The 109,867-nt window shown below is 65.1% G+C and carries 97 protein-coding genes, 2 tRNA genes, 2 pseudogenes and 1 riboswitch; of the genes and pseudogenes, 43 read left to right on the top strand and 58 right to left on the bottom strand.

Annotation, left to right across the window (positions count from 1 at the left end):
* Positions 1-636: 636 nt before the first annotated feature.
* A riboswitch (cobalamin riboswitch) is annotated at positions 637-850 on the top strand.
* A 147-nt stretch (positions 851-997) separates the two neighbouring features.
* On the top strand, positions 998-3,262 hold the full coding sequence (gene metE / locus AB0J29_RS22360) for a 5-methyltetrahydropteroyltriglutamate--homocysteine S-methyltransferase (protein ID WP_364789289.1): 2,265 nt from the start codon (positions 998-1,000) through the stop codon (positions 3,260-3,262).
* Positions 3,263-3,568: 306 nt separating this feature from the next.
* Here metE and AB0J29_RS22355 read toward each other — a convergent pair whose 3' ends face one another.
* Together AB0J29_RS22355 and AB0J29_RS22350 are read right to left on the bottom strand one after the other, a co-directional pair.
* Positions 3,569-3,955, bottom strand: a complete 387-nt coding sequence (locus tag AB0J29_RS22355; RefSeq protein ID WP_364789286.1) for a limonene-1,2-epoxide hydrolase family protein — start codon at positions 3,953-3,955, stop codon at positions 3,569-3,571.
* A gap of 120 nt (positions 3,956-4,075) precedes the next feature.
* Positions 4,076-4,258, bottom strand: a pseudogene (locus AB0J29_RS22350) (MmgE/PrpD family protein); the annotation flags it as partial.
* A 149-nt stretch (positions 4,259-4,407) separates the two neighbouring features.
* On the opposite strand from AB0J29_RS22350, the gene AB0J29_RS22345 reads away from it, so the two are divergent.
* Complete coding sequence (locus AB0J29_RS22345; RefSeq protein WP_364789283.1) at positions 4,408-5,829, top strand: short-chain fatty acyl-CoA regulator family protein; 1,422 nt, start codon at positions 4,408-4,410, stop codon at positions 5,827-5,829.
* Between the two features lie 62 nt (positions 5,830-5,891).
* Here the strand turns inward: AB0J29_RS22345 and recG are convergent, their stop codons facing one another.
* Complete coding sequence (gene recG / locus AB0J29_RS22340) at positions 5,892-8,174, bottom strand: ATP-dependent DNA helicase RecG (RefSeq protein ID WP_364789280.1); 2,283 nt, start codon at positions 8,172-8,174, stop codon at positions 5,892-5,894.
* Between the two features lie 4 nt (positions 8,175-8,178).
* On the bottom strand, positions 8,179-10,506 hold the full coding sequence (locus tag AB0J29_RS22335; protein WP_364789305.1) for a DAK2 domain-containing protein: 2,328 nt from the start codon (positions 10,504-10,506) through the stop codon (positions 8,179-8,181).
* A 352-nt stretch (positions 10,507-10,858) separates the two neighbouring features.
* On the opposite strand from AB0J29_RS22335, the gene rpmB reads away from it, so the two are divergent.
* From rpmB to AB0J29_RS22320, 3 genes are all read left to right on the top strand, one after another.
* The gene (gene rpmB, locus AB0J29_RS22330; protein WP_011210730.1) at positions 10,859-11,050 is read left to right on the top strand and encodes a 50S ribosomal protein L28; all 192 of its coding nucleotides are present in this window, start codon (positions 10,859-10,861) and stop codon (positions 11,048-11,050) included.
* Positions 11,051-11,133: 83 nt separating this feature from the next.
* Complete coding sequence (locus AB0J29_RS22325; protein ID WP_364789277.1) at positions 11,134-11,625, top strand: GNAT family N-acetyltransferase; 492 nt, start codon at positions 11,134-11,136, stop codon at positions 11,623-11,625.
* Positions 11,626-11,652: 27 nt separating this feature from the next.
* Positions 11,653-12,435, top strand: a complete 783-nt coding sequence (locus AB0J29_RS22320) for an enoyl-CoA hydratase-related protein (protein WP_364789274.1) — start codon at positions 11,653-11,655, stop codon at positions 12,433-12,435.
* Here the strand turns inward: AB0J29_RS22320 and AB0J29_RS22315 are convergent, their stop codons facing one another.
* The 4 genes from AB0J29_RS22315 to thiL are packed head-to-tail and all read right to left on the bottom strand — an operon-like array spanning position 12,436 to position 15,475.
* A complete protein-coding gene (locus AB0J29_RS22315) occupies positions 12,436-13,299 on the bottom strand; it encodes an alpha/beta hydrolase (RefSeq protein WP_364789271.1) in 864 nt (287 codons plus the stop codon).
* A gap of 57 nt (positions 13,300-13,356) precedes the next feature.
* A complete protein-coding gene (locus AB0J29_RS22310; protein WP_364789268.1) occupies positions 13,357-13,620 on the bottom strand; it encodes a hypothetical protein in 264 nt (87 codons plus the stop codon).
* 44 nt (positions 13,621-13,664) lie between these two features.
* Positions 13,665-14,348 carry a uracil-DNA glycosylase gene (locus tag AB0J29_RS22305; protein WP_364789265.1) on the bottom strand — a complete coding sequence of 228 codons (684 nt, stop codon included), beginning with the start codon at positions 14,346-14,348 and terminating at the stop codon, positions 13,665-13,667.
* A gap of 11 nt (positions 14,349-14,359) precedes the next feature.
* The gene (gene thiL / locus AB0J29_RS22300; protein ID WP_364789262.1) at positions 14,360-15,475 is read right to left on the bottom strand and encodes a thiamine-phosphate kinase; all 1,116 of its coding nucleotides are present in this window, start codon (positions 15,473-15,475) and stop codon (positions 14,360-14,362) included.
* 172 nt (positions 15,476-15,647) lie between these two features.
* On the opposite strand from thiL, the gene AB0J29_RS22295 reads away from it, so the two are divergent.
* Positions 15,648-16,466 (top strand): DUF3515 domain-containing protein, encoded by an 819-nt coding sequence (locus tag AB0J29_RS22295; protein ID WP_364789259.1) that lies wholly within the window; start codon positions 15,648-15,650, stop codon positions 16,464-16,466.
* Between the two features lie 43 nt (positions 16,467-16,509).
* On the opposite strand, the gene AB0J29_RS22290 is transcribed toward AB0J29_RS22295, so the two are convergent.
* The gene (locus AB0J29_RS22290) at positions 16,510-17,607 is read right to left on the bottom strand and encodes a D-alanine--D-alanine ligase family protein (RefSeq protein WP_364789256.1); all 1,098 of its coding nucleotides are present in this window, start codon (positions 17,605-17,607) and stop codon (positions 16,510-16,512) included.
* A 65-nt stretch (positions 17,608-17,672) separates the two neighbouring features.
* Positions 17,673-18,668 carry an NAD(P)H-dependent glycerol-3-phosphate dehydrogenase gene (locus tag AB0J29_RS22285; protein WP_364789253.1) on the bottom strand — a complete coding sequence of 332 codons (996 nt, stop codon included), beginning with the start codon at positions 18,666-18,668 and terminating at the stop codon, positions 17,673-17,675.
* A gap of 43 nt (positions 18,669-18,711) precedes the next feature.
* On the opposite strand from AB0J29_RS22285, the gene cofC reads away from it, so the two are divergent.
* The 3 genes from cofC (at position 18,712) to AB0J29_RS22270 (ending at position 22,936) form a co-directional block, all read left to right on the top strand.
* Positions 18,712-19,410, top strand: coding sequence for a 2-phospho-L-lactate guanylyltransferase (gene cofC / locus AB0J29_RS22280; protein ID WP_364789250.1), 699 nt, complete (start codon positions 18,712-18,714; stop codon positions 19,408-19,410).
* 161 nt (positions 19,411-19,571) lie between these two features.
* Positions 19,572-21,731, top strand: coding sequence for an RNA degradosome polyphosphate kinase (locus AB0J29_RS22275; protein WP_364789247.1), 2,160 nt, complete (start codon positions 19,572-19,574; stop codon positions 21,729-21,731).
* A gap of 236 nt (positions 21,732-21,967) precedes the next feature.
* Positions 21,968-22,936: a bifunctional NUDIX hydrolase/histidine phosphatase family protein gene (locus AB0J29_RS22270; protein ID WP_364789244.1), complete on the top strand. Its 969-nt coding sequence runs from the start codon at positions 21,968-21,970 to the stop codon at positions 22,934-22,936.
* A gap of 165 nt (positions 22,937-23,101) precedes the next feature.
* Here AB0J29_RS22270 and AB0J29_RS22265 read toward each other — a convergent pair whose 3' ends face one another.
* The 3 genes from AB0J29_RS22265 to leuC form a co-directional block, all read right to left on the bottom strand.
* Positions 23,102-23,731: an HU family DNA-binding protein gene (locus AB0J29_RS22265; RefSeq protein ID WP_364789241.1), complete on the bottom strand. Its 630-nt coding sequence runs from the start codon at positions 23,729-23,731 to the stop codon at positions 23,102-23,104.
* 156 nt (positions 23,732-23,887) lie between these two features.
* Complete coding sequence (gene leuD / locus AB0J29_RS22260) at positions 23,888-24,496, bottom strand: 3-isopropylmalate dehydratase small subunit (protein ID WP_364789302.1); 609 nt, start codon at positions 24,494-24,496, stop codon at positions 23,888-23,890.
* Positions 24,497-24,686: 190 nt separating this feature from the next.
* Positions 24,687-26,108: a 3-isopropylmalate dehydratase large subunit gene (leuC, locus tag AB0J29_RS22255; RefSeq protein ID WP_364789238.1), complete on the bottom strand. Its 1,422-nt coding sequence runs from the start codon at positions 26,106-26,108 to the stop codon at positions 24,687-24,689.
* 150 nt (positions 26,109-26,258) lie between these two features.
* Here leuC and AB0J29_RS22250 point away from each other — a divergent pair, with 150 nt between their 5' ends.
* The 3 genes from AB0J29_RS22250 (at position 26,259) to AB0J29_RS22240 (ending at position 27,847) form a co-directional block, all read left to right on the top strand.
* On the top strand, positions 26,259-26,960 hold the full coding sequence (locus AB0J29_RS22250; protein ID WP_364789235.1) for an IclR family transcriptional regulator: 702 nt from the start codon (positions 26,259-26,261) through the stop codon (positions 26,958-26,960).
* Positions 26,961-26,995: 35 nt separating this feature from the next.
* On the top strand, positions 26,996-27,532 hold the full coding sequence (locus AB0J29_RS22245) for a PPOX class F420-dependent oxidoreductase (protein ID WP_364789232.1): 537 nt from the start codon (positions 26,996-26,998) through the stop codon (positions 27,530-27,532).
* Positions 27,533-27,658: 126 nt separating this feature from the next.
* Positions 27,659-27,847 (top strand): DUF5302 domain-containing protein, encoded by a 189-nt coding sequence (locus tag AB0J29_RS22240; protein ID WP_364789229.1) that lies wholly within the window; start codon positions 27,659-27,661, stop codon positions 27,845-27,847.
* 912 nt (positions 27,848-28,759) lie between these two features.
* Here AB0J29_RS22240 and AB0J29_RS22235 read toward each other — a convergent pair.
* The 4 genes from AB0J29_RS22235 to AB0J29_RS22220 form a co-directional block, all read right to left on the bottom strand.
* Positions 28,760-28,832: transfer RNA gene (locus AB0J29_RS22235), tRNA-Glu, on the bottom strand.
* 155 nt (positions 28,833-28,987) lie between these two features.
* Positions 28,988-29,059, bottom strand: a tRNA-Gln gene (locus AB0J29_RS22230).
* A gap of 134 nt (positions 29,060-29,193) precedes the next feature.
* Positions 29,194-30,666 carry a glutamate--tRNA ligase gene (gene gltX, locus AB0J29_RS22225; RefSeq protein WP_364789226.1) on the bottom strand — a complete coding sequence of 491 codons (1,473 nt, stop codon included), beginning with the start codon at positions 30,664-30,666 and terminating at the stop codon, positions 29,194-29,196.
* A gap of 13 nt (positions 30,667-30,679) precedes the next feature.
* A complete protein-coding gene (locus AB0J29_RS22220) occupies positions 30,680-31,453 on the bottom strand; it encodes a fumarylacetoacetate hydrolase family protein (protein WP_364789223.1) in 774 nt (257 codons plus the stop codon).
* Positions 31,454-31,662: 209 nt separating this feature from the next.
* Here AB0J29_RS22220 and AB0J29_RS22215 point away from each other — a divergent pair, with 209 nt between their 5' ends.
* The 3 genes from AB0J29_RS22215 (at position 31,663) to AB0J29_RS22205 (ending at position 34,447) form a co-directional block, all read left to right on the top strand.
* On the top strand, positions 31,663-32,844 hold the full coding sequence (locus AB0J29_RS22215) for an MFS transporter (protein ID WP_364789220.1): 1,182 nt from the start codon (positions 31,663-31,665) through the stop codon (positions 32,842-32,844).
* Positions 32,845-33,215: 371 nt separating this feature from the next.
* On the top strand, positions 33,216-33,740 hold the full coding sequence (locus AB0J29_RS22210) for a hypothetical protein (RefSeq protein ID WP_364789217.1): 525 nt from the start codon (positions 33,216-33,218) through the stop codon (positions 33,738-33,740).
* 530 nt (positions 33,741-34,270) lie between these two features.
* Entirely contained in the window at positions 34,271-34,447 is a 177-nt protein-coding gene (locus tag AB0J29_RS22205) for a hypothetical protein (RefSeq protein WP_364789215.1), read from the top strand.
* 83 nt (positions 34,448-34,530) lie between these two features.
* On the opposite strand, the gene AB0J29_RS22200 is transcribed toward AB0J29_RS22205, so the two are convergent.
* From AB0J29_RS22200 to AB0J29_RS22185, 4 genes are all read right to left on the bottom strand, one after another.
* The gene (locus AB0J29_RS22200; RefSeq protein WP_364789212.1) at positions 34,531-35,538 is read right to left on the bottom strand and encodes a 3-isopropylmalate dehydrogenase; all 1,008 of its coding nucleotides are present in this window, start codon (positions 35,536-35,538) and stop codon (positions 34,531-34,533) included.
* Between the two features lie 194 nt (positions 35,539-35,732).
* Positions 35,733-37,352, bottom strand: a complete 1,620-nt coding sequence (gene serA / locus AB0J29_RS22195) for a phosphoglycerate dehydrogenase (protein ID WP_364789209.1) — start codon at positions 37,350-37,352, stop codon at positions 35,733-35,735.
* 703 nt (positions 37,353-38,055) lie between these two features.
* Positions 38,056-38,193, bottom strand: a complete 138-nt coding sequence (locus AB0J29_RS22190; RefSeq protein ID WP_364789206.1) for a hypothetical protein — start codon at positions 38,191-38,193, stop codon at positions 38,056-38,058.
* Between the two features lie 127 nt (positions 38,194-38,320).
* Positions 38,321-38,815: a helix-turn-helix domain-containing protein gene (locus AB0J29_RS22185; RefSeq protein ID WP_364789203.1), complete on the bottom strand. Its 495-nt coding sequence runs from the start codon at positions 38,813-38,815 to the stop codon at positions 38,321-38,323.
* Positions 38,816-39,399: 584 nt separating this feature from the next.
* Between AB0J29_RS22185 and AB0J29_RS22180 the strand changes: the two genes are divergently transcribed.
* On the top strand, positions 39,400-39,606 hold the full coding sequence (locus tag AB0J29_RS22180; protein WP_364789200.1) for a hypothetical protein: 207 nt from the start codon (positions 39,400-39,402) through the stop codon (positions 39,604-39,606).
* A gap of 12 nt (positions 39,607-39,618) precedes the next feature.
* Here the strand turns inward: AB0J29_RS22180 and AB0J29_RS22175 are convergent, their stop codons facing one another.
* The 6 genes from AB0J29_RS22175 to AB0J29_RS22150 all read right to left on the bottom strand — a co-directional run bounded on the left by AB0J29_RS22175 (position 39,619) and on the right by AB0J29_RS22150 (position 45,999).
* Complete coding sequence (locus tag AB0J29_RS22175) at positions 39,619-39,822, bottom strand: cold-shock protein (RefSeq protein ID WP_040693519.1); 204 nt, start codon at positions 39,820-39,822, stop codon at positions 39,619-39,621.
* 540 nt (positions 39,823-40,362) lie between these two features.
* Entirely contained in the window at positions 40,363-42,219 is a 1,857-nt protein-coding gene (iolD, locus tag AB0J29_RS22170; RefSeq protein WP_364789197.1) for a 3D-(3,5/4)-trihydroxycyclohexane-1,2-dione acylhydrolase (decyclizing), read from the bottom strand.
* Positions 42,216-43,001 (bottom strand): ATP-binding cassette domain-containing protein, encoded by a 786-nt coding sequence (locus AB0J29_RS22165; RefSeq protein WP_364789194.1) that lies wholly within the window; start codon positions 42,999-43,001, stop codon positions 42,216-42,218. Before AB0J29_RS22165 ends, iolD begins: the two co-directional genes overlap by 4 nt.
* On the bottom strand, positions 42,998-44,050 hold the full coding sequence (locus tag AB0J29_RS22160; protein WP_364789191.1) for an ABC transporter permease: 1,053 nt from the start codon (positions 44,048-44,050) through the stop codon (positions 42,998-43,000). The genes AB0J29_RS22165 and AB0J29_RS22160 overlap by 4 nt, the downstream gene beginning before the upstream one ends.
* Before the next feature lie 13 nt (positions 44,051-44,063).
* Positions 44,064-45,071 carry a sugar ABC transporter substrate-binding protein gene (locus AB0J29_RS22155; RefSeq protein WP_364789188.1) on the bottom strand — a complete coding sequence of 336 codons (1,008 nt, stop codon included), beginning with the start codon at positions 45,069-45,071 and terminating at the stop codon, positions 44,064-44,066.
* A gap of 10 nt (positions 45,072-45,081) precedes the next feature.
* Positions 45,082-45,999, bottom strand: coding sequence for a TIM barrel protein (locus AB0J29_RS22150; protein WP_364789185.1), 918 nt, complete (start codon positions 45,997-45,999; stop codon positions 45,082-45,084).
* A gap of 260 nt (positions 46,000-46,259) precedes the next feature.
* Here AB0J29_RS22150 and AB0J29_RS22145 point away from each other — a divergent pair, with 260 nt between their 5' ends.
* Complete coding sequence (locus tag AB0J29_RS22145) at positions 46,260-47,264, top strand: LacI family DNA-binding transcriptional regulator (RefSeq protein ID WP_364789182.1); 1,005 nt, start codon at positions 46,260-46,262, stop codon at positions 47,262-47,264.
* 26 nt (positions 47,265-47,290) lie between these two features.
* Positions 47,291-48,304, top strand: a complete 1,014-nt coding sequence (locus tag AB0J29_RS22140; RefSeq protein WP_364789179.1) for a Gfo/Idh/MocA family oxidoreductase — start codon at positions 47,291-47,293, stop codon at positions 48,302-48,304.
* Between the two features lie 194 nt (positions 48,305-48,498).
* Here the strand turns inward: AB0J29_RS22140 and AB0J29_RS22135 are convergent, their stop codons facing one another.
* On the bottom strand, positions 48,499-49,020 hold the full coding sequence (locus AB0J29_RS22135; protein ID WP_364789176.1) for a pyridoxamine 5'-phosphate oxidase family protein: 522 nt from the start codon (positions 49,018-49,020) through the stop codon (positions 48,499-48,501).
* 76 nt (positions 49,021-49,096) lie between these two features.
* On the opposite strand from AB0J29_RS22135, the gene AB0J29_RS22130 reads away from it, so the two are divergent.
* Positions 49,097-49,759, top strand: a complete 663-nt coding sequence (locus AB0J29_RS22130; RefSeq protein ID WP_364789173.1) for a winged helix-turn-helix transcriptional regulator — start codon at positions 49,097-49,099, stop codon at positions 49,757-49,759.
* A gap of 246 nt (positions 49,760-50,005) precedes the next feature.
* On the opposite strand, the gene AB0J29_RS22125 is transcribed toward AB0J29_RS22130, so the two are convergent.
* Positions 50,006-50,485: a nitroreductase family deazaflavin-dependent oxidoreductase gene (locus AB0J29_RS22125; RefSeq protein ID WP_364789170.1), complete on the bottom strand. Its 480-nt coding sequence runs from the start codon at positions 50,483-50,485 to the stop codon at positions 50,006-50,008.
* 177 nt (positions 50,486-50,662) lie between these two features.
* Here AB0J29_RS22125 and AB0J29_RS22120 point away from each other — a divergent pair, with 177 nt between their 5' ends.
* Complete coding sequence (locus AB0J29_RS22120; RefSeq protein ID WP_364789167.1) at positions 50,663-51,421, top strand: class I SAM-dependent methyltransferase; 759 nt, start codon at positions 50,663-50,665, stop codon at positions 51,419-51,421.
* A 263-nt stretch (positions 51,422-51,684) separates the two neighbouring features.
* Here AB0J29_RS22120 and AB0J29_RS22115 read toward each other — a convergent pair whose 3' ends face one another.
* Complete coding sequence (locus AB0J29_RS22115) at positions 51,685-52,146, bottom strand: nitroreductase/quinone reductase family protein (RefSeq protein WP_364789164.1); 462 nt, start codon at positions 52,144-52,146, stop codon at positions 51,685-51,687.
* A gap of 103 nt (positions 52,147-52,249) precedes the next feature.
* On the opposite strand from AB0J29_RS22115, the gene AB0J29_RS22110 reads away from it, so the two are divergent.
* From AB0J29_RS22110 to AB0J29_RS22100, 3 genes are all read left to right on the top strand, one after another.
* Positions 52,250-52,870: a TetR/AcrR family transcriptional regulator gene (locus AB0J29_RS22110; RefSeq protein ID WP_364789161.1), complete on the top strand. Its 621-nt coding sequence runs from the start codon at positions 52,250-52,252 to the stop codon at positions 52,868-52,870.
* Between the two features lie 311 nt (positions 52,871-53,181).
* Entirely contained in the window at positions 53,182-53,487 is a 306-nt protein-coding gene (locus AB0J29_RS22105; RefSeq protein ID WP_364789158.1) for a hypothetical protein, read from the top strand.
* A gap of 530 nt (positions 53,488-54,017) precedes the next feature.
* Positions 54,018-54,398: a hypothetical protein gene (locus AB0J29_RS22100; RefSeq protein ID WP_364789155.1), complete on the top strand. Its 381-nt coding sequence runs from the start codon at positions 54,018-54,020 to the stop codon at positions 54,396-54,398.
* A 164-nt stretch (positions 54,399-54,562) separates the two neighbouring features.
* On the opposite strand, the gene AB0J29_RS22095 is transcribed toward AB0J29_RS22100, so the two are convergent.
* From AB0J29_RS22095 to AB0J29_RS22070, 6 genes are all read right to left on the bottom strand, one after another.
* Positions 54,563-55,579, bottom strand: a complete 1,017-nt coding sequence (locus AB0J29_RS22095; protein WP_364789152.1) for a hotdog domain-containing protein — start codon at positions 55,577-55,579, stop codon at positions 54,563-54,565.
* Positions 55,580-55,714: 135 nt separating this feature from the next.
* The gene (locus tag AB0J29_RS22090; RefSeq protein WP_364789299.1) at positions 55,715-56,872 is read right to left on the bottom strand and encodes an alkane 1-monooxygenase; all 1,158 of its coding nucleotides are present in this window, start codon (positions 56,870-56,872) and stop codon (positions 55,715-55,717) included.
* A 277-nt stretch (positions 56,873-57,149) separates the two neighbouring features.
* Positions 57,150-58,454 carry a lipase family protein gene (locus AB0J29_RS22085; protein WP_364789148.1) on the bottom strand — a complete coding sequence of 435 codons (1,305 nt, stop codon included), beginning with the start codon at positions 58,452-58,454 and terminating at the stop codon, positions 57,150-57,152.
* Between the two features lie 324 nt (positions 58,455-58,778).
* A complete protein-coding gene (gene ilvC, locus AB0J29_RS22080) occupies positions 58,779-59,780 on the bottom strand; it encodes a ketol-acid reductoisomerase (RefSeq protein WP_174555227.1) in 1,002 nt (333 codons plus the stop codon).
* Between the two features lie 245 nt (positions 59,781-60,025).
* Entirely contained in the window at positions 60,026-60,529 is a 504-nt protein-coding gene (gene ilvN / locus AB0J29_RS22075; protein ID WP_040693551.1) for an acetolactate synthase small subunit, read from the bottom strand.
* Positions 60,526-62,454, bottom strand: a complete 1,929-nt coding sequence (locus tag AB0J29_RS22070; RefSeq protein WP_364789145.1) for an acetolactate synthase large subunit — start codon at positions 62,452-62,454, stop codon at positions 60,526-60,528. Before AB0J29_RS22070 ends, ilvN begins: the two co-directional genes overlap by 4 nt.
* Positions 62,455-62,891: 437 nt before the next feature.
* Here AB0J29_RS22070 and AB0J29_RS22065 point away from each other — a divergent pair, with 437 nt between their 5' ends.
* Together AB0J29_RS22065 and ilvD are read left to right on the top strand one after the other, a co-directional pair.
* Positions 62,892-63,455 (top strand): PH domain-containing protein, encoded by a 564-nt coding sequence (locus tag AB0J29_RS22065; RefSeq protein WP_364789142.1) that lies wholly within the window; start codon positions 62,892-62,894, stop codon positions 63,453-63,455.
* Between the two features lie 335 nt (positions 63,456-63,790).
* A complete protein-coding gene (ilvD, locus tag AB0J29_RS22060) occupies positions 63,791-65,632 on the top strand; it encodes a dihydroxy-acid dehydratase (protein WP_364789139.1) in 1,842 nt (613 codons plus the stop codon).
* Between the two features lie 189 nt (positions 65,633-65,821).
* Here the strand turns inward: ilvD and AB0J29_RS22055 are convergent, their stop codons facing one another.
* Positions 65,822-66,712 (bottom strand): DoxX family protein, encoded by an 891-nt coding sequence (locus AB0J29_RS22055; protein ID WP_364789136.1) that lies wholly within the window; start codon positions 66,710-66,712, stop codon positions 65,822-65,824.
* A gap of 111 nt (positions 66,713-66,823) precedes the next feature.
* On the opposite strand from AB0J29_RS22055, the gene AB0J29_RS22050 reads away from it, so the two are divergent.
* Complete coding sequence (locus AB0J29_RS22050) at positions 66,824-67,930, top strand: PQQ-dependent sugar dehydrogenase (RefSeq protein WP_364789133.1); 1,107 nt, start codon at positions 66,824-66,826, stop codon at positions 67,928-67,930.
* A gap of 57 nt (positions 67,931-67,987) precedes the next feature.
* Here AB0J29_RS22050 and gatB read toward each other — a convergent pair whose 3' ends face one another.
* The 6 genes from gatB to AB0J29_RS22020 form a co-directional block, all read right to left on the bottom strand.
* Entirely contained in the window at positions 67,988-69,493 is a 1,506-nt protein-coding gene (gene gatB, locus AB0J29_RS22045; RefSeq protein WP_364789130.1) for an Asp-tRNA(Asn)/Glu-tRNA(Gln) amidotransferase subunit GatB, read from the bottom strand.
* Positions 69,494-69,654: 161 nt separating this feature from the next.
* Positions 69,655-70,332, bottom strand: a complete 678-nt coding sequence (locus AB0J29_RS22040; RefSeq protein ID WP_364789127.1) for an alpha/beta hydrolase — start codon at positions 70,330-70,332, stop codon at positions 69,655-69,657.
* Complete coding sequence (locus tag AB0J29_RS22035; RefSeq protein ID WP_364789124.1) at positions 70,329-70,772, bottom strand: hypothetical protein; 444 nt, start codon at positions 70,770-70,772, stop codon at positions 70,329-70,331. The genes AB0J29_RS22040 and AB0J29_RS22035 overlap by 4 nt, the downstream gene beginning before the upstream one ends.
* 65 nt (positions 70,773-70,837) lie before the next feature.
* On the bottom strand, positions 70,838-71,872 hold the full coding sequence (locus AB0J29_RS22030; protein WP_364789121.1) for an ATP-dependent 6-phosphofructokinase: 1,035 nt from the start codon (positions 71,870-71,872) through the stop codon (positions 70,838-70,840).
* A 71-nt stretch (positions 71,873-71,943) separates the two neighbouring features.
* Complete coding sequence (locus AB0J29_RS22025) at positions 71,944-72,246, bottom strand: hypothetical protein (RefSeq protein WP_364789118.1); 303 nt, start codon at positions 72,244-72,246, stop codon at positions 71,944-71,946.
* Positions 72,247-72,287: 41 nt separating this feature from the next.
* Complete coding sequence (locus AB0J29_RS22020; protein WP_364789115.1) at positions 72,288-73,169, bottom strand: hypothetical protein; 882 nt, start codon at positions 73,167-73,169, stop codon at positions 72,288-72,290.
* Positions 73,170-73,536: 367 nt separating this feature from the next.
* Here AB0J29_RS22020 and AB0J29_RS22015 point away from each other — a divergent pair, with 367 nt between their 5' ends.
* The gene (locus AB0J29_RS22015) at positions 73,537-74,019 is read left to right on the top strand and encodes an adenosine-specific kinase (RefSeq protein ID WP_364789112.1); all 483 of its coding nucleotides are present in this window, start codon (positions 73,537-73,539) and stop codon (positions 74,017-74,019) included.
* A 58-nt stretch (positions 74,020-74,077) separates the two neighbouring features.
* On the top strand, positions 74,078-74,614 hold the full coding sequence (locus tag AB0J29_RS22010; protein ID WP_364789109.1) for a DUF488 domain-containing protein: 537 nt from the start codon (positions 74,078-74,080) through the stop codon (positions 74,612-74,614).
* On the opposite strand, the gene hrpB is transcribed toward AB0J29_RS22010, so the two are convergent.
* On the bottom strand, positions 74,611-77,037 hold the full coding sequence (gene hrpB / locus AB0J29_RS22005) for an ATP-dependent helicase HrpB (protein ID WP_364789106.1): 2,427 nt from the start codon (positions 77,035-77,037) through the stop codon (positions 74,611-74,613). The two genes, AB0J29_RS22010 and hrpB, sit on opposite strands and share 4 nt — an antisense overlap.
* Before the next feature lie 187 nt (positions 77,038-77,224).
* Between hrpB and AB0J29_RS22000 the strand changes: the two genes are divergently transcribed.
* Positions 77,225-78,382, top strand: a complete 1,158-nt coding sequence (locus tag AB0J29_RS22000; RefSeq protein ID WP_364789103.1) for an FIST N-terminal domain-containing protein — start codon at positions 77,225-77,227, stop codon at positions 78,380-78,382.
* Positions 78,379-79,140 (top strand): Mut7-C RNAse domain-containing protein, encoded by a 762-nt coding sequence (locus AB0J29_RS21995; protein WP_364789100.1) that lies wholly within the window; start codon positions 78,379-78,381, stop codon positions 79,138-79,140. Before AB0J29_RS22000 ends, AB0J29_RS21995 begins: the two co-directional genes overlap by 4 nt.
* Positions 79,141-79,151: 11 nt before the next feature.
* Here the strand turns inward: AB0J29_RS21995 and AB0J29_RS21990 are convergent, their stop codons facing one another.
* The 3 genes from AB0J29_RS21990 to AB0J29_RS21980 form a co-directional block, all read right to left on the bottom strand.
* A complete protein-coding gene (locus AB0J29_RS21990) occupies positions 79,152-81,002 on the bottom strand; it encodes an ABC transporter ATP-binding protein/permease (protein WP_364789097.1) in 1,851 nt (616 codons plus the stop codon).
* A 226-nt stretch (positions 81,003-81,228) separates the two neighbouring features.
* The gene (locus tag AB0J29_RS21985) at positions 81,229-81,873 is read right to left on the bottom strand and encodes a helix-turn-helix domain-containing protein (RefSeq protein WP_364789094.1); all 645 of its coding nucleotides are present in this window, start codon (positions 81,871-81,873) and stop codon (positions 81,229-81,231) included.
* A gap of 164 nt (positions 81,874-82,037) precedes the next feature.
* On the bottom strand, positions 82,038-82,847 hold the full coding sequence (locus AB0J29_RS21980; protein WP_364789091.1) for a hypothetical protein: 810 nt from the start codon (positions 82,845-82,847) through the stop codon (positions 82,038-82,040).
* Between the two features lie 173 nt (positions 82,848-83,020).
* Here AB0J29_RS21980 and AB0J29_RS21975 point away from each other — a divergent pair, with 173 nt between their 5' ends.
* Positions 83,021-84,397, top strand: a complete 1,377-nt coding sequence (locus AB0J29_RS21975; protein ID WP_364789088.1) for a HAMP domain-containing sensor histidine kinase — start codon at positions 83,021-83,023, stop codon at positions 84,395-84,397.
* Here AB0J29_RS21975 and AB0J29_RS21970 read toward each other — a convergent pair.
* Positions 84,320-85,033 (bottom strand): response regulator transcription factor, encoded by a 714-nt coding sequence (locus tag AB0J29_RS21970; protein ID WP_364789295.1) that lies wholly within the window; start codon positions 85,031-85,033, stop codon positions 84,320-84,322. The genes AB0J29_RS21975 and AB0J29_RS21970 overlap by 78 nt on opposite strands.
* Before the next feature lie 90 nt (positions 85,034-85,123).
* Here AB0J29_RS21970 and AB0J29_RS21965 point away from each other — a divergent pair, with 90 nt between their 5' ends.
* From AB0J29_RS21965 to AB0J29_RS21950, 4 genes are all read left to right on the top strand, one after another.
* Positions 85,124-85,861, top strand: a complete 738-nt coding sequence (locus AB0J29_RS21965) for a phosphatase PAP2 family protein (RefSeq protein ID WP_364789085.1) — start codon at positions 85,124-85,126, stop codon at positions 85,859-85,861.
* A 46-nt stretch (positions 85,862-85,907) separates the two neighbouring features.
* On the top strand, positions 85,908-86,768 hold the full coding sequence (locus AB0J29_RS21960; protein ID WP_364789082.1) for an NAD(P)H-binding protein: 861 nt from the start codon (positions 85,908-85,910) through the stop codon (positions 86,766-86,768).
* A gap of 193 nt (positions 86,769-86,961) precedes the next feature.
* A complete protein-coding gene (locus AB0J29_RS21955; RefSeq protein ID WP_364789079.1) occupies positions 86,962-87,312 on the top strand; it encodes a hypothetical protein in 351 nt (116 codons plus the stop codon).
* A gap of 145 nt (positions 87,313-87,457) precedes the next feature.
* Entirely contained in the window at positions 87,458-88,537 is a 1,080-nt protein-coding gene (locus AB0J29_RS21950) for an ADP-ribosylglycohydrolase family protein (RefSeq protein WP_364789076.1), read from the top strand.
* Between the two features lie 75 nt (positions 88,538-88,612).
* On the opposite strand, the gene AB0J29_RS21945 is transcribed toward AB0J29_RS21950, so the two are convergent.
* Positions 88,613-90,394, bottom strand: a complete 1,782-nt coding sequence (locus AB0J29_RS21945; RefSeq protein WP_364789073.1) for an ABC transporter ATP-binding protein — start codon at positions 90,392-90,394, stop codon at positions 88,613-88,615.
* A 319-nt stretch (positions 90,395-90,713) separates the two neighbouring features.
* Positions 90,714-91,469 (bottom strand): helix-turn-helix domain-containing protein, encoded by a 756-nt coding sequence (locus AB0J29_RS21940; protein ID WP_364789069.1) that lies wholly within the window; start codon positions 91,467-91,469, stop codon positions 90,714-90,716.
* Between the two features lie 165 nt (positions 91,470-91,634).
* Between AB0J29_RS21940 and AB0J29_RS21935 the strand changes: the two genes are divergently transcribed.
* Positions 91,635-92,627, top strand: coding sequence for an alpha/beta hydrolase (locus tag AB0J29_RS21935; RefSeq protein WP_364789066.1), 993 nt, complete (start codon positions 91,635-91,637; stop codon positions 92,625-92,627).
* 265 nt (positions 92,628-92,892) lie between these two features.
* A complete protein-coding gene (locus AB0J29_RS21930; protein ID WP_364789063.1) occupies positions 92,893-94,131 on the top strand; it encodes an FAD-dependent monooxygenase in 1,239 nt (412 codons plus the stop codon).
* Between the two features lie 60 nt (positions 94,132-94,191).
* On the opposite strand, the gene AB0J29_RS21925 is transcribed toward AB0J29_RS21930, so the two are convergent.
* From AB0J29_RS21925 to AB0J29_RS21915, 3 genes and pseudogenes are all read right to left on the bottom strand, one after another.
* Positions 94,192-94,629: a GtrA family protein gene (locus AB0J29_RS21925; RefSeq protein WP_364789292.1), complete on the bottom strand. Its 438-nt coding sequence runs from the start codon at positions 94,627-94,629 to the stop codon at positions 94,192-94,194.
* Between the two features lie 535 nt (positions 94,630-95,164).
* Positions 95,165-95,503: pseudogene (locus AB0J29_RS21920) on the bottom strand (transglycosylase family protein); the annotation flags it as partial.
* Positions 95,504-95,982: 479 nt separating this feature from the next.
* Positions 95,983-96,327: a hypothetical protein gene (locus tag AB0J29_RS21915; protein ID WP_364789060.1), complete on the bottom strand. Its 345-nt coding sequence runs from the start codon at positions 96,325-96,327 to the stop codon at positions 95,983-95,985.
* 226 nt (positions 96,328-96,553) lie between these two features.
* On the opposite strand from AB0J29_RS21915, the gene AB0J29_RS21910 reads away from it, so the two are divergent.
* From AB0J29_RS21910 to AB0J29_RS21890, 5 genes are all read left to right on the top strand, one after another.
* The gene (locus tag AB0J29_RS21910; protein WP_364789057.1) at positions 96,554-97,489 is read left to right on the top strand and encodes an ADP-ribosylglycohydrolase family protein; all 936 of its coding nucleotides are present in this window, start codon (positions 96,554-96,556) and stop codon (positions 97,487-97,489) included.
* A 691-nt stretch (positions 97,490-98,180) separates the two neighbouring features.
* Positions 98,181-98,513, top strand: a complete 333-nt coding sequence (locus AB0J29_RS21905) for a WXG100 family type VII secretion target (protein WP_364789054.1) — start codon at positions 98,181-98,183, stop codon at positions 98,511-98,513.
* A 34-nt stretch (positions 98,514-98,547) separates the two neighbouring features.
* Positions 98,548-98,838 (top strand): WXG100 family type VII secretion target, encoded by a 291-nt coding sequence (locus tag AB0J29_RS21900; protein WP_364789051.1) that lies wholly within the window; start codon positions 98,548-98,550, stop codon positions 98,836-98,838.
* Positions 98,835-100,304, top strand: coding sequence for a hypothetical protein (locus tag AB0J29_RS21895; protein WP_364789048.1), 1,470 nt, complete (start codon positions 98,835-98,837; stop codon positions 100,302-100,304). The genes AB0J29_RS21900 and AB0J29_RS21895 overlap by 4 nt, the downstream gene beginning before the upstream one ends.
* Before the next feature lie 11 nt (positions 100,305-100,315).
* Positions 100,316-100,618 (top strand): hypothetical protein, encoded by a 303-nt coding sequence (locus tag AB0J29_RS21890; protein WP_364789045.1) that lies wholly within the window; start codon positions 100,316-100,318, stop codon positions 100,616-100,618.
* A gap of 608 nt (positions 100,619-101,226) precedes the next feature.
* Here AB0J29_RS21890 and AB0J29_RS21885 read toward each other — a convergent pair.
* Positions 101,227-101,394: a hypothetical protein gene (locus AB0J29_RS21885; RefSeq protein WP_364789042.1), complete on the bottom strand. Its 168-nt coding sequence runs from the start codon at positions 101,392-101,394 to the stop codon at positions 101,227-101,229.
* Positions 101,395-101,544: 150 nt separating this feature from the next.
* Between AB0J29_RS21885 and AB0J29_RS21880 the strand changes: the two genes are divergently transcribed.
* On the top strand, positions 101,545-102,150 hold the full coding sequence (locus tag AB0J29_RS21880; RefSeq protein WP_364789039.1) for a DUF4291 domain-containing protein: 606 nt from the start codon (positions 101,545-101,547) through the stop codon (positions 102,148-102,150).
* 118 nt (positions 102,151-102,268) lie between these two features.
* Here AB0J29_RS21880 and AB0J29_RS21875 read toward each other — a convergent pair whose 3' ends face one another.
* From AB0J29_RS21875 to AB0J29_RS21860, 4 genes are all read right to left on the bottom strand, one after another.
* Positions 102,269-102,874: a HEAT repeat domain-containing protein gene (locus AB0J29_RS21875; RefSeq protein ID WP_364789034.1), complete on the bottom strand. Its 606-nt coding sequence runs from the start codon at positions 102,872-102,874 to the stop codon at positions 102,269-102,271.
* A gap of 10 nt (positions 102,875-102,884) precedes the next feature.
* The gene (locus AB0J29_RS21870; RefSeq protein WP_364789032.1) at positions 102,885-103,118 is read right to left on the bottom strand and encodes a hypothetical protein; all 234 of its coding nucleotides are present in this window, start codon (positions 103,116-103,118) and stop codon (positions 102,885-102,887) included.
* A 664-nt stretch (positions 103,119-103,782) separates the two neighbouring features.
* The gene (locus AB0J29_RS21865) at positions 103,783-104,205 is read right to left on the bottom strand and encodes a hypothetical protein (protein ID WP_364789029.1); all 423 of its coding nucleotides are present in this window, start codon (positions 104,203-104,205) and stop codon (positions 103,783-103,785) included.
* Positions 104,202-109,724 carry a putative T7SS-secreted protein gene (locus tag AB0J29_RS21860; protein ID WP_364789026.1) on the bottom strand — a complete coding sequence of 1,841 codons (5,523 nt, stop codon included), beginning with the start codon at positions 109,722-109,724 and terminating at the stop codon, positions 104,202-104,204. The genes AB0J29_RS21865 and AB0J29_RS21860 overlap by 4 nt, the downstream gene beginning before the upstream one ends.
* Positions 109,725-109,867: the final 143 nt, after the last annotated feature.

Here is a 109,867-nt window from a genome sequence, read left to right as displayed (position 1 = left end):
GGTTGCTCGGCCGGCACGGCCCGTGGTGGCCGATTCCGGTATCGCTGCTGCTGGCCGCCGGTGGCGTGCTGCTCGACGGCTCGGACGCGAGACTCGCGACTTCGTCGCATGCGCTTCGACGACTCGGACGCGAGACGGGCCGCGAACGGTCGCTCGTAAGACTCGCTCCGTGGTAGTCGGTGATGTGCGGATGGTTCAACACAAAGTGCACGCGCGCCGGATGATCGAGTCCCGCGCGTACGGCGCATGCGCTTCGACGACTCGGATACGAGACGGGCCGCTCGTAAGGCTTGCTCCGTTGGGGACACCTGCGCAGGTCGTTCGCTACCCGCTGCACACCTGCCAGACGGTCGAGACTCGCGACTTCGTCGCATGCGCTTCGACGATTCGGATGTGAAACGGGCCGCGAACCTCGCTCGTGAGACTCGCTCCGTGGTGGTCGACCATGGGGGAACGTTCGGCGTTGGGTATGTGCTCAGACCGGCCGCGAACTCCTCGCGTGTAGGACAGAGATCCGTGGTAGTCGTCAGTGCCGACTGGCATGGCTCGGAAATCGGGCGGCGCGACCGACTATGCTGGGTGACGCAGCTGGTTCGCCGTGCGCAGACGAGATGGAGCCCCGACGTCGCGTTACGGAGTCGAGTTCGCGGATCGGGCGATCCGATACGCGGACAAGAGGGAACCCGGTGAGAATCCGGGACTGTCCCGCAGCGGTATGCAGGAACGACCGCCGTCATCAGCACTGGGTATCCACCCGGGAAGCGACGGCCAGTAGGTGAGCCCCGTCCGGGGTCGGCCAGAAGGCCCGTGCCCGCAAGTCCGAAGACCTGCCAGCCGTGTCGGATACGCCGTATCCGGCGGCCACCGCCTCGTGGATTGGGCGCGCGGACCTCTGTGTGATTGTCGGGCTCCGTTGTTCGGTCGGTGCGCCGGCACATCACTCGGTCTCCGCTAGCTCGTAGGGCGATGGTCTTCGATCTCAGCACTGGAGAAATTCGTGACTGTTACGCATAACCCGTTCACCGCGACGGTTCTCGGTCTCCCGCGGGTGGGGCCGCACCGTGAGCTCAAGCGCGCCACCGAGTCCTACTGGGCCGGACGCATCGACGCGACGCAACTGCACGCGATCGCCGCCGGCCTACGGCGCCATCAGCTGACCGAATTACAAAGCGCCGGACTGGATTCCATCCCTATCGGCACCTTCTCCTACTACGACCAGATGCTCGACACCACCGTGCTGCTCGGCGCACTGCCGCCTCGGGTGGCCGGTATCGCCGATCCGCTGGATCGCTATTTCGCGGCCGCACGCGGCACCGCTACGGTCGAACCGCTGGAGATGACCAAGTGGTTCGATACCAATTACCACTATCTCGTACCGGAAATCGGTCCGGAGACGGCGTTCTCGCTGCATCCGTCGAAGGTGTTGGATGAGCTGCGGGAGGCGCTCGCACTCGGAGTGCCCGCGCGGCCGGTGGTGGTCGGGCCCATCACCTTCCTGAAGCTGGCGAAGGCGCGCGGCGGTGCGGCGCTGGATCGCCTCGACGAGTTGGTGCCGCTCTATCGGGAGCTGTTGCGGCTGCTGGCCGCGGCGGGCGCGGAGTGGGTGCAACTCGACGAGCCGGTTCTGGTCACCGATCTGACCGTTGACGAGGTCGAACTGGTACGGCGCACCTACGCCGAACTATCGGCCGCGAAGGATCGACCCGCGCTACTGGTAGCCACTTACTTCGGCACGCCAGGTGCGGCTTCGAGCGCATTGGCCGAGACCGAAATCGAAGGCATCGCACTGGATTTCACCGTTGCCGCCGATCTGTCCGAAGTGGCAGGTGCGACCACGCTGGCGAACAAGCTGCTGGTGGCTGGTGTGGTCGACGGCCGAAATGTCTGGCGGGCCGACCTGGACCGGGCTTTGGCGACGCTCGGCACGCTGCTGGGGTGCGCGAAATCCGTTGCGGTGTCGAGTTCCTGCTCGCTACTGCATGTGCCCTATACCTTGGCCGACGAAACCGGCCTCGACGAGCGGCTGCGCTCGTGGTTGGCGTTCGGTGCGGAGAAGGTTGCCGAGGTGCGGTTGCTCGCGACCGGTCTGAGTGCGGGGCCCGAGGCGATCGCCGATGAATTGGCCACGGTCCGTGCGGCTCTGGCCACCAGGCGCGCTGATCCTCGGCTGGATAATTCGCAGGTGCGAGCGCGGCTGGCCACGCTCGGTCCCGATGCCACGCGACGGGCTCCCGCGCAGCAGCGACGGATATTGCAGGCCGAGCAGCTGCGGCTGCCCTCGTTGCCGACGACGACGATCGGTTCGTATCCACAGACCTCGACGATCCGGCTGGCACGTGCGGCACTGCGCAAAGGTGAGATCGATCAGACCGAGTATGTGCGGCGGATGCGGTCCGAAATCGCGGATGTCATTGCGCTACAGGAGAAACTGGGCCTGGATGTGCTCGTACACGGCGAGCCGGAGCGCAATGACATGGTGCAGTATTTCGCCGAGCAACTCGACGGATTCGCCACCACCGAAGCAGGCTGGGTGCAGTCGTATGGCACCCGCTGTGTGCGGCCGCCGATTCTGTTCGGCGATGTCGCACGGCCCCAGCCGATGACCGTGGATTGGATCGGCTACGCGCAATCGTTGACCGATAAGCCGGTCAAGGGCATGCTGACCGGCCCGGTGACGATTCTGGCCTGGTCGTTCGTGCGCGATGACCAACCATTGGCGGATTCGGCACGTCAAGTGGCGCTGGCCATCCGGGACGAGACGGTCGATCTGCAGGCCGCGGGCATCCGGATCATCCAGGTCGACGAGCCCGCGCTGCGGGAATTGCTGCCGCTGCGCGCGGCCGATCAGGGCGCGTATCTGGAGTGGTCGGTCGGTGCATTCCGGTTGGCTACCTCCGGGATCTCGGATGCCACCCAGATCCACACTCACCTCTGCTATTCGGAATTCGGTGAGGTCATCGATGCGATTGCCGGCTTGGATGCGGATGTGACCTCGATCGAGGCGGCGCGCTCGCATATGGAGGTGCTCGACGATTTGAATGCCGCAGGCTTCGATCTCGGCGTCGGACCGGGCGTTTACGACATCCACTCACCCCGGGTGCCGAGCGTTGCGGAGATCACGGCTTCACTCCGCGCCGCACTGCAGGCCGTTCCCGCCGACCGGCTTTGGGTCAATCCGGACTGCGGGCTGAAGACGCGTGGACCAGTCGAAGTGGAAGCGTCGTTACGCAATCTCGTCGCGGCCGCAGCCGCAGTGCGTTAACCGGATCCGCCAAGACGCGCATCCCGATAGCGCGGTGTGACCACCGCGCTATCGGGATGCATATCAATGAGATTCGGCCCCCGGAAAGGGCCGGAGCCGACGACGCGGCGTATACCGCTCACAACTCTCGCCATGGCGCACCATCGGCCGCATCCGCGACCGCGCGCCCAGTTGCCGCCGCCAGGCCGTATGACATCCCGAGCAACGTTCCATGCGTAACCCCTCCTCATACGTCGCCATCAGATCACCCCGATGCCCTATTCGACGCATGGGCAACCGATTCGGTTCCGCTGATCCGCGAGCCGATTATTCGGCCACGGGTTCGGCTCCGAAGGCGCGGTTGATGGCGGCCATATCGAAGTAGTCGCGCCAGGCGGTGATGACGCCGTCAGCGACTTCGAAAACACCCATGACCGGCAGTGGCGTATCTTTGCCGAGGCCGCGGAGGGTATCGGTGCGCTCGTTCATGACGATATCGCCCGCGGCGACTTGGCGGTGAATGTCGAAGTGAATGGATTCGAAGCTGCTGAGGAAACCGGCGATGAATTCGCGGATGGCGGCGCGGCCGTGAATGGGTTCCATCGGAATGTTGTGGTAGACGGCGTCTTCGGCGAAGAAGGCGCTGATCTGGTCCGGGTCGGGATCGGCCCAGCTGCGGCACATGGCGGTGACGATTTCGTCGGGGCTCGGCATTCGTTCGCTCGCTTCCTTGCGCCGATGCGATCGGCACATCGGTCGATTCGATCGCACCGATTACAGCAAACAATCGCTTGGTTGAGGTGTGCTTCCCGGGATCAGCCCGCGACCAGCCGAGCGGCGGACCAGCGCGGCCGCCGCGACGGCGGGATTGTCGATGATCCGATTCACGATCATCGCGCTGACCTCGACGGTCACTTGGACCGGATCAGCGGCGACCTCGGCAATTCTGGTCGCCACATGTTCTGTGCGCGGAAAGTCCGCGGCGGCGGCGCGGGCGCGTACGATGTGGGTTCTCATCCATGCCCCGGTTCCCGACGGGCCCGTTGCCCTACTTCGCACGCTACGCAGGATTGATCTTCGGCAAAATCCCTTGCAACAGCAGATTTCTGCGGGCAATAATTCGGCAATCTGCGATGATTGCGAATTTCGAGGGCTACCATCTTGCGGTGCGCAAGATGTACGCGGGCGCCCGACTTAGACGGTTGCGCGAAGAACGGCGGATGACCCAGGCGGCACTGGCTAAGTCCCTGGATCTATCGCCCAGCTACCTCAATCAGCTCGAGCGCGACCAGCGACCGCTCACCATTCCGGTGCTGCTGAAGCTCAACTCCACCTTCGACCTCGACGTGCAATTTTTCGCCGCCGACTCCGATGCCCGGCTGGTCTCGGATCTGCATGAGGTACTCGTCGATGCGGCGGGTGGTGACAGTGCGCCACTGACAGAGGTGGAGGAGCTGGCTACGCGACTGCCGGAGGTGTCCCGAATCGTTGTCGCGATGCATCGGCGACTACGCGCCGCGACCGATCAACTCGATCTGCTCTCCGCCCGGGTGGCCGCGCCGGCCGGCGCCCCGGGTGTGCCCATGCCGTACGAGGATGTGCGGGACTTCTTCTACGACCACCACAATCACGTTGCCCAACTCGATCATGCGGCCGAACAGCTCTTCGAGGAGTGTGGTCTGAGCATCGGATCACTCGATCGGCAACTCGCCAGAGTGGCCGAGGAGCGCGCCGGGGTCACCGTGCTGGTGCGCGGGGACGGCGCGGATCCGTCCATCCCGAAACGGCATTACGATCCGGACAGCCGCACGCTGACGCTGGCCCGACGGCTGGGTCCCGGGCAACGCGCGTTTCAAATCGCAACGACCCTCGGTTTTCTGCTGTACGCCAAGGATTTGGATGCCGTCCTGGCCGAAACACCGTCGCTCACCGGCGAGTCCAGGACGTTGGCGCGCATCGGGTTGGCCAATTACTTCGCGGGCGCACTGGTACTGCCGTACGGCCGCTTTCTGCGGTCGGCCGAGGAACTGCGCTACGACATCGAGCTGCTCAGTCTGCGTTTCGAGGTCGGCTTCGAGACCATCTGCCATAGATTGAGCACTCTGCAGCGGCAGGGGCAGCGCGGGGTTCCGTTCTTCCTCGTCCGAACCGACCGCGCGGGCAATATCTCGAAACGCCAGTCCGCCACGGCATTCCATTTCTCCCGGGTCGGCGGCAGCTGCCCGCTGTGGGTGGTGCACGAGGCCTTCGCCAATCCAGGTCGCATCCTGACCCAGATGGCGGCGATGCCCGACGGCCGCCGCTACCTCTGGATTGCCCGCACCGCACTGGCGGGACCACACGGATTCGGCACGGCGACAAAGAATTTCGCGATCGGGCTGGGTTGCGATATCGAATATGCCGACCGGCTGGTGTATTCGAACGGTCTTCAACTGGACAGTCCGGTCGCGGCGGTGCCGATCGGCGCCGGCTGCAAGGTCTGCGAGCGGCCCTCCTGTCCGCAGCGCGCCTTCCCCCAGATCGGCAGCCCACTCGCGGTCACCGAGCACACCAGCACGGATCTGCCCTACCCCCGAGCCCTGCGCTAGGTACACCCAACCGATAACGGCAAACGTCCTGAAGGCCGCTCCACCAGCGCACTTCTCGACGATCACGACTTCGCCAGGTACTCGAGCCGTTCGGCGTCGACGGCGGCGTGCATCATGGTGGCGAGACCTGGGTGATGGCGCAGGCCTGGATCGGATTCGACTACTCGGCGGGCGAGCTCTTGCGCGGCGGTAATGACTTCGAGATCGTCGAGTAGGGAGAGCAGGCGCAGTGAGCGGGCAGTGCCGGATTGGGCAGCGCCGAGGACGTCGCCTTCGCGGCGTTGGCGCAGGTCGAGGACGGCGAGTTCGAAGCCGTCGGTGGTGGCGGCGACGGCATCGAGGCGGGCCATGGCGGTGCCGGTGGGACCCGCGTCGGTAATAAGCAGGCACAGGCCCGGATGTTTGCCGCGGCCGATGCGACCGCGCAGCTGATGCAACTGGCTGACACCGAAGCGGTCCGCGTCCACGATGACCATGACGGTCGCATTCGGGACATCGACGCCGACCTCGACGACCGTGGTGCAGACGAGCACGTCGATGTCGCCGTCGTTGAATGCGCGCATGACCTGGTCTTTTTCATCGGTCGGGAGCCTGCCGTGCAGCAGCCCGACCCGGAGGCTCGCGAGCGGGCCGGTGCGCAGCATGTCGAAAACCTCGAGGGCGGCAGCCGTGGTCGGGCCTTCCTTCTCCTCCGGTCCTTTCGACTTACCGGACTTCTTACCGTTGCGGCCCTTGCCGTTCTCTTCGTCGTCACCGATGCGCGAACACACCACATAGGCCTGTCGCCCGGCGCCGACCTCCTCCATGATGCGCTCCCAGGCACGGTCGACCCAGTTCGGATGCCGCTTGCGCGGCACCACCTTCGACACGATCGGCGAGCGGCCGCGGGGCAGCTGGGTGAGGGTGGAGGTCTCCAGATCGCCGAGCGTGGTCATGGCGATGGTTCGAGGGATCGGAGTCGCGGTCATGACGAGCAGATGCGGGCTGGCACCGGATTTCGCCTTGGCGCGCAACGCATCCCGCTGTTCGACACCGAACCGATGCTGTTCGTCGACGATCACCATGCCGAGATCGAAGAACTCCACCGCGTCCTGGATGAGCGCGTGCGTGCCGATCACGATGCCCGCCGCACCGGTGACCGCATCCAGTAGCGCGGCCTTCTTCGCCGACGCCGACATCGAGCCGGTTACCAGTACCACCTTGGTCGCGTTGTCGGCGGCACCGAGTTCACCGGCGGCGCCGAGATCGCCCAGCATCGCGCGCAGTGACCGATAATGTTGGGCGGCAAGGACTTCCGTCGGTGCGAGCAATGCGCACTGCTGACCAGCGTCGACCACCTGCAGCATGGCGTGCAGCGCGACGATGGTCTTTCCCGAACCCACCTCACCCTGCAGCAGCCGGTGCATCGGATGGGGGCGCGCGAGATCGTCGGAGATCTCCGCGATCACCTGCTGCTGCCCCTCGGTCAGTTCGAAGGGCAGTCGGGTGTCGAAAGCCGCCGCGATACCGTCGGATCGCGGCGGACACGGCCGGGCCGTCCGCGCCTCCGCATCGTGTCGCCGCTCGGCGAGCACCAGTTGCAGCGCCAGTGCTTCATCGAAACGCAAACGCTCCCTGGCCTGTTCGATATCGGAGTTGCGTTCGGGCAGGTGGATCAGGCGCAGTGCGTCGGAGATCTTCATCAGCCCGCGGTCCTCGCGCAGGTCACCGGGCAGCGGATCGTCGATCGGTTCGAGTTGATCGAGTACCTGACGGACGCAGGCGAGCAGATCCCAGCTCTGCACCTTCGCGGTCGCGGGGTAGACCGGGATGTATCCCCGTTCGAAAAACGAGACATCCACTCCCCCTTTATCTTTCGCGCTCTGCGCCAATCCGCGCAGTGCACCGCCGCCGCGCACCGAGGTGAGGTTCTCGATCGAATCCTCTTCCTTCTCGGGCAGGATCAGATAATCCGGATGCGAAAGGTTCCAGCGATCCGGTCGCCACCAATGTACGGTGCCGGACATCATGGCCCGAACCCCTTCGCGGACAAGGTAACTCACCTTGTCGCCATTGAAGAAGGTGATATCGATCGGGGCGACCGAACCGGTGTCCAGGGCAACCTTGAGCAGTCGGCCCCTGCGGTTCTTCATCGGGCGCAGTTCGGTTTTCGTCACCCGGCCGATGACGGTGATGTGCGCGCCCTCCTCCGGCTGCTCCTGGGTGAGCGGCTGACCCTGGGTGGCATAGCGCAATGGGTAGTGCCGCAACAGGTCCTCGACGGTGCGCATGTCGAAGGCATCAGCAAGCGGCTCGGCCGCCTTGACTCCGAGCAGGTGGTCCAGCCGATCGCTGAGTGTCGCCATATCCCTATTCCACCCCTATCTGCACCAGATCCGCTTGCTGCCCACCGGAATACACACTCACCTCGACACCGGGGAAGCCGTTCGCGATATGCGCGGCCAGTTCATCGGCGAGTTCTGCGGGGGCTGCCACACCCATGAGCAGGGTGACCAGCTCACCACCGAAGCCGAGCATCCGGTCGAGCAGGGTCCGAGCCGCGGTCGGCACATCCCGATCGATCACCACGACATCGTGGCCGACCAGCCCGAGCCCATCACCGGCCTCGCAGGTGCCGACCATGGTGAGCGCCCGCTCCGTCGCGGCACGCAATGAACCCCAGCGGGTTGCCGCCGCCGCCTCCGACATCGCGAACGCGTCGTCCACCGCGATCCGGCCGGCATCGTGCACCGCCAATGCCGCCAACCCCTGCACCATGGACCCGCTCGGCAACAACAACACGTCCCGGCGCGCGTCACGAGCCGCGACACCTACCGCGACCAATTCGTGCGCGGGCAGCGCACCGTTCGGCAACACCAGCACCTCCCGATTCGGCAGTCGTCGAATCGACCCGAGCAGCGCGGCGCTGGTCACGGGCCCGTCACCGCCGAGCACCACCGCTCCTCCGGCCTCGAACAACGCCGCCGCCCCATCCCCCGACGCGACAGCCAGAACCGCACGATCCGCAGGACAATCGTGCTCGGATCCGATGTGCTTGGTTGCACCCGATCCGACAGACGTGCGTCCAGCACCAGCCCGCGCGGCGGCATCAGTGCGATCCACAACGTTCGCCAGGGCGCGATTGCGGTGCCCGCCAGCATCACGGCGACCCGCAACGTCGGTCAGGGCTACGTCTGGATGCTCGCCAACCTCGGCGCCGCGGGCTATTTCACGGTGTGCACTCTGTGCTGTCGCTGCCGCACGTCCACCACCCGCAGGCTGCACAGCGGCATCGGCGCGATCCGCACCGTCGTGGTGACCGACAACCTCCGGATGGCCAGCGATATCGGCATCCGCGGCTATGCCACTGTGCGCGGTCGCGTCGGGATACCCCGGGGTGGGGCGGGCGGTGATGGTGAAGCTTTCGATGCGGATGGCGCTGAGGGTGCCGGTAGCTATGCCCGCTTCTACGGCGGCGCCGGCGTCGGCGCAGTGCACGTGAGCGGACCAGGAGCCCGCGCCGTCGCCGACGACCACGACGGAGTCGCCCAGATCGGCCAGGCGGTCGCGGAGGTGGGCGATTCGTTGGTCATCGGTGTCGAACAGGAGGTACATGACCTCGAAGTGGGGTTCGGCACTGGTCAGGGGCTCGGCACAGCTGCCGTACGGTTCGGCATCGGCTCGCGGTGTGGAATCGGCATGCGCCGCAGCGGCGGCACGGTCAACACCTGCCGAGTCACCGGTGAATGCGAATTCGCCGCGCGTGTATTCCGGCCGAGTGGGCGTCTCACCGAGGGTGACCGTGACCAGACTGTCGAGCAGTACGACCAACCCGCGCGCACCCGCATCCACCACCCCCGCCTCGCGCAGCACACCGAGCTGGGCAGGTGTATCACCGAGCGCCTCGGCGGCACCATCGGCCGCCGCCACCGCCACCGCGGCCACGGCAGATTCCGGACAGGCCGCAGCGGATTCGGCCGCCCGCTCCAGGACGGTCAGAATAGTCCCTTCGACCGGCACACTCAGCGATTCCCGCACTAGCACCGCTGCGGCGGCCAGCGCATCACGCAATGTCTGCGCCGTCAGCGGTCCGCCGCGCGACGCGTCGGCAATCCCACGCAACACCTGCGACAGGATGATGCCGGAGTTCCCGCGCGCACCGAGCGTCGCCCCACGGGCCATCGCCGCAGCCACATCGTGCGTCGAGAGCGATTTGCCCTGTTCGATATCCCCGCCCGCAGCTCCAGCCCACAGCCCGCCGTCGGGAATATTCCGCGAGATCCCGCGCTCGGCAGGATCAGGCAAGGTCTGGCTATCAACACCGTTCGCGGCTCGATCCGCGAACTGCCCCTGGGACGCCCCGGCGTCCGATGACGCGGCACCACCAACCGCCCCGGCATCCGATTTCCCGCTATCGACTTCCGCAGGAAGATCGTCGGCTACGAAACCATCCAACCGCTCGGACCCGCGTGCCGAGAACACCGCGGCCTCGGCGGCCTGCACTGCCGCTCGCATGGTGGCGAGCATGTTCGTACCGGTGTCGGCATCGGCGATGGGGAAGACATTGAGCGCGTTGATCTCCGCGCGCCGTTGTTGCAGACCCTCCAGGCAGATCCGGCCCCAGCGCAGCAGAGCCGTGCCGTTCAGTTCTTTCGGCCCGGCAACGGCAGGCAGTCCCGCGTCCGGGCCATCGCCCATCATGTCCCGCACTCCGGGCACCGCCACCTCTCTCCGCGATCGTCCACGCCACCCGCAGCCGAGCGGCTGCTGGCAGATCGCTCGAAAGGATCTGCCGCCGTTGGCCAGGTTAGCTGGCGATACCGACAGTGGGTCGGCGACACCGATTCACTACAATCGGGTGTGCCCGCGGGTCGTCACTGCATGACCCGGTTTGGCGGATCCGGGCGCCGCCAGCTACCCTTGCAGGGTTGCCTAGCGCGGCCGAGAGGGTTCGCGCTGGCCGACATCAGTCGGCAGGGCATTAAGACATTGTTTCCGGACATGCTGCCGACGTGCGGCGGTCCCCACATGACATGAAGGAGTTCGCGACATGGCTGCCGTCTGCGACGTCTGCGCCAAGGGCCCCGGCTTCGGGAAGTCGGTCTCGCACTCGCACCGGCGTACCAACCGTCGTTGGAACCCGAACATCCAGACCGTGCGTGCACAGGTCGCGCCGGGCAACACCCGCCGCATGAACGTGTGCACCTCCTGCCTGAAGGCAGGCAAGGTCGTTCGCGGCTGATTCCCAGAGACCGACATACGCCCCGACACCACCAGGTGCTCGGGGCGTAGTCATCTGCGGACCCCTCGGCAACGATGGTCTCCATGCCCCAGCCCACCTGGCAGATAGCCCCACTCGCCGCCGAACACGTCCATAGCCTCGCCCAATGCCATATCGCCTGCTGGCGTGAGGCCTATCGCGGCTTGGTCCCCGAACACGTCTTGGCTGCGTTCGATGTCGAGCGCAGCACGGAACAATGGGAACGCGTCCGGATCCGTTATCCGGCCAGCACTTACGTCGCCGTCGTCGATGACGAAGTGATCGGCTTCGCGAGCACGGGTGCATCACGCGACGAATCACCGGTCACCCCAGGCGAACTCAACGCCCTCTATGTCCGCGCCGCCTGGTATGGCACCGGCGTCGCCCACGACCTCATCCGTGCCGCCGTCGCCCCCGACATCCCGTGCTCGCTCTGGGTGTTCGAGAAGAACCAACGCGCCCAGGCCTTCTACCGCAAACACGGCTTCGAGCTCGACGGCGCCAGCCGCATCGAGGCCTTCACTCCGTCCATCGAGGTTCGTATGGTGCGCCACTGACGAAAGGCGCGAGCTAGTGTGCTGGCCATGACATCCATGCACACCGAGTACGTCACCGTCGATGATGGCGTACTACAGATCACCATCTCGACCGCCGCGAACGGCACTTCCCTGGACTTCGCCGGCATCGAGGCGGGCACCAAGGCATTGCAGTCGGCCGGCCGCGAAATAGGGGCCGTGCTGTTGACGGGCGCCGGACCGAACTTCTCTGCGGGCGGCAATGTGCGCGGTTTCGCGGCGGCCGAGGATCGGGCCGGTCATATCCACGGCCTCGCGACGGATCTGCACAATTTCGTGCGGGCGCTCGACGAGGCCATCGTGCCCGTCGTTGCCGGGGTGCAGGGCTGGGCGGCCGGAGCCGGGATGAGCTTGGTGTGCGCGGCGGATATCGCGATCGGCGGTCCGAGCACCAAGCTGCGCCCGGCATATCCGGGCATCGGGTTGAGCCCGGACGGCGGCATGTCGTGGACGCTGCCGCGGATCGTCGGCACCGGACGCGCCCGCGAAATCCTGCTCACCGACACGATTCTCGATGCCGAAACTGCGGTGCGCCTCGGCATCCTGAGTCGGCTCGTCGATGACGAGCAGGTGCGGGCCGAGGCGCTGGCGGTGGCCCGAACCATCGCCGCCGGACCGCGATCCGCCTACGCGAGCATCAAATCGCTACTGGCACGGTCGAATTCGTCGACGTTGAGCGATCAGCTCGACTACGAGCGCGATGCGATCACCGCCGCGGCGAACAGCCCGGCCGGACGCGAGGGCGTCGATGCCTTCGTCGAGAAGCGCAAGCCCGATTATCGGAACCGGTAGCTAACCGCGCACCTGGAGCACGAATTTCGCGACCGCGTCGGTGAACGAATCATTGTCGTCACCGGCCGCGGTATGCGCGGCGCCGCCGATCTCGACCAGCTGCGCATGCGGCACCAATGTCTGGAATTCCGCAGCGCCCTCCGGCGACACCACATCGGATTGCATGCCGCGCACCAGCAGCACGGGCACGGTGAGGGCGCGCGCGGCGGCCTCCATCTCCTGGGCCATTTCGCTCGCATCCTCGACGCGGTGGCCGAGCATATTCGGATCCCAATGCCAGTACCAGCGGCCGTCGCGCTGGCGCAGATTGCGCAGCAGGCCGTCGGTGTTCTTGGGCCGTGGCCGATGCGGCATGTATTCCGCGACCGCGTCGGCGGCCTGTTCGAGGCTGTCGAAGCCGTCGCGATGTTTGCCGAGGAAGTCGATCACCCGCGCGATACCGGCGGGTTCGGGGCGGGTGACGATATCGACGAGCACCAGGGCGGTGATCGCCGCGCCGCCCGGATCCGCGGTGGTGAGCAGGCCGGTGATCCCGCCCATACTCGCGCCGACCACGACCGCGGGGCTAGCCAGCTGTTCGAGGACCGCGACGAGATCCGCGACCATCGTGCTACGTCGGTAGTCCGCGTTCGGCGACCATGCGCTGTCGCCGTGGCCGCGCGCGTCGAGCGTGACGACCCGCATCCCGGCGGCGGCCAGCTTCGCACCGGTCTGCTTCCACGAGTGTCTGGTCTGACCGCCACCGTGCAGAAACAGGACGAGCGGGCCGTCCGCCGGGCCGAACTGGTCGGCGGCCAGCTCGATCCCATCCGAACCGCGCAGCCGCAGCCGGATAGGATCGAGAAGGTTGTTCGCAATACTCACGATCCGAGGATCGCACAGTTACCGCTGGGGCTCGTGCGTGCCCCGGTCAATGCGACCTCAGCAGTTCCATTTGCCTTGCGCGCTGATGGTGTTCTGCAGCAGGCACGCGACCTTGGCATTCACCGAGGACGAGATGGACGAGGAGCCATTGGACGTGAATTCCTCGCCGACCGGAGCGGCGGTGGTCGGCGCATGATCCGCGGCGGGCTCGAGCGGCAACCCGGCCGCATTAGCGGCCGCGCTGCCGCCGGTCAGGGCCGCGCACAGAGCCAGCGAGGCGATGGCGCTGCGCAGTGCGCCGCGAACGGTCTTGTTCTGCATGAAATAATGCTCCTCTACTGTGATTTAACCTCGACGCCCGAGTTCTAGGGCAGGCGCCAGTCAACAGGTTCGGCCCCCAATTCGTCGAGTAGGTCATTCACTCGCGAGAAGGGTCGCGAACCAAAAAAGCCGCGCGAGGCCGACAGTGGTGACGGGTGCACGGATTCGATATAGGGCACTTCGGCCGCGGCGAGTTGCGGTTTCAGTGTCTGCGCGTCACGGCCCCACAGGATCGCGACCAGTGGCTCGTCCCTGGCCACCAGCGCGCGAATCGCCTGGTCGGTCACCGCTTCCCAACCTTTGCCGCGATGCGAGGCGGGCTGTCCCGGCGAAACCGTCAGAACTCGGTTCAGCAGCAGCACGCCCTGATCCGACCATGGGCTCAGATCGCCATTGGATGGTGTCTGGTAGCCGAGGTCCTTGCTGTATTCGGCGAAGATATTGGCGAGGCTGCGTGGCACTGGCGAAACATCCGGGGCGACAGAGAAACTCAGGCCCATCGGATGTCCCGGCGTCGGATACGGATCCTGGCCCACGATGAGCACGCGCACCGCATCGAACGGACGCTGGAAGGCGCGCAGCACATTCTCACCGGCCGGTAGATAGCCGCGGCCCGCCGCATTCTCCACGCGCAGGAATTCGCCCATCGCCGAGATCTGTGCCGCAACCGGTTCGAGAGCCTTCGCCCAACCGGGATCCATGATTTCCGTCAGTGGTTTCGCGCCCATGACCGCACAACCTATCGTGGCTCGGGCTCGGATACCGAGTCCACCCCGCTGAACGATTCCCAGCCCGCACTGCCGGCGTGCCGCACACCGTCGACGGTGACGCCGTGACCTGCCAGCACCTGCCCGATCGGCACCCAACCGGGCGGCAGATCCCGGTGCGCGGGCCAGGTTCCGACGAAGGCGTGATCCTCGCCGCCGGTCAGAATCCATTGCGCCGCATCGGTATCCAGACGCCGCGCGATTGTCGCCAGCGCCGGATCACGCAATGTCTTCGAGTGGATATCGATGGCGACTCCGGACGCCTCGGCGATATGGCCCAGATCCGCGAGCAATCCGTCCGAGACGTCGGTGAGCGCGGTGGGTATGGCGGGCCATTCAGTGGCAGATCCGATAATGCCTTCCGATCCGAACTCCGCCGCGTCGGACTGATCCGAGCCCCCGATATGCTCCGAGCCGAGCACTCCCTCCGCCGCGACAGCACCCGAGTTATCCGCTCCGGCAACGGAATTGGCAATGACGGCCAGTACGGCCGAATAGGGCGGTTGTGGGACCCGGTGGGCCGCAAGCACTTCGGCGAAAATTTCATCCGCCGGATCGGCTCCGGCGGTCAGCACTGCCAACCCGGCGGCGGACCAGCCGAGTCGACCCACCACCGCGACCGTATCCCCAACGCACGCGCCGGCTCTGGTGATCGGCGCGCGACCGTCCAGATCACCGAATGCGGTGACCGAAATGACCAGCTGCGGGCTGCGCACCACATCGCCGCCCGCGATGGAGCCACCCGCGCGGCGCGCCTCGGCCCACATCCCATCGGTGAGCCCGTCGACCAGTTCGAGCGGCGTATCGGCCGGACAGCCGAGCGCCACCACGAACGCCGTCGGTGCCGCACCCATCGCGACCACGTCGGCGGCATTCTGCGCGATCGCCTTGCGCCCGATATCGCGCGGACCGGACCAGTCGAGTCGGAAATGTCGATCCTGGACCAGCATGTCGGTAGTGACCACGAACCGGCCGTCCGGCGCGGCCACCAGGGCGGCGTCGTCACCGGGCCCGAGCAGCACGCCGGGCGCCTGCACCCGCCCCGTGTTCATCCGCTCGATCAGCGCGAACTCCCCCAGCTCGCGCACTGTCTTCGGCCGTGTGCTTTCGCTGATGACCTGGTCCCTTCCCCGGCGTCGTGCTGGCTGAAATCGCACCGAGAGTACCCTTTCCAGGGCAAGCGAGTACTACCAGGCCGGTGCGCGCATCCATCTCGCAAGTGACCCGGCCCACCAGTGCGAACAGGAAGGATCGGTGAGCATGGCGGCGCAGTCGTCGGACCGCGATTCGTCGGCGGCGGAGTCGTCGAAGGCCGAGCTGTCGAAAGGGACGGCCGATGCGGCTGCGGACGGCGCGGCAGCAGCAGCCACGCCCCTTGTCGATCACAGCGGCGCCGTGAGCCCGTCCGCCGCCCCTGATGCCGAGCCCGCAACAGTTTCAACCGACGCCGCCGCCGAGCCCGTGAGCTCGGACCGCGCTGAATCTGCCGCAGCGCCCGCGTCCTCCAACAGCGGCGAACCCACCGACGAGCCCACAACCGAATCCAGCGGTTACCCGCCCGCGCTGATCGCGACCGCGGTCGCACTCCCGGTCGTGCTGGTCGTCGCTGTGCTGGTCGCCGCCGTCCTGGCCCGCCGCGCGCCGACCGAACGCGAACCTCTGGTCCTCGGTCCGGTTCCCGCCCCCGCCGCAGACGGGCCGGCGTGCACCGCGCTGCTGCCCGCATTGCCGGTCGACCTCGGCGACTACTCCAAATCCACGCTAGTGGAACCGGCTCCCCCGGCGACCCGCGCCTGGCAGCGCAAAGACGGCGGGGATGCCATCGTGCTCCGGTGCGGTTTGGAGCGGCCGTTGGAGTTCAACCGTGCCTCGCCATTGCAGATCGTCAACAGCGTGCAGTGGTTCGAGGTCCGTGATCCGGCCGCGAAAGCGAGCACCTGGTTCGCCGTCGACCGCGCGACCTATATCGCGCTGACCGTTCCCGACGGCTCCGGACCGACTCCGCTGCAAGGAGTTTCGGACACGATCACGGCGAACCTGCCCGCCCAGCCGATCGATCCCGGTCCGCTGCCGAATTGATCGACGGCAGGCCGACACGCGCCGAAAGCAGGGTACGGAACAGCTAGCGCAGTCCGGTCCCGCGCCCCAACGCCGTCTCGATCAGTGTGGAAACCAGTGTCCGGTAGTCGATTCCGGTCGCCTCCCACATCCGTGGGTACATGGAAATCGATGTGAAGCCGGGCATCGTATTGATCTCATTGATCACCGGCCCCCGCGCCGTGACGAAAAAGTCCACCCGCGCCAGCCCTTGGCAGTCGAGCGCTTTGAACGCCCGCACCGCGAGTTCCCTGATGCTGTCGGACACCTCGTCGTCCAGCTTCGCCGGAACATCGAATTCACACACATCGTCGAGGTACTTGGTGTCGAAGTCATAGAACTCCGGTGCTGCCGCATCGGCCTCCGGCATCCGGATCTCGGCGACCACGCTGGCCGCCACCCGGCCATCCGGGAATTCCAGTACGCCACATTCGACTTCGCGTCCGACAATGCCCGCCTCCACGATCACCTTCGGATCGTGTTTGCGTGCCGTCGCGATCGCCGCGTCCAACTCACGCCAATCGGTAACCTTGGTGATGCCGATCGAGGAACCACCGCGTGCCGGTTTGACGAACACCGGTAAACCGAGCAGCGCCCGATCGTCCGCGCCCAGGGTGTCGGTCCCGCGCCGCAGCACCACCTGACGTTCGATCGGCAGCCCCTCCGCAGCGAGCAGCTTCTTGGTGAATTCCTTATCCATGCCCGCCGCACTGGCCAGTACGCCCGGCCCGACGTACGGCACCCCGGCCAATTCGAGCATGCCCTGCAACGTGCCGTCCTCACCGAACGGGCCGTGCAGGATCGGGAACACCACATCCACCGACCCCAATGCGGCACTCGGATCATCGAGCGCGACCAACGAACCGGACCGGCTCGGGTCCGCGGCCAGCGTGAGCGCGGTGCCGCTGCTGTCCACGGCGGGCAGTGCATTGTCCTTGAACCCGAGCTCCGCCACCTCGGCACCGCCGAGCACCCAGGCGCCGTCGCGGGTGATGCCGATAGGCACGGCCTCGTACTTTTCCGGATCGAGGTTGCGCAGCACACTGCCGGCCGACACACACGAGACGGCGTGCTCGTTACTGCGCCCGCCGAACACCACAGCAACCCTGATCCGGTTCCTCATGCACGGAACCGTACCCGTTTCCGGTGTCGAACCAACCTAGCGCCCGTGCGGTTATAACGTTCGTCCTATTCCGGTTTGATCCGCCGACCCAGCAGATTGCCGACCGCCTCGCGCACCGAAAGGCCCTCGTGACATACCTGGTGCACCGATGTGGTCAGCGGCATTTCGACATTGTGCGCCGCCGCCAAGGCCCGAACCGATGTGCACGATTTCACCCCCTCGGCGACCTGACCATGGGTGGCCGCCTGGGCCGCCTCCATGGACCCGCCAGCCCCGAGCACATGCCCGAACGACCGGTTGCGCGACAGCGGCGAGGTACAGGTGGCAACCAGATCGCCGACCCCGGCCAGCCCCGCAAGTGTGACCGGCTCCGCGCCGAGTGCGACCCCGAGCCGGATGATCTCGGCCAGCCCGCGGGTGATCAGGCTGGCGATCGAGTTGTCGCCCAAACCCATTCCGGAGGCGATACCGCAGGCGAGCGCGATGACGTTCTTGCACGCGCCACCGATCTCGCAGCCGATCACATCGGTATTGGTGTAAGGCCGAAAGTAGCCGTTGGCGCAGGCCTGCTGCAGTGCGACCGCCCGCGCAGCATCGGTGCACGCGATCACGGTTGCCGCGGGCTGCTCGGCCGCGATTTCCTTGGCCAGATTCGGGCCGGACAGCACCGCGATGCGACTCTCGTCGGCACCGGTGACCGCACCGATGACCTGGCTCATCCGCAGCAGCGTGCCGGTCTCGATGCCCTTGGCCAGACTCAGCAGCGCGGCATCCGGTCCGATCGAGTCCCGCCACGTCTCGAGATTCGCACGCAACGATTGCGATGGAACCGCGAGCACGACGATGTCCGCACCGTCGAGCGCTTCGGCGTGATCGTGGGTGGCCGCCATGCTGGGTAATTGCACATCGGGCAGATAGAACGGATTGCGATGTTCGGTGGCCAGCGCCTTGGCCACCTCGGGCCGCCGTGCCCAGATCGTGACGTCGGTTCCCGCGTCCGCCAACACCTTCGCGAACGCGGTCCCCCATGAACCTGCGCCCAGCACTGCCGCCCTCGTCATCTGCCCAATATGCCACGGAACCACTCATGGAAGGATCAGGGCCATGCGTCCGCATGCGTTGCACACCGTGATCGCGGTGAAGAGCCTCGATCAGGCCAAGAGCCGCCTGTCCGATCGGCTGCCCCCGGAACACCGGGCCCGGCTGGTGCTCGCCATGCTCGCCGACACCGTGTCCGCCGCCGTCGCGGTGCCGCGGATCGCGTCGGTCACCGTGGTGACCCCGGATCCGGTCGTCGCCGAGTTGGCGCGCACGCTCGGCGCGATAGTGCATCCCGAACCCCGCCGCGAGGTGATCGACGCGGCCGATCCGGACAGCCTGAACACCGCGCTCACCGACGCGGCGACCGCACTGCGACACCGGCACGGCGCGGTCGAACTGCTGGCCCTGCAGGCGGACCTGCCCGCCTTACGCGCGGACGAACTCTCCGACATGCTGTCCTCCGCACCGCTCGGCGTTCGTTCGGTCGTCGTCGACCATGCGGGCACCGGCACGGCCGCGCTGTTGGTTCGCGATACCGTCGTCGCGCTGGATCCACGTTTCGGTCCCGGCTCGGCGCGTCGACATATCGCCGCGGGCGCGGTCGACTTGCACGGTGATTGGCCCGGATTGCGGCTCGACGTCGACACCGCCGACGATTTGGACCGCGCTATCGAACTCGGCACCGGGGATTCGACAGGAGCTGTCCTGCACGACATCGGTTGGCCGATTCACGTTCATGAGCGGGTACGCCGGGTGTGCTAGCCGGTCGCCACATACACGGTGATAAGGGTGGCAATGATGACGTCGGACTGTGCACGGCCCGGTTCGTAGGGGATGATCGTTGGCGTGAGTGAGCGAAGCAAGCGATTTCGGAACCAGCGTGCCTCGCGCGTGTCGGGGCCGCGTCCCAGCGAGGCGCGGGCATGAGTGAGATCGAAACCGTCAAACAGCAGGTGTTGCCGACTGCACTGCCCGCCGCGACCCCGCCTGCCGAGGATGCCGGCGCGCAACGGTTGCCACGTGATCGCTACCTTAACCGAGAACTCAGTTGGCTGGACTTCAACACCCGAGTACTCGCGCTTGCCGAGGACGCATCGCTGCCATTGTTGGAGCGCGCGAAATTCCTCGCGATCTTCGCCTCCAATCTGGACGAGTTCTATATGGTCCGCGTCGCCGGTCTCAAACGCCGTGCGGAGACCGGACTTTCGGTGCGTTCGGCCGACGGCCGCTCGCCCACTGAACAATTGGAGTTGATCGCGGCGCGCGCCCAGGAGATCGCCGATCGGCACGCCCGCGTGTTCCTGGACTCGGTACTGCCCTCGCTGACCGCCGAGGGCATCGCTGTCATCGACTGGGCCGATCTGGACGGCGATGAGCGCCAACGCCTCTCGGGCTATTTCCAAGACCAGGTTTTTCCGGTACTCACCCCACTCGCGGTGGATCCGGCACATCCATTCCCCTACATCAGCGGGCTGAGTCTCAACCTCGCGGTGACGGTGAAGGATGCCTCCACCGGTGGTGAGCATTTCGCCAGGGTCAAGGTGCCCGACAACGTCGATCGCTTCATTCGGGTGCGGCGTACCGATTCCGGCTCCCCCGTCGCGGCGTTCCTGCCGATGGAGGAACTGATCGCCGCGCACCTCGATATGCTGTTCCCGGGTATGAAGGTGGTCGAACACCATTCCTTCCGGATCACCCGCAATGCCGATTTCGAGGTCGACGAGGATCGCGACGAGGATCTGCTACAGGCGCTCGAGCGCGAACTCGCCCGGCGCCGCTTCGGGTCGCCGGTCCGATTAGAGGTCTCCGACGATATGACCGAGCACATGCTCGATCTGCTGCTGCGTGAACTCGAGGTCGATCCCGGCGATGTGATCCAGGTGCCCGGTCTGCTGGACCTGTCCTGCCTGTGGCAGGTGTACAGCGTGGACCGGCCCAATCTCAAGGACGCACCGTACGTGCCCGCAACGCCGCCGGCATTCGGCGAGCGCGAGACCCCGCGCAACGTCTTCCAGGCGCTGCGCGAGAGCGATGTGCTGGTGCACCACCCCTACGACTCGTTCTCCACCAGCGTCCAGCGGTTCATCGAACAGGCCGCCGCCGACCCACAGGTGCTCGCGATCAAGCAGACCCTGTACCGCACCTCCGGTGACTCCCCGATCGTGAACGCGCTGATCGACGCGGCCGAGGCGGGGAAACAGGTCGTCGCACTGGTCGAGATCAAGGCCCGCTTCGACGAACAGGCCAATATCAAATGGGCCCGCGCGCTGGAACAGGCGGGCGTACATGTGGTGTACGGCCTCATCGGCCTCAAGACGCACTGCAAGACCTGTCTGGTGGTGCGCCGCGAGGGTTCGACCATCCGCCGCTACTGCCATATCGGCACCGGCAACTACAATCCGAAGACGGCGCGCCTCTACGAAGATGTCGGATTGCTCACCGCCGCACCGGAAATCGGCGCCGACCTGACCGATCTTTTCAATTCGCTGACCGGTTACTCGCGAAAGGCCAACTACCGCAACCTGCTTGTCGCACCGCAAGGTGTGCGCGCTGGCATCATCGAGCGAATCCAGCGCGAGATCGAGCTGGCCAAGGAGGGTGTCCCGGCACGAATCCGGATGAAGGCCAATGCAATTGTCGACGAGCAAGTCATCGACGCGCTCTACCGAGCTTCTCAGGCCGGTATACCGGTGCAGATCGTGGTGCGCGGCATCTGTGGTCTGCGACCCGGTGTCGAGGGGATGAGCGAGAACATCGAAGTGCGCTCGATTCTCGGTCGTTTCCTCGAGCATTCGCGGATCCTGCACTTCCAGGCCCAGAACGAATACTGGATCGGCAGCGCCGACATGATGCACCGGAATCTGGACCGGCGCGTGGAAGTCATGGCGCAGGTGAAGGATCCGAAGCTGTGCGAGCAGTTGGGCTCGGTGTTCGATTCGGCGCTGTATCCGACGACCCGCTGCTGGATACTCCAAGCCGACGGCAGCTGGCATGCCTCGCCCGACGGCGCCGATCGCAACGGCGTCGAGGTGCGTGACCACCAGGAATTCATGATGCGAGTACGGAGACCGGATCAGCCGTGAGTAAGCGGCAGCGAGTGAACCATCAACACAGCGTGCAACCGCGCACGACGGAGTCGAGCGCCAGCGAGGCGCAGTCGTGAGCGAGCGTCAGCGAGTGAACCATCAACACAGCGTGCAACCGCGTGCGACGGAGTCGAGCGCCAGCGAGGCGCAGTCGTGAGCGAGCGTCAGCGAGTGAACCATCAACACAGCGTGCAACCGCGCACGACGGAGCCGAGCGCCAGCGAGGCGCAGTCGTGAGTGGTTCGACGGGATACGAGAAGGACGGGGGGCCGTTCTTGGATCCCCGGGTAACAGCCAACATTCACGCCGCGGGTGCGGTGCTGTGGCGCAAGGCGGCCACTGGATCCGACGCCATCGAGATCGCCGTGGTGCATCGCCCCAAGTATCAGGATTGGTCGCTGCCGAAAGGCAAACTCGATCCGGGCGAGACGCCGGTGCTCGCCGCCGTGCGCGAGGTCGGCGAGGAAACCGGCCTCGACTGCCGGCTCGGCCGGTATCTCGGGCACGTCACATATCCGATTCCGGGTCACCGGAAACTCAAGCGGGTCGACTATTGGGCCGCCCAGGTCTGCGGCGGTGAATTCAGCGCCAATTCCGAGGTCGATGTGCTGTCCTGGTACACCTTGGACCGGGTGATGGACCAATTGTCGTATCCGATGGACCGGCAGGTGGTTCGCGCCTTCACCCGCCTGCCCGCGGCCACCGACACGCTGCTGCTGGTGCGGCATGCGAAGGCGGGCAGCCGGGACCGATTCGACGGTCCGGATGAGCAACGCCCGCTGGAGCGAGCCGGGCGGGCCCAAGCCGCCGCGCTGGTCCCGAATCTGCTGGCATTCGGTGCATCCGAGATCTATTCGGCTGATCCGGTGCGCTGCGTCCAGACGATGGAACCGCTGGCGGAGAAACTCGGCACGACCATCGAGATCGAACCGTCGTTCTCCGAAACCGCTTATGCCACAGCGCCGGACAAGGCTCGACAATGCGCGGCAGCACTGGTCTCGGATCGTGCGGTGCGCGTTCTGTGCAGTCAGGGCAAGGTAATTCCCGATCTGCTGCGGTGGTGGGCCGATCGCGACGGCGTTACGCTGCCGCCCGCGCGCAACCGCAAGGGCAGTGTGTGGGTGCTGTCATTCGCCTCGGGGCGATTGGTCGCCGCCGACCACCTCGACCGGTCACTGTCGGACGCCATCGTCAAGTCCTGACGTCCCAGAGGGACCACAACCGTCATACGGTTGCTTCTCGACACCGAATCCAGACATGGACAGCCGAAAGGGCCCCGGGGCGAGCCCCGGGGCCGTTTCGAGCCGGTATGCCGGTGATTCCGCCTAGCGGAGCCGAATCACCTGACGGCACTGCATCTGCCAGTGTCAGCGCGCGCGGCGGGCCGGAGCCTTCTTGGCCGCAGTCTTCTTGGCGGGCGCCTTCTTGGCGACCGTCTTCTTGGCGGTGGCCTTCTTGGCCGCCGTCGCCTTGACCGGAGCCTTCTTGGCGACGGTCTTCTTGGCGGGCGCCTTCTTCGCGGCCGTCTTGGCGGCAGTTGCCTTGCGCGCGGTCGTCTTTGCCGGGGCCTTCTTGGCCGCCGCCTTCTTCGCGGGCGCCTTGGTGGCGGTCGCCTTCTTGGCGGCGGTCTTCTTCGCCGCCGTCTTCTTGGCGGCCTTCTTCGCCGCCACCGCTACATTCGCGCCGCGTTTGACGGCGGGGCCGGTCGCGGTCAGCTTCTGCTTACCCGCGATAACCGCCTTGAACTGCGCGCCCGGACGGAACGCTGGCACCGAAGTGGGCTTCACCTTCACGGTTTCGCCGGTACGCGGGTTCCGCGCGACGCGAGCCGCACGCTTACGCTGTTCGAACACACCGAATCCGGTGATTGTGACGCTCTGACCCTTGTGCACCGCGCGCACGATGGTGTCGACCACATGCTCGACTGCCGCGGTGGCCGTGCGCCTGTCCGTACCCAACTTTTCGGTCAGAACGTCGATCAGTTCCGCCTTGTTCATTGAATCCTCCGCAGACTAATGGCCCGTCGTCGGACCGACTAGGTACCACGGTAAACCCACATTGAGCAAGAGTCTATGTGCCACGCCAAAATTCATGTGGTTTAGCACACGTCCAGCTACCTCCCCAAGGCGAACTCAGCTATCGCTACCGGGTGATTACGCCTGCGAAATATGTGCCGGGAGGGTTGTGGGTTTCCAACTTGGCCTTGCCTTTTCGAACTCGCCGATGACGTCACTGCGCCGCAGTGTCAGCCCGATGTCGTCCAATCCTTCGAGCAGACGCCACCGTGTGTAGTCATCAATATCGAACGGCAACACGACGGTTCCAGCCGTCACGGTGCGTGCCTCGAGGTCCACTACCAATTCGAGACCGGGCTGTTCCTCGAGCAACTTCCAGAGCATTTCGACATCGTTCTGTGACATCTGTGCGGCCAACACTCCACCCTTGCCCGCATTGCCGCGGAAGATGTCGGCGAAGCGCGACGAGATGACAACACGAAAGCCGTAGTCCGACAGCGCCCATACGGCGTGTTCGCGTGAGGATCCGGTGCCGAAGTCCGGACCGGCCACCAACACACTGCCCCGGTTATAGGGTTCGGTGTTGAGAATGAACTCCGGATCCGATCGCCATGCTGCGAACAGTCCGTCCTCGAATCCCGTTCGCGTCACCCGCTTCAGGTACACGGCCGGAATGATCTGATCGGTGTCGACATTGGATCGGCGCAGCGGCACTCCGATCCCCTTGTGCACGGTGAAGGCTTCCATTTGCTGATTCTCCTGGGTCATTAGACGATTTGAGCGGGTCGTTTCGAGCGACCTACAAGCAGTCGCTACGGCTGCCGTTTCGAGCGACCTACAAGCAGCCGCTACGGCTGCCGTTTCGAGCGACCTACAGGCAGGCGCTGACGGCCGGAAAGAGCGATTCGGCGCGGACACAACGGCGTCCGCAGGTCGATCAGTCCAGGTCTGCGGGCGAGGACAGGGTGCCGCGGACCGCCGTAGCTGCCGCTACCAGCGGGGAAACCAGGTGCGTACGGGCACCTTTGCCCTGCCGGCCCTCGAAGTTGCGGTTCGAAGTGGAGGCGCAGCGCTGACCCGGCGCGAGCTGATCGGGATTCATTCCCAAGCACATCGAGCAGCCCGCCTGACGCCATTCGGCACCCGCCTCGGTGAAAATCTCACCGAGTCCTTCTTTTTCCGCCTGGGCGCGTACCCGCATAGATCCCGGTACAACCAGCATTCGCACCCCGTCGGCGACGCGGCGTCCCTTCAAAATCCCGGCCACGGCACGCAAATCCTCGATGCGTCCGTTGGTGCACGATCCGACGAATACGGCGTCGACCGATACATCACGAAGTGGAGTACCCGGCTCCAAATCCATGTATCGCAACGCTTTCTCCGCGGACTCGCGCGCCGTCTCGTCGGTAATCTGCGCTGGATCGGGCACCTTCTCGCCCAGCGGCGCACCCTGTCCAGGATTGGTACCCCAGGTGACGAACGGGGTCAGCGAGCTGGCGTCGATGTGCACCTCGGCGTCGAAAACCGCGCCCTCATCGGTCTTCAGCGCCTCCCAGGCGGCCACTGCGGCATCCCAGTCGGCTCCCTGCGGCGCGTGCGGGCGGCCTTTGAGGAATTCATAGGTCGTTTCGTCAGGAGCGATCATGCCGGCCCGCGCGCCCGCTTCGATCGACATGTTGCAGATGGTCATTCGGGCCTCCATGGACATGGCGCGAATGGCCTCGCCGCGATACTCGAGCACATAGCCCTGACCACCGCCGGTACCGATCTGAGCGATGACGGCCAGAATAAGGTCCTTGCTCGTAACACCGGGGGGCAATTGGCCGTCGACGGTGATCGCCATGGTCTTGAACGGGCGCAGCGAGAGTGTCTGCGTGGCAAGGACGTGCTCGACCTCGCTGGTGCCGATGCCCATCGCCAGCGCGCCGAACGCGCCGTGCGTCGAGGTGTGGCTATCGCCGCACACCACCGTCATCCCCGGCTGGGTCAAACCCAATTGCGGCCCGACGACGTGCACGATGCCCTGATCCAGATCCCCCATCGGATGCAGGCGCACACCGAATTCCATGCAATTGCGGCGCAGCGTCTCCACCTGGGTGCGCGAAATCGGATCGGCGATCGGTTTATCGATATCGATCGTCGGGACGTTGTGGTCCTCGGTCGCGATGGTGAGATCGGGACGGCGCACCGGACGGCCTGCGGCGCGGAGCCCGTCGAAGGCCTGTGGGCTGGTCACCTCATGCACGAGGTGCAGATCGATATAGATCAGATCGGGCTCGCGCGAAGCCCCCTCGCCCTCCCCCCGGGCGACGACATGCTGCTCCCACACCTTCTCGGCCAGTGTGCGGCGCTCGGCCATTCTCGATCACCTTTCCGACGAGCAACCGATGCACGCGATCCAGGCTGAGGCGCGCGCACGGCTACACAAATTTTGGACTGTTTCCGACGCGTCCGGAGCGAGCAGACCTTGAAGTGGCTTTCTCAGTATCCGAGACGCTAATATCGTTATATGAGACAGCATAGCGGTATTGGCGTCCTCGACAAAGCGGTGTCAGTGCTGTATGCCGTCGCGGAGCATCCATGCGGTCTCAACGAACTATGCACCCGCACCGGCCTACCCCGGGCCACCGCCCACCGCTTGGCCGTCGGGCTCGAGGTGCACCGGCTGCTCGCCCGCGACAACAATGGTCTGTGGCGGCCCGGCCCGGCCCTCGCCGAACTCGCCACCGGGGCCACCGATCCACTACATGAGGCCGCCGCGGCCATTCTCCCGCGTCTACGCGAGATCACCGGCGAGAGCGTCCAGATCTACTGCCGAGACGGCAATGCGCGGGTCTGCATCGCCGCCCTGGAACCGCCCGTCGGCCTGCGCGACACCGTACCGATCGGGGCGCGCCTGCCGCTCACCGCGGGTTCGGCGGCCAAGGTACTGGTCGCCTGGGCGGATCCGGAACTGCAGGGCACCATCCTGGCCGATGCGGTGTTCGGCGAGCGAGCGCTGGCCGAGGTCCGCAAGCGCGGCTGGGCCCAGAGCGCCGCCGAGCGGGCCAGCGGCGTGGCCAGCGTCTCGGCACCGGTGCGCAACGCCGCCGGCCACGTCATCGCGGCGGTCTCGGTATCCGGACCGATTGATCGCATGGGCCGCAGACCCGGCGCCCGCTGGGCGGCCGACCTGGTCGCCGCCGCGGACGCACTACACAAGAGGCTGTAACATGTTCTAGTTTCGAGCATCTAGAGTTGGTGCGCATGGGAGTAAACAAACGGGCCCAGATCGTCATGTCCGACGCCGAGATTTCCGAATTCCTGGAGCGCAGCCGCATCGCGACGCTGGCCACCATCGGTCCGAACGGTGCACCGCACCTGACCGCGATGTGGTACGCACTCATCGACGGCGAGCGTGCGCCCGACGGCTCGGTCCGCACGCTCCCCGAGCTGTGGTTCGAGACCAAGGCCAAATCGCAAAAGGCGGTGAATCTACGCCGCGATCCCCGCATCACCTGCATGGTCGAAGCAGGCCATACCTACGACCAGCTGCGCGGCGTCTCCATCGAGGGCCATGCCGAGATCATCGATGATCCGGACAAGCTCTTCGCCGTCGGTGTGAGCGTCTGGGAGCGCTACACCGGCCCCTACAGCGAAGAAGTCCGCCCGCTCGTCGAGCAGATGCTCACCAAGCGGGTAGCGGTCCGTGTGGTCCCGAATCGTCTGCGCAGCTGGGACCACCGCAAACTCGGCCTCCCCCAGCTCCCGCTTGGCGGCACCACCGCCCAAGCCCTCGACTGATCGCGCCACGCGGGCAAAATCCGGCTGACACGCCGCACCCGGCCCAGTAGCGTCAACCCTGTTCGACCCGAATCGGCCGTGCGACGCCTTTGGCGCGACGCACGGCCGCGACGACGAGGAGCAGACATGGCGGAAAGTTCCAACGGCAAGGCGGCACCGAGCACCGAAGAGGTCAAACGCAAGTTCAAGGAAGCCTTGGAACGCAAAAACCAGCATCACGCCAAGTCGAACGACCACCTCGACGGCCGCTCCAAGGCAACTGCCGCCCACGGCAACGCCAGCCACAAGCGAGAGTTCCGCCGCAAGAGCGGATAGGCAGCCCTACCGGCTGCAAAGGCCCTCCAGCGAAACCGCCGGGGGGCCTTTTGCGTATCGCCAAAACTCTCGACACTGTCGATCTCCGGCGGATCCGAACAACTCGAGTCATGTGCTCGACGGCAACCTGGCACGCCGCCACCACAAAGCGCCCAGCAGCGCGGCACCATCGCCACATCCACGCAAAATCACCCCTGAGCTGATGCTCCGAGGCGAAGCTCCGAGCCCGACCAGCGCGAAGCCCTCCGGACCGGAGCCGAGGCTCCGCCACCGCCACGACAGACCGTCCCTAGCGACAAGCGATCAGCATCACACCGGCGCAATGGCACCCCGATCTGCTGTTCGGAGCGAAGCCCGCCCGACGGTTGTCCGAGGCAAAGCCCTCCGGGCAGCGTGGAGTTGCCCACTACCACGGCAAACCGGCGCCCACCCGCGAGAAACAGCACCCCAATGGCACCTGGGCCAGCCCGTCCTGGCACGCCCTGTCCAACTCGGGTCTGGGCAGAGCCCTCTGGATGGGATCTGGGATTCCACTCACAACAAACTGATGAACCAGTCCCCGCACCACGGCAAACGCGCCAAGCAGCGAGGAAACACAACAGGGCCACACCATACAGCGGCACCCTGACCTGCTGTTCCGGGGCGAAACTGCCAGGCCCGACCGGTGTGTTCAGGACAGAGGCCGCCAATCAGCGCCGGGAGGTGCCCCTACCCCGACAAAGCGCCCCACCGACGAGAAAACAGCGGGCCCCCCCGAACCCCCCAGTCCGGCCCGGGGCGAAGCCCCCGGCCCGACTCGGGGGTCCGGGGGCGAAGCCCTCCGGGTGGGGGTGTGGGGGTTTCACCCCCACAAAACAATGCGAAAACGAGAAAGGCTCACGCTCTGTGTGAGCATGAGCCTTTCACTCGTTGTAGCCCCGACGGGATTCGAACCCGCGCTACCGCCTTGAGAGGGCGGCGTCCTAGGCCGCTAGACGACGGGGCCAGGACTCGATCTCTCACATTTCAGTGAGTGATCTTTCCGGTTGATCTTTCGATCAGTGGAAGCTCGGTTAGCTTAGCTGACCGAAGCTCGGCGACCAAATCGCCGGATGCTGAACAGCTTTCGGTCGCGCACCGAGAGACGAACAACATTCTCCGCTGGGGTACCAGGACTCGAACCTAGAATGGCTGAACCAGAATCAGCTGTGTTGCCAATTACACCATACCCCAATGACCAGGACGTTTGACCTCGTGTCCGGCTGACCCGAGGCCCGGTTCCGAGCCGAGAAGAAGAGTACCAAACTGCATACGGTCTACTACAAATCGCCTGGTCAACGCCCTGTTTTTCGGTCAACGGCGGGTTTTCAGGCCGGTGCCGTCCAGTCCCGCGCCGAGCGCAGCCGAGCCAGGCTCGTCTGCCGGCCGAGCAGTTCCAGCGATTCGTACAGCGGCGGGCTGATATGCGAACCCGTCACTGCCACTCGCACTGGTGCGAACGCCTTGCGCGGCTTGAGCCCCAGATCATCGATGAGCGCGGTTTTGAGCGCATCCTCGATAGCGGGGGTGGTCCAGGCCGTGAGCGGCTCCAGCGCGGCAATGGCGGCATCCAATACCGATGTCGCATCGGAACCGAGGTTCTTCGATCCCGCCGCCGGATCAATCGCGAACTCTTCCGCGGGCGCGAGCAAGAAACGCAGCAGATCCCAGGCATCGGACAACACCACGATCCGCGTCTGCACCAGTTCGGCGGCGGCGGCGAACAACTTGTCGTCGATGTCGGCGCCGATGTGACCGTGTTCGGTGAGGAACTCACGCAAGCGGTGCGCGAAATCACCCGGCTCCAGCAATCGGATGTGTTCGGCGTTGAGTGCGTCCGCCTTCTTCTGATCGAAACGGGCCGGATTCGAATTCACCTTCGAGATATCGAAGGCCGCCACCATCTCGGCCATCGAAAACACATCGCGATCCTCCGCGATGCCCCAGCCGAGTAGCGCCAGGTAATTCAACAAACCCTCCGGGATGAATCCCCTATCCCGATGGAGGAACAGATTCGACTCCGGATCGCGCTTGGACAACTTCTTGTTGCCCTGACCCATCACGAACGGTAGATGACCGAACTCCGGAGTGAACTCCGCGACACCGATCCGGCGCATCGCCGCATAGAGCGCAATTTGACGCGGAGTGGACGAGAGAATGTCCTCACCGCGCAACACATGGGTGATCTTCATCAATGCGTCGTCGACCGGGTTAACCAGCGTATAGAGCGGATCGCCATTACCGCGAGTGAGTGCGAAATCGGGCACGGTACCCGCTTTGAAGGTGGTTTCTCCTCGCACGAGATCGTGCCAGGTGATGTCTTCGTCGGGCATTCTGAGCCGGATTACCGCCGGGCGTCCGGCGGCGCGATAGGCCGCGATCTGCTCGGGGGTGAGATCGCGATCATAGTTGTCGTAGCCGAGTTTAGGATCGCGCCCCGCGGCGCGATGACGCTCCTCAACTTCTTCGGGCATGGAAAAAGATTCATATGCTTCACCGGCCGCCAGCAAATTCCGCACGACCTCCATATGCAGCTCGCGTCGCTGCGATTGCCGATAGGGCGCATAGGGCCCGCCGACCTCCGGGCCCTCGTCCCAGGTGAGGCCGAGCCAGCGCAGCGCGTCCAGGATCGCACCGTAGGATTCTTCGGAATCGCGTGCGGCATCGGTATCTTCGATGCGGAAGACGAACTTGCCGCCGGTATGGCGGGCGTACGCCCAATTGAACAGCGCCGTCCGGACCAGGCCGACATGTGGCGTCCCGGTCGGTGACGGGCAGAAGCGGACCCGTACTTCAGTCATGGCTCTCTTTCGACTAGCGCTTGGCGGCAACAGGATTGGTGAGGGTTCCGATGCCCTCGACGGTCACGGAGACGTTCTGCCCGGACTGCAGCGGGCCGACACCCTCCGGGGTGCCGGTGAGCAGCACATCGCCGGGCAGCAGCGTCATCACCGTCGTCACCCATTCGATGAGCTTCGGAATATCGTGCAGCAGAAGCGAAGTGCGGCTGCGCTGGCGGACCTCGCCGTCGACTTCGGTGACGATCTCCAGATCCGAAGGGTCGAGCGAGGTTTCGATCCACGGGCCGAGCGGGCAGAAGGTGTCGTAGCCCTTGGCGCGGGTCCACTGGCCGTCGTGCTTCTGCTGATCGCGCGCGGTCACATCGTTGGCGACGGTATAGCCGAGCACCACGTCGAGCGCGCGGGCGGCGGGCACATCCTTGCATGGACGGCCGATGACGATCGCCAGCTCACCCTCGTAGTCGACCTGGGAGGAGCTGGGCGGCAATACGATTGACGCGTTCGGGCCGATGATCGAGGTGCTCGGCTTCATGAAGATCACCGGATCCGCCGGTGCGACCCCGCCCATTTCGGCCGCGTGCGCGGCGTAGTTCTTGCCGATGCAGACCACCTTGCTGGCCAGAATCGGCGCGAGCTGGCGCACATCGGCCAGCGGCCAACTCCGCCCGGTGAATGTCGGAGTACCGAACGGATGTTCCGCGATCTCCTTGGCGACGCTCTCGCTCCCCTCCCCTTCGATGCTGACGAAAGCGACTCCATCGGGACTGGCGATTCGACCTAGACGCATGCACCGCAGTCTATCGACCGCCCTCGACCTGCTCGAACGCGCCCGACCGCGCGGTCCGGAACCGCGCGCGGCAGCGGTCTCGGCCGCCGGCGGTGTGAGCAGTTCGGCAGCACCACAGCCGAATCCGCTCGTCCGCGGGTGTACGGTGAGACTCAATGTTCACAGAGTGAGAGTCCATTCCCACATTTTGAGAATACGAGGTGAGAGTGATGGCTACGACCATGACGCAGATGCGCGACATCCGACGATGGTCCATGCTCGGCCTCAGCGTGTTCGCACAGGCCTCGAGTGCCGTCTTCGTGCACGGGGTGCCGTTTCTCTTGCCCGCGCTCACGGCCGATGGCATGCCGCTGGCTACCGCAGGGCTGCTGGTGGCCATGCCCACCGTCGGCCTGGTGTGCACGCTGATCGCCTGGGGATATGTCGTCGACCGGATCGGTGAGCAGAAAGTGCTGGTCGGCGGACCACTGCTGATGTTCGGCGCGGGCGTCGCGGCGGCTACCGTCTCCGATTACGTGCTACTCGGGGCATTGCTGCTCCTCGGCGGCGTCGGCGCGGCGAGTACCAATGGCGCCAGCGGCAGGGTGATCGTCGGCTGGTTTCCGCCCCGGCGGCGCGGACTGGCCATGGGAATCCGACAGGCCGCACAGCCCATCGGCGTCGGTATCGGCGCGCTCAGCGTTCCGACCGTTGCGGCCACGCACGGTGTCTCGACGGCCATTCTCGTGCCCGCGGTGATGGCGGGAGCCGCCGCGCTCGGCTGCCTGATCGGGATCATCGATCCACCCCGACCCGTGGGCGCGGCGGCAGATCGAGCCAACCCGTATCGCGGCGACTCCACGTTGTGGCGTATCCACACAGTGTCGGTGCTGTTATGCATTCCCCAAGGCACCGTATGGACTTTCGCATTATTGTGGTTGCATAGTGACGTTGGCTGGTCGCTGCCCGTAGCGGGCGTTCTGGTGACCGGAACCCAATTCCTCGGCGCCCTAGGGCGAATCGGCGCGGGCGCCTGGTCCGATCGCGTCGGCAGCCGCCTTGGACCGCTGCGCACCGTCGCCATCGCCGCCGTAATCTCCATGGCCGCCTTGGCTTTTGCCGCATGGACACATGCGTGGTTGGCCGCGATCCCGCTGCTGATCGCCGCATCGGTCATCACGGTTTCCGATAACGGTTTGGCCTTCACCGCGGTCGCCGAAATCGCCGGACCGTACTGGAGTGGACGCGGACTTGGCATCCAGAACACCGGCCAGAACCTCGCAGTAGCCGCCATCCCACCGGTTTTCGGTGCGCTGATCACCGCGAGTGGCTTCCCCGCCGCTTACCTGTTGGCCGCCGTCCTGGCGATGGCCGCGGTTCCCTTGGTTCCCACCGATCGGCGATCCGAATAACGGCCTCTGACGAAATCGCGCCCGTCCAGGTCCCGCCCCGGGCGGGCGCTTCGCATGCGCACCAGGCACATTCGGCCGCCTCGCCTGTGAGACCCACCGAATCAGCAGTCGAGCAGTAGCGGCGGAATCACTACTTGCCCGAAAGACGTTGTCCGCCTGCGATTTCTGGGGCCGAACTTGGCGCGAGAGCCGCGGCGGTTGCACACCATCTTCGAAGCGGCGGGTTCGGAACTCCGACCGAAGGCCCATTACGAAATGCCGAGCGCGGCATACGCGATCGCCCCCTGGCACGGCCAGAGTAGATCACGTCGCGCCACCCACGATGTAAATCCAGCCTTGACAAGGTCAGTGTGTCAAGTCAGGCTTTACATATGTCTGATGAACAGCAGCGCGTCGACGCACAGGACGAACGGGCGATGCTCGGAAAGTTGTTGTCCGCCAATGCGGAACTGGTGGTGGGTGTGCTACGCCCGGCGGAGGGCAAGCCCGGCGTCCCGGTGCTCGCCGCACTCACGGCGACCCGCAATCTCAATCGACTCGTCGACGACATCCTGCACACTCTGGCCCGGCAGGCCCGCGAAGAAGGCCACACCTGGGCCGAAATCGGCGATCTCCTCGGCACCTCCCGCCAAGCGGCCTTCCAACGCTTCAGCGGTCCGATGCCCCCGATGGTCCCGTTTCCCACACCTCCGACTCCGCCCGTTCCCCCGACACCACCCGGATTCCCGGCACGACCCGGATTCCCTACCGCGCCAGCCGGATTCTTGACACCACCCGGAATCCCCACCCCGCCAGCCGGATTCCCGGCCCCACCACACCCGCCCATGCCACCCGGCCCACCCCCGATGCCAACCCCACCCGACGTGCCGAAGTCCCCAGCTCTGCCGCCCTTTTGATCCCCCGCTCAACGAACTCTCCTACAGCCAAACGAGATAACCATGTCCACAGACCCCGCCCCCGGCCGGCCAACGCCTCCACCGCCCAGCCCCGCCCAATTCGGCTGGCCAATCCCGCCGCTCAACTGGGCAACACCTCCGGTACCGCCGAACCCACCGGCCACGCCGCATTGGCCCCCTCCTCCGCGGCCGCACAGCTGGGCGGCGCCTGGCTCAGCGAGCTCTCCTACCGCGCAACACCTTCCCGGCGGATGGCCCGCTCCGCCGCCACCAGATCCACACACTCCGCCACCACCCCTTCGAGCAATCGGCGCGACACCGCCCGATTCGACTGCCGCACAACAGGTACCGTGCCGGCCACCCACCCGGACGATGGTTTCTCCACTACCTGGTGAGTCGACATCACCACAGGTACCGACGCCGCAAGCCCAGTGGCAGCCTCACATCTCGGCGAATCCCTGTGAAGCGACCCAGCACCCCGACTTCAGTGCCGAGCCGCGGAAATCCGACGACACCACTGGGCGGCCATCATGACCGCACGACAATCCACCGCCGAACAACTGACCGAACAGCGCAAGCCCGGACCATCCGACGCCGAATTCATCAGTGCGGCAACCATCGTCGTCGAACACCAGCATCGAGCGATCGCTGGTGCGATGTTCGCCGCGGCACGGGTCCACGATCTCATCGCGAGTCGCCGGCGCTGATTACAAGCGCGCTGAAACGGACGAGGCGGTATGGCTACCGCTGCGGGCCCGCGCTCGAAACCGAGCGCGGGGCCGAGTACGAATCAGACCGCCGCGGCGATCCGGTCGCCGATCTCGACGGTCGAGGCCGCGCCGGTGCGGGCGGCGAGATCCTTGGCGACCGCGGCTTCGATGCGGGCGGCGCCTTCGGTATTTCCGAGGTGGTTGAGCAGCAACGATACCGACAGAATCGCAGCGGTCGGGTCGGCCTTGGACTGACCCGCGATATCGGGGGCACTGCCGTGGACCGGCTCGAACATGCTCGGGTTGGTGCCGGAGGCATCGATATTGCCGCTGGCCGCGAGGCCGATTCCGCCGCTGACCGCAGCCGCGAGGTCGGTGATGATGTCGCCGAAGAGGTTGTCGGTGACGATCACATCGAAGCGGCCCGGGTCGTTGACCATGTGGATGGTGGCGGCATCGATGTGCTGGTAGGCGGTCTGCACCTCTGGGAACTCCGCCGCGACCTCGTTCACCGTGCGCTGCCACAGCGAACCGGCGAAGGTCAGCACATTGTTCTTGTGCACCAGCGTGAGGTGCTTGCGTCGGGCCTGCGCCTTGGCGAAGGCGTAGCGGACAACGCGCTCGATGCCGAAGCGGGTGTTGGTGCTGACCTCGGTGGCGACCTCGTGTGGCGTCTCCACCCGGATGGCGCCGCCGGTGCCGGTGTAGGGCCCCTCAGTGCCCTCGCGCACGACCACGAAGTCGATATCCGGATCGCCCGAGAGCGGACTGGTCACACCCGGGTACAGCTTCGACGGACGCAGGTTCACATGGTGATCCAGCGCGAACCGGGTGCGCAGCAGCAATCCGCGCTCGAGCACTCCGCTCGGCACCGACGGATCGCCGATCGCGCCGAGCAGGATCGCATCGTGCTGCTTCAGCTCGGGCAGCACCGAGTCCGGCAGAATCTCCCCGGTCGCGTGATAGCGCCGCGCCCCCAGGTCGTACTCGGTCTTCTCAACCCCCGGCTGCACCACGTCGAGCACCTTGAGCGCCTCCGCGATGACCTCGGGCCCGATCCCATCACCCGCGATAACAGCAAGCTTCATAACACCAACGCTCCGTTCATTGATACCAACCGCCACCGTACTTCGCCCCCACCACAGCCTGCTGCCGGGCATCGCGGCGCACGTTTTCGCACGCCACGCACTGTTTGCCGGCAATTACGTGCCTGCCTTGACATTTCGTAGGCGGCAGATGTGGCGGCGCCGCGCAGAGTAGGGGTGCGCGGCGCCGGTGGTTGTCAGAAGAGGTCGACCAGGACGATCTTGGCGGCGCCGACGGATTCGGCGATCGCGGCTTGGATGTCCGCGGGGACTTCGCGGGCCACACGGAGAACGACGGTTGCGCCTTCCTTGTCGACATCCTGGCTCAGCTGTGCGGCAAGGATGTCGATCTCGGCCTCACCGAGCTTGGTGCCGATCTTGCCCAGGGCACCCGGCTTGTCCTCGTAGTTCAGCACGGCCAGGTTCAGGCCCTCGGCGCGCATATCGTAGTTGCGGCCGTTGATGTTGACGATCTTCTGCACCAGCTGCGGCTCGGTCAGCGTGCCCGCCACATTCAGGGTGCGGCCGTCGCCGAAGACCGCACGCAGGTCGACGACACTGCGGTGGCTCGGGCTCTCCGAAATCTTGGTGACCTCGGCGGTAATGCCGCGGTCCTTGGCCAGCGCGGGGGCGTTGACGAAGGTGACCGCCGGGCTCTGCCCGTTTGTGCCGGGCTCGACCAGTGCGGAGAAGAGGCCGCGCAGCGCGGCCAGCTCCAGCACCGCAACATCTTGCGCGGCCAGCTCGCCGCGCACCTGCACCTCGATGCTGACCGGCAGCTCGTTGGACACCGCACCGAGCAGGTGCCCCTGCTTGCGCACGATCTCCAGCCACGGCGCGACCTCGTCGCCGACGGTGCCACCGGTGACGTTCACCGCGCCCGGCACGAATTCACCGGCCAGGGCCAGCAGTACGGACTTGGCGACATCGGTGCCCGCGCGGTCCTGCGCCTCGGCGGTGGAAGCACCCAGGTGCGGGGTCACCACGACCTGCGGCAGGTCGAACAGCGGGCTGTCGGTGCACGGCTCGCTATCGAATACGTCCAAGCCGGCGGCACGCACATGACCCGACTTGATGGCGTCGGCCAGCGCCTGCTCATCGACCAGCCCCCCGCGTGCGGCATTGACGATGATGACGCCCGGCTTGGTCTTGGCGATTGCCTCCTTGCCGATGATGCCCTTGGTCTCCGGGGTCTTCGGCAGGTGCACCGAGATCAGGTCGGCGCGCTCGAGCAGTTCATCCAGGCTCAGCAGTTCGATGCCGAGCTGGGCGGCGCGGGCCGGGGAAACGTAGGGGTCGTATGCGATCACCTTGGTCTCGAAGGCAGCGAGACGCGCGGCGAACAGCTGGCCGATGCGGCCGAGGCCGACGACGCCGACGGTCTTGTCGAAGATTTCTACACCGTTGAACTTGCTGCGCTGCCAGGTGCGCTCGCGCAGGGTGGCGTCGGCGGCCGGGATCTGGCGGGCCGCGGCCAGCAGCAGCGTGACGGCGTGCTCGGCAGCGGTATGGATGTTGGAGGTGGGCGCGTTGACCACCATGACGCCGCGCTCGGTGGCCGCGGGCACATCGACGTTGTCGAGGCCGACGCCGGCGCGGGCGACGATCTTCAGGTTCTTCCCGGCCCCGAGCACCTCGGCATCGACGGTGGTCGCCGAGCGGACGAGTAGGGCGTCCGCCTCGGGCACCGCGGCCAGCAGCGCCGGACGGTCGGGGCCATCGACCCAGCGGACCTCGACACCGTCACCGAGCGCGTCGACGGTCGACTGGGCGAGCTTGTCGGCGATCAGAACAACAGGACGGCCTGCTTGGCTCACTGTGGGGTACTCCTGGGAGGAAAGGGGGTCGGCAATTACCGCGCACCAGCTTAGTTGGCCGGAATCCGCCGCGGCTTACCCCCCGGTAGACGGCTGCCTCAACACGCAGGAAGGCCCCGCACCAACGGTGCGAGGCCTTCCTCGTCGCACGCCGTCACAGCGGCGTCGGCGCGGTCGAAACCATCGACCGAGACAGCGTCACCAGCCGCCGAAAGAACCCGTCCACAGGGTGTGGAAAATACCGTGCAGAGCAGCGCTACCGGTGGAGAGCAGGCCGTCCAGGGCAGCGGAACCGGTGTGGATGATAACGGGGATCATGAAGTTTCCTCTTCGTCGAAACAAATCCAGTCGAACTGGCTGACACATGGCACATCGGGGGCCGAGCAAATAGGGTTACGGAATTCTGATCTATTGTGATGCAGGCTGCATATCGCTTTCAATTGTGATCTGGACAACCGACCAGCATCTCTCTGATCAGGCCGTATCTGACCTAATGCAGGTCAGCAGCAGTTTGTCGCACTGTAATTAGCTCCGCAAATGAACCTTTCTAAGAGACATCTGAGAGAAGGCTTGACGCCGCCTGAGATCTATCCGAGATAAGGCGCAGAAACCCGGCAATCGCCGGACACGTACAACCGCGGCACGCCTTATCGCAAGCCGGTGGTATTAGTCGGCGCGATACGTCAGATACGAGCGCGCCGGATCAGCGTGACAGCGAGCATGGCGTTACCGAAATACACGGAACCAGATGGACGAACGCGGTGCAGTGGATGAAGAAGTGGATCACCAGCGCGCTGGCGGGCCCGGCGACGGCCGCATCGAGCGGCGTCCACCAACCCACGCCCCCGCCCTGCCGCCAGCCCCATAGTCCCAGCAACACGCACGGTGAGCGCCGACTTCTTCCGCAAGGAGTTCTGGCCGCCGGAGATGAGCTCTAGCGCAGTGGGACTCGGCGGGTCAGCTGTGCATCACACCTCGGCGACCGCGGCGGCATAGGCACGCGCCAACCGGTCGGTGGCGGTCGGCGCATCCGGATCCGGACGCGGAATCCCGAGGTGCGACTCGCGCAGCTCGTCCATGAACTCGGCCCACAGCTGCGGCCCGCCCTCCTCCAGCAGTTCGGCGCGCACCCGCAGGCGTTTCGTCGTCGGGCGATGCCGGAGCCCCCATGCGCCCAATTGCGCCATGATCGGGACCAGCTGGATCGCAGGCTCGGCGAGCCGGTACTCGACCTTCTGACCGGGGCGGGTGTCCTCGCGACTGAGCAGTCCCGCCGCGACGAGGCGCTTGAGCCGGTCGGACAGGATATTGGACGCGATCCCCTCCTCCGATCCGGCCAGCAGTTCGCGGAAGTGGCGGCGATTGCCGAACATCACGTCGCGCAGCACCAGCAGCGTCCACCGATCGCCGATCACCTCGATGGTCGCGTTGATCGGGCAGCCAGAACGTCCCTCGTCACGCATGCGGCGCTCCCTCCGTCGAATTTCTGCTTGCATTCTAAAACCAGTTGCACGCACGGTGCCCACGAGCGATTGCGAAATGCAAGCAGACCGAGAAGGGGAGAACCCTGACCAAGTCGCGCATACACAAAATCGCGATCTCGCTCGACGGCCAGATCGCCGGACCGAATCAGGGACTCGAGAATCCGCTCGGCGAGGGCGGGATGCGGCGGCACGGCGGGCCACCCGCTCGGCACACCAGATGGACGGCGCGGACACCGGCGTGAACAACGATTTCATGGTCGCGGGCGATGCCGGAATCGGCGCAACCATCATGGGAGGCAACATGCGATCCGCGATCCGCGATCCGCGGACCGATGACGAATGGCAGGGCCGATGGGCGACAACCTGCCCTACCACCACAACACCTTCGTGCTGACCCGTCACGCGCGGCCGTCGCGCGGCCGACGGCAGGCGGCACGACCTTCCATTTCGTGACCGAAACGCCGGAAGAGGTTCTGCGCCAAGCCTTCCAGGCCGCGGACGGTCAGGATGTACTGCTCGCGAGGGGCTCATCAGCGATCCGGCAGTTCCCGCGCGTCAGCTAGGTGGACGAGACGCATCTCGCGGTCGTCCCGGTCCTGCTCGGCGCGGGTGAGCGGCTCTGCGAGAATCTAGGCACCGTACCGGGCTACCGGATCAGCGCGGCGGTGCGCTCCCCCGGGGTCACCCATGTCACGTTCACCAGGGAGCGCCTGAGTACCCCCGAAAAACGAGTAGAGGCCCGCACCCCCTGCCGGGTGCGAGCCTCTTAAGTCACGCTTGAATCAGATAGCGCGGACGTCCTGAGCCTGCGGACCCTTCTGGCCCTGGCCGATCTCGAACTCCACGCGCTGGCCCTCTTCGAGGGACCGGAAACCCGAGCCGGAAACGGCCGAGTAATGCACGAAGACGTCAGGGCCGCCTCCGTCTTGAGCGATAAAGCCGAAGCCCTTCTCGCTGTTGAACCACTTCACACTGCCTTGAGCCATGTTCTTTACTTCTTACTTCCTGTTGATGAGCCGAGCAGATCACTTCGATGAGCCCGATCTCGCGATCAACAATGCCATCATCCGACGAATCCGGCCACATCCAGCACCGGTAACTGTGAGCAAAACGACGTTGGCGCAGCCCGGTGGCCGCGGACACAACAGCGGTTACGAAGGGCTGGCTACCCTGATCAAAAAGCGGTCGCAACACATGGACCCGCCGGTCAGCGCACACTTTCGGCTACCCGCGTTGACGCGGCCGAAATCCCAGCAACCACGCTCGGCGCGGACCTCGGACCAAATCTAAGAATTCGCGAAGAAAATCCGCGACTTCGGAGGTGGATGTGCACTAAGTGGTCGGTTTTCAGTTATGCGGCTGTGACCAAGTGTCCTACACCGCAGAGCCGCCCGCAAATTCGGTGAGCGATAGGACATTGCCATCGGGGTCCGGGAACCAGGCGATCTTGTCACCGCCGGGCGTGTTCCAGACGCCGATGGCGTCTTGGTCCATGCCGTCATATCGGCGGAATTACCTGCACGCAGCTACTCCGCTGATTCGGCTCTGTTCAGATAACGCACCTGCGCCGCCTTGGCCTCGTCGTACTCCGCGCGGCCCGACAGATATTCCGGCACGCCGACCTCCCACCACGCGCCCGCATCGGTCCAGGTGGACGGCTGGGTGGGCACGACCACGACGGCAGGGCGAGACTCGCTCAAGGCCGCCGCTCTTGCCCGCGCGTACGCGCTGCGGAACTCGGTCAGATCGGCCGCGGTGAATACTGCGCAGCCCAATGCTCTTGCGTGGCTTGCGAAATCGGCACGAGGTGGTTGCGTATGGTTGGTGCGGCAGTCGGCATAGCGGTTGTTGAAGGGGTCACCGCCCTGCCCCTCCTGGAGCCGGGCGATCACCGCGTACCCGCCATTATCGCAGACGACCGCGACGAACCGGTGGCCCGCGAAGGCCGCGGAGAACAGTTCGGAATTGAGCATCAGATAGGAGCCGTCGCCGAGCATGGTAGTGACCAGACCGTGCACATGCGCCATGGCCGCACCCCAAGCGCCCGCGAGTTCATAACCCATGCAGGAGAATCCGTACTCGACGTCCATGGTCGGCACAGTGCCGGTGGCCCGCCAGCCGCCGATCAGCTCGCCGGGCATACCGCCCGCGGCGGTCATGACGTAGTCGTCTGGTGCACTCAATTCATTGACGACGCCGACGATTTGGGCGTAGCTCGGAATGCCAGGTGTCGGTGCGCGCAGCTCGTCGATATGGGCGTCCCAGGTGCTACGAAGCCCTTCCGCGCAGCCGGACCATTCGGTGTCGACCCGCCAATTCGTGAGGAGCGGGGCCAATTCCCGCACGGTCGCGTCGGCATCACCCACGACCGCGAGCGCGCCATGCTTCACCGCGTCGAAACGTGCGGTGTTGATGGTGATCAGCCGGACATCGGGTGCAAAGACGGTCCAGGATGCCGTGGTGAAGTCCTGCAGTCGGGTGCCGATAGCCAGCACCAGATCCGCCTGTGCGGCAGCGGCATTGGCCGATGCCGAGCCGGTTATGCCGAGCGGACCCGCATATAACTCGTGGTCGTGCGGTACAAGGGTGCGGCCGGCCGTCGTTTCGGTAATCGGAATGCCGTGCCGCTCTGCGAATTCGAGTACCAGCCGACCGGCACCCGAATAGCGCACACCGCCGCCGATGACCAGCAGCGGACGTCGCGCCGAGCGCAGTGCGGCTGCTGCATCGACCAGGACCCGGGAATCGGGGCGCGAACGCGTGATTCGGTGCACGACCGGCTCGAACAGGGCGTCCGGGAAGTCGTAGGTCTCGGCTTGGACATCCTGAGGCAGCGCAAGTGTCACCGGGCCCACATCGGCGGCATCGGTCAATACTCGGGCCGCCTGGGGCAGGGTGGTGATGAGTTGTTCTGGGCGGGTGATGCGGTCGAAGTAGCGGCTCACCGCGCGGAACGCATCGTTGACGGTAAGGGTCGGGTCGCCGAAGTGTTCGACTTGTTGCAGCACCGGATCCGGTGCGCGGCTGGTGAAGGTGTCCCCCGGAAGCAACAGCAGCGGAAGACGATTCGCATGGGCGACACCGGCGGCGGTCACCATATTCAGTGCGCCGGGACCGATCGAGGAAGTCGCGATCCCGACCTGGCGACGGTGGGTCGCCTTGGCCAAGCCGATGGCGGCCAGGGCCATCCCCTGCTCGGTATGCCCACGCCAGACCGGGATTTCATCGCGACGCTCGGACAGTGCGGTGCCGAGGCCGAGCACATTGCCGTGCCCGAATATCGCGAAAGCCGCGGGGAACAGGGGGACTTCGCGCCCATCGAAGGTCTCCGAATGCTGGGCGACCAGCCAGCCGACCAATGCCTGCGCCGTTGTCAGCCTCACGGCGTCACCACGCGCTGTAGTTCGTGCTGTAGTGCGTCCAATTCCGCGCCTCCGGCCATTTGTCTTGTCAGCTCCGGCAGGTCGATCTCCGACTTCTCGTACGAACCGAGCATCGCACCGCGTTTGAGCAGCAGGAAGCGGTCGCCGACCGGATAAGCGTGGTGCGGGTTGTGCGTGATCAAGATGACACCCAGCCCTCGATCCCTAGCCTGCACAACGTACTTCAATACGACACCGGCCTGTTTCACGCCGAGAGCGGCCGTGGGTTCGTCGAGAATAAGCACCTTGGCCCCGTAGTGCACCGCCCTGGCGATCGCGATGCATTGGCGTTGTCCGCCGGACAGTGTGCCGACCGGCTGCTCGGGATCGCGGATCTCGATCCCCATGTCCGCCAACGCCTCTCGCGCGATTTCGCGACCCTTGCGGCGGTCCAGCAGTCGCAGGGGACCGTATCCGATGGTCGGCTCGCAACCGAGTACGAAGTTGCGCCAGACGCTCATCAGCGGCACCACCGCGAGATCCTGGTAGACGGTCGCGATGCCGTGGTCCAAAGCCACACGGGGCGAGGACAATCGAGCCGACTGGCCGTCCAGCTTCAGTTCACCGCGGTCGTGCTGGTGCACACCGGCCAGAATCTTGATCAGCGTCGATTTGCCCGCACCGTTATCGCCGAGGATGCAGGTCACCTGTCCAGCCCGCACCACGGTCGAGACGTCATGCAGTGCGACGACACCGCCGTAGCTCTTGCCGATATCGATCGCCTCGATCAGTGGTGGCGTCATCGACGTACCCTTTCGGCTCGCTTCTTGAATATGTTGTTGACCAACACCGCAGCCAGCAGCAGCACGCCGAGGAACAGCATGAACCAGTCGCTGTCCCACCCAGCGAAGACGATGCCCTGCCGCGCCATGCCGAAGATCAGCGCACCGATCGCGGCGCCGATCGCCGAACCGAATCCACCGGTCAGCAGGCAGCCGCCGACCACCGCCGCGATGATGTAGTGCAGTTCCAGCCCGACACCTTGATTCGCCTGCACGCTGGAGAACCGGAGGATGCTGCAGGATCCGACGACCCACCCGGCGAAGGCGGTAGTCATGAAGAGCAGGATCTTCGTCCGATCGGCGGGGACGCCGACGGCCCGCGCGCTCGGCAGCGCACCACCCACCGCGAAGATCCAGTTGCCGAACTTGGTGCGTACCAATACAAGTGCGGCGACCGCGGTCAGCACCACCCACCAGACGACCGATGCCTGTAGATGCGTGTCGCCGATATCCAGTGTCGAGGCGAAGACCCAGCCGGCCGAGTTGTATCCGTCTGCGCTGCGAATGCCCGACACCTGAACGGTTCCGGTGACCAGCCGGGTCACACCGAGGTTGAGACCTTGCAGCGCAAGGAATGTACCGAGGGTCACGATGAAACTCGGTAGCCCGGTTCGCATCACGAGCCAGCCGTTGAAGGCACCGACCGTGAGCGCGAAGAGCAGCGAAACCAATAACGCGAGCCAGACATTCCACCCCGCGTGTACTGCGAGCAATGCGGTGACCAGCGCGGTGGATGCGGTCATGACACCGGCGGACAAGTCGAATTCGCCGCCTATCATCAGTAGTGCGACCGCGACCGCCATGATGCCCAGTGTGGACGAATCGTCCAGCCAGGTCGCGATGCCGAGCGGGCTGAGGAACCGGTCGGTAATGATCGAGAAGAATACGAAGACGAGCGCGGCGCCCAGCAATGCGCCGATCTCCGGTCGCACGACCATCCGCTGCACTAGTGACGGCCCGTCCGGCGGGCTGCTCGGAGTTACCTCGGAAGCTTGTGTGGCAACAGTCATTTCATTCACTCCCTCAGCGCATGCCCAGTGCCACTCGGGCCGCTACGGCCTCGACATTGTTCTTGTCGACGAAGGCGGGGCCCGTCTGCACCGGTGCGCCACCACCGACCGAATTCAGATTCGTCCGATACAGCTGCAGCAGGACGACCGGCAGATAGCCCTGCTCGTACTGCTGCTGGTCCACGGCGAACAGCAGCTTGCCCGCCCGAATCGCCTCGACCACATCGGTATTCAGGTCGAAGGTCGCGACCGTCGCGGCCGACCGCGATTCCTTCACCCCGTCCACCGCGCGGGCGGCGACCTGTGAATTCAGCGTCAGCACAGCGTCGATGGAGCTATCCGCCTCCAACGCGCCCTTGATGCGTGACTGGGCGTCGGTGGGATTGTTGATGTCCACCTGCAGTGTGGTGCCGTTGCCGAAGGCCTTCGTCGCGCCGTCACAGCGCTGATTGGCGCCGATATTGCCCGCCTCGTGGATCACGCACAACAGCTTCTTGCGGCCGGCGTCGGCGAGGCGCTTGCCCGCGGCCTGTCCGGCCAACGTTTCGCTTTGTCCCACATGACCGATGGCGCCGAATTTCGCGCTTTCGCTCTCGCCCGAGTTGATGGTCACCACCGGGATGCCCGCGGCGACAGCCTTTTCGATCGAGGGGCGTAGGGCTTCGGGGTTCGCCATCGATACGACGAGACCGTCCACGCCTTGTGCAACCGCGTTATCGATGAGTTTGGCCTGCTGGCCCGGATCGCCCGAGGAGTTGTATTCGATGCGGACGCCGAGGTCCTTGCCTGCTGCCTCCGCGCCGTTCTTGACGACATTCCAGAAGGCGTCGCCGGGACTACCGTGCGTCACCACCGCGACGGAGCCCAATTTGCCCTGCGCGACCGGGGATTGGGTCGGTGCGGGCACATCCGCACCCGGACCGCTACACGCGGCGAGGAGGGTGGCCGCGGCTAGCCACGGCAGCACACAGCGGGATCGCCGCCGCCAGGCCGTGGGTATTTCGAGCGACATCGTTGTCATCACTTCCCATCTAGATTCGGGCCCAGGCAGATCGGGCTGAGCCCAGCGCGGAACCTATGTCCGCAAGGTGGTTCAGACTGCGGGCGGCGTCGCGGCTCGGCAATTCCACCGAGTCGCCCGGACGCAATGCCGTGTCCTGTTCGATGACATACCAGCCGCGATAGCCTGCCGCGTGCACGCTGCGTATCAGGGCCGCGATGTCCACATCGCCCGCGCCGAGCGGGACGTAGATGCCGCCGCGGACGGCGTCGCTGTATTCCATTGCGCCGCTGCGCACTCGGTCGGCGAGCGTGGTGCGCACATCCTTGAGATGGATGTGTCCGATGCGATCCGGATAGCGCCGCGCGAGGCGCACCGGATCGGTGCCGCCGATGAGCAGGTGGCCGGTATCCAGGCAGAGGTCGAGATCGGAATCGGCCAGGAACCTGTCGACTTCGGCTTCGCTCTCGACATAGGTGCCGACATGGGGATGCAGGGTGGTCCGCAATCCGAATTCGGCGGCGACATCCCGGATGGCGGCGGCGGTTTCGACCAGGGTCGGCCATTCCTCGTCGGAAAGTGCTGGGCGCGTGTCGTATCCGTCGAGCCCGGTCGCGGCTGCGAGGACAATCACTTCGGCGCCCGTCGCGGCGAACAGCGCGGCGTTCTTGCGGGCGGTCTCGATTGCCCGGTCCGAGTCGCGGTGTAGCGGGAGGGCGAGAAAGCCACCGACCGAGGTGATATCGAAATCATCGAGTAGCGACCGCAATTCGGCTGGATCCCGCGGCAGGTAGCCGGGTGGGCCAAGTTCCGTCGCGGAGATGCCGAGGGCGGCCATTTCGGTGAGCACGGTCCGGGCATCGAGCACATGACCCCAGCCGGGGACTTCACAGACTCCCCAGGATATCGGCGCGGCCGCGATGCGCAGCGGATAGCGAGGTTGGGTCATCCGGGCTCTCCGACCTTCGGTGTCGATCGACATTTGACGCTATTGGAGCGCTCCAACTATGTAACGTAGGTCATATTGTGTCAAGTACTGCATCGGTCACTGTTTCATCGCTTCTACCTGCGAAAACTGGCGCTTCCAGCGGAAATGATCAGCGCTCACGATGGAAATAATGTCGGATTAGAGCGCTCTATTGATCGGAACACGCCGACCTTGTAACGTCCGACACTGCAAGAGCACGGCGGATGCGGAACGGAGGCGATATGGCGCGACCGACCATGGAGGACGTCGCCGCCCGTGCCGGGGTGTCTCGCGCGCTGGTTTCACTCGTCATGCGCAACTCCCCCAAGGTCAGCGAACATCGGCGCCGCGCGGTACTCGCGGCGGCGAAGGATCTCGGGTACCAGCCGCACATCATGGCGCGGTCGCTGGCCAGCCGGACCTCCAACATCATCGGCGTCATGGTCTCCGACCTGCGCAATGCCTTCTTCGCCGATGTGGTGGAGGGAATGGAGGCGACCGCGCAGGACGTGGGCCTCGAGCTGATCCTCAATACCGGGCGCCGCAGCGCCGCCCGTGAGCGCACCGCTTTGGCGAGCCTGCTGTCCTTCCGCCCCGGCGGCATCATCCTGCTTTCACCGGTACTGCCGGTCGCGGCCATTCGCGAGGCCGCCGACAAGTGCCCGATCGTGCTCATTTCGCGCACCTCAACCATCGCGCATGTCGATACCGTCAATGACGATGGCGAGATCGGCGCCGCACTTGCCGTGGATCATCTGGTCTCGCTCGGCCACCGCCGGATCGTGCATCTCGACGGCGGCGGGGCCTTCACCTCCGCCTCGCGCCGTCGTGGTTACCGTGCCGCGATGGCGCGAAATGGGTTGGAGCCCATGATTATCGCCAGTGAGCACACCGATTCGGCGGGTATCGCCGCAGTCCGGAAACTGCTGAATCTGTTCTCCCGCGACAACTTTCCCACCGCACTGGTGTGCGGCAACGACTTCAATGCCGTTGGTGCGATGTCGGCGATGGAAGAGGCGGGACTTTCTGTGCCGCAGGATGTTTCGGTCGTCGGCTATGACAACACATCATTGGCCGCGTTGCGACATGTTTCGTTGACCACCATCGATCAGCCGCGAATTCAGATGGGCCGCTTCGCAATCGAGGCGCTCATCGAGCGGCTACGCGACGGTCGCACCGAACCGGTACGCCGCCGTCTGGAACCTGCCCTCGTTGTGCGCGCCACGACCGCGGCACCGCGCAACTGAACGCTATTTCACGAGAAGGAGAGCCGATGACATCTGCACTCACCGTGGGCCTCGCCGGCGTCGGCCGCATCGGCGCCTCTCATGCCGAAACACTGAAGCATATGCCCGGCGTCGACACCGTTATCGTCGCGGATGCCGACGCCGAACGCGCCCACGCCGCCGCGACCGAACTCGGCGTTCAAGCCGTCCCCGACCTCGACACACTCTTCGCCGCCCCACTCGACGGCCTGATCATCGCCACCGCCACCGACTCCCACCCCGGGCTCATCACCCGGGCCGTCGACGCGGGCATCCCCGTCTTCTGCGAAAAGCCGGTAGCCGCCGACATCCAGGGCACCCTGGACGTCATCACCCACCTCGAAAACTCGACCGTCCCAGTACAAATCGGCTTCCAACGCCGCTTCGATGCCGGCTACCGAGCCGCCCGAGCCGCCATCGCTTCCGGTTCACTCGGCTGGCTGCACACCTTGCGCGCCACCACGCTCGACCCCGCACCCCCACCCGCCGAATACATTGGGCGTTCCGGAGGTCTGTTCCGTGACTGCGGCGTGCACGATTTCGACATAATCCGCTGGGTTACCGGGCACGAAGTCGTCGAGGTCTACGCCACTGGCGCCAACCGAGGCGCCCAATTCTTCGCCGACGCCGGGGATGTGGATACCGCCGCGGTATTGCTGCGTCTGGATGACGATACGTTGGCAACGGTTTCGCTCGGGCGCTACAACGGTGCGGGCTACGACGTCCGGCTCGAAGCCCTCGGTTCCCACGGAAACGCCATCGTCGGTCTCGACGATCGAGCCCCTTTGACCTCCGTCGAACCGGACTACGCCCCTTCAGGTTTCCCCGCGTACCCCGGCTTCATGGAACGGTTCCGTCGGGCGTATACCGACGAACTCGCCGCATTCGTCTCGGTAGCGGCCGGCGAGCTCGACACCCCTTGCTCCCCTGCCGATGCACTGGAGGCCTTCTACATCGCTGAGGCGTGCGAACTTTCGCGGCACGAGCACCGCAGGGTGGCGGTAGACGAAGTCCGCCGCTGACCGGACCACGATCAGCGACCGGCGCGTAGCAATCCTGCGGGCCGGCGAGTCGATTCGCCGACCAATGTGAGCAATCCTGTTCGACTAAATGAATTGCGACACACTACCTGGGTGAGACCACGGCGGGAAGAGCCGGCGGCGGGTTGGTCTGAGCGTTCATTGGTTCACCATCGCTTTCCGGTGTCTAGGCTTTGCTACCGGCCAGCGCCGAACGCGGCCAGGACGGGTTCGGGCGTACGTCCTGCGAACCGCTGTTGGAAATCGAGGACTCCGACCCAGGTCGGGCGCAGGCCGATCCGGACCATCCGCAGGCCGGGCTTGTCGATCGCCGCGAGGTAGGCGGTCCCAGCCTCGTCGCCCATCACCTGGCGCTGCATCGTCGCGTATTCCGGGAGTACGCCCTTGGCCTCGGCCAGCGAGACCTTCCCGCGGAGCATGAGCACCTGAGGGGGGCGGTCGGTGGTGTCGATGCAGATCGCGACGTCGGGACGGGCCCGCAGGTCCCGGACCTTGTAAGTACCGGCGAAGGCACCGATGACCAGTTCGTCACCGGTCCAAAGGAAGTTGACCGGGATCACGCGGGGTGTCCCGTCGTTGCCGTTGTAGGCCAGGCGTGCCACCAGCGGTGTAGTAAGCAGTCGCTGAGCCGTGGAGGTTTCCAGCAGTCGCACGTCACCCTGCGGCAGGCTCGCCGCTTCGCTGTTCAAGAAACTCATGGCCCCAAACTAACGGGATTAACTCCTAAAAAACAAGTAGTGCTCCTAAATAAGGATCTGATGCTATTCTGGCGCGATGAGCAGCAGGCGTAGCTATGGGGATCCGTGCGGCGTGGCCCGCAGCCTCGATGTCATCGGTGAACGGTGGGCCCTGCTGGTGGTGCGCGACCTCCTGCTCGGCCCCAAGCGCTTCAACGACCTGCTCGGCGGCCTGCCCGGTGTGAGCCCGAACGTTTTGAGTCAGCGGCTGCGCGATCTGGTCGACCACGGCGTCGTTCACCGCCGGGATCTGGGGGCGCCGGCTCGCGTCCACCTCTACGAGCTGACCGAATGGGGCCGCGAGCTGGAACCCGTGCTACTCCAGCTCGGACGGTGGGGAAGCCAAGCTCCGCTCCCACCTGATCGCGAACTCGGCCTCGACTCGCTGCTACTCAGCATCAAGGCCGGTTTCGACCCAGCGCGTGCCGACGAGCTCCACGGCACCTATGAGTTCCGCGTCGACGCCGACACCTACGTTGCGGAAATCGCCGACGGGTCCGTTCAGATCAACCGTGGGAGCACAGGGAGACCCGACGCAACGCTCACCATCGACATCGACACCTTGCGGGCCGTGTGCGCCGGCCGACGCACCTTGGCAGATGCGGTCCGGTCCGGCGATCTGCACCTCGACGGCGACCAGCAAGCAGCAACGCGCCTGACCGACCTGCTCCTGGCACCGTTCTCAACGCCGCCAGCCTGAACGGGCCCTGTAGCACTGTCGAAGTTTCGGTCGAATAGTCATAGCCGCAAGGTGTTCAGCACCTACCGACAGATTTGTTTTCGATCTTGTTGTGCGGCAAGGGGATTCCGGCTTCGGCTCGACCCCTGGACAGTCATGCCGCATAGCGCCGTCTCGAAACCCCAGGAACCGGAACGGTTCACCGACGGCATGCACCCGCCGATCCCATGATTTCCCGGCGAAGAGGACACAAGTCGCCGCATGGAGTCAGGCCGACACGATTTCGAAAACCGGATGGGTGCGGGCGTTGTCGAGGAATTGCTGTGGCGACGAGTCCATACCCACATCCAGGTATGGCAGCACGAAGAACCGTCGATACAGCGCCACAATGGGTTTCGGAACGCGCGGCGGCCCCGACACCAGCGACGCGCGCAGCACCCTGGCCGCGTGATCGGCGGGCAACTCCACGGCCGTCACGGTCTCGACGTGATTGCCGTGGCGCAACGTCGCCTTCCCGTGTGCCGCACGCAGGTTGCGCACCCAGTTCACCGTTCCGTAGGCCGCCACCAGGTATCGCCGGTCGCCTTGTTCGAATACAGCAAGCGGCGTCTCGATCGCGCGGCCGGTGCGACGTCCGGGCACCGTGAGGACACGGAAAGTCCACATCGGCAGTCCCGCGCGGATCACGATCCGCATCCACGCGTTGGACGCCTTTACGCCCCACCCTGCTCGATACGGCTTGGCCATGAACTCGAGCCTCCGCCTGTCCGTCATCGAAGGCAAGGAGCCGCACGGCCCTGATCCGAGCCGACCCAACCCACAATTACGACAAGCGGTGGCGTCCGCCGCCGAATTACGGAACCATTGGTCTCATCTCCAGCACGACCCTTCAGGTGTGGCCCATCCGCAATCCAAGGAGGAGTCATGGACAGGGAACCGAACCACAGCGGTCAGCCAGACTTCGAAGCGCTGTACCGTGAGGCGCCGCCGGAGCAGGATGCTCCCGCATTGATCCCCTGGGACATCGGCGGCCCACAGCCGGTGGTACAGCAGTTGGTGGCCTACGGCGCGGTGCGAGGCGAGGTGCTCGACCCCGGAACCGGCCCGGGACATCACGCGATCCACTACGCATCCAAGGGCTACTCGACCACCGGGATCGACGCGTCGCCGACGGCGATCGAGCGGGCCAAGCGCAACGCGGAGCGCGCCGGGGTGCGGGTGAACTTCGAGGTGGCCGATGCCACCAGACTCGATGGCCTGGAGGATCGGTTCGACACCGTCGTGGACAGTGCGTTCTACCACGTGTTCCTCGACGACGAACAAATCCAGACCCAGTACGCGCAGGCCCTGCACCGGGCCACCAAACCGGGAGCGCGACTGTTCATGTTCGAATTCGGCCGCCACAACGTCAACGGCCTTCAGCCCGAAGGTTTGCCGGCGGAGAATTTCGACCGGGTGCTTCCCGCGGCCGGCTGGCACATCGACTACCTGGGAACCACCACTTACCAAGCCACCCTCAGCCCAGAGACCTTCACCCATCTCACCAAGGAGATGAGCGGCGACTCCGCATGGGCTGAGCGGATGAAGCCGATGCAAGAGCAACTCCAGATCATTGCGCCGTTGCTGAAAAACAACCGGGTGCACCTGCCCGTGTGGGCCGTGATCGCCACCCGCCTCGACTAGCTGTCGCACCACTCACGCACAACCGTCGTCGATCTGCTGCACCGTGCTGCCGCTGGTCGTAGCGACACCGGACCATGACGGCCTGTTCAGCGGTCAGCGGCGACACCGTTCCCGGGCAGCGGCCAGCCCGGGAACGGCGGATCTGCGCGTTCAGCAGACCGGATGGCGGCCGGAGCGTTCTGGCCACTGCGGTCGACACGCAGACTATGGATTCGGACCAGCTGACCGAGCAGTTGTGCGGCGCTTCCGAAGATCATCACAGGTCACAGGGGACGGAGGCGGACTACGGCGGTGCCGCGGGATAGGGCGGTGCGGAGGGAGGGGAGGTTTACGCTGCCATCGGGGTTCAGGTGGATTTTGGCGAAGCGGCCGTGGACTGGGTTTCGGGTGAGGATTTCGCGGTACAGCTGGGCGGCTTGGGGTTCGTCGGTGATGACTTCGTGGGCGGCTTGGCGGGTAGTGCCGCGGAGGTGGATTCGGACGGGAGTGCCCGGGATGAGGTTGCGGCGCCAGCTGGCGGCGGCGCCGATCAGGATGCGGCCTTCGTGTTCGACATAGCCGACGGGGTTGGCGTATTCGCGGCCGGTTTTGCGGCCGGAGACGGTGATGATGAGAAGTCTTTTGCTGAGTAGGGGGTGCAGTGGGGAGCGGAGGATGAAGCGGACGATGGCGTCGCCGGTGCGTTGGATGCGGGACTGGGTGATGGGGGCTTTGGTGCTGGTCATGGGGATGGCTCCGCTGATCGGATAATTACTGAGTTGATACTCAGAAAATACGCCCGGGTGGGGCATACTGCAAGGGGGTGATCGGTGCGAAGAGGAGGTTGCGGTGGCGGATAGTGCGCGGTCGACGCGCGGGCAGCGGGGGCGGCCTTCGACAGGGGTGCGAGAGTCGGTTGTGGTTGCGGCGCAGGAGATTTTGGTGGAGGCGGGGGTGGCTCGGTTGTCCACGAAGGAGGTTGCGAAGCGGGCGGGAGTAGCCGAGTCGAGCATCTTTTATCACTTCGGGGATCGAATGGGACTGTTGCAGGCCGTGATTCAGCGGGACTTACGGCCGGTGAAGGATGCACTCGGGGAGGTCGAGGCACGGCCTGGGTTGCGAGCAGGGCTGGTGGCGCTCGTCGAGGCGTTGGAAGGGTTCTTCTCGGATGCCATTCCGGTGATGGCCGCGGTGCAGTCGGATGTGGAGTTACGCGCGAAGTTCGCGGAACGCAGTCGGGAGTTGGATATCGGGCCGCATCGTGCGGTCGACGCGGTTGTCGCGCATCTCTCGATGCCGCATGCCGACCAGTGCGTGCCCGCCTCGGTGGATCTGCGAGCCGCTGCTTTGCTCTTGGTCGGTGCGGCGCATCAGCGGGCGCTGCAACGTCTGCTGAGCCCGCCCGACGTGATCGCGGGGCTGCCGACAATCGAATCCATTGTCGACACAATTATGGCGATCTTCGATTGATCCAGTGGGTGGATTAGCGAGCCGCCGCATCACCTCGTCGGCCGAGCCAAAAACTCACTCATCGGTCACAGTCGAGAACCAGCGGATTTCCGCTCGATCCCGGAGGCCGACACCCGCCGTCTAAGGGAATCGTCATACCAAAGGATGAATATTCCCGAAATCGCACTCGCACCATTGCCAATCGGCTGGGCACGACCGAGGGTAGACGTGCAAAACTCGTTGCGTCGCCGGGTATCCCCTACATTCGGCGACGCAACGAGGGCGTTCGCGCGCCACGCGAACGCCCTGCATGCCGCAGAAAGAAAGGATCCATGGTGTTCTCTAGAACAACCCTGCGCCGAACCCTGACCCAGGTGGCCATCGCTGGCGCCCTGGCCGCAGTCCCATTGACCGCGCTGGCCATTCCCGCCTCGGCCGACCCGGCCACCAGCGAACCCGGCGTGACCGAGGTGCGGCGTCCGCACCACGACGACTGGGATTGTGACCGCCCAGGCTTCTTCGACGACTGGGACCATTCGCACGGCCGTGGGGACGACTGCGATCGTCCGGGCCGCTGGAACGACCCGTGGCGCTTCCCCCGCCACCTGTTCCCCCGCGGCACATTCGGCAGCAGCTGATCGACAGTCAACGGCCCGGCACCACAAGTGCCGGGCCGTTGTTATAGATCGGGGTACCAACAATGCCTCCGGTCCGCGCGGCTGTCGCGCAACCAGTGTGTATCGCGCAGAAGCTCTCGAGCCTGTTGCTGAATTGACGCGGTTTTTTGGCCGTGCCACAGATCACGATGGCTGAGGCGCAATCATGCTCGCCGCTAGGTGATTTGGTCCGCCGTTGCGACGGCGCGGCACGATCGCGCGTTCGGCGTATTCGGCGTATTCGACAAAAGCCGCTACTACCTTGCGCGAAGTGCCCATTGGATATGCGACAGCGATGGAACAGGTCGGACGCGGCCACAAACGAAACGAGAAGCGTTTGGCTCCAACCAGATTCGGAGCGATTCAAATCGGGGACTTCCCTGACCAAGTCCCGATCCGGGCTCATACTTTCGAGTGAAGTTTCCCTGAATCCGACTGTGGCAGACGATATTTCGGCTCACACCCGTAATAGTGGAAGAATGACAATGACGCCTCGACGGATACTGGCCCAGGTGGCCGTGGCCGCTCTCATCGCTGTGCCCTTGACCGCCTCGGCAATTCCGGCGTGGGCGGCACCGGCAACGGGTTCAGCCGGATCGGGACAGGCGGCTGAGTGCGAAAACGCCGAAAACCGGGACGAGTGTGAACAGGCGCAACGGGACGCGCAGGCCTGGCGGGACGAGCAAGCGCGACAGGACGAGCAGGCCCGGCGGAACGAGCAGGCCCGGCGGGACGAGCAGGCCCGGCGCGACCGGAGGAACCGTGAATGGTCCAACAGCCTGAATAACCCGGCCAACCCGATGAGCCCACTCAACCCGGGTAACCCGAACAGCCCGATGAACCCCAATAACCCGATGAACCCCAATAACCAGCACAGACCGAACAACAGCTAGGCGCGCTCGGTGGTCCGGTCCCGGACGGCCCGGACCACCGAGAGCAGCGATGCCGCACACCCACGACTTGTCGATACCGCTGCTACGGCGACGGTGCGCCGCAGTCGGCCAATCCGCAAGTCACTGGCTCGAACGAGCCGATCCGCATCCGCCATTGCGACGACTCACGGCGTCGGCACCCGGAAATGGTTGGGTTCGGCATCCGCGGGCACATCGCTCGCCTGCGTGAAACCCTCCACCTCGGCACGCAATTCGATGAGATGCCGCGCATGCGCGTCGAGCGCCTGATCCTCGGCGGAAACCGGAACCCATTGACGCACCGGCCGCGCCTTACCGTTCTCATCGACCGCGACCACGACCGCGAGACCGTGTGCGGCGAGCGCAGGTTCATCGGAATGCGTATCCGTCGACGTCACATGCACGCTGACATGCATACTTCGCGGACCGGTGTGAATCAGCCGCGCACTCACCTCGACAATGTGCCCGATGACAATCGGCCGGTAGAAGCGGATCCCGCCGAAGTATGACGTGATCACATGCTGCCCAACCCAATCGGCACCACAGATATACGCCGCCTCATCGATCCACTGCATGGTGCGACCGCCGTGTACCTTGCCGCCCCAGTTGATATCCGAAGGCGCGGCCAGGAAACGGAGTGTGGAAGTCGGCGCGGTACCCGCGGCCGTGTACTGCTGCGCGGCCATCGCCTCTTCGATTCGTTTGCGAACCGAAATCCGCGCCCGCGCTTGGCGATGCCGCCCGAGTTCGAGAATCGACGTCGGATTCCATTGCGGCACCTCGACGGTCCGCCGGTTGTCGTCGATCGCGACGAAGATAGTCAGGCATTGCGCCGTCTGCACCGGCTTGCGTCGCGTGGGATCGGTCGAATAGACGCTGACGAGAATATGCATGCTGGTACGCCCGGTGTGCACGAGATTCGCATGCAGTTCGACTAATTCACCGACGGCGATCGGACGGTCGAGATGAATATTGCCGACGTAGGCGGTAACGCAGTAGCAACCGCTCCACTGAGCCGCCGCCGCATAGGCGACCTTGTCGATCCATTCGAGTAGCTTGCCGCCGTCGACCGACCCGGCGATGCCCGCATCGGCCGGTTTGACGAGAAAGCGGTGGATAGCCTCGGCTCGGCGACCGGCTGACGCCGGACCCGGAACGAACATGGGGTCAAGGGGGCTTGATGAAATGCTCACGACTCACGATCTGCTCGGCGGACAATGGCTACGACTCCGCTGTCTCCGAAGACGATAGGCAACCGCGCCGCTACGGGCGAGTAGTCAGCCCGCCGATAGCGGCGGTCAGTGGACATATTTCGCGGAGCGAGCGGAGATGTCTTGACGTCTGGTTGGTTTCGTGTTGACGAGGTTGATATCGCCACCGTAGTGGGCCAGGACACGACGGTCCATGACCGCGCGCCAGATCGGCGGGACGATGGCCAACAGGATCATGGTTGCGTAGCCAGCAGGTAGCTGTGGCGCCTCCTGAGAGCTACGCAGGGTCTGGTAGCGCCGACCCGGATTCGCGTGGTGGTCGCTGTGGCGTTGTAGATGGAACAGGAATACGTTCGTGACCAGATGGTCACTATTCCAACTGTCACACGGGGAGCAGCGCACGTAGTTGCCATTGCGACCGCGCTGGCGGAGCAGTCCGTAGTGCTCGATGTAGTTCACCGTCTCTAGCAGCCACGCGCCGATCAGCGCCTGCAGTGCCAGATACGGGATCACCACAGGCCCGCAGAGGAGGATCAGCGTGCCGAACAGCGCGACACTCATCGACCATGCCTGCAGCAGATGATTGTCCCGGCTGAACCAGCGCTTTCCCTTGCGGGACAGGCGTTCACGCTCCAAAACGAGGGCCGAGCGGAAGCCGCCGAACATACTGCGCGGCAGGAACTCCCACAGTGATTCGCCGAATCGGGCACTGGCCGGATCTTCCGGCGTAGCGACGCGCACGTGATGGCCGCGGTTGTGCTCGACGAAGAAGTGCCCATATCCCGATTGCGCCAGTGCGATTTTCGCCAGCCAGCGCTCGAGATGCTCGACTCGATGGCCGAGTTCATGGGCGGCATTGATTCCGATGCCCGACGCGAACCCGAGCGTCACGGCCAAACCCAGCTTGTCGGAAATGCTCAGTGCGGGTCTGGACCAGAGAAATCCCGCGATGAGCAGGCCGATGAACTGTAGTGGCAGGAAAAGGTAAGTGCACCAACGGTAGTAGCGATCGTTGGACAAGGCCTCGTAGTCCTCGTCGCGCGGATTGCTCCCGTCACTCCCTATTACACAGTCCAGCAGCGGGATCAGAACGAGCACAACGATCGGACCGATCCACCAGAACATTACGAGGCCCGTATGGGCCACCAGTTGCGAAGGAGATACCGCGCTAATCGGAGCGATCAACCCCAGTATCCACAGATACCGCTTGGGGTCGCGCCTTTCTGTGCTCTCGAAGATCGACATAGGTGCCTCAGGCCTCCAACAGAACAACACCGACAAGGGGGGGTGCGGCCGCCGAAATCCGTTGCGGTAAAACTGTCGTCCCAGAATAGCTGTGCCCGCGCCGACTGCCAGCGATCTGTCGAAATCAACCTTCTGACCTAACAACTTTCCTCAGCCGAAGGGTGCATGGTCGCCGTGGCCGGGAGATCGAACGCGGTACTCGGTCAGCGTGCCGGCGGCGGGTTTCGGCCTGGAATCGGCCCGCCGCCGGGCATTACGGGAACGACAATCAGAAGTGCTACGGCAGCGCCGCGCAGTTATTCGGGGCGGGCATGCCCGCGAGCCGATCGGTCATCCACTGCTGCGAGGCCGCCAGTGACGGGAAGAAGGCAATCACGTGGGTGCCCACAAGTCCTGATGCGGGGGGAATTTCGGCGTTCGCTTCCAACTGAACGGGCACTCCGCTGCCACACCAACTGGCGGCCACTTCGTGCACCGGCGCAAATGGCGCTCCCTGGTCGTTCCTGGCCGACGCGGCAAGGATCGGAACGGCCGGGGCCAGCGTGCCGATACGCTGCTGGGCGAATGCCGACTGCAACGCCGGGGACCGATCGATAACGGCGGTGAGCGGTTCTCCGCTGGTTGTCCACTCGGACGTGTTCTGATGCTCTTGGGCAAGTCCGGTCGGGACCGCGCATTTGCCCAGGGATTCCTGCAGGATCGCCTTGCCGAGGTCATTGAGTTCGGCGTCCAACACCGGGCGAGTTTCCGGGTAGTCGGCGGCAATGCCGTTGAGTACCCAGGCGATGGCCGGTGCGAAATCGGCGCGGCCGTCGTTGAATCCGATGAAGTATTCGTCGTCCACCACCGGCCCACCGACGTAGGCGCCGCTCACATTCAGATCGGGGGCGTAGTTCGGTTGCAGCTCGGCCGCACCGGCGGAGGCCATACCGCCCTGCGAATACCCATAGAGAATGACCGGCGTGCCCGGGTTGAGACCGGTGCCGGGCAACTGCAGGGCGGCGCGCGCGGAGTCCAGTACCGCGTAGCCTTGCGCCTTCCGGTTGAGATAGTCGTGCACATCGGGCGTGCCGAGGCCGTGATAGTCGGTCACCACTACCGCCGCACCACGGTTGAGCAGCGAACGGATTGCCACCAGGTCGTATTCGAAGATGATGTCCAGCGGAGGCTGGTACTGGGCGACCTGCGACATCAGCTTCGAGGGCGCGCATTGATCGCCCTGTCCCTTGGTACCGCCCGCGTACGCGATCAGCGGTCGCTCGCCTGGGCCGGTCCACGGCAGGGTCGGCTGCAGATACGTGCCCACCACCGCCGTAGGCGCATCGTGGGTGTCGTGGCTGACGTACATCAGGCGTGTCGCCGCCGCGGGGACAATTCCCGGCAGTCCGGGCGCCGACATTGCCACCTGTGCCGGTTCGGCGCGAACGATGGCGCCAGGCCCGTCCGGTAGTGCTGGCGGCGGAAGGTAGAAATCATCGGCCTCTGCGACCGATTGCTCCCCCGGCGGTTGCGTCGATGCGTGTGGTGCGTTGACCATCCCGCCGCCGACCACTACAAGGGCTCCCGTCAAAGCTGCGGTCAATCCAATCATTCGGCTGCGCACGATTTTCGGATCCTTTCTGCGATCTGGGGTACCCATGGCATCTAGAATCGGATAGCGAGGGTATCCCGGGAGCATTCTTTTTTCCGCGGATCCCGACGAAAATCGCCTATTCGCGACGGCCTCGACCCCCGCAAACACCGAGGTCTATTTCGGCGCGTTGGTTTGAGAATCCTCGATTACGAGCTTCGATCGAGGTCGATATTGCTCAGGTACGCGGTAGCGGCAAATGCGCGGCCGATCCGCCGAAACGACTGTGGCCCACCCCGATGCAATCGGGGTGGGCCACAGTGGCGTTCGTGCGTATTACGCGGTTTCGGTAATCGGGCGGTCGACCCAGCTCATCAGACCGCGCAGCTTGGCGCCGGTGACCTCGATCGGGTGCTCGGCGTTGGCCTTACGCAGCGCCTCGAGCTCCTTGTTGCCGCCCTCGACATTGGCGACGAGACGCTTGACGAAGCTGCCGTCCTGGATGTCGCGCAGGATGTCCTGCATGCGCTTCTTGGTGTCGGCGTCGATGACCCGCGGACCCGACAGGTAGCCACCGAATTCGGCGGTGTCGGAGACCGAGTAGTTCATCCGGGCGATGCCGCCCTCGTACATCAGGTCAACGATGAGCTTGAGCTCGTGCAGTACCTCGAAGTACGCCATCTCCGGCGCGTAGCCCGCCTCGACCATGACCTCGAAACCGGTCTTGACCAGCTCTTCGGTACCACCACAGAGCACGGCCTGCTCACCGAACAGGTCGGTCTCGGTCTCTTCCTTGAAGGTGGTCTTGATGACACCGGCGCGGGTACCGCCGATGCCCTTGGCGTAGGACAGCGCCAGCGCCTGGCCCTCCCCCTTCGGGTCCTGCTCGACCGCGATCAGCGCCGGAACGCCCTTGCCATCGACGAACTGGCGACGCACCAGGTGGCCCGGTCCCTTCGGCGCGACCATACCGATGGTCACGTTGGCCGGGGGCTTGATCAGACCGAAGTGGATGTTGAGGCCGTGACCGAAGAACAGCGCGTCGCCGTCCTTCAGGTTGGGCTCGATGTCGTTGGTGAAGATCGACGCCTGGGCGGTGTCGGGGGCCAGCACCATGATCACGTCGGCCCAGGCGGAAACCTCCGCCGGCGTGCCGACGGTCAGGCCCGCCTCTTCGGCCTTCGGCCGCGACTTCGAGCCCTCAGCAAGGCCGACGCGGACCTCGACGCCGGAGTCACGCAGGCTCAGCGAGTGCGCGTGTCCCTGGCTGCCGTAGCCGATGACAGCGACCTTGCGGCCCTGGATGATCGACAGGTCGGCGTCGTCGTCGTAGAACATCTCGACTGCCACTGTTACGTTCCCTTCGGAGGATCATCCCCGCCGCGGCGGGGAACACCTGTTCGGTACAGGTGATGAGTGTGCAAAATTCGGATCAAATCGGGTCCCCCGCGTGCGCGGGGAGCGCGGCACGCCGACCGTCGATCGCAGCAAGACTAGCTGGTCGTCACGATCGACGGAGCACGCACCAGCCGACCAGCCCGTTTTTTGGCTGGTCCAAAAGACACAGCGCGCCACGGCGAACGTCAGCGAGTCGCGGTGATGGATTTCGGTCCACGTCCCACGGCCACCACACCGGACTGCACGATCTCCCGGATGCCGTACGGCTCGAGCATCCGCAGCAGCGCATCGAGCTTGGACCGGGTTCCGGTCGCCTCGACGGTGAGCGCGTCCGGCGAGACGTCGATCACCTTCGCGCGGAAGAGCGTCACCGCCTCGATGACCTGGGTCCGCACGCTGGCGTCCGCACGCACCTTCACCAGGATCAGTTCGCGGGCGACCGAGGTGTCGGCGTCCTGCTCCACAATCTTGATGACATTGACCAGCTTGTTGAGCTGCTTGGTGACCTGTTCGAGCGGCAGGTCCTCGACCGTGACGACGATGGTCATGCGCGAGATCTCCGGGATCTCGGTGCCGCCGACCGCCAGGGATTCGATATTGAAGCCACGGCGGGAGAACAACGCCGCGACTCGTGCCAGCACGCCCGGCTTGTCCTCGACAAGCACGCTGAGGGTGTGCGTCGTACTCATGCGTCGGTCCCCTTGTTCTTCTCGTGCGACATCGCCTCATGGATGACGGTGGGCTCGGAAGCCTGCTCGTCCTCGTCGAAGAGCGGACGGATGCCGCGCGCGGCCATGATCTCGTCATTGCTGGTGCCCGCGGCGACCATCGGCCACACCTGGGCGTCCTTGCCGACGATGAAGTCGATCACCACGGGACGGTTGTTGATGGACTGCGCCTCGCGGATCGCGGCCTCCACGTCTTCCTCGCGCTCGACCCGGATGCCATGGCAGCCAAGGGCTTCGGCGAGTTTGACGAAATCGGGGATGCGCAGGGTGTGCGTGCCCAGATCGGTGTTGGAGTAGCGCTCCTCGTAGAACAGGGTCTGCCACTGGCGGACCATGCCGAGGTTACCGTTGTTGATCAGCGCGACCTTGATCGGCACGCCCTCGACGGCGCAGGTGGCCAATTCCTGGTTGGTCATCTGGAAACAGCCGTCACCGTCGACTGCCCATACCTCTTTATCCGGCGCACCCATCTTGGCGCCCATGGCCGCCGGGACGGCGTAGCCCATGGTGCCGAGACCACCGGAATTCAGCCAGGTGCGCGGCTTTTCGTACTTGATGAACTGGGCGGCCCACATCTGGTGCTGGCCGACGCCCGCGCAGTAGATGGCGTCGGGTCCGGCCAGGCGGCCCAGCGCATCGATGACGAATTCCGGCGACAGCGAGCCGTCGCTGGGCGTCGTCCAGCCGAGCGGGTAGCTCTTGCGGATGCCGTCGAGGTACTGCCACCAATCGGTGAGGTCCAGCTTCGGTGCGCCGGCGGGGTCGGCCTTCAGCGTCTCGATCAGTTCGACGATCACCTCCCGGCAGTCACCGACGATCGGGACATCCGCGTGCCGGTTCTTACCGATCTCGGCCGGGTCGATATCGGCGTGGATGACCCTGGCATCGGGTGCGAAGGAGTCCAGCTGACCGGTGACGCGGTCGTCGAAACGCGCGCCAAGGGTAATCAGCAGATCGGACCGCTGCAGCGCGGCGACGGCGCCGACGGTGCCGTGCATACCGGGCATACCCATGTTCAGCTGGTGGCTGTCCGGGAACGCACCGCGCGCCATCAGGGTGGTGACCACCGGAATGCCGGTCAGCTCGGCCAGTTCCAGCAGCTGCGGCGCGGCGTCGGCCTTGATCACGCCACCACCGACATAGAGCACCGGCTGCTTGGACTCCAAGATCATCCGCGCGGCCTCGCGCACCTGCTTACCGTGTGGTTTGGTCACCGGACGGTAACCGGGCAGCCGCATCTCCGGCGGCCAGCTGAAGGTGGTCTGCGCCTGCAGCACATCCTTCGGGATATCGACGAGCACCGCGCCCGGACGGCCGGACGAAGCCAGGTAGAAGGCCTCCGCGATGATGCGCGGGATGTCGATGCCCTCGGTGATGAGGAAGTTGTGCTTGGTGATCGGCATGGTGATGCCGGAGATATCGGCTTCCTGAAACGCGTCGGTGCCGATCAGTCCGCGCCCGACCTGGCCGGTGATCGCGACGATCGGGACCGAGTCCATCTGCGCGTCGGCGATCGGGGTGACCAGGTTGGTCGCGCCGGGCCCCGAGGTGGCCATGCAGACGCCGACCTTGCCGGTGGCCTGCGCATAACCGGTGGCCGCATGGCCCGCGCCCTGCTCATGCCGGACGAGGACGTGACGGACCTTGATGGAATCGAAGAGCGGGTCGTAGACCGGGAGAATCGCGCCGCCGGGAATGCCGAATACCGTATCGACGCCGAGCTCCTCTAGGGAGCGGACGACGGACTGCGCGCCGGTGACCCGCTCGGGCGGGACCTGGCGGCGGTTCGCCGCGGTCGTCGGACCGCCAGCGGGCGCGGCCTGCTGATTCGCCGAAGGCGCTGGCCTGCGGGCCGAGGGCCCGGGCCTTGCGGTTGGTGCAGTCACCGTCTTCGTTCCTAACTGTCGTAACTAGACCCCGGACAACTGTGCTTGCACGTGGTGCCTTGCGAAGCGGCCACGTGCCAGGACTTTTGTCCCGAACACAAAAAAGCCCCCGACAGCGCATGGCTGTTCGAGGGTGGCGCGTCGCAACGCGAGCTGACGTATTCGACTCAGGTAGTCAGGCTCAACGCTGGACGCGCCGGCCGATTACGAGCAACTCGTTTCGATTCACGCGCATGACGGTATGTGTGCGCGAGTCGATCAGTCAAACAGGTCTCATTATGTGAGACCGAGTGGGTGCTCTAGTCCGTTCACCATGATGCGAAGATGGTGGTGTGTCATCACCGCATCAGTCCGTGCCACCGGCTAAATCGTCCCACACGCCCGCGGCGGGATCGGAAACGGGTAGTTCGCCGGAACCGACCGAGCCGGAGCCGACGGTGCAGGTCATCCGCGTTACGCAGATGGCCCATCTCGGTGTGGTCGTACTGCTGTTCTGTGTTTTCTTCGCCTTTGTCGGCTGGCCGATCGGGCTGTGGTGGCTACTGCTGCTCCCGGTCGCGGCGGCGGTGTGGATCGAGCGCACGCGCACCACGGTGTCCGAGGACGGGCTGGATTTGCGCACGGTTTTCGGTTCGCGACATCTCGACTGGGCACAGGTCGCCGGTGTCAGCATTCCGAAGCGCGGGTTCGTGCGTGCGCACCTCACCGATGACACCGACGTGAAACTGCCCGCGGTGAGCTACGACCGGCTGCGCGATCTGATCCGGGCGTCGAACGGCCGGATTCCGGATCTGTTCGCGGCGGAAGCGGCGGCCCGGGAGGCCGAGTACGAGGAGGCGCAAGCGCGTAACGCCGATGCCAGTGTGGAAGCGCCCAAGGCCGACGCGGGTGCGCAGACACCGAACGCCGACGGGAGAGCAGCCAACGCCGACGCGAAAGCACCCGAGGCCGACGCCGAAGCATCCGCCGCCGAGACCGAGGCGCGCGACTCCGATTCGTAGCTGTTAGCCAGCGGCGGGAACAGTGACCGCCACCCGGTACGTTCGCTGCTGGATGCGCGATCTGGTGACCGCGCCGGACGGACAATCCCCGTCCGCGCTCACCGGATCGGTGGATACCGACGGTGCGGAACCGACACGACCGATGACACCGTCCGCGCCGACGACGACCCTCGCGGCGACACCATCCCGAACCACAGACCGATCGCGATCAGCGCCGTCGAACGCCACGAAAGTCCCATCCACGCGCGGGAGTAACGTGGACAGCCGTTGAGTTCGCTCGCTGAGCGAACTCTGCGCAGTCGCACATCAGCCCCCGCGACCTCCTGAGGATCCACATGCCACCGCTTCGTTCCCGCACAACAACCATCGGCCGCAATGCCGCGGGCGCACGCGCACTCTGGCGCGCCACCGGTATGACCGACACCGACTTCGGTAAGCCGATCGTCGCCATAGCGAACTCCTACACGCAGTTCGTGCCGGGCCACGTGCATCTGAAGAATGTCGGTGAGATCGTCGCGGACGCGGTGCGCGCCGCGGGTGGTGTACCGCGGGAATTCCACACCATCGCGGTCGACGACGGCATCGCGATGGGCCACGGCGGCATGCTCTACTCGCTGCCATCGCGCGAAATCATCGCCGACTCGGTCGAATACATGGTGAACGCGCACACCGCCGACGCGCTGGTGTGCATCTCCAACTGCGACAAGATCACACCCGGCATGCTCAATGCCGCTATGCGCCTGAACATCCCGGCCGTCTTCGTCTCCGGTGGGCCGATGGAGGCCGGTAAGGCCGTGGTCGTCGGCGGTGTCGCGCAGGCGCCGACCGATCTGATCACCGCGATCGCGGCCAGCGCCAATATGAATGTCAGCGAGGACGGCCTGTCCGAGGTCGAGCGCAGCGCATGCCCGACCTGCGGCTCCTGCTCGGGCATGTTCACCGCGAATTCGATGAACTGCCTCACCGAGGCGCTCGGACTCGCGCTGCCCGGCAATGGATCCGCGCTGGCCACCCATTCTGCCCGCCACGCGCTGTTCGAAAAGGCCGGCACCGTGATCGTGGATATCGCCAATCGCTGGTACCGCGAGGACGATGCCTCGGTGCTGCCGCGGAATGTGGCCGATGCCAAGGCCTTCCGCAATGCGATGGCGCTGGATGTCGCGATGGGCGGTTCCACCAATACGGTGCTGCACACCCTTGCCGCCGCGCAGGAGGGTGAGATCGACTTCGATCTGCAGACCATCGAAGAGACCAGCCGCCGGGTGCCCACGCTGTCCAAAGTCTCGCCCAACTCCGACTACCACATGGAGGATGTGCACCGGGCCGGCGGCATTCCGGCCATCCTCGGCGAACTGCGCCGGGCCGGACTGCTGGAAACCGACGTGACCACGGTGCACACCAAGAGCTTCGACGAATGGCTCGATACCTGGGATATCCGCTCCGGCAAGGCATCCGAGGAAGCGATCGAGCTGTTCCACGCCGCACCCGGCGGCGTGCGCACCACCGAGCCGTTCTCCACAAGCAACCGATGGTCGTCGCTGGATACCGATGCCGCGGGCGGCTGCATCCGTGATTTCGAGCACGCCTATACAGCGGAGGGCGGGCTGGTCGTACTGCGCGGCAACATCGCGCCCGACGGCGCGGTGCTCAAGACCGCCGGTATCGATGAGGAACTGTTTACCTTCCAGGGTCCGGCCGTGGTGGTGGAGTCCCAGGAGGAGGCGGTCTCGGCGATCCTCGGCAAGAAGATCAAGCCGGGCGATGTCATCGTGGTCCGCTACGAGGGTCCGGCGGGCGGCCCGGGTATGCAGGAAATGTTGCACCCCACCGCATTCCTCAAGGGCGCTGGTCTCGGCAAGGAGTGCGCGCTGATCACCGACGGCCGCTTCTCCGGCGGCACCTCCGGTCTGTCGATCGGCCACATGTCGCCCGAGGCGGCCAGTGGCGGCGCCATCGGTCTGATCGAAAACGGCGACCAGATCCGCATCGACGTCACCACCCGCACCCTCGAGGTGCTCGTCGACGATGCCGTGCTGGCCGAGCGTCGCGCGAAAATGGAGGCGTCCGAACGGCCGTGGCAGCCGGTCGATCGCGTCCGTCCGGTCACCACCGCACTGCGCGCCTATGCCGCCCTGGCGACCTCCGCCGATAAGGGTGCCGTGCGGCGCGTGCCGTAATAACCCGACACGCAACGGCGTCCCCCATGCCACATGAGGGACGCCGTTTCCGGTCCGTCCCAACCGAATGGCGGCCGAACGACTGCGGGACCACTGCCGGACGCGACATGGACTTGCGTCTGCCGCAGGTGCACAGTGGCGCCGCGGCGACAACACACAGCAGCAGATGTGCCGGATTCGGAAGCAGGTCTACTTGAAGGGGCCGATGCCGGTCAACGGGTTGCCGCCATGCAGCCAGTACCAGGTGCCGACTGCGGCGGCTATGGCAAGGATCAGGACGACGAACGAGCCGTAGGCGGGTCGGGTGGCCCAGCCGCGGTTGCGGTCGAAAGACAGGCGGCCGGGGCCGGTCAGCAGCAAGACGACGGCGGTACCCGCGAGGATCGACTCCAGTTCCACGCCGCTCTGCACCGAGGATTTGTACTGGAAGCCGGGGATCATGCCCTGCTTCCACAGCCACGCGTCGATGATCACCGCGAGCACCGCACCCGCGGCGAGCGGAGTAGCCAAGCCGAGCACCAGCAGGCCGCCGCCGCCGATTTCACCGGCGATGACCAGCACGGTCGAGAGGGTCGCATGGTCCCAGCCGCCCGCGGCCATCATGTCACGGGTGCCGTCAAGCCCCTGGCCGTGGAACCAGGTGGTGAGCTTCTGCAAACCGTGGTAGATGAAGGTGCCGCCGACGACGAGGCGCAGTACGAACAGGCCGAGATCAAGGGTGCCGCGGCGGTTGTCGCCATTGCGGCGGCGCAGCGGGCGGCTCGGCTCACCACCGGATGGGCTCGCGGCGGGCGGAATGCTGGCGAAGGCGTAGGCCGACGAATCGTTCGCCCTGGCCTGCTCGCCGACCGAGGGGATGTCCGGATCGAGACCGAGTTCCTCCTCGGTCCGTGGCACATCCTTGGCCAGATCGGGGCTGAGCGGCGGGAAATCGGAGGGCAATCTGGGCAGCGCGCCGGTGGGGGAATCGTAAGGACTGGTCACGCCACGACCGGTGGATGACACCGCCGACTGCTCATCCGTGGGCGATGCCGCACGCACGGTTTTGGGCACGGATGTGTCTTTCTGCTCTTCGGTCACGGTCGATACCCTATGCGTCCGCGTGACCGTGTGCGCGGTCTCGAAGCGACGGCGTGTCCGTTTCTCGACCCGGAGCAGCATATCGACCGCGGTTTCCGTAACGTCTGAACCATGAGTTTGGTTGTCGCGGGGCGTATCGCCCTGAGCTTGGCGCTCAGCACCGTCGCGCTGGTCGGCTGCGCTCGCTTCGACGATTCCGCCTCCAGCCCGTTCACACCCGAACCGACCTTCGGCCCCGCCGAACCCAAAGCGCCGAAGCAGGACCCCGCGCAGCGCCCGCGCCCGACCGGTCCATGCATCGATCCGGATCCGAATGTGATCACGACCTGCCTGGATTCCACCGGGGGCATCATCTCGCTCGGCGAGGACGCACTGGTCGCCGAGCGACGCACCGGACGAATCTACAAGACGGTCCCGGTGAATCCGAGCGATCCGCAGTCACCTCCGATACTGATGGGTCAGGTGGATGTGGACGGCTCCGGTGACGGCGGCATCTCCGATATCGCCCTCTCGCCGACCTACCGCGAGGACGGACTCATCTACGCCTACATCACCACCGGATCCGATAACCGGGTGGTGCGCATCGCGGAGCACGGCCAGCCGAAGGCCATCCTGACCGGAATTCCGAAGGGGTCGGTCGGCAATCACGGTGCGCTGGAATTCATCTCGCCGACCGAACTGCTGGTGCTGACCGGGGATGCGGGCAATCCCGGTTTGGCCAGTGCGCCGTCGTCGCTGGCGGGCAAGGTGCTGCGGATCAATTCGCCGGCACCGGGTGCCAATGCGGAGGTCGTGGTGTCGGGCCTCGGCACGGCGGGCGATCTGTGCGACGACGGTAAGGACAGCGTCTGGATCACCGATCGCACCCCGACCGAGGATCGGCTGCAGCGCCTGAGCCGGGACGGAACCGTCACCACCGCGTGGACCTGGCCGGATCGCCCCGGCGTCGGCGGCTGTGCGGCCGGACCCGATGTGGTGGCGATCGCGATGTCGGGGGCGAAGGCGCTGGCATTCGCGAATCCAGATGCGAACACCCATGCGATCACTGTGGCGCCGACGTTCACGGTGCAGGATAAATACGGCAGGCTCGGCGGCGCGGCGGCCAGTCCGGATGGCACCGTCTGGGCGACCACCGTCAACAATGACGATAATCACGGCCCCTTCGACGATCGGGTGATCAAGATCCCGCCGCAGTCCCAGGGCACCGGACCGGACTAGAAAGCGCGCTGGACCGGTCCCGAGGGACCGGTCCAGTTTCGTTGGGGGAGCCGAAACTCAGGCGCAGGCCGCGAGCACCAGCTCACGCACGCGGGCCGCATCGGCTTGGCCGCGCGTCGCCTTCATGACGTCACCGACGATCTTGCCCGCGGCCTGGACCTTGCCCGAGCGGATCTTCTCGGCGATATCGGGATTGGCCGCCAGCGCCTTCTGCACCTCCGCCTGCAGCGCGGTCTCATCGCTGACCATGCCGAGGCCCTTGGTCTCGACGATCTTCGCCGGATCACCCTCGCCCGCCAGCACGAAGTCGACGACCTGCTTGGCGACCTTGTTGTTCACCGTCTTCGACTCGACGAGCTTGATCACCTCCGCCACCTGGGCGGGCGTGATCGACAACTCCTCCAGCGGGACCTCACGCTCCTTGGCCTTTTCAGTGAGGTAGGCGACCCACCACGAGCGGGCCTCGTTGACCGGGGCGCCCGCATCGACGGTCGCGATAATGAGATCCAGCGCGCCCGCGTTCACCAGGTCGCGCATGACCTCATCGGACAGACCCCAGTCGGACTGGATGCGAGCGCGGCGCAGCCACGGGTATTCCGGAATAGTGCCGCGCAACTGCTCCACCCAATCCGCAGCGGGCGCAACGGGTTCCAGGTCCGGCTCGGGGAAGTAGCGGTAGTCCTCGGCGGTTTCCTTGCGGCGACCGGGCGAGGTGGTGCCGTCGCCCTCGTGAAAGTGCCTGGTCTCCTGCACGATCGAACCGCCGTCGGCGAGAATGGCGGCCTGGCGGCGCATTTCGAAGCGGACCGCGACCTCGACGCTCTTGAGCGAGTTGACGTTCTTGGTCTCGGTGCGGGTACCGAATTCCGTTGCGCCGATGGGCATCAGCGAAACATTGGCATCGCAGCGCAGCGAGCCCTGCTCCATTTTTACGTCGGAGACCTGGAGCGACTTCAGCACCTCACGCAACGCGGTCACGTAGGCGCGCGCCACCTCCGGCGCCCGCTCCCCCGCGCCGGTGATCGGCTTGGTGACGATCTCGATGAGCGGCACGCCGGCCCGGTTGTAGTCCAGCAGCGAGTGGCTCGCGCCGTGGATGCGGCCGGTGGAGCCACCGATGTGGGTGGACTTGCCGGTGTCCTCTTCCATATGCGCGCGTTCGATCTCGACGCGGAAGGTGCTGCCATCGTCGAGCACCACGTCGAGGTGGCCGTTGATGGCGATCGGCTCGTCGTACTGGCTGATCTGATAGTTCTTCGGCTGGTCCGGGTAGAAGTAGTTCTTACGCGCGAACCGGCCCCACGGGGTGATAGCGCAATTCAGGGCCAGCCCGATCCGGATCGCCGACTCCACGGCCTGCTCATTCACCACCGGCAGCGACCCCGGCAGACCGAGGCACACCGGGCACACGTGGGTATTCGGCTCCGCACCGAACTCGGTCGGACAACCGCAGAACATCTTGGTCGCGGTGTTCAGTTCGACGTGAACCTCCATACCGAGCACCGGCTCGAACCGATCGATGACATCCGCATAGTCCATCAAGTCGACGGTGGGTGCACTCATAGCGGTCAGTCTATTGACCCGCCCGCCGCCCCTGCCAAGCGGTCAGCCGCGCCGCTCGGTTCAACTGGTGAGCTGTCGCATAGCCGGTGCGTACCCCGCACAAGATGGAGCGTGTGAGGTGCTCGCCGGATGTGCGATAACGCTCTGGTCGGATCGGGAGGTCAGCGGGGTTGGGTGTGTTGGGTCAGCCAGGTGGTGGTGTAGGTGAGGACGTCGGGGGCGATGGTGGTTTCGATGGCGGAGTATTCGCTGGGGAGGCCGGAGTTGGCCGGTTGCATGAGGTGGTTGCGGTCGGGGAAGACATGGACGGTGGCGTCCGGATCAGCGGCCAGGCGATCGCGCATCGGTTGTTCGTTCTGGGTGGCCAAGACCTGCATGTCCTTGCTGCCGAAGAAAGCGAGAACCGGGATGCGCAGGGCGGAGAGCGCGGGGGCCGGGTCGTAGGTGATGAAGGACGCCATGTAGGTGGTGTTGTATGCGTCGAGGGCTTCCGCGGAAGCGCGCTGGTTCGGCGGGAGGGATTCGTTGTGGCGGTAGGCGAGGTCCTTGGCGGCGGCCAGATCGCCGCGGCGGATCAGGTTGGTCCAGTCGGTGATGTAGGTGAGCTGGTCATCGATGTGGGACTGCGGTGCGCCCTCCCCGCTGAGCAGTGCGCGGTTCTGTTCGATCAGCACCTCCCAGCCGGGTACCGAGGGACCGGCCATCAGGATCGCGAAGGCGACGCCGCTGTCGGAACGCGATGCCACCATCGGCGCGAGATAGCCGCCCTCGCTGTGGCCGAACAGTCCGACGCGCCCCGATCGCCTCCCGGCCAGCGCACCGCCGGGGCCAACCTTCACGCCCCGCGGGCGTACCGGACGGCTGCGGCGATCGCGTCCATGTCGAGTTCGAGGGTCGGGTCGTCCTCTTGTGCCTCTTGGAATTCCAGCATTGCGTCGGCCATGCCGCCGCGGCGAGCAATGGCCAGGAGTTCGCGGCGGACGTAGGCGCCGAGCGGGAGTTCGGCGGCGCGGGCGCGGCGGCCGAACATGCCGAGGGCGTCGGCCGGCAGATCGTAGACCTGGATGAGGGTTACGGCGCCGGAGTCGAACTCCGGGGTCAGATCGCGGCCCTGGGATTCCAGGAATTCCACGATCGTGTCCACGGAAGTTCGCCGGTGCGCCATTGCTATCAGTTCCTGACGGACCTGAGCTTCGATCGATATGCCCGCGACGCGAGCGCGACGGCGGAATACGGCAACAGCATCGGTGGGCAGGTCGGATACCTGGAGTTGAGCCACGACGACCAGAGTAGCTGTGCGGCAAGCAATTCCGCAGGTCTCGATTGTGCAACAAATCGCCGGATTCAGCCGAAAAAAGCCTCCGCTTCGCGGTAGCGCTCGGCGGGCACCCGCTTGAGCTGCTTGGTGGCCTCGGACAACGGAACCAGATCGATGGAAGTGCCGTGCAGAGCAACCATTTGGCCGAATTGTCCGGCATGCACGGCCTCGGCGGCGTGCAGACCGAAGCGGGTGGCCAGCACCCGGTCGTACGGGGTCGGGCTGCCGCCGCGCTGGACGTGTCCGAGCACGGTGGTGCGGACCTCTTTGCCGATGCGGCGCTCGATTTCGGCGCCGAGCTGCTGCGCGACACCGGTGAACCGTTCGTGGCCGAATTCGTCGATACCGCCCTCGAGCAGCGCGAATCCGGAATCGGGCGCCGGGTGCGCCCCTTCGGCGACCACGCAGATGAAGTGCTTATCGCCGCGCTGGAAGCGGCGCTTGATCATCGAGCACACCTCGGCCACATCGAAAGGCACCTCCGGTACCAGCGTGAGGTGCGCGCCCGCCGCCATGCCGGAGTTCACCGCGATCCAGCCCGCGTGGCGGCCCATCACCTCGACCAGCATGACGCGCTGATGCGATTCGGCGGTGGTATGCAGCCGGTCGATGGCCTCCGAGGCGATGGACAGTGCGGTGTCGTGGCCGAAAGTGACGTCGGTGCAGTCGATGTCGTTATCGATGGTCTTCGGGACCCCGACCACCGGGACGCCCTCGTCGGACAGCCAACTCGCGGCGGTGAGCGTGCCTTCGCCGCCGATCGGTATCAGTGCCTCGATCCCGTTGTCGTCGAGAGTGCGCTTGATCTGATCGAGTCCGGTACGCAGTCTGTCGGGATGGGTGCGAGCGGTGCCGAGCATCGTGCCCCCCTTGGTGAGCAGGCGGTCGGTGCGATCGTCGTTCTGAATGTTGATCTTTCGGTCTTCGAGTAGACCGCGCCAGCCGTCCTGGAAGCCGACGATCGCGTCGCCGTAGCGTCCGTTCGCGGTGCGAACGACGGCACGGATGACCGCGTTCAGTCCTGGACAGTCGCCGCCTCCGGTCAAGACTCCGATGCGCATGGCGCATATCTTGCCCCGCTTCGCGCGATCACGCGGTCGCACCCCCGTGAACACGGGGTAACGGCTACGACTCAATACACATAGACGATCGCGTTCGCACCGCCGTTACCGGTCGCGAATTGGTCACCGGCAGCGCAATTCATCTGGTAATCCCGATTATCGACCGGACTGTGCGCCATCACGATTGTGCTGTCACCGCCGTCGGCGTAGGCGTTGCACACCTCCTCGGCGAAGGCGCAACTCGTGACAGTTGTACCGATCGCGGACGAGGTGAAACGGCCGAGCGCCGCTCCACCTCGCCGAACCGCCCACGGTCGTGGTCCCACGATCTCACCCGCTGAGTCGGGTTTCTCGGGTGTCAGGTACGCGTCCACGGGACCGCCGCGCGAACCAGCGGGCTCCGACTCGACCGGGATCAGGAACAGCTGCCGCCGGAGAGTTCGTCGAGGTGCTGGGAGATCAGCGTAGCGAGCCGGTTCAGGATGCTCGTTCCGTCGGACAAGCTGCCCGAATCGGGTTGGATGGCAACGGCTACCGCGATCTGACCGCCCGGTCCCTGGATCAGACCGAATTGGCGGACCAGATAGGCACCGGAGGTGTCGGGCCCCCAACCGCCCTTGAATCCCGCGCCCTCGAGTTCGCCGATGCCCCAGCGCTGACTCCACGTGATCTGTTCCATCAGATCGATCACGTCCGAGCTCTGCGGTAGGCATGGCAGCCGGGAGGCGAACCGCACCTGTTCGGTGAGCGCCCAATCCGCCTGTCCGAACGCGGAGGCATCCGGACGCGTTTTGGTGGCGGGCACCGTGGTCTTCGCATCGCCGCCCTCGCGCAGCACGGCCTCGACCGCCTTGGCGGCCTCCTGTCCGCTGCCGAGCGACTGCCAGAGCGTATCGGCCGCGGCATTATCGGACTGGGTGATCGCCGCCGTCACCGCGTAGCTCGAGCTGGTCGAACTCTTGCGCTGTGCGGCGATGACCAGCGGCACCTTCATCGTCGACCAAGCGGGTCCGGTCGTCCAATCGCCGAAGGTCACCATCTTCTCGCCGCCGACCGGCATGATCGCCATGCCCAGCTTGCCGTGCACATTCGACTGCAGTTCCTGGAAACCGGCGGCCAGCGTGCCCGGCACCGTGAACGATAGCTGCTGCTGGTCGGTGTGCGCGGCGGCCGCGGTGATGCCGGGCTCCACGGCGTGTTCGTCGGCGTCCGTACCGCATCCGGCCACCAAGAGGAGTCCGGCCAGCGCGGTAGCGCCGACCGCTGTGCGCCGGCGCCGGGATAGCTCAAAATACATATTTCGACACATTCTCGTTTCGAACGTCCCCGAGTTTCGATGTCAATACGGCATCCCGACACCGTACTTGGCATCGACACCGAGCACCCACCGCAACCGCGCCGACACCGCCGAACCCCGAACAGCGACAATGGCTTACGACGTGGTCAACGGGCATGTACACCGTAATGCGTCCGCTTTGCGCCATCGGTCGTCGGTGACCGCGTGCTGCCGCCCTCATCCGCGAACTCATTGTGTTCATGGCCTCGCAACGTACTCGACAATTCCGACACGGCCCACTTTTCGTGGTACGAGGGGTACTGCGCGCCTCGAAGGATCGGGCGTGTCGCCCTGGCGCACAGACTCGGCGGCGGCGCAGGATTGTTCGATGGAGCTGACTTCGGTACCCATCGATAAGCCGGACGATCTCAATGTCATCATCGGACAGGCCCACTTCATCAAGACGGTCGAGGACCTGCACGAGGCACTGGTCGGGATCAGTCCGCATCTGCGATTCGGGTTGGCATTCTGTGAGGCATCCGGGCCGCGGCTGGTCCGGACCTCCGGCAATGACGACGATCTGACCGAGCTCGCCACCAAGAACGCCGTGGCGGTCGGCGCGGGACATTCGTTCATCGTATTCCTGCGTGAGGGCTATCCGATGAATGTGCTGAATGCGGTGCGACAAGTCCCCGAAGTTTGTGGAATCTTCTGTGCCACAGCTAATCCGGTCGAGGTATTGATCGCCGAGGCCGAATTGGGCCGCGGGATTATAGGAGTTGTCGACGGGGGTGCGCCGCTCGGCGTCGAAGGCCCCGACGACAAAGCAGCCCGCAAACAACTGCTGCGCCAGATCGGCTACAAGTTCTAGGTCGGCTAACGCACCCCAGTGCCACGTCTCACGAACACGCAATCGTGAGTCGGCACGAATGACCAACCGTCGTGCCGGTGAGTTCGAGGCGGGCGGCGTGGTGCTGATCAGGACGATGTCGGTGGACTGCTCCGGCCCAGGATGGAGCGACCTCCCAGAACTCCACGTGCGGAGCAGTGTGCAGCGACAACGAGCAGCTCAGGACGGGAGCATGATGAGCCAGCACGTCACCTACCGGAGAATCTATGAAGCGCCGATTCCGTCGGACGGCACCCGCGTACTCGTCGATCGAGTCTGGCCGCGTGGGATGCGCAAGGAGGACGCGCACCTGGACGAATGGATGCGCGATATCGCACCGTCGACCGAACTGCGCAAGTGGTACGGGCACCAGCCCGAGCGCTTCGCCGAATTCCGTCGCCGATACCAGGCCGAACTGCGCGATACCCGGCACCGCGAGGCCGCCGAGCACCTGCGGGAGATTGCCCGCGAACATCCGGTGACCTTATTGACCGCCACCCGCGACATCGACCACAGCCAGGCCGCCGTCCTCGCGCACTGGATCGCGGCAGAAGCACATACGGCGCCCGGGTCCTAGCCGACGTTACGGGCGGTCCCGCGGTGCGCGGGCACGCTGGCCGGATCCTCCGGCCACGCGTGCTTCGGATAGCGGCCACGCAGGTCGCTGCGGACCTGCGGCCACCCGGTGCGCCAGAACGACGCCAGATCCGCGGTGATCGCGACGGGGCGTTGGGCGGGTGAGAGCAGGTGCAGCACGATCGGGATGCGCCCATCGGCCAGCGACGGTGTCCGCGTCCAACCGAAGACCTCCTGCACCTTGACCGCGAGCACCGGTGGATCGGTCGAATAGTCGAGACGGAGGCGGCTACCGGAGGGCACCGACAGGCGCTCCGGCGCGAGTTCGTCCATGCGCGCGGCATCGGGCCACGGCAGCAGGCGGCGCAACGCTTGTCCCGCATCGATGCGTTCGAGGTCGCCGCGGCGGCGGGCCGTGGCGAGTTCGGGGCCGAGCCAGGTGTCGGCATCGGCCAGCAGTGATTCGTCATCGACCGGCGGCCAGGGGTCGCCGAGCGTGCGGTGCAGGAAGTCGAGACGCTGACGCAGGGCGACCGCATCGGAATCCCAGTGCAGCAGAGCGAGTCCGGTCGAATTCAGCCCACGTCGTACTGCCGCGCTGAGCAATTGACGATCGGGATCACGAATCTGCCGCTCCGACAACACAATCGCGCCCAATCGTTCGACTCGCCGAGCAACCACATCACCGTCGGACCAATCCACCTCGTCCGCGATCTCCAGCAGATTCGATGCCGCACGGCGGGCGAGCTTTTCGTCGGCGACCGCGGCCAACCGTATCCGGCCCTCGGAACGCCCCGGATCGCGTGTCGCCACCGCGACCGCCAGCCACTCCGCAGCACCCAGTCCGGATCCCGGCGGCAGCGTCACCGCGGTGCCACCGGCCATCAGATAGCTTGTCGAGCCCGGACTACGCCGCCGCGCCAGCCGCTCCGGATGTGCCAGTGCGACAACGAAAGCCGGGTCGTCGTCGCCATCCGTCGGATCGACCAACCGGGACAGACGCTCGACCTCCCGCCGCCAGCGCCCCGGCCGCTCACGCCGCAACACGCGCAGACCGGCCGCGAGATCGACGCCCGGCATGAGGGTGTCATCGTCGAGGACCGCGACCACTTCCGCGGCCGCCCGGGTACCCACCTCGGCGGCGCCGTCGAGCAGCGCTCGCGCCAATCGGGGATGCAGTCCGACGCGTGCCATGTGTCGTCCACGCTCGGTCACCTCCCCCGTTCCGGTCACGGCTCCCAACGCGCGCAACACATCTCGCCCAGCGGCCAACCCACCTTGCGGCGGTGCGTCCCACCATGCGAGGCCGTGGCCATCGGGTGTGCCCCAACACGCGAGCTCCAACGCCAGCCGAGTCAGATCCGCCGTGCGGATCTCCGGCTCCGGATAGGCGGGCAGGGTGCCGTTCTCGTACTCCGGCCAGCAGCGCCATACCGTCCCCGGCGCCTCGCGTCCGGCGCGCCCGGCCCGCTGCTCGGCTACGGCAGCCGAAACCCGAACTGTCGCAAGGCCGGACAACCCACGTCCCCGATCGATGCGCGGCACCCGAGCCAGCCCCGAATCCACCACCGCCCGCACGCCGGGGACCGTCAAACTGGATTCGGCCACCGCGGTGGACAACACCACGCGCCGCCGCGAACCGGGCCGCAACGCAATATCCTGTCCGGCAGCGGAAAGCCTGCCGTGTAGCGGAACCAGATCCACGTCCACATCGGTCAGCAAATCCGTGGTCCGGCGGATTTCGGCTGCTCCAGGCAGGAAGACCAGCACATCTCCGTCGGCCCCGGCGAGCGCCGCCCGCGTGGCGCGGGCCACCTGCGCTTCGACCCGTTCCCTCGGCAACGGCGGAACATATGACGTCTCCACGGGAAAGCTCCGGCCCCGCACTTGCACCACCGGCGCAGCCCGATCACCACCCAGGAGCACCGAAAGATGTTCGGCCGCAACGGTTGCCGATGTAGCGAGCACCCGCAGCTCCGGCCGCAATCCGGCCCGCGCGTCCAGCAGCAACGCCAACAGCAAGTCCGCGTCGAGATGGCGCTCATGACATTCGTCGAGGACAACGACATCCGCGCCCGCCAACTCGGGATCGCCCTGCAACCGCCGCACCAGCAATCCGGAGGTGACAACCTCGATCCGAGTTCGGGCACTCACCCGCCGATCTCCCCGGACCGAATACCCGACCGTCTCCCCCACCGACTCACCCAACAACGCCGCCATCCGACCCGCCGCCGCTCGCGCCGCCAACCGCCGAGGCTCGGCCACAACCACCCGCCCGACACTCGCCAGCGCCAGCGGCACCAATGTCGTCTTCCCGGTTCCCGGAGGCGCGACCAATACAGCGGTGCCACGCTCGGTCAATGTCGCGACAATGCGATCGAGCGCGCCGCGCACCGGCAGATCGGGAAGTTCAGGCAGTTTCATTGCCAATCAGTCTGCCGACCCGCTTTCGGCGGCCCGACAGGGAGGGCGACCTCGGCATTACCGAAACCCTCAGCACGCCCGCGACGCCTATCGCACCGCTCCGACGGCGCGTTTTGGTTTTATTTCACTGAAATATGTTGCGCGGCAACAACACCCATGTCCACATACGATTCGCTACGATGGAGATGTGCGGATCGGAGTAGGGCTCTCCACCGCGCCAGGAGCGTGGCAGGCAGGTGCGGAAGCCGCAGCGCACGCCCGCGATCAGATTGCGGGCGAGACGCTGTCGCTCGCTGTGCTGCTGGCATCACGAGCACATACCGACGATGCCGCTGCCGTACTCGCCGGGGTCCACCAGACGGTCCGGGTGCCCGCACTCGTGGGTTGTGTGGCGCAGGCGATCGTGGCGGGCGCCCGTGAGATCGAGGACGAGCCCGCGGTGGTGGTATGGCTGGCATCCGGTTTACCCGCCGCCGCCGAGACATTCCAGCTCGATTTCATCCGCACGGCGACCGGAGGACTACTCGCGGGCTATCGCTTCGACAAGGCCGCACGCGACTTCCATCTGCTGCTGCCGGACCCGTTCTCCTTCCCTGCCGACGTTCTGCTCGAGCACCTGAATGCCGATCTGCCCGGCACTACCGTGATGGGCGGGCTGGTGAGCGGCGCGCGGGGGCCGGGCGGCTGCAGGCTGTTCCACGATCACGATGTGGTGACCTCCGGTGCGGTCGGCGTGCGACTTCCCGGCCTGCACGGTGTCCCCATCGTGTCGCAGGGCTGCCGACCGATCGGCCATCCGTATATCGTCACCGGCGCGCATGGCGCGGTGATCACCGAATTGGGCGGCCGACCACCGATCCAGCGGTTGCGCGATATCGTCGAGGTGCTGCCACCCGACCAACAGGAACTGGTGACGCACGGGTTGCAGATCGGCATCGTGGTCGACGAGCATCTGCCGGTACCCGGACAGGGCGATTTCCTGATCCGCGGCCTCCTCGGCGCCGACCCGTCGAGCGGCGCGATCGAGATCGGCGAGGTCGTCGAGGTCGGCACGACCGTGCAGTTCCAGGTTCGCGACGCGGTCGGGGCGGACGAAGATCTGCGTGCGGCCCTCGTCCAAGTGGGTGCGGACCTGCCGGGACGCCCGGCGGGCGCGTTGCTGTTCACGTGCAACGGACGAGGTCGGCGGATGTTCGGGATCGCCAATCACGACGCCGCGACGATCGAGGACCTGCTCGACGGCATACCGCTCGCGGGCATCTTCGCCGCGGGCGAGATCGGGCCCATCGCCGGCCGCAATGCGTTGCACGGATTCACGGCATCGATGGCGGTATTCGTCGAATGAGCGTCGACCTGCGGGTCTACGCCGAGCTGAACGGTTTCCTACGGCCCGACAAGCGGCACACGGTACTGCGTCGACCGTTCCGACCGCATCAGACGGTGAAGGACGTCATCGAGGCGGCCGGCATCCCGCACACCGAGGTCGACCTGGTGCTGGTCAACGGGCGACCGGTGACCTTCGGCCAGCGTCCACGACACGGCGATCGGATCACCGCCTATCCCGTATTCGAAACCCTGGACATCGGCCGGGTCACCGGGGTGCGCCCACACCCGCTGCGCGAGCCGCGCTTCATCGCCGATGTCAATCTCGGCGGCCTCGCCAAGCTCATGCGGTTGATGGGTCTGGACGTGCAGTGCCAATGGGATGCCGACGACGCCGCGCTCGCGGAGCTGTCGACGGCCGAGCACCGCATCCTGCTCACCCGCGACCGTGGACTGCTGAAGCGGCGCAACGTGACGCACGGTGTGTACATCCGGTCGGACCAACCGGTCGCTCAGATCGTCGAGGTGATCCGACGGCTCGACCTCGGCGATCGCTTGGCGCCGTTCACCCGCTGCCTGCGCTGCGGTGGCGCCGTTGTCGCGGTCGCCAAAGCCGAGGTCGAAGATCGGCTGCAACCGCTCACCCGCCGCCATTACGACGCGTTTCGGCAGTGCCGCGACTGCGGGCGGATCTACTGGCAGGGCTCGCACCAGGTCCGACTCGCCGCCACCGTGGCGGCGATCCGCACCGGACTGAATCAAGAGGTCCGCGGAATCTGACAGCTCACCGTTCACCGAGCTGATTCGGGCACAAATGACCATTCGCCACCACCGGTGAGTTCGAGCCGGGCGGTGTGGTGCTGGTCGACCGTTGTGCGGTGGGCGGTGCTGATCAGGATGAGGTCGGGGAGTTCGGTGCGGATGAGGGTATAGAGGGCGAATTCCAGACCTTCGTCAACCGATGATGTGGCCTCGTCCAGGAATGCCGCCTCGGGGCGGATCAGAATGATCCGCGCAAATGCCAATCGCTGCTGTTCACCGGGCGACAGGATATTCGCCCAATCGGCCTGCTCGCCCAATCTGGTTGCCAAATGGCCGAGTTGCACCTTGGTGAGGACCGCCCGCAATGCCGCATCCGACGCGCTGTCGGGTGCCGCGGGATAGGTGACGGCCGCGCGTAGATCGCCCAGCGGCAGGTACGGCAGTTGCGAGATGAACAAGGTGCCGCTGGCCTCGGGGCGACCGACGACACCACGGGTGTAGGGCCACATCTCGGCGATGGCGCGCAACAGCGTCGTCTTGCCGCTCCCGGAAAGCCCCTTGATGACCACCGCATCGCCGCTGCGCAGCCGCAGATTCAACGCTTCGATCAGGATCACCCCATCGGGCTTCGACACCTCGACCGCGGTCAACTCCACCGAACCGTCCAACGCACGCACACCGATGGTGGGCAGTTCGCGCGCTCGCGCGCTCGCATCGACGAGACCGTGCAGACGCATCAAGGTCGCGCGGAAGCCCGCGAATTGGCTGTAGCTATTGCGGAAGAACGACAGCGAATCCTGGATCCGCCCGAATGCGGCGCCGGTCTGCGTGACATCGCCGAGCGTGAGCGTGCCGGCGAAGAAATGCGGCGCCTGGATGAGCCAGGGAAACACCGTGGCCGTCTCGGTCGCCGCCTGGTTCCAGCCGATGAACCGCGTCGTGAACAGGACCAAGCGATAGTAGACGCGCAGCACTTCGGCGAATAGCGTACGCAATCCCGCATTTTCGGCGGCCCCGCCGCGGTAGAAGGCGATGCGCTCGGCATTCTCACGCAATCGGACCAGGGCATAGCGGAAGTCGGCCATCACCGCCTGATATCGGAAGCCCAGCCGGATCAGCGGACGGCCGAGCCGGAAAGCAATGGTGGTGACTGCCAGTACGTAGGCGAACACCAGGAACACCATTGCCCGTGGAATTTCGACGCCGGCAAACGTCAGCGGCTCCGAAAGATCCCACAGGATCCTGGTGAAGGACACCACCGACACCACGGCGGTGACCGCCCCGAGCGACAGCGAGCGTGCACTCGCGATCATGTCGCCGACATCCTGCTGGATGCGCTGATCCGGGTTGTCGATGGGTTCGTCGATAAACCGGGCCCGATAGTAGGCCCGATCGCCGATCCACGTTCCGGTGAGATTGTCGGTAAGCCAACGGCGCCAGCCGATTTCGAAGATCTGACCGAGATAGAAATCCAACTGGGTACGCACCACTTCGACGGAGGCGAGTAAGGCGAAGATGACCATCGAATGCCAGAACGCGTTCTTGGCGGCGCCCAGCGCGGTGTCGTCACCGCTTCCGATCGCCGCGGCGGCACTCTGTAGTGCCGAGTACATGTCATTGCCCTGGTAGGACACCAGCACCTGCACTCGGACCGATGCCACGGCACTCAACAACAGCATCCCGACCAGCGAGAAGGCGCGCACTGCCGACCTGCCGGTGAAAAACTCGCCGGTGACCGTCCAGAAATTCTGTCCCCATGTGGTGATCCGCAGCAACAGCACCGCGACGAGCAGAAAGGCAACGACGGTGATCGGGAAGGCCATGAGCAGCCACCGTGCGGACCCGGCCAGTTCGTCGCTCCAGTCTCGTGACGCAGGCACCGCAGCCTCCGATCCTTTCCGGGCAGCATCGACACAGCAGTCGAGGATTCGCCCGGCGCGGGCGCGAGCCAACGCTACTTGCTACCCGCGCGAACTCGGTGGAACCTGATCGACTCGCAGTACACCGGGTGGGTGGGCCGACGCTCGACGAGCGTGCGCAGTTCGATCTGAACCAGAAAACCGAATAGGCGGAGTCGATCGTGGTGCAAAGGCCATGCAGTATCGCTCATGGTGTCACGGCACGTCGCGCATCGTCCAACGCATGTCGATGCACCATCGCGTCCCTACACCAACGTGTCGAATTCGACACCGGTAGTGGATATTTCGAGCGCACCGCCGACCGGTTGACGCTGTTCCGAACTCTGGGGTGGACTCGGCGCAGGAGTTGGACCCATTCCGCGATGTACTGGTGTTGGAGGACTCGGACTCGATGGCCTTGCGGCTCGGGCAGTTCCACGCTCTCGGTGAGTAGCAGGCGGACATCGGCGGGGCGCTCGAGTGCGAAATCGGCGTAGCTGGCCGGTATTCGCCGTAGTGCGTCCGTTTCGTCGTCGGCCTCGGCCAGGGCGCGGTCCAGATCGCGTTGCAACCATTCGTTGCTGCGTAGGCATGCGGCCTCGAGGATCTCGGTCTTGCCCGCGAAGTGGTTGTAGAGGCTGGGGCCGGCCATGCCCACCGCTCGGCCGATGTCCTCCATGCCGACGTTCGAAAACCCCTGGTCGGCAAACAGTTCCGTGGCGGTGTTGAGGATCGCGGTGCGGCGGGCGGATACCGCCACACCCGGTCGGGTGGGCCCGGGAGGTACGGCGGGCGGAAGGTCGGGGAGCCGATCTCTGATGATCACCACCGAGATTGCCGGCGGCATTGCCATCGGCACCATCGACCAGCCCCACCGACTCGATGCGCTGACCGGAAAGACCATGGACGACTTGCACGAGGTGATCGAGCCGAAGCACACGCGCAACGTGCGCTGTTCCGAAACCCCACTGTCGCGGAGAACATCAGGCAGTTCGTGCAGAAGTGTTGAGCGTTGCTTCAGGCATTGTCGAGGACCGGACTGGGTTCGGTGTCGGCTGTGCTGGTTCGGTTGTGGCTGTAGGTGATTCCGATGACGAGGACGGCGAGCAGGACTGCTGAGGTGCCCCAGGTGCCGAAGCCGAGACCGCCCTTGGCGTGCGGCTTGGACAGTAAGTCGCCGACGGTGGCGCCGAGCGGGCGAGTGAGGATGAATGCCAGCCAGAACAGTAGTACCCCGGAGATCGGGGTGAGGTAGTGCGCAGCGAGGATGACCGCCATTATCGCGCCGATGAGCGCCGCGCTGCCCCAGTAGCCGAGACCAGAGGTGTCGGACAGGTAGTCGCCCAGTGAGGTGCCCAGCGTGTTGGACAGCAGGATCGCCGCCCAGTACAGCACCTCGGCGCGCACGGTGGTGATACCGGTGACGTCGTAGGTTTGGCCGGTGAATTTCCAGATCAGGAACACGATGGCCAGCCCGCTGATGAGCAGGGCGGCGCCGGTGCCGTAGCCGAGTCCGGCGTCGGTGGAGGTGTCCGAGCCGGGCCCGCGGTTGATGAAATCGGAGATCGTGGTGCCCGCGGTGCTGGTGGCGGCGATGACCGTCCAGTACAGGGCAGGGTGGAAGCGGCGGGCCCGCAGCTGGGTGAGCAGGCTCACCACGAAGATCGCCAGAAACAGTGCCGAGGCGGCAGCGTAGCCGAGGTGCAGGGTTTGGGCGAGCAGGTCGCCGCCGGTTTCACCGAGGGTGGTGGCCGCGATCTTCAGAATCCAGAACAGGGCGGTGATCTGCGGAAGCTTGTAGCCGGTGCGGGTCGTGGCCGAATTCATTGGCGGCATCCTTTTCTTGGTGGTGGCGCCGGGTGGTCGGTTCGGCAGTGTGCCCCGTCGCCGCTGAGAGCACGCTGAGACCGAGTGGGATCGTCCGGGCCGGTGGCGTGCCGGGAGATCTGGGCCCGGGATGGCCGATGATGGGGGGTGTGGATCGGTTGGCGAGGTGGGTGATGCCGTCGAGGTGGGGGCTGCGCATCCGGTCGGCGATCGCGGCGGCCGTGATGGTGGGCCTGGTGCTGGCAGCTGCGGCCGGGGCGATGGCGTGGTTGTTGCATCGCTCGCTGGTAGGAGATCTCGATACCGCCGCGGCGATTCGGGTCGGTGAGGTGTCCGCGGAGTTGATGCGGATGCCGGAGGCCGAGCTGCCGGAGCCATTGTTCGACACCGACGGCCGGGTGGCCGGGGTGCAGGTGATCGATCCGGAGGGGCGGGTGGCGCGGGCCTCGTCGGAGAAGCTGGCGAGACCGTTGACCGAGCTGCCCGTCGCGGATGCCCGTGCGACCGGGTTGCGCCCCGCGCGCGGCTATGACGAGGATCTGCGGGTGGCCTCGGGCACCGTGCCGACGGCCACCGGAACCGTCACAGTGTTGGTCGCGGCCGATACCGAATCGGTGGAACGCACCCTCAAAGCGGTAGCGGTGTTGCTGGCGGTGGGCGGACCGGTGGTGGTGGTCGCGGCCGCGGCCGCGACGTATTTGCTGGTGGGCCGGTCGCTACGGTCGGTGGATGAGATACGGGCCAGGGTGGCCGGTATCGAGTCGACGGATCTGTCACAGCGAGTGCCGGTGCCGATAGCGCGCGACGAGATCGCGCAGCTGGCCGAGACCATGAACGCCATGCTGGCCCGGGTCGAGGCGGGGCACCTGGCGCAGAAGCAGTTCGTCGGTGACGCATCGCATGAGCTGCGCAGCCCGTTGGCCACGGTGACCGCGGCTCTGGAACTGGCCCGCGACCGGCCCGAGGTACTCGACCGAGAACTCATCACCGCAACGCTGCTGCCGGAGGCCCGGCGGATGCTGCACCTGATCGAGGACTTGCTGACACTCGCCGCGGCTGACGAGCACAGGCTCGAATTGCGCACCGGCGATGTCGATCTCGACGATCTCGCCGCCGAACTCGCTGCGACGCTGCGGTCACGGGGCACGGTCACCGTCAGCACCGCGATCCACGCGGTGCGCGTGGTCGGCGACCGGGCGCGGTTGCTGCGGGCGCTGCGCAACATCGTCGACAACGCCGCCGCGCACGCGCGGTCGCGGGTCGCTATCCGCACGCAGGAGTGCGACGGGAGCGCCGTCGTCATTGTCGACGACGACGGCCCTGGGATCCCGGCCGCCGACCGGGACCGGGTGTTCGGCCGCTTCGTGCGCCTCGACGCCGACCGGGCCCGGCGAACCGGCGGAGCGGGGCTCGGGTTGGCCATCGTCGCCGGAATCGTCGCCGCCCACGGCGGCACGGTGACTGTCACCGAATCAGGCTGGGGTGGAGCCCGTTTCGTCGTCGCCCTCCCCCGCGCCGGGGTCGATCAGCCGGTACCCGACTCCGCGTAAGGTCTCGATGCTGCCGCGGTCGAACGGCGCGTCGATCTTGCGGCGCAGATAGCCGACGTAGACCTCGACGACGTTCTCCGGCCCGTCGTAGTGGGCGTCCCACACGTTGCGCAGAATGTCGGTCTTGGTGAGCACCGTTCCCTTATGCCGCAACAGGCATTCCAGCAACCCGAACTCACGCGGAGTGAGCGCCACCGGGGTGTCGCCGCGGTACACCGCGCGGCGCGCGGGGTCGAGCCGCAGATCCCCGGCCGACAGAATCGCAGGCTGCTGCGGTGCACGACGGCGCAGCAGCGCCCGCAGCCGGGCGAAGAGCACGGGAAAGGAGAACGGTTTGGTCAGATAGTCGTCGGCACCCAGATCGAGCGCGTCGACCTGGTCGTAGTCGCCGTCCTTCGCGGTAAGCATCAATACCGGAGTCGTGACATCCTCGGCGCGCAGCCGCCGCAATACCTCATAGCCACTGAGGCCGGGCAACATGATGTCCAGGACGATCGCGTCGAAGGAGTCCTCGATCGCCCACCACAGGCCGTCGGTGCCGGTATCGGCGACCTGCACCACGAACCCCTCCAGCTCGAGCCCGCGCCGCAGCGTCTGCGCCAGCAGCGGCTCGTCCTCGATCACCAGCACCCGCACCTGTCTCAGCATGCCGCACGGTCCGCGCCGAGGCGGGGGCGGTGCCGCGTTCTCAACGTCCTCTCAGCGGGCGCGTGCCACTGTCGTGGCATGCCGACCGAGTCCCCCACCGCCCCTCGATGGTCGATGGCCCTGTCTTATCGGCGACCTCAGCTGGCACTGCTCGTCACGGCCGTCGTACTGGCGGTGGCGGCGGTCGGCCTGACGATCGTCGTTGTTCACGAGGGCGGCCCGATTCGTGTGGACGCCGCCTGGCTGGACTGGATCATCGCTCACCGCAACGGCACCCTCACCGCGGTGGCGGTAACGGTCAGCGACCTCGGTGACACCACCACGATGGCGGTACTCGCCGTGCTGGCCTGCGCGGTGCTGGCGTGGCGGCGGCAGTGGCGGAATCTGCTGCTGGTCGGGGGAGCCTCGGCCGGTGCGGCCGTACTGGTCGTCGTCGGTAAGCAGCTGGTCGGGCGGGCCCGTCCCCCGGTGGTCGATCACCTCGTGGTGGAAACCAATCAGTCTTATCCGTCCGGTCACAGCCTGGGCTCGGCCGTCGTGCTCGGTGTCCTGCTCGTCGTAGTCCTGCCCCACCTGCACCGGCGGCCCGCCCGCATCACGGCGATCGGCGCCGTGGGCGGCGTTGTCGTCGCGGTCGGCCTGTCGCGGCTGTACCTTGGCGTGCACTGGCCCACCGACATCGCAGCCGGATGGGTCTTCGGCGCCTGCTGGCTGTCCATCTGCCTCGTGCCGTATCGCGCGGTCACGCTCACCTGGCACCGCGGCGAGGCGGCTCAGCGTCCCCTCAACGAGCCCGAGGCAGTGTCGCAGCCATGACAGATCGTTTGACCTGAACTCATGTTGACGTTCTAGTTTTGCGTCCATGATCAACACGCAAACGTCGGCGAAGACGATTCTGGTGACCGGCGCGACCGGCAACATCGGCAGAGCACTGTTGACACAACTGGCTGAGCATGATGAGGTCCGCGTGCGAGCGACGACCCGCAAAGCAACCTCCGGCGCGCTACCCGAAGGGGTCGAGCCGTTCCAGGCCGACCTTCAGCATGCGGACTCGCTGCGGCCCGCGGTCGAGGGTGCGACCGCGTTGTTCCTGATATCACGCATCGGGGACGATGCCGGCATCCTGTCGTCGGCCCAGCGTGCGGGCGTCGACCATGTCGTGCTGGTGTCGTCCATCACCGTGCAAACGCATCCCCATCTGGGACCAGCGCAGGAGAACGCCGCCGTGGAACAACTGCTCGAGACCAGCGGCATGGACTGGACCATCTTGCGCCCCACCCAGTTCGCGTCCAACGCCTTGTGGTGGGCGGACTCGATCCGGGAACGCGGTGGTGTGGAGGTCCCCTTCGCCGACGTCGGTCTGCCCACCGTTCATCCCGGTGACATCGCGCGTGTAGCTCACACAGCGTTGACCGAACCCGGGCACCGCAGACGCGAATACGCCCTGACCGGACCTGAGCTGATCACTCCTCGCCAGCAGATCGAAACCATCGCGTCGGTCCTCGGACATCCACTCTCGGTCACCGAGATCAACCGCGCGCAAGCGCGCGAACGGATGATTCCGGCGATGGGATCGCAAACAGCAGACGCGCTTCTCGATGTCATGGGCGGTGACACCAACGACGAACTGCTGACGATCCGTGACACAGTCGCTCAGGTAACCCGTTCCCCAGCTCAAACGTTCCACGACTGGGTTTCCCAGAACATTTCCGCGTTCCGATAGGTCGCATAATGTCGCCGTCCGCTGCGACCCGTATGGCGGGATCCACAGCAATGGACCTACTCCGATAGCGCGCCGACCAATCTCACCCAGGGGTCGAATTCGCTGTCGTTCGTGACCGCCGACCCTCAGGAGGATCTAATTTAATAGTGCCCGAACAGTTCCAAACCGAGAAACAGGTCCAGCGAGGTTATTCGTGCCGAGTACGTTGTTCCACGGAAGTATCGAAACCGGTAATCCGGAAATTGTCGAGCAGATATTGAGGTTGTGGCTGTCGACCGATGATCTCGGCATGCAACCTCGCCGAGGATGGGAAACGCATTACGAAACAGACGACTTCGAACTGCTCTGCTACGAGGCATCGCCGCCGAATCGGCCCAACTACTTCCTCCTCGAAGGCCATATCGATGGCGCCGTCGATGCCGCCATTTCCCGACTACATCAGCTTGCCGAACAGTGCCGAAACGCGAAACTCGAATTCAGCATCGACTATGAGGAAGTCGATGCGGTCGGCAACCCATTGAGCGAGGAGCGCACCATCAGCTGATCCAATGCACCTGATAGATACCACCACCGCGGACCAGTGGCAGGAAATGCTGATGGCCATGCCATCGCACGGCTGGGGGCTGTCCCGGAGTTCGGGTGTGGCTGGGTGGAGTTTGTGCCGACCGGATGGGCAATGATGTTGTCCCATGGGTGATTACACGCTGGTCTTCGACCGGGTCCGGGGCTCGCTGCTGGGTGGGGCGATTGGTGACGCGCTCGGGTGGCCGATCGAATTCTTGCAGCTGGCACAGATTCGCCGGCGGTACGGAGCCGAGGGGGTGCGGGATTTTCTGCCGCAGCATGACGCGGGTGCGCCGCAGCAGATTACCGATGACACCCAGATGACGTTGTTCACTGCGGAGGGGCTGTTGCGGTCCGTTCCGGGTGTTGACCCGGTGCCGGCGCTGCGGAAGGCGTACCTGCGCTGGTTGCGGACCCAGAAACAGGATGCTCCCGCACCGGACAGTGATGGCTGGCTGGCGAGTCAGCCGTTTCTGTATGCGGCGCGGGCGCCGGGGAATGCCTGTATGTCCGGGCTGAAGCAGCAGGCACGGGGGCGCCTTGCCCCAGGCATGCTCGACGAACCCGGTCCGGTCAATCCGGGCTCGAAAGGTTGCGGCACGGTGATGCGGTCGGCACCGTTCGGACTGGCCGGTGCGGGCAGTGATCTCGCATTCACCACCGCTGCTCGGAGCGCGCAGTTGACCCATGGGCATCCCACGGGATATCTCGCCGCTGGTGCGTTCGCGGCACTGATCGATCGTGTTGTGAGCGGTGTCGAACTGCCGATTGCTGTGCAGCAGACCATTACTCAGCTCGCGGCGTTCCCCGCGGGTGCGGAAACCATGGCCGCACTGACCCGAGCTGTCGAACTGTCCGAGGGCGTGGCGACCGCTGAAAAGGTCGAGCAGGTCGGCGCGGGGTGGATCGCAGAAGAGTGCCTGGCGATCGCGGTGTACTGCGCTCTGCACGCGGTCCGGTCCGGCGATGTGCGCGCAGCGCTGCTGTTGTCGGTGAACCATTCCGGTGATTCTGATTCCACCGGCGCGGTCGCCGGCAACCTGATCGGCGCCACCCATGGAGTGGCCGGGCTGCCGATGGACTGGGCATCCGCGGTCGAGGGTCGCGATGTGCTGGTCCAGGTCGCCGATGACCTCGTCCTGAACTACTTTGTCGGCGACCGGTCCGCGTTGGACAACCGGTACCTGTTCGACGAGGGAATGTAAGGGGCGTTTGTTGGTTCGCGTGACTGTGTCGGCCGGTTCTCGGAGATCGGGACGGCGTCGGTCCGAACGGTCCGATCAATGGGCGACCACGTCCTCGCCGAGGAATCCACCCGACTGATACCGCCACAGCTGCGCGTATGTTCCTTCCGCGGAAAGCAACTCCTCGTGTGTCCCCTCCTCGACGATTCGCCCGTGGTCGAGCACCACCAGCCGGTCCATTCCGGCCACCGTGCTCAGCCGGTGCGCCACAACCAGCGCTGTACGCCCTTGCATCAAGTCCCAGAGCGCTTGCTGCACAAGCAATTCGCTTTCCGAGTCGAGGGCGCTGGTGGCCTCGTCCAGGAGCAGGATGGGCGCGTCCCGTAGGATGGCCCGAGCCAGCGCGACCCGCTGACGCTGGCCGCCGGACAGTTTCACGCCACGCTCGCCGATGAGCGTTTCCATACCCAGCGGCAGCGCGTCCGCGAACTCGGTGACGTGCGCGGCCTTGGCGGCCCGCAGGATCTCCTCGTCCGTGGCGTCCGGGCGTGCGAACCGGATGTTCTCGCTCAGGGTCCGGTGAAACATGGCCGGATCCTGTGGCACGTAGGCGATCAGACTGCGCAGATCCGCCTGCCGCAGCCGGGCGATGTCCTGCCCGCCGATGCGTATGGTTCCGGATTGGATATCCATCAACCGCAGAAGTAGTTGGGTGATGGTGGTCTTGCCACCACCGGATCGTCCGACCAGGCCTACTTTCGTGCCGCTTGGCACGTGCAGATCCAATTCGTGGAACAGCTGCCGCGCACCCCCATACGTGAAGTTCACTCTCTCGAACCGCACGTCGAAGCCCTTGGGATGCAGTGGTTCCGGATGTTCGGTATCGAGCACTTTCGGCTCGTCCAGCAGCAGTTCGGTAAACTGCGCCGCCTCGGTGAGCACGGTCTCCAACCGCCGGTAGATCTGGTTGAACCGGAACATGATCCCGGTGGCGTTGAAGTAGTAGGTGAATGCCACCACAATGGCCTCCACCCCCGCATTCCCGCCGCTCAGACCCAACGCGACCAGCAGGCCGATCACGTTGGTGAGCACCACCAGCGGCGCCACCAGTGTATCTATCCGCAGGTTCGCGTAATCCCAGGAGCGCAACGACTTTCGCCGCGACGAGGCGACCCGGCGCTGATGCTCGGCCGCCTCCTGCGGTTCGGCAGCGAAGGCACGCACCACCTGCATATTGGCCAGGCTGTCGGCCAGATGCCCGGAAACCTGCGCAATGGCGGCCTCCCGATCGTCCACCAGCTTCTGGCGGCGCTGGATCAAGGGCATGATGACCAGCGCGGTCACCACGATCATCCCCATCAGCACCACGACCAACATGGGGTTGTAGCGCCACAACACAACCGAGGCGAACACCAGCGGCACCAGTGCCGCCAGAATCTCGAAGGCGAGGGTGTCCACGAACTGTTCGAACCGAGCCGCGAAGCTGAGCGAGCGCTTCGTCAGCGAACCGGCGAAGTTGTTGTGGAAGAACGCCACGTCCTTGGCGAGCAGCTCGTCCATGGCACGCACATACAGGTGCTCGATACCGTAGGCGTCGACGCGGTTCAAGCAGTGAATCCCGATGCGCCACAGCAGTTCCGCGAGCAGCAGGGTGCCACCGAAGGCGAAGACATACGAAGCAAGAGCCCCGAAACTCGTATCCCCGGTTACCGCGACCCGGCCGACCATCATAGCGACGATCAGCGGTGCGATGTATAGGTTGCAGATATTGCCAAGTGCCGGCGCCAGCAGCGCCGGAATCGTTATGACCTTGCGAGAGGCCATTTCCCGGCCATAGAAACGCAGCACCAGCTTGACCGCTGTCGCGCGTGAACTCATACTCCCCCGTCTCGAATTGAACGAACGACCCAGGTAAGCAATGATCCCGCGTACAGGCGGGTTACGGCCAGCGAATATTCGCCGACCGCGAGCTGGGTCCACTCTCAGGAAATACGTCCAGAATTACGCCGATGCCAAGAGCGACATCGTCGAGGAGATTCTCACCCGCGCCTTGAACACCTGATATCGCACGTTTCTCGAACTCGGCGAACGCCGCTCTCGCCTCGGCAATCGACTGCCTGCTCGGCTGCTGCGCATCGTCCGGCGGCCGGAAGTGCTTCCTGCCAACCTCTTTCGAGATCGCCGGTTATCGGCCTCGTCAATTCGTCGGAGGCAGGGCTTGCGGCACGGCAGCTCGTGGCGGCCATGCGATGTCGTCGGTGGCGAGCCAGGATTCGCCGGCCACGGCCGTCGGCGTGATGCCGGTGAACGCGACGATATCGCGGTGCAGGTGGGATTGGTCGGCGTAGCCGCTGTCGGCCGCGACCCGGGCGGGGTCGATACCGGCGGCGAGGCGATGGACGGCACGGTCGAAGCGGATCAGTGTCGCCGCTCGCTTGGGCGGCAGACCCAGTTGTGCTTGGAACCTGGACCACAAGCGTTTGCGGCTCCAACCGACCTCGTCGGCCAAGGCATCGATCCGGACCAGACCGTGCCCGGCCCGGATCCGCCGCCAGGCCCAGACCACTTCCGGCTCGGCCGCCGGTCCGGTCGTGCAGCGGCAAGCCAGCAGCACCTCGATGAGCGCGAAACGCTCCGTCCACGAGGGAGTTTCGGCCAACCGCTCGCGGATCAGTGCCGCCTCCCGGCCCCACAGGTCGTCCAGAAGTACAACGGCATCGGTCAATTCGGCGAGGGAGGCGCCGAGCACGGCACCCGCGATCAACGGTGACAACCGCACTTGCACGCATTCGATCTGCTCGCCCCGCACGTGCCGCGTACCGGTTCCGAGACCGACGGCGAGGCTGCCCCGCCACCGTCCGGTGCCGTCGTCTACGACGGGCGAACGCGCGCCGAATTCCAGCAGCAGTGTCACAGCAGGATGCGGAAGTGCGCGCTGGTCAACAGGATTCACCCCATGATCGCGGAATCCGGCCATGACGACACCAGGTATCCGGGTGGGCCGTGACGGACAAACGACATCCCACACAGGTTCCGGCCCGGAGCGCACCCTCACATGCTGGCGGCCCGGGAACATTTATTCAAGCCACCGGTCCCCACCAGCTGCGACAGTCAGCGGATGATCTCACCTGAACTCGACAGCGATTCGGACGGAACCCGGCTGGACCACCGGCGCGCAGGAAAACGCCGCAGGCACCGCTCCGTCGCTGCGGCCATCGTCGGCGCGATTGTCGTGCTGTTGCTGGGAAACTCGGCGGTGACCGCACACCAGAGCGCCGCGGCCACCGGCGAATCCACACTGACCGTCGACGGTCAAAACATCCATGTCAGCCAGGACGGTCCCGACGACGCCCCAGCCTTGGTCCTGATCCACGGGCTCGCCGCGTCCACCCACTGGTGGGACTGGCTGGTACCGCTGCTGACCGACTCCTACCATGTCATCCGCCTCGACCTGCTCGGGCACGGCAGCTCGGCCAAACCCGTCGGCAACGGCTACTCGATCCCGCAGCAGGGCAACCGGGTCGCCGCAGTACTGGAACAGCTCGGTATCCAGCACGCCATCGTGGTCGGCCACTCCACCGGAGGCTCGGTCGCCACCTCCCTCGCCGAACAACGACCCGACCTGGTGACCGCGCTGGCGTTCATCGGCACCGGCCCCAGCCTCGCCGACGACACCTCCGACAGTCCCGTCAGCCGGCTGCTCACGACTCCGGTCGTCGGGGAAGCGCTGTGGCGGCTACGCACCGACGACCTCCTCCGCCAGGCCGCGAGCAGCGCCTTCGCCACCGACGAGTTCCCGATCCCGCAACAGTTCGTCGACGATGTGCGCGGCATGACCTACCACGCCTTCACCGCGACCACGGCGGGCGCCATCGACTATCTGAACCAGCGCGCCCTCCCGGACCGGCTGACCGCCCTCGGCAAACCCCTGCTGGTGATCTTCGGTGAACAAGACCGCCGGTGGCGCTACTCCACCTCCACCGCCGCATACCGCACCGTTCCCGGCGCGACGGTGGTAACCATGCCGGGCATCGGCCACTCACCCCAGGTCGAGGATCCCACCCGAACCGCCGAAACCCTGTTGTCCTTCACCGGCATCCACGTCTCCTGAGCCGGACCGAGCGCCGTGACCGTGATGGCGAGAACCGCGGCACATCCGCCGTGGTCGAACTCGAGGCCATGCCGCGTCACTCGCCTTCTCGGGGCCGTAACGGCAGCGGCATGTTTTCGCCGCAGAGCGCCGTTCCGCGGCGAAACATGCCGCCAGAGATCGAGGCGGCACTGGGATGTACGGGCGTCGAACGCCGCTCCGAGACAACGCTGCTCGGCAAGCTGATGCCGTCGATCACAAACTCTCGTCAAGTAAGGAACTGCTCATGCGGATTCTCATCTCCGGTGCCAGCATCGCCGGTCCGGTGCTGGCGTACTGGCTCACCAGGTATGGCTTCTCCGTCACCGTCGTCGAGCGCGCGTCGGCGCTACGCAAGACCGGCGGGCACGCGGTCGACCTGTTTCGGCCCGCGATGAACATCTCGGAGAAGATGGGCGTCCTCCCGCGCATCGTGGAGCGGGCCACCGGCACGAACCGGATGACACTGCACCGGGAGGGCGCACGGCGTTCCGTCCGGGTGGACCTCGCCAAGATCCTCAGCGCGACCTCCGACCGGCACGCCGAGATCATGCGCGACGACCTGAGCGAGATCTACTACGACGCCGCGCGCGACGACGTCGAATATGTCTTCGACGACTCGATCACCGCGATCTCACCCGACGGTGAGGTGCGGTTCGAGAACGCCGCGCCGCGTCGCTTCGACCTCATCGTCGGCGCGGACGGGCTGCACTCCAACGTGCGCCGTCTCGTCTTCGGCGACGAGTCCCGCTTCAGCGCCTTCATCGGGGCCTACCTCGGGGTGCTGACCCTGCCCAACGCCGCCGGCCTCGACAGCGAGCTCCGCATCCACGTCGGCGTCGGCCGCACCGCCGGCATGTACGGCGCACGGCACCTCGGCGACGCGCGGGCATTGTTCCTGTTTCGCAGCGAACGCGAACTCGACTACCACCACCGCGACGTGTCCCGGCAGAAGGACCTGCTGTGCAGAGCGTTCGGCGGCATGAACGCCGATGTGGACCGCTGGCTGGACGAACTCGACCGCACCCCGGCGTTCTACTTCGACTCGATCACCCAGCTCCACATGGACACCTGGTCGCAGGGACGGGTGACCCTCGTCGGCGACGCGGGCTACTGCCCCGGCCCGGCCGTCGGCGGCAGCAGCACCCTGGCCGTCGTCGGCGCGTACGTCCTCGCCGGGGAGCTGGCGCGGGCGGGCGGCGACCACGAGCGCGCCTTCCCCGCCTACGAACGCGCGATGGCCGAGCACGTGCGCAGCAGCCACGCGTTCGCGCTCAGCGCGGCGAAGACCCTGATCCCCACGTCCCGCCTCGGCGTGTCGGGACTGGTCCAGGGCGCCCGCCTGATTTCCGCCCTGCCCGCGGGACCCAGCCGCGCCCTCGTCCGCCGGACCACCAAGAGCGCACGTCTCTACAACTCCATGACCGTCGACGACTATTCATCACCCGCCCCAAGAGACCGGGTCGACCTCGCGGGCGACGTGTGATCTGGACGTCTCCCAGGAGATTCGATGCCGAGGCTGAGTCGAGCTGTCTTGAAAGACCTTTCAGAAGACGAAGCCACGCAGTGCAAGGAAGCGCATGCCGCCCACCACCGCCATGATGGCGATCACGGCGCCCGACTGTGCGACCTCACCGAGGCCGGGTGCCCAGAACTCGAGACCGGCCAGCGCCGCTGTGCTGATCAGCAAGCCGATCAGCGCCAGCCCGCCGCCTTCCCACTGTGCCGTGAACCAGCCGACCCGTCCGGCCGCGTGAAAGGTCAGCTGCCGATGCAGTTCGTTCGCAATCACCGTGCTCACGATCGAGCCGGCGACATTGGCGACCAGCGGGCCGATCCCGTGCACGGCCACGAACAGCAGGACATAGGCAATGTTGCTACAGCCGCCGACCAAGGCGAAGCGGATCAGCTGGGCGAAGGCGTGATCACCGTGCAGATACCGCACCGCATGGGCGAGACGGTCGAGCCATTCCGTGCCCAGCATCGGGTAGTGGCCGGCACCGATGGTAGCGATGTCATCGAGGATCGTCGTGTCCCCGTATGTTTTCCGCAGCCCGGAAGCGGCAATTGCTGTGCTGTTCACTCGAGCACTGTCGCCGGCCCGGCAGTCACCGACCTTACGCCGACCTGACACGGTGTCCGGCCTGGTCACACGGACAAGGGGTGACGAACAGGGACCGGTCTGCGTATTGCATACGACACAGGATCATCGACAGCGGTGCGCGACCCGAAACGACGCCCCACACCAACGAAGGCACCTCATCGCGGAGGATCCAACCCTTCTCGAGCGCGTTCAACGCACGATCATGCCGCATACCGGACGATTTGACGATTACATCCGTTGCAGTGTGCGGTCATGCCGATTATCACTCGCAAGGGTGGCCGCTGTCCCCACTGACCGGTGTGGCCGCGGCTATTACTTTGCGGAGTGTTCGCCGCAGCGTGCGGCATTCATGAGGACCGGGACAATGACAGTGTCATGGCTCGGTCGTACCCGCTGGACAGCTATTTCACCGGAAAAGGCCGAGCGCTGCCGAACAACCTGCCCAAGGGCCCCAGCCCTCAGCGGCGAGTACCTGCTCGGCGACGGCGATCTGCTGCTCACGGGTGGCTTTGTCGGCAGTCGGCCCATACGCGGCACCGCCATATGCAGCCCATGTGCCCGGCGTGAACTGCAGGCCGCCCTGAAACCCGTTGCCGGTATTGATATTCCACTTACCACCCGACTCACACGCGGCGAGGCTGTCCCATTCCTGATCGGTAGCGGCGGAAGCTTCGCCAATGTATGCGATGCTGGCCCCACCGATGATCGCGCTGGTGACGACGATCTTTTTGAGTTGCGTACCCAAAGCGCTCATATCACAGTTCCTTTCGAGTCAGCAAACCTGTAAAGGTGTCCAAGCATGAAAGGTGATCACTGGATCTTCGAGCCCGTTCGAGTGTGTGCTGGGTGCGGTGAGCTGAAGTGAGAGTTCCTCGATATCGTGTCCACATCGAAATACAAACCTATGTCGTGGGTGAACCCATTTGCGGCCGTCGGTCGGTCGAAAAGCTGCGGTAACCGACTATATGAATGGCGGTGCGCACGCGCGGTAATGGCTCTTATCGGGCGTTTTTACGACAGCATTCGGCAACTGACGTGGGTCGAGCGGGAATTCAGCGGCGCCATCGCACATGCCTACGCCGGATACACCACTATGCGTAAGTGTCCCTCGGTGTTCCGTGGTAGCCGGAGCAGGGTGCGGATGCATTCTTCGACGGGCCGGTCGCCGGTGGGGGGTGTTCTTCCACGAACTGGGTGGCTGCTGTCCCCGGATGCGTGGTGTGTAACCAGCCATCATCGCGACAGCACCCGCGTGGGCGGTGGCATGGTGGCGGCGATGTGTTTGCCGAGATTCTGACGGCGGGTGACAACCAGTTTGATGTCGCCACCAAAATCCGGTGTCGCACCGGACTTTTGGAACACGATCAGGCAAAGATCGGCGACAGCGGCGCCAAATGATCGGATTCGCTTGTGCGAGTTGTGAGATCGGCCTTTGCACACAATCCGGATGTCGGGCTTGGCCAGGACGCGCAGAGCTCCGGTGAGGTCCGGGTCGCCGCGGCGTGAATAGCGGTTGCTGAACTGTGCGGTGAGCTGGGTGTATTCGTCGTGGGTGGTGGCCGGAAGCGCACTCGCCAACTCTCGAACTCGACACACCCCGCCAACCGGAAGCAGCTCTCCTGGGGCGCGAGCAACGCAAACACGTCACCGACCTCATCCGCGCACTTGCGGCGACGACCCACATCCACGGCCGCCGTTGAAGATTCAGACACACATTCGCCATCCGCGTAGATCGTCTTCACCTTGGCTATCATCGGACGCGATGCATGTCGACTTGATGCTTGATTCCTTGGATGGACTGTCCGTGGGGGACGCTTTGGGGCAGCAGTTCCCGATCATGCGCCGATCCATCGCGGATCTTCGGGCAGGTAATCTTCCTGCCGGGCCGTGGGGGTGGACCGACGACACCGAGATGGCCTGCTCTGTGGTCACCGAGCTGTGCAGTCGCGGCGAGATCGACCAGGATCGGCTTGCTACCGCTTTCGCGCGACGCTTCGACCCGGCCCGTGACTACGGCTTCAACACGGTCGCCACCTTGCGCCGAGTCCGCCATGGCGTGCATTGGCGCAAAGCGGCCGCAGCCGCGTTCGGTGACGAGGGTTCCTGTGGCAACGGTGCGGCCATGCGGGTTGCCCCGTTGGGTGCCTTTTATGCCGGCGATCCGGAAAAGGTTGTCGCCGAAGCGGTCCGATCGGCGCAGGTGACGCATCTGCATCCCGAAGGGGTCACCGGTGCCGTCGCGGTTGCACTCGCCGCAGCCCAAGCCGCGCATGCCCGCCGCAACGGGACAAGGCCCACGCCAACCGAATTCATTACCGGCGTTCTGGACCGCCTCGACCACGGTGACACGACCCGGCTGATCCGCCGCGCCCGCACCCTGCTCGGCGCCTCCGTCGCCGAGGCCGCGAACGAACTCGGGAACGGATCTCTGGTCACCGCGCAGAATACGGTGCCGTTCACGATGTGGGTCGCGGCCACGTATTTGGACAACTACCCGGCCGCCGTCACCACATGTATTGCGGCAGATGGAGATATCGACACCACCAGCGCCATCGTCGGCGGGATCGTCGCCGCCTACACTGGCAACCGCACGGGTCCGATCGTGGGGATACCCCAGACGTGGCTTGCCGCGCGAGAGGCGTTGCCCGGCTGGTGCAACTCGATCGCTCGAACACGCGGGCGCAAGAATTCGGTATTCGGTCGCGCTCGACGATGGCTGTCCGGCGCATCGTCGAGATGACCACGATTGACCGGCCGGCATCTGCCGCCGGTCATCGCATTCGCGCCCAGACGCCCCGCCCCCGGGATCGGCCTCGGCATGCGCGGCCCGGAAACCCTTCAGCCAACGCTCTACTGTGGCTGGTCTCCATCGTCCTCGGCAGTCTTTCGCACACGCTCGGCCAGTCGTACAAGTTGCTGGTTGCCCAGGAGTCAAGACACCAGGTGTCGAGCTGGTCTAAGAGTCGAGCCAGTGGCGCCCGGTCTGCTGCCGTTCCGCCTCCACCACCGCGAACGCTTCGAGAAAGTGAGCCACCTCATCCTAATTCGCCCAGTGAGCACCGAAAGCCCCGTGCGGCGCAACGTGTTATCCGTCGCCGACAGCCGTTCACCGTGCTCGAGAATTCGACCGAGCAGGGTTGCGCTCCGCGATGCGGGGCGACCCGATCGCGCAGTGTCGCGGTCTTCAGCACCGGCATCGGACGCGACATCGAGCCGACCCAGTAGGCGGCCGCTGCAAGCAACGAGCCGACATCCACTGCCGCCCATGAAGATTCAGACCACCGACGTTGCCGTCCTATCCGGCGACTAGCTTGTTTCACGAGCGGCTGCCGATGCGTGGTTCGGATCGGGATGACCTGATGGAACCGAACGTGCGTGGTCCGCGTCTAACCTACTGAGACCAACACCGACTGACGACTAAGAGGACGTGCATGACTGAAGGTTCATCGGCCACCGGGTCACCGTTTGCGGTTGTGCCCGACCATGTTTCGGATGCCGGACAGTATGTGCAACAGACCGCGCAAACTCTCGTCACCGGTGTGCGATCGGCTGACGCGGACGTGCAAGGGCTGATGACGAGCTGGAAAGGCACCGCGGCCACCGCCTACGTGATGGGGTGGGAGGAGACCCGCGACGGCGCCTTGCAGGTGCTCGAGGCCCTGAACACCATGGCTGAGCTGCTCGGTGTGGTAGGTGTCGAATACACGGCCGCCGACACCACCAACGCCGCCGGGCTGCGGCAATCCTCGCTGGATCTCCCGTAGCTGGTTCCACCGTAACCGAACAGGACTGTGGCACATGAGGTATCAGGTCGATCTCGACCATTTGGACGACGTGACCGCCCGCATCGGCGGATTGAACGATTTCCTGCGGGAATCGCTGCGCGAGATCGATGAACGCATGGCCGTGATGCAACAGAGCTGGAACGGCCAGGCCGCCGACAAACAAGCCGAGGCGCATCGGGAATGGGCTGCGGCGGCGCAGGAGGTTCGGGAGGGAATCGAGGCCATGCAGGCCGCAGCCCGCACCGCACACACCGCCTATGGCGCCGCTGTCACGGCCAACCTGCGCGCCCTGGGGCGCGCGTGACCGCACCCGTTCTCGATGTCGACTCCAGCGTCTACTACGACGCCGGTAACAAGCTCGTCTCGCTGGCCGCCGACTGGTTCGCCTCCGTTGATTCGTTCTGGCCGACCCTCAACCAATGCCACGCCATGACCGGGTCGTACGACGAGGCCAAGAAATGGGCCAAGACCTACGACACGCGTGCCGAAGAGCTATTGGACATGTCCAATGACCTCGCCGAAGCGGTGCACGCCTACGGGTGCGTGTTGCTGGAAATGGGGTACAACCACGCCGTTGCCGAATACAACGCGACGATCGGCACCGACACTACGGCACCGGATAAACCGGCCACCCCCGGCCCCGTGGCATACCTGTGCCGGGTGCCGCTGCCGAGCGCCGGAGGACCCGGCCAAGGGCTCATAGACGGCGGTGTGCAGCTGGCCGAGGCCATCGGGATCACCATCCCGGACGGCAATGCCGATCTACTCGCCCGCGCCGCCGACACCTGGACCAAGATTGCCGACGCCGAACCCGTGGCAAAAATGGCCGGGGAGTTGGAACGGGTCGCGTGGTCATTCGAGGCGATTGTCAGCCCCGAATACGAACACATCGATGAAGATCTGCGCGCCCTGCGTGACGCCGCCCTGACCACCACCGCCGCATTCTATGAACTGTCCGCCAGCGCGAAAGACCACCACGACGGCCTCGTCGAGCTGCGCGAAAAAATGAAAAAGGTCCTCGAGGATCTGGGCGAAGAGCTGCTCAAAGAGCTGCTCATCACCGTGGCAATCGCCATCGCGGCAAGCGTGGTGACCTTCGGCATCGGCGCCGCCGTGGCCAGCGCGCGTGTCGTGGCCATCGCCGCTCGATTCGCGCGCCCGATTCGCGCCCTCATCGAGGCATTCAAGGCCAACCGGGCCATCGCAAAAGGGGTTAAATCAGAACAAACCCTTGCCAAACATGCCAAAGAACTGAAACGCATCAAGGATTTGAAGGCCAAGGCGACACCGAAGGTGGAGCCGAAAACCGCACCGACACAGTTCGCCGGTGAGATGTCCAACGAGGAACGATGGATGCTGACCCGCGGCCCCAGCCGGGACCTGATTCGCGGGCTGCGTGAAGGGAACCTCACCGCCGATCAGCAGGCGGAAGCTCTCCGGATCAATGCCGCGCTGGATAAGTTACCCCCGTACCAAGGTACGGTGACCCGGCATATTGATCTGACGCCCGAGGAACTCGCCCGATTCCAGCCCGGAGAAGCGGGGCCGGTGAACGGGTTCATGAACAGTTCCAGCCGCGGCGGTAACGAACTCATGACCAACACCACGAACACCGAATTCCAGATAGTGAGCAAGAGTGGGCAACAAGTCCACGACTACGGGGGGACTCCCGACGAAGTCATGTTCAAAACGGGAACCAATTTCTATTGCGAGAGCAAAGTGCCCGATCCGAAAACGGGTCGCATCATCATCACGCTGGTCGAACCATAGGAGACACACCCATGCCGGAAAAAGTCGGCCGCTTCACCTTCTACAGCCGCGAGGAATCCGAAGCACGAGGCTTGATCCCTTCTGATGAAGAACTGGCGCGCGCTAGAGAGATGCTCGCCGCATTCAACGAAAAACGCCGCAATGCCCCGCCCGAACCTGCACGGTCCCCCTCACTCGGCCTGGGGGACCGCTGGGGAGTCGACAGCCTGGTCGGCACCGAATTCGAAGGCTGGACCCGCGACGCGAACGGCCAGTGGTACGACAAGGACGGCCACCCCTCCAGCCACGACCGCGACGCCAACCCCGGCAGCTGAGCCGCAATCATCGCCGAGCACAGCACGGCGGGCTGTTCGGCCCGCCGTTTTCGCGTCCCGACCGCGGCGGCGCCCCAGTCACCTCGTCCGACACGAACCCCAGCCACGACAGCGTGCCCAGCGTCACCGCCGGCCCGAGCCGGATATGAACCAGCTGGCCCGGTTCGCCATGGCCAGGTGTAACCGGCTGAGGATGGCTGTGCCACAGGCCGTCACATCACCGCTGGCCATCACCGTAGCGATGACGGCGACACGCACTGGTCTGATGTCGTCCTGATTTCCGTCATCGGCATCGCACCGTGAATTTTATGGGTGCCTGTCGATTCGCGTTCGATGCCCTCGGATGAGAGCTCGTCGCTCTGGTGGCGAGGCAAGCTGAGGTGAGAGAGCGGCTCGAAGCTCGGAACGCCGAGTTGCGGGCGGAGGACGCCGAGTTGAAGCTCCGGCGGGGATGAACTCGACGAACTCGTCGAAACCCTGTCCAGCGATAGCCCGTTCGACAAGCCGACCCCGAAGTCGCTGTGCCGCCAGTCCGGCCGCAAACCCAGTGGGCAGTAAGAGCATCCGGGAACGACGCTGGCGATGGCCGACAAGGCGAATCGCTATGTTCACCACGACCCCAAAGCGTGCCGCGGCGGCAGCGCGGGTCTGATCTGCGGAACCAGGTCGGGGTAGAGCGCCGCCAGGTGTTGGACCGCGAGTTGGCCGGTGTCGCCGACACCGCTCTCGAAGGCCGGTGGTGCTGGGCCCCAGGTCGCCGACACCCTGGCCGACATCAACCGACTCGTCGAGGCCGACCGAACCGACCGGACCGTCATAGACGCTGACAAGCTCGCCGAACGGATCCGCCTCTACCGCAGCGCTTCGGTAAGGGTGCGCTGGCTACCGGAGACCGGTTGGCCGATTGACATGCAACCATGGCTTCCATGGACAGGCCCTTTCGTGAGATCCGTGGTGTATACGATGCCGATACGATTACGGTGTACCAGGCGTACGGCCCGCAGATTGCGGTTCCCGCCGCGGCTTCTGGGCGGTTCCAAGCCGCATTCAAGCGGGAGCGCATGACCTGGATCAAGCCATCATTTCTGTGGATGATGTACCGATCCGGCTGGGCCAGTAAGCCCGGGCAGGAGCATGTGCTGGCCGTCCGGATCTCTCGTTCGGGTTTCGAATGGGCACTTCGCCATTCGGCGTTCGCGCACTTCGACAGCGCTGTGCATCAAGACCATGCGCAGTGGAAGACCAGCTTGGCCGCTCCGGTTCGGATTCAATGGGATCCAGAGCGTGACACCGCATTTCGTCCCTTACCATTCCGATCGCTGCAGGTGGGGCTTTCTGGTGAAGCGGTGAATCGCTACTGCGATGAGTGGATCGTCGGGATCGAAGATGTCACTGGACTCGCCCAGGAGATCGGAGGTGAGGTAGCCGCCGGGAGGGACGTTCATGATCGCCTCCCCGCAGAAAAGCCCTACCCGACCCCACCTGATCTGCGCGAGCTACTAGGAATGGGTAACGGAGTGGTCACACTCTGATCAGTGGCCGAGGTCCTATTCATTCTTGGGCGATGACGGTTTGTAGCACTTCGTAACATGCGGCTCACTCATGTTTGACGGTGGACATACGAACCCTTTCCTACGTTTCCGTATGAGATTATTGCCTGCGCTCGAGCTGCGCTTCGGCTCGCTTCCGCACAATCTCGCTATCCGAGTCACGCAAGCGAACTAAAGCGGCTACGGCTTCCGGCCCAGGTGTGTCGCCAAGCGCCCAGATCGCTTTTCTTGCGAGGGCCCTGTTGTCGTCGTAATCGAGATAATCTGGAATCCAGACCGCAGCTCGATACAACGCGTCGACCGCAGTCGGTGTCCGAAGCTGCCCAAGTCTCGATACCACAGCTTCGTGCATGAAATGCCAATCTGCTGAACTCAACCGCAACAGCGTGTCGAGATAATCCATGGTGAGCCCGAACTCTGAACTCACGATTAGAGCGAGCTCGACACCGTCAGCATCGTGATCTTCGGTCGCCTGTTTCAGTAGATGCAATCCGAGTTCGCGACCATCGCTTACGCTGAAGTGCTGCAGTACTTCTTCGGCCGAACCGATCCTAGTCGGATTTGCCGGGCTGTACACCAACCCTAGTATGACCTTCTCATCCTCTGGAGTCATCGTAATATCTGCCTCCACTCGACTATCGCGTCGTTGAGTATATCCAATACTGAATTGTGTGCTCGCCCAGCCTTCGCGCCTCGATGTTTTCAAGTCGCCATTATCACTCCCGATAATATGGCAACTCGAGACCGGCCTCCCGCATCATGGATTCATAGATATCAACCCATTCGACCAGGGTTTCATGGGCAAAGGATCCAGGACAGTCCTCTTCAACGGCCTCTAGCAAGGATTTCAGCGTGTCGCCTTGCACCAACAATCCCGGGAACTTTCGGGTCAGATCACGAACCAGGCGAATATTTCCACGGTTCGCGATCTCTTGCAGCTCGATGTCCACCTCTATTTCCTTAAGCGTTCCATCACGCCAAGATCAGCCGGCCAGTACGAGACAAATCTTTTGATGATAAGCCGTCGCCCATAATCATTATGCTACCATTGAGCAATGGCGTCATCGGGGTATTATCGAAAACCGTCCCGGTTTCGAGTATCTCAGCGTGCCTGAACCGACGAGCCGTTTACAAGCGGCCATGATCTCACCATCGTTCACTGAAGTTTCAACCCCCAACGAGTACTGATAGCACATCCGAACCCTGCAGGGGTTGAATATTTCCGTGACACCGTCTGGTGCAATGTCAATATCTACAATTGTTCCGCTATTGTCCTCGATTCGACATCCGACGCCGTGAATGGAGTACTCCAACTCTCCGAGAGTGTCTCTCCGAGAGTGTCTCTCCTCGCTGAGCCTTAATGACAAGGTCGACGAGACCGGACGCGTCACTGAGTTCTGACAGGAGTCGCGATCCGAGATCGGTGACATTGTCGATGAACCAGGCCACCATCGCGTCGGCATCCATTCGAGTTCATCTCCTTTGAATCGCCACATGATCCGAAATGTGGCCCGAATTGTGTGATCGCATTCCCACCCGAAGTCCGGCCGCCTGTAAGGCCGCGAGCACTCACTGTTGCGGCCCGAGCGAATCGGACATGATGACTGTGGGCACCTATTGATCCGGACTTCGACGGCTCGACCAGTTTGATTTGAGATACGCGAACAGGAGTATGAAGTCTCGTATTGCGTCTTCGCAGAACTGCGGATCGCTCGCACTAATCTTATTCAGCAGTTCCCGACCATCGAGTCCTGTCGTCCTTCCATATTCAGTAACATGAGCGGGTTTGATGATCCAGTTACGTCTGGGCTTCTCCACGCTCCATGCGACGGCGCCGTCATATAATGCAACCGCGGACCTGATACGCGAACCGGCGTCTTCCGTTTCATTGTCGTAGCGCCACACCGCGTACGGTGGGGTTCGTCTCGAGCTCGACTCGTCGAAACCTGGATCAATCCCGGCCCACTCGACATGCCCCAGCACACCGATAGCCTCCATGACATGGCGGTATGCATTCTCGACATCGGCTCGGCTCATCCCGTCCGCCTTGCTCCGGGGTTCAAGGATTTCATCATCCTCTCGTAGTCGCCTTGTGGAATAGGCGTTGTCAGTAGTCGAGGGTCGTATACGTATCTACCGTCGGTATAAACCTCGTGGTAGACGTATGGGATTGTGGTTTTTCCGCCGTCGACGGGAGTGAATAATGGGTGGCCGTCAGCAGGTTCGTAGCGAAATATTTGTCCCTGTCCTCCGGCTCGGTCAAGCATGTCTTCGGCGATTTCCGAGCAGTCGTATTCCTCGGAGTATCTTCGGTTCATCAAGTCTTCGAGACGCGAGTCTGGAGGATAGGCTGGATTCGGGTCGCGGAAATCGAAGATTCCTCGCCCACCGGGCCCGCAGGCATCCGGAGTCAGACCGAGCGGGTCGGTCCACACGGTGGGGTTGCGGGGGTAAACGTTGGGGTTGTCTGCGGGCGTCAGCCCGAGAGGGTCTTGAGTAAGGAATCGACCGGTTCGGGGGTCGTAGGTCCGGTGCAGATTGTAGTGGAGTCCGGTTTCGGGGTCGTGAATCTGTCCAGGGAACCGCAGCGGCGTGCTCGCCTCGCCGCGCCACACCGTATTGCCCCACAGGTCTGCCTCGGCCGTCGCGACAGCGTCGGTGGTGGCGGGGTTGACCAGTTCAACAGGGGCGCCGACAAGATCGGCGATGATCGCGAGGAACTCGCGGTCGACAGTGTCCTGGTCAGCGGCTTGGGTGAGGGGGGTACGGGAATTCGGTTGGTATTGCCATCGCGTCGCGACTCCGTCGGTGTGTTGTTCAATAAGGTATGTGCCGTCCCAGGTGTAGTCGGTGCGCCCGAGAACGGTCCCGTCGTTGCCGAGGCGCTGCTTAGTGGTTCGGCGGCCGAGTGCGTCGTAGGTGTAGCGCCACCACTGGCGGTCTGGGGTCCAGACGTCGGTGAGTTGGTCGAAGCTGTTGTAGCGGTAGTGCCAGATGTCGGGTTTGCGGGACAGCCGAGTGGTGGTTTTGCGGATAAGACGGCCGACCTCGTCGTAGTGATAGCTGTTTCGGCCCTCGCGAATAAGTAGGTTGTTGCGGTACTCGCGGCGATTATCGATGCCGTGGACGGGCATTCGGGAAGCAGGTGGGGACGCGTCGGCTGTCGGCGCGGCGACTGCAGTGCTGGCGTGGTCAGGCGGTCGTGTCTGCGCTGCGTTGGTGATGTTGCTGAGTCGGTCGTAGGTGTATTCCTCGGCGATTGTGCCGTTTCGGGCGATCGATGTGACGCGCCCGGCGGGGTCGAGGGTGTAGTCGCTCAGCAGTGGGTTGGTGTCAGGGCGTGTGAGGGTGTGGTTGGTGAGGTAGCCGTCTGGGCGGTATGTGTATTCGTCGTGACGGAGTGTCCGGGGATTGAGCCTTGGTCCGGTGTCGAGGTTCAGTGAGGTAGCGGGATGGGCGACCACGTGTTGGCCGGTGACGCGGCCGATATCGGAAAGCGTTCGATTGATAGCGATTTCGCCGACACGCCAACTGTTGAGACGCCCGAGCGGGTCGTAGTGGAAGGCGAGTCTGCGTCCGTCGGCGCTGAGGCCGCGAATTCTGCCGGTGCGGTCGTAGTCCCAGCTGGTGGTTGCTCCGATGGGGGTGGTGCGGCGGATTCGGCGACCGTAGCGGTCGTGGTCGTGGCGCATCGCCGGTTGGTCGTCGAGTTGTTGTGAGGCGAGTTGGCCGGTGGCAGTGTAGGTGAATTCGAGGGTGTGGGTGGGATCTTCGTTTGTTCCCGAGACCGCCGTGAGGACTCGGCCGGCGAGGTCGTGGGTGTATCTGATCCAGTCGCCAGTGTCGGTGGCGGCCGCGATGAGGCGCCCGAGAAGGTTGTGGGCGTGGTGACGGGTGATGCCAGTGGCCGGTGTGATCGTGGTGACTCGTCCGGCGGCGTCGTGAGTGTATCGGGTGGTGGCGCCGGTGTAGTCGGTTTGGGTGATCAGGCGCCCAGCGAGGTCGTAGCCGTAGGTCCAAACTTGGCCGAGTGGGTTGGTGACCTTGGTGCGACGACGTTGGCTGTCCCAGCTGTAGTGGGTTGTCGAGCCATCGGGATCGGCGCGCGAGTGGAGCAAGTCGAAGACACCATAGACAAAGCGGGTGAGATTGCCTGCGCGGTCGATGTGGGTGAGCAGGTTGCCTTCGCCGTCGTAGTTCCACGATTCGGTATTGCCGTCCGGGTCGACGCGGCGCAGCAGATTTCCGTCCGGTGCCCACTCATAGTGGGTCTGGGCGTCCAGTGGGTCGGTGACTCGAATCGGACGGCCACAGCAGTCTCGCTCGATGCGTGTGATTGCCCCAGTTGGGTCTGTAACTTGCACGGCCAGCCCTGCGGCGTCGACTTCGATGCGGGTCCGAGTATCGGTCGCGCTGGTGATCTCTGCGATCGCACCATTGGGGTGGTAGATGTACCCGGTTCTGGCTCCTACCGCGTCGATAACGGCGGAGAGGTTGCCGGACTTGTCCCATTCCTGTTGTCGCACAGTGCCGTCTGCGTCGGTAACTCGGGTGGGGCGGTTGCGCCACACATACTCGATCTCGACGGTGCTGCCGTCCGGGCGGATGATTTCGGCGATGTCGCCATCGCCGTTGTGTCGGTATTGCGTAACGGCACCGTCAGGTGCGACGACTTTTATTGGCTTGCGGTCTAAGTTGTAGTCGATATGGGTATGGCCACCGGTTGGGTCGACGAGATCGCGCAGGCGGAAGTCGCGATCGAAGCCGTGAGTGGTGGTGGCGCCGAGGGAGTCGGTGACGGTGGTGAGACGGCCAGTGCCGTCGGGGAATTCGAGGTAGTCGAAGTCGGTATCCAGTATCCCGGCGGTGCCGCGCTGAAAGACGACGCGGCCGGATTCGTCGTAGGTGTTGACCATCTGGTTGCCGTTGGAATCGGTCCAGGATGTCAGCCGGTGTTCGTCATCGTAGGTGTAGCTCGTGGTAGCGCCGACAGCGTTGACAACCGCTGACAGCTGGCCTGCTTCGTATCCGAATTCCCTTAATTGGGTTTGCGTTTCGGCACCCTCGGTGTTGGTGTCGAGTACGGATAGCCCGGTGACGCGTCCCGCGGCGGTGTCGATGCGTACGCGGTATCCGCCCGAATGTGACACCTCGACCGGTGCGCCGTCGGTGTCGTAGTGGAAGCGGACCCGGTTGCGGTGGCGGTCGGTGATCGCGGAGATGGCGTAGTTGCCCAGACGGGACTCGATGCCATCGAGGGTCGGTTCGGGCGCGAAATGCCACAGTATTTCCCGCTGCCGGTCCCAGATGCGGTAACCGCCGACCTCGGTGCGCGTCAGCGTCCACGCCTGTCCACCGGTCACCGGTTCGGCTGCGGCACCGACCTCGGCGTGCGGGTAGGCCAGCATGATGCCATCCTCGCCGAGGAAGGTAACCCCTTCGTCCTCGACGACCAGACGCATATCCAGGGTGGTCGACCACGACGGCCCGAACCAGCGGCCGTACCGGTAGTTCGAGCGATGTGTGCGCCGCAGAGTCAGTGTGAGGACACCGGGGAGGTCGACATCGGCTTCGGGGAGCAGGAATTCGCCGGTCGCGATATCGACGGGATCCTCGGAACACGTTTTGTCGCCCTCAACGCGGTCGTGGTCCGCACCGTTCTCCCGCGCCGTATCACCAGCACCTTGATCGGCCTCGGCTCGCTCCTGCGGAGTGGGGTGCTCCTGCGGCGAATCATGATGGGTCGGTTGGTTTTCCGGGGAGGGATTGTCGTGGCCATTGGGATTCGTGCCGTCCCCGTCCGGGTGGGTGGGTTCTGTCCCGTCGTGGGTTTGACGCGGACTGCCGTCACCGTGATCTGTCGGGGTGTCAGGTGAATCGGTGTGAGCGGGCGGGCTCGAGTCGGGATCAGGGTGCTGGCTGGGTGTCTCGTGGCTCGGGTTCGGTCCCGGGGAAACCTCCGCATCCGGTCGAACCGCCGGAGTGTCGGAGGGCTGCTGGTGGGAAGTTTGGGGTGCGTCACCGGGATGCTCGCCGCTGGGGTGCGAGTCAGGTGCCGGCTGTTCGGGACGCGCCTGCTGTGGTGCGTCCGGCTGAGTGTGTCCCGGTGCGGTGTTGTCGGGCCCTGGTGTGCCGGAGTCCGGTGAGTGCGCGGGGGTTTCAGGCGGTGTGGTGGTTCCCGGTTGTGTCGGCGATTCGGTTGCCGTGTGTGGTTGTGTGCCAGGCTCGCTGGTGCTCGGGTGGGTACCGGTTGGGGTGCCCGGCTCGCTCCCGGTCGGGGAGGGTGACGGCGCTTCGGTTGTCGGGTGTGTGCTCGTTGGTGCGCCGGATTCGTGCGGGGTCGACGAAGGGGTATGGGGTGTGGAAGTGCCGCTCGGGGTATGTGGTGTGGTGTGCGGGGCGTGTTCTGCCGTATTGGCCACGGTGTGGGTCGCTTTGCTGACCTTGGCGACGTCGCCGATCTTGTCGACAGCAGACAGGGCGGGTTTGGCTGCGCCCGCACCGCCGGTGCCGACGGTGGTGATCAGGTCACCGGTCAGGGAACCGAGGAACTCCGACGGGTTCTTGCGCGCACCGGACAGTATCGAGGACACCGTCGCCCCGGGATCGGCCGCCGCGACGACCAGCCCAGTACCCAGGTCCGACATCCCCGAGAGATATTCAGCCGGGTGGGTGAGGTTGTAGGGGTCCATCGGGCTGACCTGACGCACGAACTGCACGATCCCGGTGAAACTGGTCAGCAACCCGGAAGTGAAGTTCAGCTTCGCCTGATCCAACGCCCCGGACAGGTCCGAGAGATTGTCGGTCCAGCGTTCGGTGAACGGCGGTTCGGTCGGGGCGGCCTCGGTCGCCGCAGCCAATGCCGCCGCGGCCGAGGCTGCTGCGTTGTCACGCTGTGAGCGTGCGCCGCGCAGGATCTCGCGGGCCTCGTTGCGGATCGAGGTCCACGTGTCGGTCAGAGGTGTCTTGCGTTTCTGCTCATCCGACAGGGAGTTCCACTGGTTCTTCCTCGTGGTTTCCTCGGTGTCGGCCGCTTCCCATCTCTCGATCGCATCCGCAGCTTTGGTTTGCGCGGCGCTGACCTCGTTGTACCAGCCATCGAGCACACCTGATGCCTTGTGCATCGCATCGGCGCCCTCCCACCACAGCTTGGGCTGTTTCGCGAACTCGGTGCGGAACTCCTCAGCCGCCGAACCGGTCCAGTCCGCGGTGTTCACCGTGCCCAATGCATCGCCGGTCTTACCGATCGAATCGCCCATCTTCTGCAACGCCTCGACCGCGTCGTGGATCGCCGAGGGCTCACCCCGGATCAGCTCTTTCGGGTCAGTGGTCTGTCCGAGTTCGCGTTCCTTGATTTCACCACCGGCCAGATCGGCGATCGTGTCCCCGAGATCGTCGAGGTTCTCCGCGACCCCATCAGCACCCACCTTGCGCGCCAGCCCCGCCGCCGCATCCAAACCAGCATCGGCGAACTCACCCGCCTTCTGCGTGGCCGATTCGACGCCGTGCGCGACCGCGTCACCAACCTTGTTGACGAAATCACCGAGACCACTCACCTATTCGCCCCCACCTTGGCCATTCATGATCTCCGCCGCCCGGTCGGCTGAGGTTCACCCCGAGTGGTGGACAGGGGGCTTACAGATTTCAGGCGGCAGTGGTTCGAAGTGAACGCTCGTAGTCGTCGGGGCTTTGGTTCCCG

The organism is Nocardia sp. NPDC049707, assembly GCF_040674855.1.
Lineage (GTDB): Bacteria > Actinomycetota > Actinomycetes > Mycobacteriales > Mycobacteriaceae > Nocardia.
Note: the sequence above shows the minus strand (reverse complement) of the source record. Positions and strands in the feature narration are given on the sequence as shown.

Coding starts and splice junctions, on each gene's coding strand:
- hrpB (WP_364789106.1), bottom strand. CDS start 77,037: ATGAAACTGCCTGAACTTCCCGATCTGCCGGTGCGCGGCGCGCTCGAT.
- AB0J29_RS21950 (WP_364789076.1), top strand. CDS start 87,458: ATGGGTGATTACACGCTGGTCTTCGACCGGGTCCGGGGCTCGCTGCTG.
- AB0J29_RS22155 (WP_364789188.1), bottom strand. CDS start 45,071: ATGACAACGATGTCGCTCGAAATACCCACGGCCTGGCGGCGGCGATCC.
- AB0J29_RS22240 (WP_364789229.1), top strand. CDS start 27,659: ATGGCGGAAAGTTCCAACGGCAAGGCGGCACCGAGCACCGAAGAGGTC.
- AB0J29_RS21985 (WP_364789094.1), bottom strand. CDS start 81,873: ATGGCAATGCCGCCGGCAATCTCGGTGGTGATCATCAGAGATCGGCTC.
- AB0J29_RS22140 (WP_364789179.1), top strand. CDS start 47,291: ATGACATCTGCACTCACCGTGGGCCTCGCCGGCGTCGGCCGCATCGGC.
- AB0J29_RS22285 (WP_364789253.1), bottom strand. CDS start 18,668: ATGACGAGGGCGGCAGTGCTGGGCGCAGGTTCATGGGGGACCGCGTTC.
- AB0J29_RS22220 (WP_364789223.1), bottom strand. CDS start 31,453: ATGCGTCTAGGTCGAATCGCCAGTCCCGATGGAGTCGCTTTCGTCAGC.
- rpmB (WP_011210730.1), top strand. CDS start 10,859: ATGGCTGCCGTCTGCGACGTCTGCGCCAAGGGCCCCGGCTTCGGGAAG.
- AB0J29_RS22290 (WP_364789256.1), bottom strand. CDS start 17,607: ATGAGGAACCGGATCAGGGTTGCTGTGGTGTTCGGCGGGCGCAGTAAC.
- AB0J29_RS22090 (WP_364789299.1), bottom strand. CDS start 56,872: ATGTCGATCTTCGAGAGCACAGAAAGGCGCGACCCCAAGCGGTATCTG.
- AB0J29_RS21885 (WP_364789042.1), bottom strand. CDS start 101,394: ATGTCGGCCAGGGTGTCGGCGACCTGGGGCCCAGCACCACCGGCCTTC.
- leuD (WP_364789302.1), bottom strand. CDS start 24,496: ATGGAAGCCTTCACCGTGCACAAGGGGATCGGAGTGCCGCTGCGCCGA.
- AB0J29_RS22200 (WP_364789212.1), bottom strand. CDS start 35,538: ATGAAGCTTGCTGTTATCGCGGGTGATGGGATCGGGCCCGAGGTCATC.
- AB0J29_RS22305 (WP_364789265.1), bottom strand. CDS start 14,348: ATGGGCGCGAAACCACTGACGGAAATCATGGATCCCGGTTGGGCGAAG.
- AB0J29_RS21890 (WP_364789045.1), top strand. CDS start 100,316: ATGCCGGAAAAAGTCGGCCGCTTCACCTTCTACAGCCGCGAGGAATCC.
- AB0J29_RS22275 (WP_364789247.1), top strand. CDS start 19,572: ATGAGTGAGATCGAAACCGTCAAACAGCAGGTGTTGCCGACTGCACTG.
- AB0J29_RS22130 (WP_364789173.1), top strand. CDS start 49,097: ATGAGCAGCAGGCGTAGCTATGGGGATCCGTGCGGCGTGGCCCGCAGC.
- AB0J29_RS21905 (WP_364789054.1), top strand. CDS start 98,181: ATGACTGAAGGTTCATCGGCCACCGGGTCACCGTTTGCGGTTGTGCCC.
- AB0J29_RS22135 (WP_364789176.1), bottom strand. CDS start 49,020: ATGAGTTTCTTGAACAGCGAAGCGGCGAGCCTGCCGCAGGGTGACGTG.
- AB0J29_RS22205 (WP_364789215.1), top strand. CDS start 34,271: ATGACCGCACGACAATCCACCGCCGAACAACTGACCGAACAGCGCAAG.
- ilvC (WP_174555227.1), bottom strand. CDS start 59,780: ATGTTCTACGACGACGACGCCGACCTGTCGATCATCCAGGGCCGCAAG.
- AB0J29_RS21935 (WP_364789066.1), top strand. CDS start 91,635: ATGATCTCACCTGAACTCGACAGCGATTCGGACGGAACCCGGCTGGAC.
- AB0J29_RS22295 (WP_364789259.1), top strand. CDS start 15,648: ATGGCGGCGCAGTCGTCGGACCGCGATTCGTCGGCGGCGGAGTCGTCG.
- AB0J29_RS21880 (WP_364789039.1), top strand. CDS start 101,545: ATGGACAGGCCCTTTCGTGAGATCCGTGGTGTATACGATGCCGATACG.
- AB0J29_RS21930 (WP_364789063.1), top strand. CDS start 92,893: ATGCGGATTCTCATCTCCGGTGCCAGCATCGCCGGTCCGGTGCTGGCG.
- AB0J29_RS22095 (WP_364789152.1), bottom strand. CDS start 55,579: ATGTTCGTTCCGGGTCCGGCGTCAGCCGGTCGCCGAGCCGAGGCTATC.
- AB0J29_RS22015 (WP_364789112.1), top strand. CDS start 73,537: ATGGAGCTGACTTCGGTACCCATCGATAAGCCGGACGATCTCAATGTC.
- AB0J29_RS21975 (WP_364789088.1), top strand. CDS start 83,021: ATGCCGTCGAGGTGGGGGCTGCGCATCCGGTCGGCGATCGCGGCGGCC.
- AB0J29_RS22325 (WP_364789277.1), top strand. CDS start 11,134: ATGCCCCAGCCCACCTGGCAGATAGCCCCACTCGCCGCCGAACACGTC.
- AB0J29_RS22210 (WP_364789217.1), top strand. CDS start 33,216: ATGTCTGATGAACAGCAGCGCGTCGACGCACAGGACGAACGGGCGATG.
- AB0J29_RS22215 (WP_364789220.1), top strand. CDS start 31,663: ATGGCTACGACCATGACGCAGATGCGCGACATCCGACGATGGTCCATG.
- AB0J29_RS22150 (WP_364789185.1), bottom strand. CDS start 45,999: ATGACCCAACCTCGCTATCCGCTGCGCATCGCGGCCGCGCCGATATCC.
- AB0J29_RS21925 (WP_364789292.1), bottom strand. CDS start 94,629: ATGCTGGGCACGGAATGGCTCGACCGTCTCGCCCATGCGGTGCGGTAT.
- AB0J29_RS21945 (WP_364789073.1), bottom strand. CDS start 90,394: ATGAGTTCACGCGCGACAGCGGTCAAGCTGGTGCTGCGTTTCTATGGC.
- AB0J29_RS22245 (WP_364789232.1), top strand. CDS start 26,996: ATGGGAGTAAACAAACGGGCCCAGATCGTCATGTCCGACGCCGAGATT.
- gatB (WP_364789130.1), bottom strand. CDS start 69,493: ATGAGTGCACCCACCGTCGACTTGATGGACTATGCGGATGTCATCGAT.
- AB0J29_RS22115 (WP_364789164.1), bottom strand. CDS start 52,146: ATGACCAGCACCAAAGCCCCCATCACCCAGTCCCGCATCCAACGCACC.
- AB0J29_RS22320 (WP_364789274.1), top strand. CDS start 11,653: ATGACATCCATGCACACCGAGTACGTCACCGTCGATGATGGCGTACTA.
- gltX (WP_364789226.1), bottom strand. CDS start 30,666: ATGACTGAAGTACGGGTCCGCTTCTGCCCGTCACCGACCGGGACGCCA.
- AB0J29_RS22250 (WP_364789235.1), top strand. CDS start 26,259: ATGAGACAGCATAGCGGTATTGGCGTCCTCGACAAAGCGGTGTCAGTG.
- AB0J29_RS22355 (WP_364789286.1), bottom strand. CDS start 3,955: ATGCCGAGCCCCGACGAAATCGTCACCGCCATGTGCCGCAGCTGGGCC.
- AB0J29_RS22010 (WP_364789109.1), top strand. CDS start 74,078: ATGACCAACCGTCGTGCCGGTGAGTTCGAGGCGGGCGGCGTGGTGCTG.
- AB0J29_RS22265 (WP_364789241.1), bottom strand. CDS start 23,731: ATGAACAAGGCGGAACTGATCGACGTTCTGACCGAAAAGTTGGGTACG.
- AB0J29_RS22310 (WP_364789268.1), bottom strand. CDS start 13,620: ATGCAGAACAAGACCGTTCGCGGCGCACTGCGCAGCGCCATCGCCTCG.
- AB0J29_RS21995 (WP_364789100.1), top strand. CDS start 78,379: ATGAGCGTCGACCTGCGGGTCTACGCCGAGCTGAACGGTTTCCTACGG.
- AB0J29_RS22125 (WP_364789170.1), bottom strand. CDS start 50,485: ATGGCCAAGCCGTATCGAGCAGGGTGGGGCGTAAAGGCGTCCAACGCG.
- recG (WP_364789280.1), bottom strand. CDS start 8,174: ATGGCGACACTCAGCGATCGGCTGGACCACCTGCTCGGAGTCAAGGCG.
- AB0J29_RS22185 (WP_364789203.1), bottom strand. CDS start 38,815: ATGCGTGACGAGGGACGTTCTGGCTGCCCGATCAACGCGACCATCGAG.
- AB0J29_RS21965 (WP_364789085.1), top strand. CDS start 85,124: ATGCCGACCGAGTCCCCCACCGCCCCTCGATGGTCGATGGCCCTGTCT.
- ilvD (WP_364789139.1), top strand. CDS start 63,791: ATGCCACCGCTTCGTTCCCGCACAACAACCATCGGCCGCAATGCCGCG.
- ilvN (WP_040693551.1), bottom strand. CDS start 60,529: ATGAGTACGACGCACACCCTCAGCGTGCTTGTCGAGGACAAGCCGGGC.
- AB0J29_RS22335 (WP_364789305.1), bottom strand. CDS start 10,506: ATGGGCGATGGCCCGGACGCGGGACTGCCTGCCGTTGCCGGGCCGAAA.
- AB0J29_RS22020 (WP_364789115.1), bottom strand. CDS start 73,169: ATGTATTTTGAGCTATCCCGGCGCCGGCGCACAGCGGTCGGCGCTACC.
- AB0J29_RS22105 (WP_364789158.1), top strand. CDS start 53,182: ATGGTGTTCTCTAGAACAACCCTGCGCCGAACCCTGACCCAGGTGGCC.
- AB0J29_RS22145 (WP_364789182.1), top strand. CDS start 46,260: ATGGCGCGACCGACCATGGAGGACGTCGCCGCCCGTGCCGGGGTGTCT.
- AB0J29_RS21900 (WP_364789051.1), top strand. CDS start 98,548: ATGAGGTATCAGGTCGATCTCGACCATTTGGACGACGTGACCGCCCGC.
- AB0J29_RS22165 (WP_364789194.1), bottom strand. CDS start 43,001: ATGACGCCACCACTGATCGAGGCGATCGATATCGGCAAGAGCTACGGC.
- AB0J29_RS22050 (WP_364789133.1), top strand. CDS start 66,824: ATGAGTTTGGTTGTCGCGGGGCGTATCGCCCTGAGCTTGGCGCTCAGC.
- AB0J29_RS21960 (WP_364789082.1), top strand. CDS start 85,908: ATGATCAACACGCAAACGTCGGCGAAGACGATTCTGGTGACCGGCGCG.
- AB0J29_RS21865 (WP_364789029.1), bottom strand. CDS start 104,205: ATGAGCCGAGCCGATGTCGAGAATGCATACCGCCATGTCATGGAGGCT.
- AB0J29_RS22120 (WP_364789167.1), top strand. CDS start 50,663: ATGGACAGGGAACCGAACCACAGCGGTCAGCCAGACTTCGAAGCGCTG.
- AB0J29_RS21980 (WP_364789091.1), bottom strand. CDS start 82,847: ATGAATTCGGCCACGACCCGCACCGGCTACAAGCTTCCGCAGATCACC.
- AB0J29_RS22175 (WP_040693519.1), bottom strand. CDS start 39,822: ATGGCTCAAGGCAGTGTGAAGTGGTTCAACAGCGAGAAGGGCTTCGGC.
- AB0J29_RS22030 (WP_364789121.1), bottom strand. CDS start 71,872: ATGCGCATCGGAGTCTTGACCGGAGGCGGCGACTGTCCAGGACTGAAC.
- AB0J29_RS22160 (WP_364789191.1), bottom strand. CDS start 44,050: ATGACTGTTGCCACACAAGCTTCCGAGGTAACTCCGAGCAGCCCGCCG.
- cofC (WP_364789250.1), top strand. CDS start 18,712: ATGCGTCCGCATGCGTTGCACACCGTGATCGCGGTGAAGAGCCTCGAT.
- leuC (WP_364789238.1), bottom strand. CDS start 26,108: ATGGCCGAGCGCCGCACACTGGCCGAGAAGGTGTGGGAGCAGCATGTC.